Origin of the sequence: Rhizobium sp. YTUHZ045, assembly GCF_051124255.1 — a bacterium.
Classification (GTDB): domain Bacteria; phylum Pseudomonadota; class Alphaproteobacteria; order Rhizobiales; family Rhizobiaceae; genus Rhizobium.
In genome coordinates this window covers 57,672-172,696 of sequence record NZ_CP101434.1, presented here as the reverse complement: position 1 = coordinate 172,696, position 115,025 = coordinate 57,672, and the positions used below count along the sequence as shown (strand labels likewise).

Genomic DNA, 115,025 nt, shown 5'->3' with positions numbered 1-115,025 from the left:
ATATGCCGCGCCGTCTCTGCAGGGGACAAGTGCGTATTGTCGATAGTCTTCCGGAAGGTCGCGCCGTCGTCGAAGAGAACACGCTCACCTGCCAAGGCGTCCAAGACATCTGGATCCTGAATTTTCCCGAGGGCTCCGCGTTCTCCATTCACAATGCGATGTCTATTCTCGACAGCGGAGCAGGTGAGCGTAACGGAGAAGAGAGGGCATCCTCGTGATTTAGCCAAATCTGCAATCGCCTGCCAGTTTTCCTCAAGAAATCCACTCGCTCCTCCGCGAGCCACGACGTTCGTTAGAATGACCGGAAGCGCTGGCGGTAATTTGAGTACTGCTGCAAAGGCGGCTGATCTGACGGCGCGAACCAACTGGTAGTATTCAGAGGTTCCGCTCTCGGCCAAAGCACTTCCCACATTTAATATGGTGTGGTTGTCGAGGAGTCTTCCGCCAATGAGTGCTCTCAACTCACGCCCGGTTGTCAGTTTTCCCACGCCGGGCCAGCCATTCAAATTGATCAGCATGGCAAAATTCCTATGAGGTTGGACGAGCTTTTTGCTTGCCTTGTCCTTGAGATGATCGCATCAGGCGCAGGGCGCAATGATCACGAGAAGCCCTTGAATAATGATCATTCTCACATCCTCGAAGAAACGCGGCCGCTGCTCACCCATTCCCCGCAGAACCAGCGATAGAGTAGCGATACCCGCCTCATCGGCCGCATGCAGCCGCGGAGTTTCGCTTTCTGGTCCCGCCCCTTCGTCACCTCAACTCAGCACTGACACGAAAAATCCCGCCGGCGGACGCATCCGAGCAGACGACGAAAGTGGAGCCTTCCTGCGCCATGAAGGCGACGTTGCCGCCGGCTTCGCAGGGGGTGGCGCTCCATTGCAGGATGATGTCGCCGTTGTCGGGGAGTTTTTCCGTCGTCAGCTTGACGGCGCTGGCCATCCATTCGGTCGCCGACGGCAGGTGGACGGGGGCGTTCAGCTTTTTCGACAGCCAGGCGGTATAGTTCTGCGCCTCGGCGAGCGGCACGTCGTCGGCCGGCTGCTCGGGATTGCCGGCATAGGCCTGGGCCGAGGCCGGGTCTGCGTTGGCGGTGTAATACTGCGCCATCTCGGCGCGGGTGACCGCTTTCGCCTGCATGCAGAAGGATTTTTCGACCTTCACGGCGCCATTGGCGACGCCGAGCATGCCGCCGAGCTCCTTCAGCGACGAGGTCATCAGCCGGACATTGTCGAGCGAATAGCTGCCGGCGGGAATGGTCTCGAAGGCGACATTCGGCGCAACCGGGCAGAAGCCGCGCGCCGACAGAGCTTCAAGATCGGCGAGGATCAGCTGATAAGCTGCGATTGCGAGCTTGTAGGCCTCAGCGGTGTAGCGGCCGTCGGCCTCGGTGAGCTTCGGCGCGAGCGCGGCCAGCGTCGGATCTGTGGGGCCGGCGCGTGTCGTCAGCGAGGCGTGGAGATCGGTGACTTTCTGCCTGAGCGCCGTCGCCTCGTCCTTGGCCGCCATCACATCCGATATCAGCGCGGCGAAGAGCTTGGCGGCGTCGGCGTAGCCCGAGGTCGCCGCCGGCAGCTGCCATTGCTCGGCCTTGGCCTTGGCCTCAGTCATCAGGCCGCTCGCCTTGGCGACGTCGGGGCTGTCGCCGGCGCCGATGCGGGTGACGGTTTCGCGTTTTGCCGTAGCGTCCTTTTCGGCCGCCGTCAGCGCCGTCAGCGCCTTGGCCAGATCGTCGTAAGCCGTTCTCGCCGCCTCGTAATTATCGACCGCGCCGTGCATCTGCTGGGCGGCGGCGCTGTCGGCCGCGGCCTTCATCTTGCCGTCGGCCTCGGCAAAATTCGGCGCCTTGTCGCCGCCAGCGGCGGCAGCGGCCGATTTGGCCTTCTCGGCATTTTCTTTCGAGATGGCGATTAGCGACTTGCCGAGGCTGATGGCCGCCTTCTGGTAACCGGGAAGCGCCTTCTTATAGTCTTCGTCCTTGAGCAGGGCATTGGCCTCGGTCAGTGCCGCGGCGCCGGCATCATAGGAAAGCTTCGCCTCATCGCCGGACGGGCGTTCCGGTGCCTTGGCGGCGATGGCTTTGTCCCTGCGGCTTTCGGCCTCCTTCTTCCAGGTGCCGACATCGGCGACGAGTTTGGGGTCGGGGCGCAGCAGCTTAGGGATGGTGACGACGCCGACGCCGATGCAGATCAGGAGCAGCGCACCGATCATCGAGAAATGCGCCAGCGTCCATTTCTTCCGCTTCGGAGCTTCCGGCTGTTGCGGCATGCCGCCGCGCGGATCCCAGGCCATCGGCTGGATGCCGGTCGTCACACGGCTGAATTCGCCGAGCGCATCGGCGCCCATGCGCGGGCGCTGGGCCGGGTCGCGGCTCAGCATTCTTTCGACCAGGCTGGCAAGCCCCTCGGGAAAACCGGGGATCAGCACGTCGAGGCGCGGGAAGATGTTGGAGGGGTCGAGATGGATGTTCTTCCAGCTCTGCTCGCGCTGGTGTTCGTCCTCCCAGACCATGACGCTGTCGAAGACGCTGGCATAGGTCTGCCGCGGCAGGAAGAGCTTGTAGGCGATCATGCCCATCGCATAGATATCGAGCGCGGCGGAAGCCGAGAAGGTGCCGCTGGCGTAGATCTCCGGCGCGCCGAATTCCGGCGCATAGGGCGGAATGATGTGCTCGCCGATCCTGGAGATCAGGTGCAGGTTGCCGATCCGGACCGAGAGGCCGGAATAATCCTCCGACACGTAGATGCACTGGTCGGTCAGCGCGTTGTGGGCGTAACCCGCCCCGTGCAGCGTCGCCAGCCCTTCGAGGATATGGCGGCCGATCTCGATGGCGCGGTCATAGGCGACCATCTCGGTTTCCTCGAGATATTGGTGCAGCGTCTTCGACGGCCGCTTCTCGACGATGTAGAAGTTGTCGTCTTCCGGCGACGGCGGGATGAGGTCCTCGATTTCGACGAAGCGCCGCGCCGTCAGCGACTTGGCCTCGTTGACCGAGATCCAGACCCGCTCGAAGCGGGCCTTGTCCAGTTTCAGCGCCACGTCAGGCGCGACGATGAAGACCGAACGATCCATCCGCTTGTCCTGCGCCGGATAGACGATGAACTCGTTCTCATAGACCGGCTCGCCGATCGTGTAGCGGGCGATCAGATCACTTCTCATGCACGTGTCCCCCTGCCATTTTGTCTTCATCAAAGCGCATGTCATTCACCCGCCAGAAGCGGATCGCCGATCAGGCCGGCGGCCAGAAACAGCCCGGTCTTCGTATCCCGCAGCGCGAAGGCGAAACGGGCATCCGCGCTCACCCGCACCAGTTTCGGATCGATGCTGCGCTCGGTCACCACGGCCGTTGCCGCCGCCGCTTCCGTGCCGTTCTCATCGACCTTGATCATCGTCTTCTGCAGAACGCGCGACAAGCTGATGTTTTCCGTGGTGAACCTGGGAAAAGCCGCATCGCTCGCCTTATCAGGCGCCAGGCCCATCGCGTGGAGTGTCGGCATCAAATCACGCCCGTCATTGAGGGAAAAGCGGGGCAGGAAGATTTCCCCCTTGGCGGGTTCGAATTTCTCGCCCTGAAGCCAGGAGCCAAGGGTTTTGAGATCGGCGCCGCCGACGCCTTTTTCGGAGCGCGCCGCGATCACCACCATGCGGTAGGTTTCGCCTGCATAGGCGAGGTCGACGGCTGCGAAACGATCGTCGACGCGGAATTTCTGGCCGTCGCCGGCAAGATGCATCATCGGCACCGAGACCGTCGAGCCGTCCGGCCGCCGGAACGGGGCTGCCGGGCTCTCTGCCTCGAAGGCGGTTTTCCAGCGGGCCTTGAAGGAGAGCGCCCCGAGGCTGATGAAGCCGCCGCCGGGCGGCGTTTCCAGGATCGCCGGAATGGCGTCGCGCGTCGCCTGCTTGACCCAGCCGTTGATGTGCTCGACGGATTGCGGTTCGTCGAGATCCTCGATCGACGGCTTGATGCGGTGACCGGCCAGCATGGAGAGGGCATCGGGAACGAGCGCCAGCTTGTCGTCGAAGACGATCGCAACGCCTGACGCGAGCGGCGCGTCGGCCGCTGGCGGCGTCTTCGGGTTCATCTCGTCCAGCACCTTCTCCGGCCCCTTGACCGCATCGCCGAAACCCAGGCCCCTGGCGATGGCCGCCTTGCCCGCGTCCGAGGCGCCGAGGCCTGCGAGGCCGAGGGCGGCGGCAAGGCTTGCCGGCGACACCATGATGTTCGCCGCCCCCTCCTTCGCCAGCGTGCGGTCGATCAGGTCGACGGCAAGCCCGGCCTGGGCGGCAAGCACCGCCCTGGTGTCAGTGGCGTCGCCCGCATGGGCCGGCGCCAGCGCCATCAGGGAAGCGGCAAGGCCCGCCAGCAGAATGGATTTCGACATCATTCGCTCCTCTTTCAGCGGATGCGATAGAATTTGGAATCGAACGACCATTTGCCCTGGACGCCGGTCTCGTCGTCGCCGACGATCCTGAGGCTGCGGGCGAGGTCGTAGACATAGTTGAAGGCGGCGCGCTGGCCGACGAGCGGTGTCGGCACGTCAGGCAGGTCGAGCACTTCGATCGGCTTGTCGCTGAGGATGGCCACGACCATGCCGACGCCGGCCGGCCCCTCGACCACATATTCGAAGCCGATATAAGGATTGCGGGCATCGGGCACGACCACCGGCCGTGCCGGATCGAGCCTGTTGTCGCCGCCCTTGGCCGTCGGTTTCAGGCCCATCGAGCGCTTGTTCGGATAGAGCTGCGTCAGCTTGCCGGCGGCGTCGATATCGACGAGGATCAGATAGCCTGATTTCTTGGTGGAGACGCGCATCGCCACCTTGTCGCCGATGCTGACCGAGGTGCCGGGCAGCACGTCGACGGCAACACCCGCCTCATTGTCGGTCTTCAACGTGTTTTCGACGGCGGCGACTGGCGTCTTTGCCTCCTCGCCGGTGATGACGTCGCGGCCGAGGGCATCCGGCAGGCCGTAGAATTGCGGCACCGGCGTGAAGCGGCAATCCTCGGAATGCGCCCGGCAATATTCGTCCGATTTGCGCCTGACATAATCGAGCAGGGCGGCGTTGCTGACGTCAGGCTTGTCGGAAGCGCGCGCCACCCCTTCCTGCACGCCTTCGATGAAGCGGCGGGTGAAGACCCCGAGCGGCGGCTTGGCCTCAGTATCGACCAGCGCCCATTGGCCTGCGTTGACGGCCGACCAGACCATCGCCGTTTCGCCGCCGAAGGAGAACTTGGCTTCCTTGCCGGAGCGGTTCGGCGGCTGCAGCGACGCCAAAGCCGGGCCGAGGCAGCGCACCGTACCGCCGGCGGGTGCGGCCACCGCACTGCGGCTGCCGGGACCGACATGGCAGGCATCGATCAGCAGCGTGACACGGCGGTCCTTGAGGCTGTTCAGCCGGGCGGCGATTTCGGTCTCGCGGATCTGGTTGGTGACGGTCACCTTGGCTCCCTCGCGCACCAGCTTGGCATCGGCGGCAACCAGCGTCGGGCTCGTCGTCGCCTCGGCGCCCATTTCCTCGGAGCCCTGGCCGCTGAAATAGAGGAAGACGCGGCTGCCGGCTTGCGACTGGCGCACCAGCCAATCGTCGATTTCGGCAAGGATCGCCGCGCGGCTGGCCTTGCGGTTGGTGAGCGTATGGATCTGTTCGGGACGGTAGCCGACCGTCTTGACAAGGAAGAGCTGCATCGCCTTCACATCGTCGACTGAGCCCGTCAGCTTCGCCTCGCGCATCTCATAATCGTCGATGCCGATCAGAAGCGCGCGGTCGCCGGGAGAACGCACGGTGATCGGCAGCTCGGCAGCCGGCGCCTGAACCTCTGGCTGGTTGCCCTCGGGCGAAGCGGCTGGCGGAGTCTCCGTCGTTATCGCAGGCGCCTTCGTGGCGTCGGGCGGCGTCGTGATCGTAAGGTTGGCCTCGAGCTCATCGGCCGGCGCCTGTTTTTGCGTCGTTCCGCCCGCCGGGTCGCTCGCCGCAGGACGGCGCTTGGTGCCGATCGCCGCCACCTGGTCGCCGGCGGAAGCGCCTGAGGCGTCGGGCGCATTCGGCACGTCGCCATCGGTCTTCTCGGCGATCCAGTCGCGGAAAGCGGCGACGCGGGTGTAGACGCCGTAATGTTCGGCCTCGGCGCAGCCGGCGCCCCAGCTGACGATGCCGAGCTGGATCCAGCGCTTGTCGGGGCGCTGCGCGACCAGCGGTCCGCCACTGTCACCCTGGCAGGCGTCCTTGCCGCCCTCGGCATAACCGGCGCAGACATTGCGCTCGTCGATCGGGTTCATGCGCATCGAGCTTTCGCGGTAGGCGGCGCGGCAATCCTCGCGCGAGACGAGCGGCAGCTCAACCTCCTGCAGTTCGGTCGGCAGGTATTTGTCATCCCAGCCGTGATCGGCCTTTGTGTAGCCCCAGCCGGTGACGACGGCGGTGTGGCCGGGGCTTTCGACGGCCTCGTCCGAGGCCGAGGCGAGGATTGCCGGTTTCGAAACGGCGGGTTCGGCGAGCTTGATGAGGGCGATGTCGTTGGCGAAGACCTTGCGGTCGAAATCCTCGTGGATGATCACGTCTTCGACGGAGAGGCCAGGTTTGTCAGGCCCGTCGATGGAGATCACCTTGTCGACCTTCTGCTTTCCCTCGACGATTAGGAGGTCGCGGGCGAAGAGATCCTGCTTGCCGGAACGGCCGCTGGTGACGCAATGGGCGGCGGTCAGTATCCAGCGCGAGGAGATCAGCGAGCCGCCGCAATGGCCGCCGAAGCGGCCGCGCTGCTCGGGATCGGGCGCCAGGATCTTCACCTGCCAGGGCCATTCGCCTTTCTTTGCCGCCTGGCCGCCGATCACCCGCCCGCCATCCTCGCCGGCAAAATCCGTGTCCTGCTGCGCCAGGGCGGGAGTGGCCAGAAGCAGAAGGACGGCCGCAATGTTGAGGACCCTGCTGATCGACGTGCTCATAGCCTGGCTCCGGCGGAGGTATAGAGGACCGTAAATCCGAGGCGCGCGCCCTCGGGCAGAAGCTCGCCGAGATGTCTGGCGATGTTGCCGGCGGTGCGGCGCCTGTCGTTCTGTTTCAGGAACTCGACCAGACCAGGCATCGGCTGATCGGCGGTGACGGCGACGAGCAAGTCTGTGCCGAAGGGGGCGACGACGGAAAGGTCGAGATCGAAGGTTGCGGACATGTCGGCATCGGCTTCCCTGTCGCCGGGATAGAGGAACTGCACGGTGCCATCGCCGGTGACGTCGAACAGCACAAGCTTGCGCCCGGCAAGATCGGAAACCGTGACGCCGACGCGCTCGCCGTCGCGATGGACCTTGTCGGAGGGTGTCACCCGCACGGTCTGCGGGTTGATCTCCGACAGCCGCTTCAGCGTGTCGAGCGCGGCCATCCGGTCGACGACGAAGGGCATGTCACCGGCACCGACTTCGGAGGCGACGACATCGCCGCCGGCGATCGCCTCGCGTTTTTGCGGATCGAAGACGAGTTCGGCATGGGCGCTATCCGTCAAGTTGAACGGCGTGACGGCCGGATCGATACCCTGCAGTACCGGCTCGGAACCGAGGGCGGCGACGGTGATCGGGGCTGGCTCGGGCGGCGGTGGCGGCACGTTCGATGTCTGCGCTTCCGCCGGGCCTGCAGTGTCATAGGCATAGACGACGGCGTGGTCGAGATCCGCCCCGGGCGAGCTTTGCGTGAAGATGTTCTGCCGCTGGTCGGTGAACTGATAGACCGACTGGCGCACATATTCGAACAGCTCGCGGCGGGTCACGGCGCCATCGGCGTTGCGGTCGGCCGCGCCTTCGAAGGCGCGAGCGGTGGCATAGCTCAGCGCCCCGCGCTTCTCAGCAATGCCGGGAATCGAGATCTCCGGCGATTTGGTGTTGTCGTCGACGGCGGCCAGGAAGGTCAGCCGCTTGTAATCGAAGCCGGTGGAGAGCGCATCTGATGTCGTCGAAATAGGCGCGAGGTCATCCTCCTCGATCGTATAGGACGGCGCCTGGCGCCAGGTGATCTCGGCGCCGCGCGGATCGACGTTGCGGGTCATGCCGCCGGCATGGCAGGTATCGGCGATGAACAGCACCTCGGCGCCTTTTTGCTCCAGCTTGTGGATCAGCACCTTGAATTCGTCGCCGAAGATGCGCTCGCGCGATCCCGGCAGCCTCGTATCGAAGCCGGCCAGCACATAGACCTCGTCGCGGCCGCTCGGTTTGGAGCCCTTGACGCGCTCCGGCTCGCTCGATCCATGGCCGGCAATGCCGAGCACGACGAGATCGCCCTCGCCTGCCCTTTCCGTGACGGCGCCGATCGCATCGAAGATGCCCTGGCGATCGGCCGCGCCGTTCTTCAAGAGCGTCACGTCCTTAACGCCGAGCGAGCGCAGCGACAGGGAAAGATCCTCGGCATCGGCGACGGCGCCGTGCAGCGGCGGAACATTGCGATAGAGATCGATGCCGATCAGAACGGCTCTGACCGTGCCGCGCTCGGGAGCTTCGATCGTCCTGGCAAGGCCATCGGTGCCCGCCAGGGCAAGAAGGGCGAGTGCGGCGGCCATGGGAGCGAATGTGGACATGGCCGGTTCCCCTTCGCCCCCTCTATTCGCGGCGCCATTCGACGCGGCGGTTGAGCGCGTCGATATCGTCTTCGGTGAGGTTGGCGGTGGCGGTCACGTCCACCGGCTCGGATGCGCCGCGGCCTTCGGCATCGATCGTGGCGTCGATGCCGTGGTTCTTGAGGAAATCGGCAACGGCCTGGGCGCGGCGCTCGGAGAGCTTCTGATTATAATCGTCGCCGCCCTTGCGATCGGTATGACCGATGAGGATGACGCGGCCGGGCTTCTGCTCCTTCAGCGCTTCCAGCAATTCCTCAGCGGCTTCGGTGCCGATCGAGGTGAAGGTCGACTTGTCGAAATCGAAGGTGATCGGCACCGGGATGGAGACCGGCACGATGCCGCGCACATTTTCCGAATAGATGCCGCCGAGCACGCCGCTGCGGTGATCCTTCTCGGCCGGCACGAAGCTGCCCTGCGGATTGTCACTGGTCGGGTTGGCGGCAAGAATCCGGGCCTGGGCGGCGCGCTGGATGAGATCGGAGATCGTATCGGCCGGCGGCGCCTTCGGCGTGCGGGTCTCGTTCTTGATGATTTCGATCGCCTGCTGGTAATCGGCGGCGGCATCGGCAAAGCGGCGGGCGGAGAAATAGATCTCGCCGAGCGTGGCGGAGGCCTGCCAGAGCACCTGCGGGCTGTCGGCGGCGACGAGCAGCGGCTCATACTCGGCGATCGGCTTGTCGGCAGCCATCATTTCCTGGGCGGCGGCGAGCCTGAGGGCCGCGACGCGGCGCTGGGCGTTCACCTGAAACTGGCCGCATTCGGCGCTGACGGCGATGGCATCGGCCTCGGAAGCGGCAGCGGTGATGTCCTTGGCGGCAACGGCGGTGTTCAGCTTGTCGAGCAGGGCGTTGCAGGCCGGCGTATCGGCATTGGCAACCTCGATCTCCTCTCCGGCCTGGCCGGGTTCGGCCGAACGGCCGAAGCTCAACGGCGGCATCTTGATGCTGAAACCGCCGGGAAGCTTGAATTGCGGCATCTTGATCTGCGGCATCGGCAGCTTCGGCATATTGGTCTGGGCAGACTGGGCCGGCTGCTTGTACGGCTGCTGATATTGGCTCGGTTGTTTATATTGGTTGGGGCGGGTGGAGGCGGTGGTGTCGGCGGGGCCGATCAGCTGCAGCTCGTCGGCGGCGAGCTCCTGGCCGGGGGCCAGATTGGTGACGATCTTGTATTTCTTCGGCGGCTGTGTGGTCGCCTGTTCGACGGGTTTGGGCGCCGGCTTCGGCTTTTCGATCACCTCAGGCTTTTTGGCGACATCGGGTTTGACGGCCGGTTTCGGTTTGGGAGCGGCCGGCGGTTTCGGTGCAACGGGCGGCTTTGCCGCCTGTTCGACCGGCGCGGGTTTTGCGGTGGGAACGGCGGCGACGGGGGGCACCGCGGAGGGCGGCAGGGCCGCCGTGCTGTCGACGGTGGTCAGCGTCAGCGTCTTGCTGCTGATCTTGGTGCCGAGGCTGCGGGCTTCTTCGAGGCTGCGGGAGACGGCATCCATGCCGCCGTCGATCGAGCGGAACATGCCGCTGCCGCTGCTGCCGAGATCGGCGAAGATCGTCAGCGGCTTGGAGGAATAGAAGACCTTGATCTGTTCCTGCCCGACCGGGCCGGACACCTGCAGCCTGGCGCCGCTTGCCGGATCCGGCACCTGCACGCGCTTGCCGGCGGCAACGAGGGCATCGGTCTGATACTTGTTCGGGAAGAGCTTGGTGACGGAGCCGTTCGGCGAGACGTTCAGCACCGTAACATAGGCGTTCTCAGTCGACTGGATGAAGAGGCCGACGACTTCGCCGATGGCATATTTCGCCTCGGCGCGGTCGAAGGTGATGCTGACGGGCCCGCTCTGAGCCGGCGCTTCCGTCAGCGTGCGTTCGTTCTGCGCCCCGACCTCGGGGATCGGCGAAAAAAGCGAAAGGCATGTGGCTGCGGCTAGGATGGCTTTGCGGCTGAGCATCGGAACCTCCCCCTTCGAACAATCTCACACTGTGCTGAAGATGAGAATAGCACTGACCGGCGAAATTGGGATGGCTTTGGCTGTCTTGCTTGAGGGAGGGTTACAAATTATTTGGAGCCGGGAAGATTGTGCGAAGGCAAGGCGCGAGCAAGACTCGCAGCCGGCAATATCCGGCGTCCGTTTATAGTCAGACCGGACTAAAGCAAGGTGGTTAGTTCTTCGGCTTCTGGCCGGCGGATTTCAGAATCGAGATCAGGTCGCTCATTCCCTCCGGCGAGGAATTGTAGAGCCAGAGAATATCCGGATTGTCCGATGTGAATTCCTTGCCGGAGCCCGAGCCCATGTCGCGGCCGGGCGAGGTCGTCTCCGGCGGCTTGCCCTGGCCGGGCGTCAGCCCCTCGGCGCGTTCATGGTCGGCGATGATAGCAACGGCGGCGGCAAAGGCCTTTTCATCGTGCTGGCGCAGCGCCGCAAGCGTCGGGTTTCGCGCCGCCAGCGCATCCTCGACCGGCCCGGCAAACCCGAGGCCTGGCGTCGCAAGCGTCAGAGCCAGACCGATCGACAAGCTTATGAGCCGGGATTTCTTCATCGTCGTCACATCCGTCCAAGGGGGCGCCATCGCGCGACTAAACAACAATAGGGAGAGGCCGGATGGAAGGCAACGGCGCTCGGCGCCAATCGATTGGGAGGGGTGAAATCGGCTGGAGAGAGGTCAGAGGATCTTCAGCTGCTGCAGGCTGAGCCGGAGATTGCGCAGCATCTCGCCGAAGATTTCCTCAATCCTGCCGGTCGACCAGACCACCATCGTGCCATAAGGCGAGCGCTTGCGCTGCATGAAGCCGGCTGTCTCGAAATCGATCAGCGTCTTGCGGCAGGTCTCGCTCGACATGACGGCGACCAGGAAACGGGCGAGATTGGACTGGTCGATGGCGCCTGATTTTTCCGCCCAGTTCTGGATCAGCCGCGGCTTGGTATCGGCGGTGAACATCGAGGCGAGCGCGCGCTCCTGCGAAAGGCCGAGGCGCTGCAGCTTGGCCGGATCGCGGGTGAGCGACACCACGTAATCATTGTGCAGATCGGCGAAGCGCTCGATATCGTCGGCCGTGTTGATGCCGAAGACCTTCATCGAATAGAGAAATTCGGCCATCAGATAGGTGGGCTCCGAGCGCAACTGCGCCAGATGTTTCTCATCCTTGCTCGCCGAGGCGGCGCAGACGCGATCGGAAAATCCTATCCTTGCCGCGCGCACCTGCTCCAGCAGGCTGACATCGAGCGCCAGTTCGTCACCGTTCCAGTCCAGCATAGGCTTCCCTGCCAGTAAAACTTCAAGACGATAAACTTGTACTATTGCCGACGCCGATCTCCAAATCGTTTGGAAAGCAACGCCTTGCTGACGAGCCGCTTCTATCCTAACATTTTAAGGACTTGGGGCATGATGCCGAAAGTTGTGAACGTTTTTCCGACGGCATCATTCTCTCGCTCTCTAATTGTGAACAGGCTTCAGATTGAGGCCCCCATGGCCAAAATGATCCTGTTTCGGGGTTCACGGCAATGCGTAGTTTCAGCTCGCATATTCTGATGGCCGCAGCGATCGCAATCGCCTGGCCTGTCCTCGCCAAAGACACTGTGATGATCGAGCTTCCGGGCGGCGACGGCGCCCGTTCGGTCGGCATCATCTCCGCCAATGAGGAGGTCGAGGCGTCCGGGCCGGCGGCGATCACCGTCGGCGACGACGGCACCGTCTACATCCTCGACCAGAACAATGGCCGCGTGCTCGCCGTCGACGGCGAACGCTCGCAGGCCGATCCCGAGATCCTGCCGCTGCCGGAGAATACGGCGCCGGAGGATCTGGCCGTCGTCCATAACGAACTCTACCTCTGGTCGGACGGGATCGTGCCGCTCGAGCGCGCCACCGGCGCCGATGGCCGCTCGCAGACCCTGCGCGCCATCGACGGCGGCGATGCCGACGATTATACCCGCTCGGTCTTCGCCTCGATGGGTTCGGTGCCGCCCGGCCCGCTGAACAGCATCATCGACGAGATCGGTCGCAGCACCAGCCGGCCGCAAGCCCGCCCGCCGGTGGTCCAATACGTGCCGAGCCGCGGGCTCGGCGATATCGTTGCAGAAGTCTCGGCGGCAAACGACAAGGCGGAGATCCTGCTGCGGCGCGCGAGCTCGGAGGAGAATTTCCTCTCGCTTCAGCTCACCGGGGAAAACCGCATCGGCACCGTCGAACTGCTCGACATCGACACCACGGGCAGACCCTATGCGCTGGTCGAACTCGTGCCCGCCGACCGGCCGGAACGGACCGGCATGCTGGTGGTGCGCTTCACGCCAAACGGCGTGCTGGAGCGCATCTACGATCTGCCGATCGAACCCGGCACGGTTTTTTCCAGGCGCTTCGTGGCGATCGGCCCGCGCGGCGACGTGCTGTTTCTGCGCTCTGGGGAAAGCCGGGCGCAGGTGCTGAAACTCGAGGGGCGCGAGCCGGGCCGCAAGCTTGCCGTCGCCAGGCCGGCGAAGCCAGCAATTGCGGCCAAACCCGGAAAGGGACCTAAGGTCGCCATCCTGCCGAAATCGCGCGGCGACGTCATCGAGCGGGCGATCGGCTTCGAGACGCTGAGCTGGCTGGTGACGCCGGCGGCCTATGGCAAGGACCCGGGGCCGGCTTGCGTCAACATGAACCGCCTGCGCCGGCCATTCTACCTGTTCGGCAAACGCGGCCAGACGGTGAAGGGCGTGCCCTATTGCTGGGGCTGCAAGACGCCGCTCGAGGACTTCACCGAGGGTGTCGTCGACGGCCAGACGGCCGGCAATGTCTGCACCAAGAGCGCGCCGCAAACCAATATTCTCGGCGTAGACTGCTCCGGCTTCGTCAGCGAAGCCTGGGGGCTGAAGATGCATGTCTCGACGCGGGCGATCCCGAGCATTACGAGGCGGCTTTCCGATCCCTGGTCGCTGCAGCCGGGCGACGCGCTGAACCGGCCAGGTTCGCATGTGATGCTGTTCATGCGCTTCACCGAGGACCGCAAGGTGGAGGTGATGGAGGCGACGCCGAATGCCTGCAAGGGCCGCGTCTGCCGCAACACCTATTCACTCGGAATCCTGCTGCTGCGCGGCTACCAGCCGGTGCGCTTCAAGGGGCTGGATGGTTGAGGCGGAGATCAGGGCGCTGATCTTGAGGCCAGGCGCAACAAGCGTCGCGCCTGGCACGGGTGTTTGGATCAGATTGCCATGAACCTCTTAGAAAACAAAATCCGGAAGTCTGATCGATGGCTGCGTCTTTGCAGCGTCCACCGAAAGTGCTGCGACTGCCGCGGCTGCCGCCGGTGAAGCCAGCGAATGCTCATCGGGTATCGAAATTATTCTGATGTCGAGCTTGGCGTAGTCCACCGTGTAGTATCCGGTTGCACCCTGATGCACGGCATCCGGCCTGATCAGCAGAAGATCCTGCGCCATCGTGCCGACAAAGAGCGGCCCGCCCCAGATGTAGCGGAAGGCATAGATCGGGATGCCGGCAGGGGACGTGCCGAGGCGACGAATATCCGTCTTCAGACGGCGATCCGAATTCCACCCGCCGGTGGGACCGCCCCCAGGATCGCTGCCGCCGGAGTCACTGCCGGAACTATCACTGCTGGAGCCGCCGCCCATTCCGGACGAGCTGCCTGAGCCGCTGGAGCTCCTGTCCGATCGAGCGAAAGTCGACTCCTGGTCGTTACTTTTTGCGACGACCCTTTTCACGGTCGGCGTCTTTTTGCGGGCCGGCTGCGCGGGCTCCTCGGTGGCGAAGAGCGTCCTACCGCCCGGGTCGAAGATACAGCCCTGCAGCACGACGCCGGAGCCTGAAATGAAGGTCGAGCAGAGCAGTACACGGATGAAGACTTTACTGGTCATGTCAGGCGCCCCCGGATCACCGTTTAAAAAAGATCATATCGCGGATTTCGCTTTGCCCAGGTCGCCTTCGCAAGAAGCGTCAGCTTCTCGTTCAGCGACTTCGTCTTCGGCAGAGCCTTCAGTTCCTGTGCAGTCAATTCGGCCGAAAACGCTTCTGCGGCCTTCTTTTTGGCAGGCTCCGCCAAGGATGCGAGCTCCTTGTCGGACTGCTTTTTAGGATCGCCGGTTCCGGGGCGGTTGAGCGCGCTTGCAAGAGCGAAGTAGTGAGCGGCGGTCACCAGGCTGTCGGCATCCGAACCGTCGGCCTTGGCCATTTTGGCCCGTTCGAACGCGCTCCAATAATCGCCGCGCTCGGCGCCCATTTCCAGCCAGGAGAGGGCTGCAGCCTCGTCCTTAGGTACCCCCAACCCGTCTCTGTACATAATGCCGATGTTGCGCGGCGCATAAGGCTGGCCGCCATCCGCTGCCTTTTTGAAAAGCTCCAGCGCCTTCTCGAGGTCCTGCGGCACGCCTTTGCCGGCGCGATAGATCATCCCGAGGCTGTTCATCGAATAGATGTCGTCTCTCTTGAGACCTGACTCGTAAAAGCGAATGCCGCGTTCCATATCGGCTGGGACGTTGACGCCGTTCGAGAAGATGTAGCCCAGTTCGTTCATTGCATAGGTGTGGCCGAGGTCGGCTGCCTGGAGCATAAGCTTCAGGCCTTCCTCGGTGTCGGCTTTCACACCGCGTCCATAAAACAAGCTTTTGCCATAGGCATAGAGCGCGTAGGGATCCCCCTTCTTCGCGCCGATCGCGGCGATCTCGCTCGATTTGCCGAGATTTGCCGGGACGGAGGCTCCGACGAGATAGAGCGAAGCGAGTTCGGAAATCGCCCTGATATGGCCGGCATCCATCGCCTTCTTGATCGTCGCAAAGGCCGTCTTGGCGTCGCGGTTGGCAAGCTGGGCGCGGCCGAGCTGATAGACGAAGCGGGCAATCCCGGGATAGGCCTTCACCGCATCATCGCAGGCAGGTAGCGCGACGGCCGGATCGATTTCGTTCGGCAGCTTGCCCGCGGTCACGCCCTGCAGATCGAGGGGGGCGGCGGCTGCGCTATCGCAGGCGTCGAGCGTCGGTTTGAAGGTGACGGTGGCGGCCGGCAGGTCGTCATTGGCGGCCTGCAGCGTCAGGGCGAAAGGCTGGTTTTCGGTGCCGATCTGTGGCTCGTAGGAAAGTGCCGGAATATCGGCGGCTTCAAGCACGTGGCCGGGGCCGATCACCCGGTCGCCGGCACGCAGTGTCCCCTTGTCGGGCAGGGCCGCGACCTTGAAGGTCATCTCCGCGGCCGATGCCGGTACTTCAGGCAGACGGGCTTCGACGGGACCGACGCCGATCGTCGTGTCGACGTCGCGCGGCAGCGATTTCAGATAGGCGCCGGCATCGGCAAGCCGCGCCTGCTTCTCCTGTTCGAGTTGGGCGAGCTTGGCGCCGGCATCGGCCGAGACGGTGATGGCGACGACGCCCTGCGTCGCCTGGCCATAGGGATCGCTGACCGTATAGCCGATCAGGCCGACCGTTCCGGCGGCAACGCCCGATGAATCATAGCTCAGCGCCGTCAGCGCCGCGGCCGGCATCTTGGCGCCCTGCTCCACCGGCTTGCCGTCGAAAATGAGCTTGCCGGTCTGGGGAAGCTGGTTCAGCGTAACGAGCAGCGCCGAGCCGGTTTCGTCATGCGGCGGGGCGATCGGCAGCTTGGTCGCGGCCGCCCCCTCCGGCACGCTCACCTGCTGCATCGGTTCGACGCTCGGCGGCGGCGGGGCCGGGATGAAATAAAAGCTGTCCATCAGCGAGGAATTTTCCCAAGGGACCTGCTTGCCATTGGTCATGGCGATCACGTCGCGGCGCACATCGGTCAGGACCTGGCGGATTTCCTTGTTCGGCTCGCTGGCGCGCTTGATGAAGGATTCGGAATAGGGGCTGAGCGCCCCCTCGCCGTCGAGCGCCACCTGGCCCGGCTCCGTCGAGAAGGCAATCAGGCTGCCGAGATCGCTGTCGATGCGGGCTAGACCGCGCGTCGCGCCGACCGGTTCCAGCTTTTCCGCCATCCAGAATTTCTGCGTATTGAACGGGTTGTTGCGGCAAGCATCGAGAAAGATCAGCTGCACGCGCGAATTCTGCTTGAGATGATTCAGGATGAGGTCGAGCGGCATGGTCTGCGTCTCGACGTCATAGGGCGTTTCCAGCGTGGCATCGACCGGCACGATGAAATTCTGGCCGCCGACCTGGATGCCGTGGCCGGAATAATAGATGAGACCGGCCTCCGCATTATGGGTCGAGCGCAGGAAGCTGCGCACCGTGTTTTCAAGCCCGATGCGATCGACATTGATGCCGATCGTCACGTCGAACCCGGCCCTGCGCAGAGTGTTTGCAACTTCCTGGACATCGTTTGCGGGATTGGGCAATGAGGGCAGCGTCTTATAAACGGAGTTGCCGACGATTAATGCGACCCGCCGGCCATCCTGATCACCGGATGCGGCGGCAGCGGGTTGTTCAAACCCGAGAAAGATCAATGCTGTCAGGAAGATCAGCAGTATAGCCGCAAAGCGGTTCTTTCCGTGAAACTCGGGCATAGCTCCACCGCAGATAGTACTGGTTGGATGATTTATTGACCGACCGAATAAAAGTATTCCTGCGACTGTAAAAAAGCAAGTTTGGTTACTTCCAAGGCAATTGGAGGGCTTCCAACAAATGTATCGTTAAGGGTCCGTAGCCACGTGCGGGCGCGAATGTGCCGGTCAATCGAAAGGACGAGGTCGATCGGATGCTTCGCTGATCACTGCTCAAAAATTTAGCAAATGCCGCAAAGTGTACACAGTAACAGGCAACCAAGGAACGGGCGCTAGAAAAATCAAAGGGTTATAAGCTGGCACACCTCTTGCAGAGAATGCGCTGAGTTGGTGGCTAGGGTTCCGGCGCTTTTCTGAAGCGCGGCTGGTCCGAGAGCCACCACCGGCGGAGGAGAAATCCCGCCGGGTGCACGGCGGGACAAAAGCCCGGGAGACCTCGTAAGCCAAGGGATTGGTGGCACGATGGTCTTTGCCGATCCCTTTTGAAGAAAAGCAGAAGGGGAATTTCAATGCAGACTTTTTCGAAGATTGTTTCGACCACAGCGCTGGCGGTATCGCTGATGCTTGGGCCTGCTTCCGTCGCAGAGGCAGAACAGAAGAGCGAATTCAAGGTGGCCTGGTCCATCTATGTCGGCTGGATGCCCTGGGGCTACGCGGCCGACCACGGCATCGTCAAGAAATGGGCCGACAAATACGGCATCAAGATCGAGGTCACCCAGTTCAACGACTATGTGGAATCGATGAACCAGTACACGGCCGGCGCCTTCGATGCCGTGACGCTGACCAACATGGATGGCCTGTCGATCCCGGCCGCCGGTGGCGTCGATACGACAGCCGTGATCGTCGGCGACTTTTCGAACGGCAATGACGCCGTGATCCTGAAGGACAAGTCGAGCCTTGCCGATATCAAGGGCCAGAACGTCAACCTCGTCGAGTTCTCGGTCTCGCACTATCTGCTCGCCCGCGCGCTCGAAAGCATCAAGCTGGCGGAGCGCGACGTGAAGGTCGTCAACACATCGGATGCCGACATGGTCGCCGCCTACAAGACACCTGATGTCACAGCCGTCGTCACCTGGAATCCGCTGGTTTCCACCATCCTCGAAGATCCCTCGGCCAAGAAGGTTTTCGACAGCTCGCAAGTGCCGGGCGAAATCATCGACTTGATGGTCGCCAATAGCAGCGTGCTGAAAGACAATCCGAACTTCGGTAAGGCGCTTGCCGGCATCTGGTATGAGACGGCAGCTCTGCTGCGGGCAGACAGCACCGAAGGCAAGGCCGCCCGCGAGGCCATGGGCTCGGCGTCGGGCACCGATCTCGCCGGCTTCGAAGCCCAGCTTGCCGCCACCAAGCTCTTCGACAAGCCGGCCGATGCCGTTGCCTTCACCGCTTCGCCCAATCTGCCGAAGACCATGGATCTGGTGCGCAACTTCCTCTTCGAGAAGGGACTGCTCGGCAATGGCGCGCCATCCGCCGACGTTATCGGCATCGAAATGCCTGATGGCAAGGTGCTGGGCGATGCTGGCAACGTGAAGCTGCGCTTCACCGAGGCCTATATGAAGGCCGCCGCCGACGGTTCGCTCTGATCGCAACGGGGGCGCGATCTGCCCGCGCTTCCTCCCCTTCATCAGCGGAGCATTTCCCATGCGTTGGATCAACACGAGGCCGAGCCGGGGCGCCCAGTTCGCCTTGACGATGCTGCCCTTCGTGCTGCTCGCCCTTGCCTATGCCTTCGGCTCGGCCGCGCGACTGACTGATAATGCCAATGACAAGCTTCTGCCGAGCCTTGCCGGATTTGCCGACGCGATCAACCGTCTGGCCTTCGTCGCCGACTCGCGTACCGGTGAATTTCTGCTCTGGTCGGACACGGGCGCGAGCCTCATTCGCCTGCTCTCCGGCCTCGGCCTTTCGACTGCGGTGGCGCTCGTTATCGGCATGCTGATCGGCATGCTGCCCTATCTCAGGGCGCTGCTCGCTCCTTTCATCGCCGTCATTTCCATGGTGCCGCCGCTGGCGCTGCTGCCGATCCTCTTCATCGTCATGGGACTTGGCGAGACGTCGAAGATCGCCCTCATCGTCATCGGCGTCGCGCCGACGATGATCCGCGATCTGGCGCTGAAGGCGCTGGAATTGCCGCGCGAACAGATCGTCAAGGCCGAGACGCTCGGCGGCTCCTCCTGGCAGATCGGACTGCGTGTCGTGCTGCCGCAAATCCTGCCGCGGCTGATCACCTGCCTCAGACTGCAGCTCGGCCCGGCCTGGCTGTTCCTGATCGCAGCCGAGGCGATCTCGTCGGATTCAGGCCTCGGCTACCGCATCTTCCTCGTCCGCCGCTACCTGTCGATGGATATCATCTTCCCCTATGTCGTCTGGATTACCCTGCTTGCCGTGGTCATGAACGCCCTGCTCGATCGCCTGCGCATCGCCGTCTTCCCCTGGTCGGAGCTGGAGAAGCAGGCATGAGCGAGTTGAAGATCGAAAGGGTCTGGAAGGAATATGGCGACCAGATCGTGCTCGAAAATGTGTCCCTGACCGTCGCCTCGCGTGCCTTCGTCGCCCTTGTCGGACCCTCCGGCTGCGGCAAGACCACCTTCCTGCGGATGCTGCTCGGACAGGAGCAGCCGACAAAGGGCAAGATCCTGCTCGACGGCGAGCCTCTGCCGCCGGAGCCCGGTCCGGACCGTGGCGTCGTCTTCCAGCGCTATTCCGTCTTTCCGCACCTGACGGTGCTCGGCAATGTGCTGCTCGGCAAGGAATTTTCCGCTGCGCGCCACAAGGCCAAGCTTTTCGGCGCGGCACGCCGCAATGCGATCGAAGAAGCGCGCCAGTTGATTGCCGAGGTCGGGCTCGCCGGTTCGGAGAACAAATATCCGGCTCAGCTTTCCGGCGGCATGCAGCAGCGCCTGGCGCTCGCCCAGGCGCTCATCATGAAGCCGAAGGTGCTGCTGCTCGATGAACCCTTCGGCGCGCTCGATCCCGGTATTCGCGCCGAAATCCACACGCTGATGAAGCGACTCTGGCATGAAACGCAGATGACCGTCGTCATGGTTACCCATGACATGCGCGAGGCCTTCACGCTCGCAAGCCGCGTCGTCGCCTTCGAACGCCGCCGCGACCGGCCGGAGGAGAAGGAGCGTTACGGCGCCACCATCACCAAGGATATTGCCATCTGGCCGCCGCGCCTTGCCGGGCAGCCATCGATCTTCAGCCCCGACCGGGACGGCCCGGTCGCTTCCCTGGGGCGCAGCCGGGACGACCTGGCACCATCAGGAGAGACGCTATGATGCATGTGAGACGCTCGCCCGAAGAAATTGCCGCCAATCGCGCGCGTTACGAGGAGCACCAGAAAAAGGGGCTGGAATTTGCGCCCAAGGCCCTGCCCGGTCCAAGCCCGCTGCCGGCACCGGCCATCGAAGCCGCCGCGATCATCCATCAGGAGACCATCCCCGGAGGCTGGTACTGGTCGACAAAACTCTTGCGTGACGAGGCGATCCGCATCGACCAGGGCGAGGGCAATTCCACCGTGGCGCTCATCGCCTGGAATGCCGAGGATGCGAGCGAGCGGATCAATCTCGTCGACACCGCCAAGATCCAGTGGACGACGGCGCTCGGCAAAGGGCGTGTGATCTTTTCCGACATGGGCCGCGTCATGTTCTCGATAATCGAGGACAGTTCCGGCGCCCATGACTGCCTGATGGGCGGCTCGACGGCGGCGTCGAACGCCGCGAAATATCCCGGCGAAAAAACGCGCAACACCCGCGACAACCTGATCCTCATCGCCGTCAAGCTCGGCCTCGACAGGCGCGATATACCCGGCATCCTCAACCTCTTCGCACCCGTCCGCCTGGCCGAGGCCGGTGGTTTCGGCTGGCAGGGCAAGCGCTCTAACACCGGCGATTACGTCGAACTGCGCGCCGAGATGGACATGCTGGTCGGCTTTTCCACCTGCCCGCATCCGCTCGATTCCGATTCAACCTATCAGCCGAAGCCCGTCGTCATCACCCGCTACAAGGCGGCAGTCCCGGCTGCCGATGATCTTTGCCGCGCGGCAACGGCCGAAGCCGTGCGCGGTTTCGAGAACAACGCCCTGATGCAGGCCTGAGGAGAAGACGATGTCCGATTTCATCCAGACCTCTCCTGCCCGTACTGTTCAGAATGCTGTGCAGGATCATTTCATTCCGGCCGAAGCCCCATGGTCTGGCGTCGTGCGCAAGGGCCAGACCATCCGCATCGAGGACAGTCTTGGCCAGCAGGCGATCGACACGCTCTTCTATCGTGCCGACGATTTCGCCGAGCGCTATTCCAATCAGGATACGATGCGCATGCAGGGCGCTGCCTATATCGGCATCGGCACGAAGATCATATCGAATGAAGGCAATGTTATGCTGACCATGACGGCTGACAGCTGCGGCCGCCATGACACGTCTGCCGGCGCCTGTTCCTGCGAGAGCAATACGGTGCGCTTCGGCCATGGCACGAAATACCTGCATGCCTGCCGCGACAACTTCGTCCTCGAGGTCAGCAAACACGGCATGGGCAAGCGCGACATCGTGCCCAACATCAATTTCTTCATGAACGTGCCGATCAAGCCGAATGGCGAGATGACCATCGTCGACGGTATTTCGGCGCCTGGCGACTATGTCGAACTCGTCGCGGAAATGGACGTGCTCTGCGTCATCTCCAATTGCCCGCAGATCAACAACCCCTGTAACGGCTTCGATCCGACGCCGATCCGGGTGCTGATCTGGGACGGCGAGGACTGAGCATGTTCAAGAAAGTCCTGATCGCCAACCGGGGCGAAATCGCCGTGCGGGTTATCAAGACGCTGCGACGGATGGGCATTGCCTCCGTCGCGGTCTATTCCGATGCCGACCGCTTCGCCAAGCCCGCTATGATGGCGGATGAGGCGATCCGTCTCGGGCCGGCGCCGGCCAGCGAAAGCTATTTGAATGTCGACGCCGTCATTGCCGCCTGCAAGGCGACGGGGGCCGAGGCAGTGCATCCGGGCTACGGCTTCCTGTCGGAAAATATCGGTTTTGCCGAGCGCCTTGCCGCCGAAGGCATCACCTTCATCGGCCCCCGGCCCGAGCACCTCTCTGCCTTTGGCCTGAAGCATACGGCCCGCGAACTCGCCAATGCGAGCGGCGTGCCGCTGTTGCCCGGCACGAGCCTGCTTTCGAGCGCCGATGAAGCGCTCGCTGCGGCCGAAGAAACCGGCTATCCCGTGATGCTGAAAAGCACGGCCGGCGGCGGCGGCATCGGCATGCAGCTCTGTGCCGATGCCGAAAGCCTGAAGGCGTCCTTCGAAAGCGTGCAGCGTACGGCGCGGGCAAGCTTCGGCGATGCACGCGTCTATATCGAGCGTTTCGTGGCCGAGGCACGGCATGTCGAAGTGCAGATCTTCGGCAACGGCCAAGGCAAGGTCATCGCGCTCGGCGAGCGCGATTGCTCGCTGCAGCGGCGGAACCAGAAGGTGGTCGAGGAGACCCCGGCCCCCGGACTTTCGGCCGCGACCCGCGCCCGCCTGCATAAGTCGGCCGTCGATCTTGGTGCCGTGGTCTCCTACGAGTCCGCCGGCACCGTGGAATTCATCTACGATCCCCAGCGCGATGAATTCTACTTCCTTGAGGTCAACACCCGCCTGCAGGTCGAACATCCCGTCACCGAAGCTGTGTTCGGCATCGATCTCGTCGAATGGATGATCCGTCAGGCGGCCGGCGAGGACGTGCTCTCGGGCGCCGAGGCCCCGCAGCCGAAGGGAGCGGCGATTGAAGTGCGTGTCTATGCCGAGATGCCGCATGCAGATTTCCGCCCGAGCGCCGGCCTGCTGACGGAGGTGTCCTTCCCGCAAGATGGGCGCATCGACGGCTGGATCGAGACCGGCACGGAGGTCACGCCCTTCTACGATCCGATGCTCGCCAAGGTGATCGTGTCAGCCGAGGACCGAACGGCGGCGATCGAAAAGCTGAAGGCGGCACTTGGCGAAACATCGATATCGGGCATCGAAACCAATCTCGACTATCTCAGGGCCATCGCCAGCTCCGAGCTTCTGGCGAGCGGCAAGGTGGCGACGACGGCGCTACGTGATTTTTCCTTCGTCCCCGATGTCATCGAGGTGATTGCGCCGGGCGCGCAATCGAGCATTCAGGAACTGCCGGGCCGGCTTGGCCTCTGGCATGTCGGCGTGCCGCCGAGCGGTCCGATGGATGAGCGTTCCTTCCGCCACGCCAACCGTCTCGTCGGCAATGGCGACAAGGTCGCAGCCCTGGAGCTGACGGTTTCCGGCCCGATGCTGAAATTCCATACCGATACGACGGTTGCCCTTGCCGGCGCCAGGATGGCGATGAGCATCGACGGCGTGAATCTGCCGCATGGCAAGGCGGTGACCATCCGCGCCGGCCAGGTCCTCGCAATCGGCAGCATCGATGGACCGGGGCAGCGGGCTTACCTTGCCGTAGGAGGCGGCTTTGCCGCCCCCGTCGTGCTCGGCTCGCGTGCCACTTTCGGTCTCGGCCAGTTCGGCGGCAATGCCACCGGCACGCTGAAAACCGGGCATGTGCTACATCTTGCCCGCCAGGCGGCCACCGAGGCGCCTAAGCCGGCAACAGAGCCTGCGGAATTGACGAGCGAATGGGACGTCGGCATCGTCTATGGTCCGCATGGCGCGCCCGATTTCTTCCAGGACGGCGATATCGAGACGCTGTTTTCGACGAGTTACGAGGTGCATTTCAACAGCGCCCGCACCGGCGTGCGCCTGATCGGCCCCGCACCGAAATGGGCGCGCAGCGATGGCGGCGAGGCTGGCCTCCATCCCTCCAACCTGCATGACAATGCCTATGCAATCGGGGCGATCGATTTCACCGGCGACATGCCGATCATTCTGGGGCCTGACGGCCCGAGCCTCGGCGGCTTCGTCTGCCCGGCGGTCATCGCCCGAGACGAACAATGGAAGATGGGCCAGTTCAAGCCGGGTGATCGCATCCGCTTTCATCCCGTCGCCCGGTCCGAAGATCCCATCGCCGGTCCGGCGGTGCATCGGGCGAAACAGGATGCCGGTTCGCCTATCGTTGGTAAACGTGACAGCGGGCCCGTTTCCGTCGTTTATCGCCGCCAGGGCGATGACAACCTGTTGGTCGAATACGGGCCGATGACGCTCGATATCGCCCTGCGGCTGAGGGTGCATCTGCTCATGCAGGCCGTCTCGCAGGCCCGTCTGCCCGGCATCGTCGATCTCACGCCCGGCATTCGCTCGCTGCAGATCCATTATGACGGCACGACGGTGACCCGCAATCGCCTGCTCGGCCTGCTGGCCGAAATCGAAGCGAGCCTGCCGGCGGCCCAGGACGTCACCGTGCCGAGCCGCATCGTGCATCTGCCGCTTTCCTGGAACGACCCGGACGCGGAACTTGCGATGCGCAAATATCAGGAACTCGTGCGGCCGAATGCGCCTTGGTGCCCTGACAACATCGAGTTCATCCGCCGCATCAACGGGCTGGCAGACGAACAGGCCGTGCGCGACGTCGTCTTCGATGCGAGCTACCTCGTGCTCGGCCTCGGCGACGTCTATCTCGGCGCACCGGTGGCGACCCCGGTCGATCCGCGCCATCGGCTGGTAACGACGAAGTACAATCCCGCCCGCACCTGGACGCCTGAAAATGCCGTCGGCATCGGCGGGGCCTATATGTGCATCTACGGCATGGAAGGACCCGGCGGCTACCAACTCTTCGGGCGCACCATCCAAGTTTGGAATACCTGGCGCCAGACGCCGGTCTTTGCCAAGGGCAAGCCGTGGCTGCTCGACTTTTTCGATCAGATCCGTTTCTTCCCGGTCACCCATCAGGAATTGGCGGAAGCCCGCAGCGCCTTTCCGCATGGCGGTTATCCCGTCAAGATCGAGGAGACGGAATTTTCCTACGCCGCCTATGAGCAGGAATTGCAGGCGAATGCCGCCTCGATCGCGACCTTCAAGGCACGCCAGCAGGCCGCCTTCGACGCCGAACGCCAGCGGTGGAAGGAGGCGGGTCTCGACAGCTTCGTTACCGACGAAGGCACCGGCGAAAGCCCGGATGGGGACATTCCCCAAGGCTGCTTCGGCGTTGCAAGCGCCGTGCCCGGCAATATCTGGAAACTGCTGGTCGAGCCGGGCGCACCGGTTGCGGCCGGCGACACGCTTGCCATCATCGAATCCATGAAAATGGAAATCAACGTCACCGCACATGCGCCAGGCCGTGTCCGCGATCTGCGCGCCGGGCCCGGACGAAACGTCAAAGCGGGCGATATCATTGTTGTTCTGGAGGAGTGCTGACCCATGCTGCCGACCATTCTTGATCTGACCAGCCTTCGCGCAGCCTATGAGGCAGGCAAAAGCCCGCTCGATATTATCGAGATCGTCATTGCCCGTCGCAATGACGCGACGGATCCCGCTATCTTCATCACGCCGGCGCCTGATGAAGCCTTGCGGGCCGAGGCACGAGCTCTGATGGAACGGGCGCCTGATCCCAACAGCCTGCCGCTTTGGGGCATTCCCTTCGCGGTGAAAGACAATATCGACGTGGCGGGACTGCCGACGACAGCCGCCTGCCCTGCCTTTTCCTACCGGCCGGAGACGGACGCAACCGTCGTCGCGAGGCTGCGGGCTGCAGGCGCGATCGTCATCGGCAAGACCAATCTCGACCAGTTCGCCACCGGTCTTAACGGCACGCGCTCGCCCTACGGAGCCCCACGCTCGGTCTTCGACAAGAACTATGTGTCGGGCGGCTCGAGTTCCGGCTCGGCGGTTGCCGTCGCCTCGGGCCTGGCAAGCTTCGCGCTTGGCACTGACACGGCCGGCTCCGGTCGCGTGCCGGCGGCTTTCAACAATCTCGTCGGCATCAAACCGACTCCGGGGCTGGTGCCAAATGTCGGGGTCGTGCCGGCCTGCCGCAGCGTCGATGTCGTCACCATCTTTGCCCCGACGGTCGGCGACGGCGTCGCGATCCGCAAGGTGATGGAAGGTTACGATGCCGCCGATCCCTTCTCGCGCAAGGCGGTTCCGGCCAGCCTGCCAGCCTCCGGTCTGCGGATCGGTGTGCTCGACGGAGCCGAGCGGGAATTCTTCGGCAACAGGCAAGTCGAAGCTCTCTATGACGCCGCGATCGAAAGGGCGCGCGCGCTCGGTGCCACCATCGTTCCCTTCGACTATGCACCATTTCGGCAGGCAGCAGAGCTGCTCTACAACGGTCCCTGGGTCGCCGAGCGGCTGGCGGCGGTGAAGGATTTTCTGGCCACGAATGGCCCGGACTTCGATCCGACGGTTCGCACCATTATCGAGGGCGCGAAAGCCTATGACGCCGTCGCCGCCTTCGAAGGCAGATACAAGCTCGAGGCGCTGCGTCAGAAGACCGTGAAGGAATGGGAAAAGGCTGATATCCTGATGCTGCCGACCTCGCCGACCACCTACACGGTCGACGAGATGATGGCGGATCCGATTGTGAAAAACGGCCATTTCGGCCGGTACACCAACTTCGCCAATCTTCTCGGCTGCGCCGCGATCGCCGTTCCAGCCGGCTTCGACGCCGACGGTCATCTCCCGGCCGGCGTGACTCTGATTGGTCCGGCCTTTACCGATGACGCTCTCGGCCCCTTCGCCGATGCCATGCACCGTGCCGCGAACGCCGGCATGGGCAAGGACCGCCTCTCGGCAATCCCCGAGGCGATCCGCGTGCCGTCGGAAGATGACGGCTTGGTGCCAATTGTCGTCGTCGGGGCGCATCTGAGCGGCATGCCTCTCAACCACGAATTGACGCGACCGGGCGGCAGGCGCATCAAATCCTGCCGTACTGCACCGGATTACCGCCTCTTCGTTCTGCCGGGTACCCTCCCGCCGAAGCCAGGCCTGATCCGTGAACCCGGTTTTGACGGCAAGGGTCTCGAAGTCGAGGTGTGGAAAGTCACTCCGGAGGCTTTCGGGCGCTTTGTCCAGAACATCCCGGCCCCGCTCGGCATCGGCAAGGTAACGCTCGATGACGGTTCCCAGATTCCCGGTTTTCTCTGCGAGGCTCATGCCATCGAAGGCGCGCGCGAAATTACGGAATTGGGGGGCTGGCGCGCCTACGTCTCAGAGCAAATGAAAAAAGCATGAAGCATCGTCTCAAAAAAATCCTGCTGGCGATACTTGCGGGCCTTGAGGCACGAAGTGCTTCAAGGCGGTTCGGCCACCGCAGGATTTCATGACAAGTCAGGGCCGAGACAATATCGCATTTGCTATAATTTTTGCTTCGACGCCTGAGGGCGATCGCGAACAAGAAGTTCGCTGAGTTATGGACAAAGGCCAGCCGCTGCAGTTGCGGCGGCCATCGCTGTCCCCTTGTCGCAGATGACCTGCAAGATTTCAGGTGCCTCGCGCGCTCGGCTCTCCGGTTGTTGCAAACACCGCGCTCGCATCGCTGACCATCACAACGTGGGAATAAGCTGCCTGTGCGGCAGCGATGCCATCCGCTCGCATGACGGCCATCACGATCCGACCGTGTTCCTCGTAGGACCTTGCCAAGCGACCGGGCAGCCGAAACTGCGCCCGCCGAAATGGGGCGAGCCGTGCCCGTGTCTGCGTCACCATCTCAAAGATGTGATCATTATGCGCCCCGCGATAAAGGCGGGTGTGGAATTCCGTGTTATGCGCCGAATACTCCTCTTCCGCGCCGGCATGCACGAGCCTCATTGTGGCCTTATGCTCCAACTCCAACGTGCGCCGCTCGTCGACTGTCATACGCTCGGCCGAGAGCCTGGCGCAGATCGCTTCGAGTTCCGCCATCGCCTCGAACATCGAATGCAGATAGGTTTCGGTCACGGTGGTGACGACGGCGCTGCGGTTCGGCTCCCGGTCGACAAGCCCCATCGCCCCGAGTTCACGGAGCGCCTCGCGCACCGGTGTGCGCGACACTTCGAAACGAGCAGCCAGCGAGACCTCATCAAGCTTCTCGCCCGGCAGCATCTGTCCGGTCACGATCATGTCCGCGATCGCCCGCACCATCTGCTCGACGGTCGTCCCCGCTCTGATGATTTCTCTGCGCCTGATTTGCTTCAAGGAATGATTCTACATTTTTATGATTGCATACACATGCCCGCTCAAGCTGGCAAAGTCAAACATCAGTATATATGATTGATGTATCTAGCAAAAATGTATTCTGCACCATCGGATTCCCAACACTTCCAACCCAGCGACCGAGATTTCGGACGATTTTATAGGCTATGCATATTTTTTCATCTAATCTCAAGATGAAATTGCATGCACTTCTTGGATATCGGCCGCAGGCGTGACAATTTCACTCGTGAAATCAATATAATAAAATCTGGCATGACCATTGCATACACTTTTCTGTAACCAATCGAAAACGGCAAAACTGCCGTCAGGGGAGCATTCCGATGACCAGACTCCTTTCCATGAAACGACGTCATTTTCTTCAGGCTTCCGCCGCCGCCACTCTCGTCGGCGCGGCGCCCGGTCTCCTCTCCTCCCGCGCGCTCGCGCAGACGGCCCTTACCGTCGGCTTCGTCTATGTCGGTCCCAAGGATGACTATGGCTACAACCAGGCGCATGCAGAGGGTGCTGCCGCCGTCAAGGCGGTGCCCGGCGTCACCGTCGTCGAGGAAGAGAACGTGCCCGAGACGGTGGACGTTCAGAAGACGATGGAATCGATGATCAATCTCGATGGCGCCACCCTGCTCTTCCCGACCTCCTTCGGCTATTTCGATCCGCATATGCTGGCCATGGCCGCCAAACATCCGGACATCCAGTTCCGCCATTGCGGCGGGCTATGGCAGGAGGGCAAGCACCCCGCCAATACCGGCTCCTATTTCGGTTATATTTTCCAGGGCCAGTATCTGAATGGCATCGCTGCCGGCCATGCGACGAAGAGCAAGAAGATCGGCTTCATCGCGGCCAAGCCGATCCCACAGGTGCTGCAGAACATTAATGCCTTCCTGCTCGGCGCACGCGCAGTCGATCCGACCATTACCTGCCAGGTGATTTTCACCGGCGAATGGTCGCTTGCGGTCAAGGAGGCGGAAGCCACCAACGCGCTGGTCGATCAGGGCGCGGACGTCATCACCTGCCATGTCGACAGTCCAAAGGTGGTCGTGGAAACCGCCGCCGGCCGCGGCGCCTTCGTCTGCGGCTATCACGCCAATCAGAGCCCTCTTGCGCCGGAGAAATACCTCACGGGCGCTGAATGGGCCTGGGGCAATGTCTATGGCGACTTCGTCAAGAAGGCGCAGGCCGGCGAAAAGCTCGGCAATTTCGTGCGTGGCGGCCTGAAGGACGGTTTCGTCAAGATGAGCGCGCTCGGCCCCGGCGTTTCCGAAGCGGGCCGCAAGGCATTCGAGGCGACGCATGCCGAAATGATGAAGGGCGGCTTCTCGGTCTTCAAGGGGCCGCTGAAGGATAACAAGGGCAACACCGTCGTCGCGGCCGACAAGAGCTACGCCGAAGACGCGATCGAGCTCGAAAGCATGAACTATCTGGTCGAGGGCGTCGTCGGATCCACGGCGTAAACCGCGTGAGGGAGAAGCGCCATGACCGTTCAGGCCAATGATCCCGCAATATCAGTCGCTTCCGACAACCCAGCCGCGCTGCGCCCCGTGCTCGAATGGATCGCACGCAGGGCCGAACCTGTGGTCATCGGCCTTGCGGCCATCCTGATCGGGCTCGGGCTCTTCTCCCTCTTCATCCTGGCGATCGGCAAATCGCCGGCCATGCTCTTCCAGCTCATGTATACCGGCGGCTTCGGCAGCTGGTTTTCGGTGCAGAACAGCTTAAGCCGTGCCGCACCCCTTCTCCTGACGGCACTCTGCGTCGCCCTGCCCGCCCGCCTCGGCCTCGTCATCATCGGCGGGGAAGGAGCGGTCGTGCTGGGCGGCGTTGCCGCCGCAGCCATGGCCATGCCGCTCGTCGGCGCGGCCCCCGCGTTTCCCGCTCTTGTTCTGATGGCGATTGCCGCCATGGTCGTCGGCGGCATCTGGATCGGCTTTGCCGGCTTCCTGCGCCATTACCGCGGCGTCAACGAAACCATTTCTTCGCTGCTGCTCTCCTATATCGCCATTGCCCTGATGAACCAGTTCGTCGAGGGGCCGCTACGCGATCCGGCCAGTCTCAACAAGCCCTCGACCAAGCCGCTGCCGCCCGAATACATGCTCGGCAACATTCCCGGCATGGATGTGCATTGGGGCCTCGTGATCGGCATGCTCGCCTGCATCCTCTCCTGGATATTGATCGAGGTGACGAGCTTCGGTTTTGCGGCACGCATCGCCGGCGGCAATGTGCGCGCCGCCCAGATCCAAGGTCTGCCGGTCGGCAGGCTGATCGCAGGCTTTTCCGCGATCGCCGGCAGCTTCGCAGGTCTTGCCGGCATGATCGAGGTCGTGGCCGTCCAGGGGAGCGCCAATGCCTCGCTCGCCGCGGGTTATGGCTATACCGGCATCCTCGTCGCCTTCCTCGCCCGCCACAATCCGCTGGCGATCATCCCGGTCGCCATCCTGCTCGGGGGCATCGATGCTTCCGGCGGCCTCATCCAGCGCCGCATGGGCCTGCCCGATGCCACCGTGCTGGTGCTGCAGGGTACGCTCTTCATCATCATCCTCTTCTGCGAGACCTTCTACGGGCGCTTCAAGATCTTCAATCCCGACCTCTGGAAAAGGAGCCTCTGATGGAAGAGACGGGCATCGGCATCTGGGGCGTGCCGCTCGCGATCCTGGCGGGCGCCATCCGCGTATCCACCCCCTTCATCTTCGTCAGCCTCGGCGAGACGATCACCGAGAGGTCCGGCCGCATCAATCTCGGTCTGGAAGGGACGCTCGTCTTCGGTGCGATGACGGCCTACGCGGTGGCCGTCATGACCAACTCGCCCTGGCTCGGCGTGCTCGCCGCCATGGCGACCGGCGCCATCTTCGGTCTCGTTCACGGCTGGATCTGCAAATGGCCGAAGGTGAACGACATCGCGATCGGCATCGCCATGATGCAGTTCGGCTTGGGCCTCGCCTTCTTCCTCGGCAAGTCCTTCATTCAGCCTGCAGCGCCGCATCTGCCGTCGATTCCCTTCGGTTTCTGGTCGAGCCTGCCGCAGATCCAGGCAGCGCTGAACATCAATGTTCTCTTCATCCTGGGGGCCTTGCTGGCCTTCACCCTCTGGTGGGCCTTCCGGAATACGCGGCTGGGGCTCATCCTGCGCGTCGTCGGTGACAGCACGGATGCGGCGCGCGCCATGGGCATCAATCCGGATCGGGTGCGCCTGCTGGCCACTGCCGTCGGCGGGTCGCTGGCGGCGATCGGCGGCGCCTACCTATCGCTCTATTATCCCGGATCGTGGAACGAGGGCATTTCTTCAGGCCAAGGCCTGATGGCCGTCGCACTCGTCATCTTCGCCCGCTGGAACCCGATCGGCTGCTTCCTCGCCGCGCTGCTATTCGGCGGCGCCGGTGCGCTCGGGCCGGCGTTGCAATCGATCGGCGTTACCCAGGGCTATTATCTCTTCTATGCCGCGCCCTACGTGCTCACCCTCGTCATCATGATCGCGACCTCCTCACCGACACGTTCGCTTGCCGGTGCGCCGGGGGCGCTCTCGCTGACGAAGTGAGGCGGGAGCAGCTGATGTCCACAACTGCGGCGCATTGAACGGATCGAAACGGTCGAACCGCGGCAGCAAAACATTCAAACCTGCGGGTGAATAGGAGAAGAAGACGATGGACGCCATGGTCGAGACCAAAGGACATTATATCGACGCCGATCCCTATCCCTGGCCCTATAACGGCGCCCTGCGCCCGGACAATACGGCCCTCATCATCATCGACATGCAGACCGATTTCTGCGGCAAGGGCGGTTATGTCGATCACATGGGTTACGATCTGTCGCTGGTTCAGGCGCCGATCGAACCGATCAAGCGCGTGCTGGCCGCCATGCGCGCCAAGGGCTATCACATCATCCACACCCGCGAGGGTCATCGCCCCGATCTCGCCGACCTGCCGGCCAACAAGCGCTGGCGTTCACAGCGCATTGGCGCAGGCATCGGCGATCCTGGCCCGTGCGGACGCATCCTCACACGCGGCGAACCCGGCTGGGACATCATTCCTGAACTCTACCCGATCGAAGGCGAGACGATCATCGATAAGCCCGGCAAGGGCTCGTTTTGCGCCACCGACCTGGAGCTGATCCTCAACCAGAAGCGCATCGAGAACATCATCCTCACCGGGATCACCACCGACGTCTGCGTTTCAACCACGATGCGCGAGGCGAACGACCGCGGCTTCGAATGCCTGCTGCTGGAAGACTGCTGCGGCGCGACCGATTACGGCAATCATCTCGCTGCCATCAAGATGGTGAAGATGCAGGGCGGCGTCTTCGGCTCCGTCTCCAATTCCGCAACGCTCGTGAGCCAGCTGCCATGAGCACGATCCGCGACACGCCACTCCCGCAGGCCGGCAAGGCCGTCAGCATCGATACGATAGACATGACAATGCGCTTCGGCAGCTTCACCGCGCTTGACCATGTCTCGATCAAGGTGCCAGCCGGTAGTTTCCATGCGCTGCTCGGCGAGAACGGCGCCGGCAAGTCGACGCTCGTCAAATGCATCATGGGTTTCTATCACGCGACAGCGGGCTCGCTCTCCATCGATGGCCGCGAAGTGGCGATCGCATCGCCCAGGGACGCGGCGACCTATGGCCTCGGCATGGTCTATCAGCACTTCACGCTGGTCCCGTCGCTGACGGGTGCCGAAAACCTCGTCATCAGCCGCGCCGAAGTCCCTGCTGTCATCAACTGGACGAAGGAGCGGAAGGATCTCGCCGCCTTCATGGAGCGCATGCCCTTTCAGATTCCGCTGGATCGCCCGGTCAGCGAACTGGCCGCCGGCGAGAAACAGAAGCTCGAGATCGTCAAGCAGCTCTATCTCGGCCGCTCCTTTCTGGTCCTCGACGAGCCGACCTCGGTGCTGACGCCCGCAGAAGCCGACGAGATACTCGGCCTCGTGCGCGGGATGACGGAGCGCGGCGAACTGACCGTGCTGATGATCTCCCACAAGTTCCATGAGGTGACGAAGTTTGCCAATGCCGTATCGATTCTGCGGCGCGGCAAGCTTGTCGGCTCTGGAAAAGTCGGGGAAGTCTCCACGGCCGAGATGGCGACGATGATGATCGGCGACGTCAAGCTCGCCGAGCTCGACAGCCGCGTTCCCACCCCGCAGAGCGTCAAGCCGGTCCTCAAGGTCGAGCAGGTCAAGGCGCCTGACCGCTCGGGTCTCAAGACCATCGAAATCGATGAGCTCATGGTTCACGCCGGCGAGATCGTCGGCATCGCCGGGATATCAGGAAATGGCCAGAAGGAATTGACCGAAATCCTCGCCGGCCAGCGCCCAACGGAGACCGGCCGCGTTATCGTCAACGGCGACGCCTACCGCGCGACACGGCCCGAGACGCGCAAGAACAATGTCCGTTTTATTCCCGAGGAGCCGCTGCAGAATGCCTGTGCGCCGCGCATGACGGTCAGCGAAAATCTCGCCTTTCGAACGTTTGACCTCAAGGCAGATGGAAAGGACGCGATCTGGCTGAACAAGGGCAAGATGAGGAAGCGCGCCGCGGCGCTGATTTTCGATTTCAAGGTGAAGACAGCCTCGTCTGCCTCGCCGATCGCGGCACTTTCCGGCGGCAATGTGCAGCGCGCCGTGCTTGCCCGTGAACTCACCGGCAAGGTGGATCTGCTCATCGTCTCGAACCCGTGCTTCGGCCTGGATTTCTCGGCCGTCGCCGAAATCCGCGCCCGCATCATGAAAGCGCGGAATGCTGGCGCTGCCGTGTTGCTGCTCTCCGAGGACCTCGACGAGCTGCTGGAGATGTCCGATCGCATCATGGTGATTTCCGAAGGTAGGCTGGTCTACGAAACGCCGGCCCGCTCAGCCGACATCGGCGTGATCGGCGCCCATATGGCGGGGCATCACTGATGGCGGAGATCAAGGCAGAACCCTTCGCCTTTCCGGTGAAGCACGACCAGCTCGCCCTGATCGTCATCGACATGCAGCGTGATTTCGCCGAGCCCGGCGGCTTCGGCGCCAGCCTCGGCAATGATGTCAGCCGCATCACCAGGATCGTGCCCGATGTCAAACGACTCATCCAGGGCTTTCGTTATGCCGGGCTGCCGGTCATTCACACGATGGAATGCCATCGGCCCGATCTTTCGGATCTGCCGCCGGCGAAACGCGACCGCGGCAATCCGACACTCAGGATCGGCGACGAAGGCCCCATGGGCCGCATCCTGATCTCCGGCGAGCCCGGCACCGCAATTCTGCCGGAACTTGCTCCGGTCAAAGGCGAGGTCGTCATCGAAAAACCGGGCAAGGGCGCCTTCTATGCGACCGAGCTCGGCGAAGTGCTGCAGCAGAAAGGTATCAAACAGCTGGTTTTCGCAGGCGTGACGACCGAAGTCTGCGTGCAGACCACCATGCGTGAGGCCAACGACCGCGGCTATGAATGCCTGCTCGCCGAGGAGGCCACGGAAAGCTATTTTCCGGAGTTCAAGGCCGCAGCCATCGCCATGATCCGCGCCCAGGGTGCAATCGTCGGCTGGACGGCTCATGTCGACGCCATATTGGAAAGCATCGCCCATGCCTGAAACAACCCGCGAATTGCTGACCTCGGGTGGCTGGAAGGATCTCGAGTTCGGCCCCTTCCGCGATCAGGTGACGATCCACTGGATCCGACCCTTTGAGGGTGATCAGCCAGGAGTAGCGCTGCTGAAATATGAAGCCGGCGCCGGCGTTCCCCGCCACCGGCACGAGGGGCTCGAAACCATTCTCGTGCTCGACGGCGTGCAATCGGATGAAGCGGGCGATTACGGCCGCGGCAGCTACATTGTCAACGGGCCCGGCACCGAGCACTCGGTCTGGAGCGAAACCGGCTGCGTCGTCCTCATCCAGTGGGACCGGCCCGTCAGAATACTGGAAGAGAAAACAGTATGAAGCAAACGATACCACCGCGCGGCCGGGATTGGCAGATCAATGGAGTTGACAAAACTTCCGCTTCCAGTTCCAGCCCCCTTAGAATGACTTGCAGTTGAGCAGATTCGAACTGTCGTTAAACGGACATCTCGCACCATCACCGGTTAGGGCATTCCAAACGACATAGTGCAGTTTATCGGCGCCGCCTATTTCTGCTCCGCCTTTCCCGACGGCTTCGTGGCTGCCTCTACAGCGCCGCCCCGCAAATCCGCCTCGTCCCCGACAATGGCGGCGGCCTCGTCGAGCAGGACGTCCTTCGCCTTCTTGCGGGCATTTTCCATGGCGATATCGGCGCTGAGGCTGCGCTCATCCGCCTGCAGGCCGTCGTCGCCGGCAAGATCGTCGCCATCGCCGGCTTCGGCGCGCGCCTTGAACCGTGCTTCCCGGGCGGCCGCTTCCTTGCGGCGTTCGGCTTCGTTCAGGGAAACGACGCCCTTCTCGCGCTGCGCCTTCAGATCGGCGATGTCCTGCAGCAGACGCTGGAAATCCTGATCGCCCTTGATCCGCGCTTCATGGCGGCTCTGCAAAGCCGGCAGCAATGCCGTAACATCACCTTCCGGCGCATATTTCGCCGGCTTGATCTCCGCCCATGGCAGGGCATTGTCATAACTGGTCTCGCCGAAGTTCGCCAGATCCGACAGCCCCGGCAGGCTGATATCGGGGGTAACGCCGCGCAGCTGCGTCGTGCCGCCGTTGATCCGGAAAAACTGGGCGATCGTCACCTTCAGCTCGCCGAATTCGGGTTTGCTGTTGTGGACCACCTGGTCGAGATCGACGACCGTCTGAACCGTGCCCTTGCCGAAACTGGGCTCGCCGATGATCACGCCGCGGCCGTAATCCTGGATTGCCGCGGCAAAAATCTCCGAAGCCGAAGCCGAGCCGCGGTTGATCAGAACGCCCAATGGGCCCGTCCAGGCAGGCGTTGTCAGGTCGGCGCTCTTGACCTCGATCTTGCCGTTGCCGGCGCGCTGCTGAACGACCGCGCCCTTGCCGATGAAGAGGCCGGTGAGATCGATCGCCTCATCAAGCGAACCGCCGCCATTGTTGCGAAGATCGATGAGAACGCCGTCGACCTTTTCCTCGCTCAGTTCGCCGAGAAGCTTGGCGACATCGCGGCTGGCGCTCTTGTAATCCTTGTCGCCCTTGTTCTTGGCTTCAAAATCCTCATAAAAGACCGGCAGGGTGATGATGCCGATCTTGCGCGTGGTCTCGCCCGCCTTCACCGACAGCACGGTCTTCCTGGCGGCCTGCTTGTCGAGGCTGATCTTGTCGCGCACCAGGCTGACGACGCGATGCACGCCGTCGGCGCCGGCATCGGCCGGCAGGATGTCGAGCCGCACCACCGAGCCTTTCTTGCCGCGGATCATCTGCACGACCTCATCGAGACGGGTGCCCACCACTTCCTTGATCGGCCCGTCCTTGCCCTGGCCGACGCCGGTGATGCGGTCGCCGACGGCGAGCTTGCCGGAGAGCTGCGCCGGCCCCCCGGGCACGAGTTCGCGGATCGTCGTATAATCGTCCCGCTCCTGCAGAACCGCGCCGATGCCGAACAGCGACAGCTTCATCGAGACGTTGAAATCGGCCGAAGCAGTCGCACCGAAATAATCCGTGTGCGGGTCGATCGAATTCGAATAGGCGTCCATGAAGGACTGGAAGACGTCGTCGCTCTTGAACTTGTAAGCGCGCTCGAGCGTGTTCTCATAGCGTTTGTCGAGCGTCTCGCGAATGGCCGCATCGTCCTTGCCGCCGAGCTTCAACCGCAGCCAATCGTTCTTGACGCGCTTGCGCCAGAGATCGTTGCTTTCGGCTTCCGACTGCGGCCAGGGCGCCTTGTCGCGCAGCACTGCATAATCTTCCTTGCCGCTGAAGTCGAAGCCCTGCTTGAGGAGGCTGCGCGCATAGGTCATGCGGTCGACGACGCGCCGTTCATAGGCGTTGAAGATGGCAAAGGGGATCTTCAGGTCCTGCCGTTCGATGGCGTCGTCGATCTCGTTGCGGTCAGCCATGAACTTGTCGATGTCGGCCTGCAGGAAGAGCATGCGGTCGGGATCAAGCGACTTGATGAACTGATCCATCACCCTCGCCGAGAGAGCATCGTCGAGCGGAACCGGCTTGTAGCTGTATCGCGACAGAAATTGCGCGCTCAATTCAGCCGCCTGGGCCTGCCGCGTCAGCGGCTTCAAGACGGGTGGCGCTGCGACCTCGGCATAGGCGGACGGGGCGAGTGCAAGAAATGCACCGAGAAAAACATAGGCTATGCGCATTCAGTCTTGATCCAATTCTTAATGCCGAGGGTGGATGTATGAACTAAGTGAGGCAATTGTGGTTTTTTGGCAAGCAGGGGAGAATTGTTGGCCCACGAAGCCAGAAAAAACGATCCGGCGACGAGTATTGCGGTGGCGGGCACAAATCGCACCCACGGGCGCTCGCAAAGTTTGGGTTGACCGCTTTCGGCGGCGAGGCGACAGTTGAGCAGCAGCAAGGCAGGAGGAACATGATGGACGAGCAAGACCGCTGGCGCCAGATGGCAAGCGCACCGAGAGACGGCAGCCGCATCCTGGTGACGATCCGAGCATCCGAACAGGGGCCGGCGGAAGTCGACCTCGCCTACTGGTCGCATGGCGATCAGTTCGGCGGAGAAGGCTGGCGCGCTTCGGATTCTTCGCCCGGGCACATCATCGAATATGCCGAGCCGGAGTTGAAGTGCTGGATGCCGATGCCCTCGGCCAATCGCGCCTCGATGCCCTCGCCCTGGGAAGGCGACGACGACGAGCAGCTCGACGGATCGGGGATTTGAAGCCTCGCGCCGGCCCTGTTTCCCGGGGTCGGCGGATCGTACTGCGGGTGGAGGAAGGTTCAGTCGAAAAAGCCCGCATCCTCTTCCCTGAGATATCTCCCGGCCGCCTCAGCGTCGATGTCGAGACCCAGCCCGGGCGCTTCCAGTAGGTCCACCATGCTGTCCTTCACGATCTGCGGCGGCAAGCCGATGACAAGGTCCTCCCACCAGGGGTCCGAAGCGGTCGGATATTCGAAGGCGACGTAATTTGCCGGCAACGTGGCGCAGACATTGATCAGCGCGCCGAGTCCCAGCAGGCCATTAGCGACGCCATGCGGTGCCATCAGGATCGAGTGCATGTGGGCGTGCTCGGCGACCCATTTGAGCTCGGCCATTCCGCCAATGTCGGCTGGATCGGGGCCAATGACGCGGACCGCCTGCGTCTCGATCAGTTCCTTGAAATTGTGCCTGAGGTAGATCTGCTCACCGGTGTGGATTGGCGTCGAGGTCGAGGTTGTCAGTTCCCGATAGGCCTGCGGGTTGACCCACGGCACGTAGTCGCCTGTCAGCATGTCCTCGAGCCACATCAAATTGTACTTCTCGACCGCGCGAGCGAATTTGATCGCATCCGGCAGCATCCAGCCCGGGCCGCAGTCGAGCGCCAGGCTGACCTTGTCGCCCAGCACTTCCTTCATTGCGATCACGCAGTCGAGCATATGGTTGAACCCACGCTCGCTGATCACGCCCTGATCCATGGCACCGTGATAGCCGGCCTTCTTCTGCGTCACGCCGTAGTGGAAACCCTCGATGGTGTCCTTCATATTGGAATGGAAAGAAATTCCTTGCTTGATCATGAAGAAGTTCTGCGGCTGCTCCATCATCCATTTGACGTCAGCGGCGTAATCCTCCGGCCGGTCACCGGTGCGTTTCTGGCGGACCGAGCCGTTGTAGACGCGCACCTTGTCCCGCACCTTGCCGCCGAGCAGTTTATAGGCCGGCACGCCCGCAGCCTTGCCGGCGATATCCCACAGCGCATGCTCGATCGCGCTCACCGCCGCGCCATACGGCTTGAACGAGCCACGCTGGCGGATCTTCAACATCACTCTCTCGACGTCGGTCGGGTCCTCGCCGACCAGCGCCTCGCGGAAATGCAGCACCCAGGGCTTGAGGTAGGCCTTGGTGAATTCGACTTCGCCCAAGCCATAAAGGCCCTCGTCCGTGACGATGCGGACGATCGGGTGTTTGCCGATAACGGCACAGCGCAGGTCGGTGATCTTCATCTTCGGCCCTTTTCGCCTCAGCTCCAGGTGCGGTCCCAGGAATATTCATCGTCCCAGTGATCCGTCGGCTGCCAAATGCCGGCGACGCCCGGCTGCAGATGCCGCAAGATCACCTCGTCGACCACGTCGTCAATCCCCAGGCCCGGCTTATCCGAAACAGTGATGAAGCCGTTTGTCACCAGCGGCTTGGGAAGACCGGTGACGATATCGTCCCACCAGTCGACATCGGCGGAATGGTATTCGAGCGCCATGAAATTTTCGGTCGCGGTCGCGACATGTGCGGCGGCCATCGCGGCGATCGGACTTTCTGCCATGTGGATGGCCATGGCGACACCCCGGTCCTGCGCCATGTCGCCGATCTTCTTGGTCTCTAGGATGCCTCCACTGGTGAGCAGGTCAGGATGGATAACGGAGACACCGCCGCTGTTCAGCAGCGGCTCGAAGCCCTCCTTGAGATATATATCCTCGCCGGTGCAGATCGGCACCGTGGTGGCGTCCTGGAGTTGTCGGTATTGCTCGGTGTACTGCCATGGGATCACATCCTCGAGCCAGGCCGGCACATATTTTTCGATCCGCCTGGCAAGGCGGATGCCATTCTGCATCGAAATATGGCCGATATGGTCGATCGCCAGCGGTACATCCATGCCGATGACCTCACGGACCTCGGCGATGTATTGCTCGAGCAGATCGAGGCCCTTGTCCGAAAAGTGCAGACCGGTAAACGGGTGCGGGACGTTATGCAGATCGTACGAAGCGTTGCGGATCCGCCGCTCTTCTATGGTCTTCAGCGGCCCCCGAACGGGACTGGTTCGGTACCCTTCCAGTGAACCGGCAGGAAAGACGACCGCACCGGGCACATCAGCGATCTGCATCAGGCCCAGATCCATCTTGAGGAAGGTGAAGCCGAGCTCCATGCGCTGCTTGAGGCGCCTGCCGGTTGCGGTGCCGCTCGCCACAGCGGCGTCGGTATCGCAATAGAGGCGCACTTTCTCCCGGAAACGCCCGCCAAGCATCTGGTAGATCGGGACGCCATAGGCTTTTCCGGCAAGATCCCACAAGGCGATTTCAACCGCCGATACGCCGCCACCTTGCCGGCCGTGGCCACCGAACTGCTTGATCCGGCGAAACAGGCGGTCGATGTCGCAAGGATTTTCGCCAAGCAACCGGCTCTTCAGCATCAGTGCGTAGGTGGCGCTTGCACCGTCGCGCACTTCGCCCAGCCCGACGATGCCCTGGTTCGTGTGAATCTTGAGCAGCACCGAGGCGAAAGGCGCGCCGGTAATTTCGGCTACCCGCATGTCGGTGATGCGAAGGTCTGACGGCCTGGAATGCGTGTTCACCCGATTGAGCGCCTCGTCGGCCGAATATGCCTCTGGCATGACTGTTCCTCGTTCTGGTGGGGAGCCCATCGCCGCGCACGTTGGGGCGGCCGAGAGCGTTGCTGGCTAGTCGAACTCTATTTCATGGTCTTGAAGGTATTCGCGGTTCATCTCAACGCCGAGACCCGGCTTGGACGTAAGCGTGAGGCTGCCGTTAGAAACATCGAGTGGTGTGTCGATCAGGTGATCGTATTTGCCGAGGTTCCACTCTGACGTTTCAAGCTTGTAGAAATTCGGAACGGTCATCATCACCTGCGCTCCGGCAACCACGTTGATCGGCCCTGAGGCGTCATGCGGCGAGACGGGGATGTAATAGGCTTCGCACAGGGCAGAAATCTTCTTGAGTTCGGTAATGCCGCCGGTCCAGGTGACATCGGGCATAATGTAGTCGGCGAGCCTGTTTTCGAGCACCGGCACGAAATCCCATTTCGTGTGGCCGCGCTCGCCCCATGAGATGGGGGCGCTGACCTTCTCGCGGACCTGCCTGAGAGCGTTGAGGCTCTCCGGTGGGCAGGGCTCCTCGAACCAGTCGATCTGACCGGCTTCCTCGAGGCTCCGACAAAGGCGAATGGCGGTGGGAACGTCGAACCGGCCATGCGCATCGATGAGGATGTCGACGTCAGCACCCGCCGTTTCGCGGATCAGGGCGGTGAGTTCGGCGGCCTCACGCTCATCCTTGCGCGTCATGCTGCCATCGAGGTAGCCGTTTCGTTGTTCGCGAGCCAGTCCACCAGAGGCGATGCCCTGGTATGGGAAAGGATCGAACTTGAGCGCGGTGTGACCGGACTCGACGATGTCTCGAATTTCCCTGACCACCGCCTCCTTGCTCGTAAACTTGGCCTGGTTGGGATGGGTGTAGAGCGCAATTCGGTCGCGTACCGGTCCGCCCAGGAGCTCGTATATCGGCTTGCCAAGGACTTTGCCCCGGATGTCCCAGAGGGCTATGTCGATGGCGCTGACGCATTCGACGGCGGCGCCGCGACTGCCCATGTAGGTGAAGCTGCGGAATATCTTGTGCCACAGATACTCGATGCGCGCCGGATCCTCACCCGTCAAAGCGGCGCCGATCTGCCGCAAGATCGTGCACAGGGCCCGATTGGCGAGCCTTGTCGTGGTGGTGATCTCTCCCCAGCCGCTCACCCCCTCGTCGGTCGTCACTTCGACGAACAGGAACTCTCCCCAATAGGAAGCATCGGACTTGATCAGCCACGGCCGAACGCTAGTGATTTTCATCTCAACTGCCTCTACCTGAAGTGTTCCGGGTATGCACTTTATCCCGCGCGAGCGGCGTTACGCGCACGCATGTGTTCGAGGATGTGCCGCCCCGAGCCTTCGACATGGCGTGCGATAAGTTCGGCTGCCTCGTTCGCCCTTCCGGCTTTGACATGCGCGATAAGCTCGCGATGCTCGCTCAGGATCGCTGCACGCCGGGCAAGCGTAAAATCGAAGCGGCGGCTCACGGCTCGAAGCACTTCGCGATGCTTCCACCAGAGCTCGGCCGCATGGCGATTGTAGTGCTTCCGGTACATGACGGTATGAAAGGCGGTGTCGAGTTCGCTATGCCTTAGCGTGTCGGCAAAGTTGTTCTCTTCAATGAGGCTTTGGATGCGTTCGAGTTCAGCAATGTCCTCCACCGTCGCCATATTCACGAACCAGCGAGTCAGTGAGGGCTCGATCAAGACGCCTATCTCGTAGATATCCCGAACAAAGTCCTGATCGATGGGCCGCACGCGCGCTCCGCGGTTGGGAACGAAGGTGACAAAGCCCTCGCCGCGCAGCAGTTGCAAAGCCTCCCGCACGGGGTTGGTCGAGGTGCCGTGGCGCCGGGCGAGATCGGTGATGACGAGCCGCTCGTTGGCCGCGAGCCGCCCTTCGATGATGTCGTCCCTGATCAGCTGGTAAACAGACGCGCCCTCGCTCGAGGCCCCAGTAGCGTCGATCCCCTCGGGCGGCTGTGCTTTAAATTCGCTTGTCTCGGCCAAGACTGTCCCCAATCCATACACACATTTCCGGGATATCACGCAAAACTTCCTAAAACAATGTACGATTTTCTTGAGTTGACAGACAATCTTCGGCGTGAAAACGTATGATAAGGTCGAAGGGATACATTAAGTGGGAGAATCCCACGACCTGGGAGCAAGACCGCCTCGATTGAGAGCGGCTTGGGAGAAAACCTGGGAGAGTACCTATGACGAGTCTTTCGCTCGGCGGTGTCGTTGTACGCGGCACTGTATCCACTGCTTTGATGGTATCGTTGATGTCCGTGCCTGCGCTCAGTGCGCCGGTCGACTTGAGCCAGTGGTCACCGCAATATGTGCGCTCAATCGCCGGCACGCAGGAGTTCGACACGGCGGCCGGTTGCGCCAAGGTCACCCCGCTCGACTATAAGGGCCGGCTGACATTCTGGTATCAGGGCGTGTTCGAGGGCGACCCCGACCTCCTGCGCCAGTATTACAAGGACTTCTTCGAGACCTTCCGCAAAACCTATCCAAACATCCAGCTTGAGGAACAAGCCCTCACCTATAACGACCTTCTGGACAAGTTCCGGACCGCACTTTTGGGCAATGCGGCGCCCATGGCGGTCCGCCTACAAATCCTCGGCGGGACCGAGTTCGCCTCAAAGGGTTATTTGCAGCCGCTCAAGCCCGAGGATGTAGGCTATTCGACCGAGGATTTCTGGCCAGGCGCCATGAAGGCGGTGACGTGGGAGGGAGTGACCTACGGTATTCCAACCAACAACGAGACGATGGCATTCATCTGGAACGCCGATGTCTTCAAGCGTGCGGGCCTCGATCCGGACAAGGCTCCGGCAACCTGGGATGATGTCGTCAAATATTCCAAGCAGATCCACGACAAGCTTGGTATTGCCGGTTACGGCCTCGTGGCTCGAAAGAATGCGGGTAATACGCCATACCGCTTCATGCCGCAGCTATGGGCCTATGGCGGCGGCGTCTTCGACGAAGCGACCGCCAACCCGACCTACAAGGAGGTCCAGCTCAATAGCCCGCAGAGCAAGGCGGCCTTGCAAGCCTCCTACGACATGTATGTTCGCGACAAGTCGGTTCCGGTTTCGGCGCTCACCAACCAGCAGGCCGACAACCAGCCCCTGTTCCTCGCTGGCCAGCTCGGCATGATGATCTCGCACCCGTCCGACTACAACGTCATGCTTGACCTGCAGAAGAAGACGACGGGCAGCGACAAGGAAAAAGCCCAGACCGTCATCGACAACATGCGCTACGGCCTCATTCCGACCGGCCCCGACGGCAAGCGTGCCGTCGTGTTTGGCGGCTCCAACATTCACATCCTGAAGCCCGAATATGTCGAGGGCGGCAAGGTAGACGAGCCGGCTGCAAAGGCCATCATCTGCATGTGGACGAGCCCGGAATGGTCGCTGAAGATGGCCTATGCCGGTTCGAACCCCGGCAACCTGAACGGCTTCAAGACCAAGTGGATGAAGGAGCGTCTCGATAACATCAAGTTTCTTGATGTCACGACTTCGATGCTGCCCTACGGCATCCCGTTCCCGGCACTGCCACAGTCGCCCGAGATCATGAACATCATCATCCCGGACATGCTGCAGAATGCCCTGACCGGGGCCATGACGGTTGACCAAGCAGCGGACGACGCAGCCAAGAAGGTCAAAGACCTGATGGACGGCGGACTCTAGTCATCCTGACGATCTGACCGGCTGCACCTCAATTGCAGCCGGTTTGTTCCGAAGAATAGGGGCACCGCACAGTGACGATCTTGACTGGCAAGGCCGAGGCTCACCGCAGACTGCAATCCGATCGGCTCGGCGTGCTGCGAAACATCTTGGAGCATCGCGCTGACTATGCATACGTGCTTCCCTCGATCGCCGTGATGCTCATCGTCATCGCCTACCCGATCTACTACACAATCGAATTGTCGTTCTTCAATACACCGCCTGGCCTGCAGCTCCGGGACAAGATCTTCGTCGGTTTCGACAACTACACCGCCATCCTCACAAGTGCGGTGTTCTGGAAGGTCACCTCGAACACTCTCATCTGGACCCTGGGATCCACTCTCATTTCATTTGTCCTGGGATTTGCCTGCGCCCTGGCGCTCCATCGCGACTTTGTCGGCCGCGGCATCCTGCGCGCCATCCTCATCATCCCCTGGGTCATCAGCGCTGTGGCCGCGTCCTATATCTGGAAGTGGATCTACCATTCGGACTTCGGGATAATCGGCGCGGTGCTGGTCGGCCTCGGATGGGCCGATCGGCCGCCGAACTTCATCGACAGCGTCAGCACAGTGCTGCCCTCCTTGATCGTCGTCAACATCTGGCGCGAGTTTCCGTTTGCCATGATCATGATGATGGCTGGCCTGCAGACCGTTCCCGACCAGTTGCTGCGCGCCGCAAAGGTCGACGGAGCCAATGCTTGGCAGCGGTTCTGGCACGTCACCTTTCCGCATTTGAGAAACGTCTCGACGGTGACGATCCTTCTGCTCGCAGTGGCCAACTTCAATTCTTTCATCATCCCCTGGATCATGACCGGCGGCGGACCCTCGAACGCATCGCATATCTGGATCACCCACATCTATGAGCTTGCCTTCGGCCGCCAGCGCTGGGGGGTGGCATCGGCCTATTCGGTGCTGCTGTTCCTGATCCTGATGGCGCTCGGCTACTTCTACGTCCGTGCTCTGAGCGGTAACGAACAGAGGGGTGGAAGCGAATGAGCGCGATTGCCGAGACTGCTCATCGAAGCCAGGCGCGTCGCCGTGCGCGCATCGATGGATGGCGGTGGGGCGGACGCATCTTCCTTGTGTTCATGTTGCTTTACACCGCATTACCGATGGTGTGGATGCTGATCACCTCGATCAAGTCCGGCTTCGCGGCCATGCAATTTCCGCCGCAATGGTGGCCGGACCAACCCACCCTCGCCAGCTACCAGAAGCTGCTCGATCCGCAAAACAGCGTCGGCCAGGACTTCCTGCGCTTCTTCTGGAACAGCCTTTTCGTCTCCACCGCCACGACCATCCTTTCGGTGATCGTGGCAGTTCCTGCGGCCTACGCGTTTTCGCGCTTCACCTTCCCGGGCCGGAACTTTCTGTTCTTCGCCGTCCTGCTTCGCAACATGTTCCCGGCAGTGATCTTTCTCGTGCCGCTCTTCATCCTGATGCGCGCCATCGGGCTGGTGAACACGCATGGGTCGCTCGTCCTCACTTACCTCACCTTCGGTCTGCCGCTGGCAATCTGGCTCCTCAAGGGCTTCTACGACAACATCCCGGTGCAACTCGAGCAGGCCGCGCGCATCGACGGTGCAACGCGGTTCCAGGCCTTTCTCCTGATCGTCATGCCGCTCTCGGCTCCGGGCATCATCGCCACGGCGATCTACTCCTTCATCGGCGCGTGGAACGAGTACATCTACGCCTACACCTTTCTCTCCAAGAACGAGCAATTGACGCTGCCGGTCGGCATCCAGCGCTTCTTCTCGGAAAACACGACGGACTTTCCGGGCCTCATGGCGGCAAGCTTCATGATGAGCGTGCCCGTCGTCGTCCTGTTCCTTGTCCTTCAACGATACTTCGTACGCGCCCTCACCGAAGGCGCAGTCAAGCACTAGGGAGTTGCCGGTGGCCCACGTGGTCCTCAAAGATCTGGTCAAGACCTATGGCGCCTTCAAAGCTGTCAACGATGTTTCGTTGACGGTCAATGACGGTGAATTCGTTGCGCTCGTCGGCCCTTCAGGCTGCGGCAAGACAACCACGCTCAATCTTGTGGCGGGGCTTATCCCCATCACTTCCGGCGACATCGTCATCGGCGACCGGGTGGTCAACGACCTCGACCCCAAGGACCGGGACATTGCAATGGTGTTCCAGAACTACGCGCTCTATCCGCAGAAATCTGTCTACAAGAATCTGGCGTTTCCGCTGCAGATGCGCAAACTGCCAAAGGACGAGATCGACAAGAAGGTCAGGGAAGCAGCGCGCGTGCTCGACATGACGCAGCTGCTCGAGCGCAAGCCACGCGAACTTTCGGGCGGCCAACAGCAGCGCGTGGCGCTCGGCCGTGCGCTCGTTCGCGATCCGGCAGTATTCCTGATGGATGAACCGCTTTCCAACCTCGACGCAAAACTGCGCGTACAGATGCGGTCGGAGATCAAACGTTTCCATCAGGATCTCAAGGCGACGATCATCTATGTGACGCACGATCAGCTCGAAGCGGTGACCATGGCCGACAGGATGGCTGTGATGAACGGCGGCTATCTGCAGCAATACGATACTCCGGCGCAGGTCTTTGCCCATCCGGTGAACATGTTCGTCGCCAGCTTCGTCGGCAGCCCGGCGATGAGCCTTATCCCACTGGAGGCGTCCACGGCAGGCGGCGAGACCGTGTTGACCAGCGCGGAGGGCTGGCGCCTCGAGCTTTCGCCGCAAAACGCCCAGAAAGTTGCAAGGTCATCCACGAGGAAGATCGTGCTCGGCGCACGCCACTCGACGGTCAAGCTGCACAAGAGCGCGGTTCCTGGAAGCATCCCTGCCAAGGCCTATACGGTGGAGCCGACCGGAGACGTCACCTTCGTGCAGGCGTTCCTGTCCGGCGCCATCGTCAATGTCAGCGTGCCGCCGACCGTTGCGGTCACGCCCGACGAACAGATCTGGCTCGAATTCGATCAGGCGCGGATGCATCTGTTTGACGGCGAAACGGAAATGGCGCTGAAGGCCAACTGACTCATGGCGGATGCGTGTGAAACGAGGCGTGGATGACTGCGAAGCTTAAAATCACGGAAATCAAGCCCTATCCTGCATGGGTCGGAACACGCAACCAGATGCTGGTCAAGGTGGAGACCGATAGCGGTATCTTCGGTTGGGGCGAGAGCGGCTTGAGCGGCCGCGAGAAGGCCGTGGCCGGCGCGATCGAGCACTATCGCGAGTTTCTCATCGGCCGCGACCCGATGCAGATTGGTCGGATCTGGCAGGAAATTTATCGCAGCCAATATTTCGAAGGCGGGCGCGTTCTGCAGGCGGCGATTTCCGCGATCGACATTGCCCTTCACGACATCAAGGGCAAGGCGCTGGGGGTTCCAGCCTACGAACTGCTCGGCGGCAAGCAGCGCGACCGCATTCCGACCTTCGCCTCGACCGGCGACGAGGCCGAGGGCGATGTCGCCATCGACCGCGCCCGCGAACTGCGCGCACAGGGTTGGCGGGCGATCCGTTTCTTCCCCATCGGGCAAAGCAGCAAGGACATCTTCGAGCCGCGGGAGTCGATCGGGCCTACCGCACGGATGCTGAACAGCGCGCGCGAGGCGCTCGGCGATGACGTCGTTCTCGGCATCGACTACCATCATCGGCTGTCGGTGGCAGAGGCGGCGAGCTTCTGCAACAAGCTCGGCCGTGGTGTGCTTGATTTCCTCGAGGAGCCGATCCGAGACGAAACACCTGGGGCTTACGAATCCCTACGCATGATGACCGACATCCCCTTCGCCATCGGCGAGGAATTTGCCAGCAAGTGGCAGTTCCTGCCATATATCGAGCGCGGCATCCATCAGTTCAACCGGCTCGATGTCTGCAATGTTGGCGGGCTTACCGAAGCGATGAAGGTCGCTGGCTGGAGCGAGGCGCACTATGTGGACCTGATGCCGCACAATCCCCTTGGTCCAGTCTGCACGGCCGCGACCATCCATCTCGCCGCTGCGGTGCCGAATTTCGCCTGGCTGGAGACCAGGGCGCCCGAAGCCAAGCTCGGCTTCGACAATTCCGACTTCTTCCCCGTGCAACCGCGGCTCGACGGCACGGACTATCCGGTCAGCGATCTGCCGGGTCTCGGCGTCGAGGTCAACGAAGAGGCGGTCAAGGCGGAGAGCTTTCGTTTCTGGGAGGCGCCCCACCTGAAGCGCCGCGACGGTTCTGTCACCAACTGGTAGTTTCATCCACCGGAGCCTAAAATGACGCATACGCCCGATATCACGCGACCGTCCAAAGACTTGATCGACGCGCTGAAGGAGATCGGCGCCGCGACCATTGCCGGTACGCTCGGCCACATGGGCTTCCGCAATCCGCATATGGTCGGCCCGGTATCGCAGAGCCGCGGCAAGTCGATCGTCGGCCCGGCGCTGACGCTCCAGTTCCTGCCTCAGCGTCCGGACCTTTTCAACGAGGGAGAATATGCAGATCCGGAGACGCAGCTGCACCGGCACGTGCTCTATCACGTGCAGGAGGGCGATGTGGTCGTGGTCGACGCGCGCGGCGACATGAGCTCGGGCGTCTTCGGCGATATGATGTCGACCTATTTCAAAGGCAGAGGCGGCGCTGGCATCGTGATCGATGGGTGCATGCGCGACCGGCCCAATGTCGAGAAGCTCGATCTCGCCCTCTGGCTGCGCGGCTGGACGCCCAACTACCATGTCCAGACCAGCATCTATCCAAACGCCGTCAACGTTCCGATTGCCTGCGGCGGTGTCACGGTCATCCCCGGCGATATCATCGTCGCGGACGATGACGGGGTGGTGGTGCTACCAGTCGCAATGGCCCCGAAGGTCATCGAAGAATCGCAAAAGCACCACGATTGGGAGGAGTTCTCGCGAGCGAAGCTGATGGAGGGCGGGTCGCTGCAGCGCTACTATCCGCTGCATGATGATGCCCGCACAGAGTACGAAGAATGGCGCAAAAACCGATAACAACTTAGCCATGGCTCACCGCCGGCGGGCGACGTACTTTCTGGGGATCACCGGCGCCTACACAAAAATGCGGCGTCGCATTTCCCCGTCGGCGCCCGCTTCGATCTGGCAGCCGAGGTTCGCCCTCTCTTTGTAAAATCGCAAAAGCCCCGCGGTTGTTGCGACCGCGGGGCTTCTCGACGCCTCACCCGGGAGAGGGGATCAGGCGGCCTGGACTTTACGATTGGTGCGGGCCCATTCGGGCAGCCAGTCCCCGTGAGCGGCGAGCAGGTCGTCGACCAGCGACCAGATCTGGTCGAGGTCGAGTTCGGCCGCCGTATGCGGGTCCATCATCGCGGCGTGGTAGATGTGCTCGCGGTTCTCGGTCATCAGCGCCTGCACCGTCAGTTCCTGCACGTTGATATTGGTGCGGATCAGCGCCGTCAGCTGCGGCGGCAGGTCGCCGATGAAGGTCGGCTGGATGCCGGAGGCGTCGACGAGGCAGGGCACTTCGGCGGCGCAGTTTTCCGGCAGCGAGGTGATGCAGCCATTGTTGCGGACATTGCCGTAGATCACCGAGGGCTCACCGGTCCAGACCGAGTTGATGATCGAGGAGGCATATTCCTTCGACGGCTTCACCTCGATCTTGTCGGCGCTGCGATAGGCCTCGGCCTGGCCCTTCCAGCGCTCGATCTGCTCGATGCAGCGCTTCGGATATTCATCGAGCGGAATGCCGAATTTCTCGATCAGGTCCTCGCGGCCCTCCTTGATGAAATAGGGCGTGTATTCGGCGAAATGCTCGGAGCTTTCGGTGACGAAATAGCCGAGCCGCGTCAGCATCTCGTAGCGCACCTTGTTCGGGCAGCGCGGGTTCCAGCCGGGCTTCGGCGCCCTGCCCTCGCGATAGGCGCGCAGGAGATCGGGATAGAGGTTGCGGTACGAGCCATCGGCCTGGCGATGCTCGAATTTGAGATAGAAGGCCATGTGGTTGATGCCGGCGGCGCGATAGCGGATTTCCTCGTAGGGAATATCGAGATCGTGCGCCAGCTCCATCGCCGTGCCCTGCACCGAATGGCAGAGGCCGACCTGACGGATCGTCGGATATTTCTCCGATATCGCCCAGGTGTTGATCGCCATCGGGTTGACATATTGCAGCATGATCGCCTCGGGGCAGACGGCGAGCATGTCCTCGCAGACCTTCCAGAGATGCGGCACGGTGCGCAAGCCCCGCATGATGCCGCCGACGCCGAGCGTATCGGCAATCGTCTGGCGCAGCCCGTATTTCTTCGGCACCTCGAAATCGGTGACCGTGCAGGGCTCGTAGCCGCCGATCTGGAAGGCGACGACGACGAAATCGGCGCCTGAAAGCGCCTTGCGCTGGTCGGAATAGGTCTCGGCCTTGGCCTTGACGCCGAGCGTCGAGATCAGCTTGTTGACGACGATGGCGCTTTCTTCCAGCCGCTGCGGATTGAGGTCCATCAGGGCGATGGTCGCGCCTGACAGAGCGGGACGCTGAAGCACGTCGCCGATGATGTTCTTCATGAAGACGGTGGAGCCTGCTCCGATGAAAGTGATCTTGGGATTTCCTGCCATTATAGCCTCCGGCATTCGATAATCATGCTACCTCGAAAGCGGCCTTGACGAGCCGTTCGGTGTAGGCGGTCTTGGGATTGGTGAGAACTTCGTCGACGGGCCCCTCTTCCATGATCTTGCCATGCTGCATCACGATGACGCGATGGCAGAGAGCGCGGACGACCTTGAGGTCGTGGGAGATAAAGAGGTAACTCAAGCCCCGCTCGTCCTGCAGCTTGCGCAGGAGCTCGATGATCTGCGCCTGGACTGAAAGGTCGAGCGCCGATGTCGGCTCGTCGAGCAGGATGAATTCCGGCTCCAGCGCTATGGCGCGGGCGATCGCGATGCGCTGTCGCTGGCCGCCGGAAAATTCATGCGGGAAACGCGACAGGATATTGCCGGGCATGCCGGCGGCAACAAGCGCCTCGCGCACCCGGTCCTGCCGTTCGGCCCGCGTCGCGCCGAGCCGGTTGACGACAAGGCCTTCCTCGATGATCTGGCCGATCGTCATGCGCGGATTGAGCGAGGAGAACGGGTCCTGGAACACCACCTGCATGCGGGCGCGCAGGGGCCGCATCTCGGCCCTGGAAAGCCCGTGGATCGGCTGGCGGTCGAAATGGATCTCGCCCGCCTGCGGCGTGTTCAGCCGCAAGATCGCCTGGCCGAAGGTGGTCTTGCCGGAGCCGGATTCGCCGACGAGGCCGAGCGTCTCGTGACGGCGCAGCGTCAGGCTCAGGCTGTCGACGGCGACAAGCTCGCGCATCTCGGGCTTGAGGAAGGTGCCGTGACGCAGCATGAAGCCGACCCGCACGCCCTTGGCATCGAGGATGATGTCGGAGCCCTCCGGCAGCGGATTGGCTTGTCCACGAGGCTCGGAGGCGAGCAGATGCCGGGTGTAGGGATGCTGCGGATTGGCAAAGAGCGCCTCGGTGACGTTGTGTTCGCGCACCTCGCCATGCTGCATCACATAGACGTAGTCGGAGAACTGCCGCACGACAGTCAGATCATGGGTGATGAGGATGACGGCCATCCCCAGCTCTTTCTGCAGGTTGCGGATGAGGTTCAGGATCTGCGCCTGCACGGTGACGTCGAGCGCCGTCGTCGGCTCATCGGCGATCAGGACGTCGGGATCATTGGCGAGCGCCATGGCGATCATCACACGCTGGCGCTGGCCGCCGGAAAGCTGATGCGGATATTGCCGGAGTCTTGCCGCCGGATCGGGGATCTGCACATGTTCGAGCAGCTCGAGCGCCCGCCTTTCCGCATCTTTCCGGCTCATCCGGCGATGGGCGCGGATTGCCTCGACGATCTGGCTGCCGATCGTATAGATCGGGTTCAGCGAGCTCATCGGCTCCTGGAAGATCATCGAGATACGGTCGCCGCGCAGCTTGCGGCGCGCCCGCTCGGAAAACTTCAGGATGTTGCTGCCGTCATAGGAGACCGTCGATTTATCGGAGACGACGGCGCGCTTCGACAGCAGCCCCATCACCGTGCGCGCCGTCACCGATTTGCCGGAGCCGGATTCGCCGACGATGGCGATCGTCTCGCCGCGATAGAGCTGGAAGGAGACGTCCTTGACGGCTTCGACCATGCCGTCCTCGACCTTGAAATTCACCGCCACGTTGCGGGCGTCGATGATCGGGGTTTCCGAGCGGCCGTCATGATCGTGGCGGACGGGCGGGGCGAAGGAATTGACCAGTGCAAGAGCCATATCAATCACCTCAATAAGGATCGACCGCATCGCGCAGTCCGTCGCCGAGCGCATTGAAGGCGAAAACGGTGACGAGCACGAAGCCGACGGGAGAGAGAATCCAGGGATAGGAACCGATGACCGAATAGGTCGCCGTATCCTGCAACATCAGCCCCCAGGAGATCAGCGGCGGTTTGACGGCGAAGCCGAGGAAACCGAGGAAGGATTCCAACAGAACGACGCTCGGTATGTGCAGCGTCACCGCGACGATGACGTGGCTCATCACGTTGGGCAGGATATGCTGGATGATGATGCGCCGGTCGGTCGCGCCGACGGCCATCGCCGCCCGGACATAATCGATGCGGGCAAGGGCCAGGGTCTTGCCGCGCACCTCGCGCGACATCTGCGCCCAGCCGAGCGCCGACATCACGACGATCACGAAGGCGAGGAAGACATTGGTCGGCGCCGTCACCGGAATCAGCGAGGTCAATGCGAGATAGAGCGGCAGCTGTGGGAAGGCGAGCACCAGTTCGACGAAGCGCTGCAGCCAGATATCGAAGGTGCCGCCGAAATAACCCGAGACCATGCCCACCGTCGTACCGATGAGTGTGACGATGAAGACCACTGTCAGCGCGATCATCAGCGAAATCCGCGAGCCGATAATGGCGCGCGACAGCACGTCGCGGCCGAACTTGTCGGTGCCGAGGAAATGCACCGGCTGGCCATCCGTCGAACCGAAGAAGTGCCGGTTCGCTGGAATGAGGCCGAACAGCTTGTACTCAGCACCTTCGACGAAGAAGCCGAGCAGCCGCGGATTGTCGTAATCCATGCCGACGATCGGCTGAAAGGTGACCGGATCGAGCTCCTCGGAATCCGACAGCGCATAGACGCGCGGCCGGAAGACGAAATTTCCGTCCTTGTCGTGGAAGCTCATCACCTGCGGCGGCGCGAAGCCGACATCGGTCGCCTTCGGATCCATCGGCGCGAAAAAATCGGCAAAGACCGCCATGATGATCAAAAGCCCGACGAGCACCAACCCGGCCATGCCGGTCCAGGAGCGCCGCAACCGGCGCCAGACGAGCGCAAGGTAACTTTCGTTGCCGTGTGACGGCTTCCTGATCGCAGGTTCGGTTGTTGGTGGCGTGTCGGAAGAATCGAAAGCAAGCATCTCAGGCTCCTCCGAACTGGCGTACGCGCGGATCGAGCAGAGCGAGCAGCATGTCGGCGATGATGTTGCCGACGATCAGCGTTGCCGACAGAACCATCATGAAGGTGGCCGTGACATAGACGTCGCCGATCGCCATCGAGCCGACGATCGCCGGGCCGACGGTCGGCAGCGCGAAGATGATCGCGGTTTCGATCTCGCCGGTCAGCATGTAGGGCAGCACCACCCCCTGATACATGACGAGGGGATGCAGCGCGTTCGGCACTGCATGGCGCATCACCACCGCGCCGCCGGAAAGACCCTTGGCCTTTGCCGTCTCGACATATTGCGCATTCAGCGTGTCGAGCAGATTGCCGCGCATGACGCGCATGTTATAGGCGAGCCCGCCGAAAGTGGCGATCGCGACAACCGGCCAGACATGGCTGACGAGATCGACGAATTTCGCCCAGGACCACGGCGCCCCTCCATATTGCGGCGAGAAGAAGCTGCCGATCTCGGTCACGTTGAACTGGAAAACCAGGAGATAGACGATGATCAGCGCCATCAGGAAACGCGGCACCGTCATGCCGAGGAAGGAGACTGCCGACAGCGTGCTGTCGATCCAGCTATATTGCCGCGTCGCCGCCCAGATTCCGAAGCCGATGCCGAGCACCGAGGCGAAGATATGGCAGACGAGCGCCAGCAGCAAAGTGCGCGGCAGGCGCTCGCCGACGACGTCGGCGACCGGCTTGTTGTAGAACATGCTGTAGCCGAAATCGCCGCGTGTGACGATGCCGCCGATCCAGTTGACGTATTGGACGACCATCGGCTTGTCGAGGCCGTGCTCGACGCGGTAGGCCTGCGCCTGCGCCTCGGCCTGGGCGTAGGATGCGCCACCCTGATTGATCAGCTGCGATCTTATGTAATCGGCATAGTCGCCGGGCGGCGCCTGGATGATCGCGAAGGTCACCACGCTCAGGATGAAGAGAACGGGGATCGCGGAGGCTATGCGCACGAGCAGGAATCGTAACATCGAACGGTTCGCTTCTCTCTGCCGCCAGTCGCTCCTTGTCAGCGCGGCCGGCTCGTTGGTCATATCAGGCCGCGCGTCACGCGCGGCCTGGATCTCGTTTCAGCTGGGAGGGAACTCTCCAGCGCGTCGCACGATCTGCGAGGCGCTTTTGTTTCACATCAGTTGATCGGGCCCTTGTCGCCGGGCTTGCCGGGCAGCTGCTCGGGGAACAGCTCGTATTTGCCCTGCTTGTCGGCAGCCACCCAGAGGCGTTCGCGGATCACCGAATCTTCAGCCCAGTTGAACATCATGATCGGCGTCCCCTGCGGCACGTTCGAGAAGCGCTTGTTGATGATCAGGGCGCCCGGATATTCCGTCAGGCCGACCGTGTTGACGTGTTCCGTCGAGATCTTCTGATACTGCTTCATCAGACCGACGCGCTCGTCGTTGTCCTGGCTCGTCCTGAACTTGTTGACGACGTCGACGAGCTGCGTTTCGAAGGGCATCAGATCGAGCTGGTCATCCTTGCCGGCGCGATGGTGCCAGCTGGTGCGCGGACCGACGGGGGCAAGCTGCTCGGTATTCTGCACCACCGAAGACAGCTCCGTCGTGTTGCGCTGGATCAGCCAGTCGAAGCGGCCGGCATAATGGGCATCATCACGCTTGGCGCCATCGAGCGCATTGAGGACGATCTTCAGCCCGAGCTTCTCCATCTGGCCGACGACACCTTCGGCAAGGCTCTTGTCGGTCGTGTACTGATTGTTGATCAGCATGACGATTTCGACATCCTTGCCGCCCGCCGTACCAGCGGGGAAGTTGACGATGCCATTGCCATCGGTGTCCTTGAGGCCGGCTTTGGCGAGTTCCGCCTTGGCGCCTTTCAGGTCATAGGGATAGTAGACGGTGGAGTTGCGGTCGTAGAAGCTGGTGCCGGAGGAAAGTCCGCCCGGATAGATCGCCGTAAACGGCCCCTTGACCAGTGAGTCGCCGATCGCCTTGCGATCCAGCGCCATGGTGACGGCCTTGCGGAAATCCTCATTGCGGTTGAGCTCGCGGATCGCCTGGCCACGCTCGTCCGGGTTGCCCCAGCCATTGGCGGAGAAGTTCATGCGCAAGTTATAGCCGATCAGGCGCGGTCCGAAGGCCAGGCGGGCGGGCGCGGTTTTTTCGGCGGCGCGCTTCAGCGAAGCGACGAAGTTTTCCGGCTGCTCGAGGTTGGAGAAATCGGCGGATCCGGCCACCGCCTGAACGTCACGGTCGGCCCAGGTCGAGAGCTTGTAGTGCAGCTCGTTGAGATAGGGCAGCTGATTGCCCTTCTCGTCGGTCTTCCAGTAGTAGGGGTTGCGGCGCAGGACGATGATGTCGTCGGGGCGATATTCCACAGGCACCCAGGCGCCCATCACGGGCATGTTCATGAACTCCGGCGGGAAGGCGTTCTTGAACTGGTCGTAGGTGTTCTTCGAATATTTCGGATGCTGGGGTTTCAGGATATGCGACGGACCCGGGCAGAAGTTCGGGTAGGACATGGTGTAGAGATATTGCTTCGGGAAGGCTTCCTTGAAGGTCCATTCGACGGTGTAATCGTCGATCTTCTTCAGCGTCGTGCCGACACCGAAGGCCTCAGGCGAAGCGCCGCCGCCAAGCGGCGAGACATTGGGATCGATGACCTCGTCTTCCCAGTAGAACATGATGTCGTCGGCGTTGAACGGCGCGCCGTCGGACCAGTTGGCGCCTTCGATCAGGTGCATGGTCAGCTTATGGCCGTCCTCCGACCAGTCCCAGCTCTTGGCAAGGTTCGGCAGCGGCTCCGTATCCTTGGCTTCCACCTGGAAGAGCGGTGCGGTGCGCGTCAGGCATTCGGAGAGACCGATATCGATGCCGCCCCAGCCCTGCGTCTGGCCGGCACCATAGTTCCAGCCCTCAGGCCGGCCGCCGATGACGTGACGCATCGTATCGCCGTAAACGCCGATGCCGTCGGGCATATTGCCTGTTTTGAAGACCAGCGGTTCCTTCGGCAGCCGGTCCTTGACGGGCGGTAGCTTGCCGGTGGAGACGAAATTCTTGGTGACCCAGTCGGGCTCGTGATATTCGGGCAGCGCCTTGAACTCCAGAATGGAGTCGCGCGCGACATAATTGATCTTGCCTTCGGCCGGAAAGTTCGGCGGCACCGGCGGAACGGTCGGCTCGGAGGCATAGGCGTTCAACGCCATGACCGAGACGCCGAGCGCCAGTCCGGTGAGAATGCTTGCGTTGCGGAAATTCATCATCGTTTCTCCCTCTGTTCCGGAGCGCGAACTCGGCGGCTCCTTTTCCTCGCACGATGTGAAGGCGGGTCTGATGTGATGGACTTCCCTCCCGGAAACCCATGACGACCCATCCTTCACGAATTTACACGGCCTGTTTCAGAGCCGCCTTTTCGGCGCGCAGCTCCTCGATCGAGCGGACGTTGCGGCGGGCGGCGCCCGCCCAGTCGCGGGTCTGCACCTTCGATTTCGACAGCCGCTCCTTGGCGGCCGGCACGGCATCGGCATATTGCGGCAGCCAGCGCGCCTGGGCAACGACCATCTCGTCGACCATCTGCCAGACCTCCTCGGGCGTCGAGACGGCACCGACCAGCGGATCGTGCAGCACGGCAAGCTTCAAGAGGTCGATATCGCCCGAGACCGCCGCATGTACCGACATGCGCTGGACGTTGATCGAGGCGATGCAGGTCGCCGCACAAGCCTCCGGCAGGGTGACGCCCGAAACCATGTTGATGCCGAAGCGATCGACGAAGCCGGGCGATTCGATGATCGCATCGGACGGCAGGTTGGTGATGACGCCGTTGTTCTTGACGTTGAAATGGCCGCGATAGACCCGGTTCGTTTCCAGCCCCTCCAGAATGTGGCTGGCATGTTCGTTCGAGCGTTTGGCGGGATCGATCGGCTTGGAGGCGGATTCCAGGAATTGCGGGAATTCCGTCTCGAACCAGTTGCGGGTTTCCGTCGAGTGCCGGAGGTAGCCGCCGGTCTCGCCGTGGATCCAGTCGGACATATCGATCCAACGGGTGATCTCTTCCGGCCGCTTGCGGTACCAGGGCAGATATTCCGAGAGGTGGCCGTTGCTTTCGGTAGAATAGACCCCGAACCGCTTCAGCACGTCGATGCGCAATTTCTCCTGCTGCGAATAGACGGGATGCGCCTCGAAGGCGGCGACCAGCTCGTCCTTGCCGATCTTGCGGCCGTTGAGGCGCAGATCGATGAACCAGGTCTGGTGGTTGATGCCGGAGCAGATGTAATCGAGCTCGCGCACCGACTTGGCGCCGAGCACCTCGGCGATCTGTTCGGCGCCGTGCTGGACGCCATGGCAGAGACCGACGGTGTCGACCTTGCCGTATTCGATCGCCGCCCAGGTGTTCATCGCCATCGGATTGGCGTAGTTGAGGAACTTGGCGCCGGGTTCGGCGACCTCTCTTATATCCTTGCAGAAGTCGAGGATGACGGGAATGTTGCGCTGGCCATAAAGGATGCCGCCGGCGCAGATCGTATCGCCGACGCACTGGTCGATGCCGTATTTCAGCGGGATCCTGATATCGTCGGCATAGGCTTCGAGCCCGCCGACCCTGACGCAGCTGATGATGTAGCGCGCGCCTTCCAGCGCCTTGCGCCGGTCGGTCGTCGCCGTCACCTTGGTCGGCAGCTTGTTTGCCTCGACGACCCGGTCGAGAATCGCCTTGATCATTTCCAGATTATGTTCGCTGATATCGGTCAGCGCGAATTCGATGTCGCGAAACTCCGGAACGCACAAAATATCGGTGAACAGCTTCTTGGTAAAACCGACGCTGCCCGCACCAATGATAGCGATTTTGAAACTCATGATCTTCACCTCGACCCAATCGAATGCTAGAGAAAAGATTGATACGGAGGAGCAGACCGCATGCCGGCGCATGTGGTTGAAAAAGCCGTAAAACTGCCTGTTTTCCTCCCGGCCGCTCCATCGGCCGCAGTCTCTTCTTTCTTGTCGAGCGGGATTATGCCCGAAATCGGCAGGGCGACCAGAGAAGGATTATGCTTTCAGGGGTAATTTTGTGCTGCAGGATTTGATTGCCAACGGACAGGCGATGAGGACGGTTTCGCTGCCTCGCGGCCGGCAGCGATTGCACGCAATGCCGACCAGCGCCGGCTATGAAGTGCGTGAGAACGAGACCTACGACTGGGACGGCCGCCGGCGCGGCCAGACGCCCTTCACCGTGCTGCAGCACACGATCAGCGGCACCGGCCGGCTGCGCTACCAGAACCGCAACTATCGCCTGCAGGGCGGCGATACGCTGCTCGTGCTCGTCCCCCACAACCACCGCTACTGGCTGGAGAAGGGCGAGCGTTGGGAGTATTTCTGGATTTCGATGAACGGCGAGGAAACGCTGCGCATCCACAAGCTGGTGCTTTCCACAGCCGGTCCGGTCTTGAAGCTGCAGCCCTCGACCATCGATCATCTCGCCGATTGCAGCCTGCGTCTGGTCAAGGGCGCGACGTCGCCGGGGGCGGCCTCGGCGATCGCTTATGAAGCGGCAATGGCGCTCTATGACGATGTCTTCAACTCGGCGGCTGTTGCCGCTGAACTCAGCCTCATGCAGCCGGTGATCGACCATATCAACGCCAATCTCGACAAGCCGCTGCCGGTCAGCGAACTCGCCGCCATCGTCGGCCTCAGCCGCGCGCATTTCTCGCGCAGCTTCGCCGAGAGCGAAGGCATGCCGCCGGCCGAATTCGTGCTGCAGCAGCGCCTGCAGCGCGCCGTCAAGCTTCTGACCAAGGCGGACTTCCTGCCGGTCAAGGAAGTCGCCATCATGTGCGGCTTCGAGGACGCCAACTATTTCTCGAAGGTCTTCCGCCGCGTCTACGGCACCAACCCGACCGAATTCCGCACGACCGGCATGTATGCCAGCATCGGAAAGCCGAAATAGCCGGCGTCGTTCGTTCAGGCCCGCACCTCGAACACCATGTTGAACGGCGTTTCGGTGGCGCGGCGGAAATGCGTGAATCCGGCGTCCAGCGCCACCTTTCGCAGCCTCATCTCTCCTGCCTGAGCGCCGAGCCCGAGCCCCACCTCCTGTGAGAGCGATGCCGGTGTGCAGATCATCGTCGAGGCGCCGTAATAGACGCGGCCCACAGGATTGAGGTTGTCCTTCAGATGGTCGTGGGCAAAGGGTTCGACAATCAGCCAAGTGCCGTCCGGGGCAAGCGTATCCTTGACGTGCCGACCGGCGCCGACCGGATCGCCCATATCGTGAAGGCAGTCGAACATGGCGACCATATCATAGCCGCTCCCGGGAAATTCGGCCGCCTTGCCCTGCTCGAACGTCACGCGATCGGCGACGCCAGCGTCTTTAGCGGCGGCCTTTGCCCTTTCGATCGAAGGGCCGTGATAATCGAAGCCGGTGAAACGCGAGGCGGGATATGCCTGCGCCATCAAGATGGTCGAGGCGCCGTGACCGCAGCCGACGTCGGCAACCCTGGCGCCTGCCTTGAGCTTTTCCTCCATCCCGGCAAGAGCCGGAATCCATTCATTCACCAGATGGCTGTTGTAGCCCGGGCGAAAGAAGCGCTCGGTTCCGCGGAATAGGCAGGTGCTGTGCTCATGCCAGCCGAGGCCCGTGCCGGTGCGGAAGGCATCGGCGACCTTCGCCTCGTCCATCCACATGGATTGCACGACCTCGAAGGCGCCGACGAAGAAGGCGGGGCTGTTTTCCTCGGCAAAAACCATCGCCTGTTCCGCGGTCAGGCTGAAACGATCTGTTTTTTCATCGTAAGTGACATAATCGGCGGCAGCCTGGGCGCTCAGCCATTCCCGGAGGTAGCGCTCCTTCACGCCGGTTTTCGCGGCGAGCTGCTCGACGCTCAAAGGTGTCCCGTCGGCCAACGCCTTGAACAACCCCACCTTGTCGCCCAGCACGACCAAGGCACCTGACATGGCGGCGCCGACGTCTCCAACGAGACGACCGACCAGCGCATCGAGTTTCTGCATATCCGGCTCACGCATTGTTGCCTCCCGGGTGCGTGATAAAGCGGCTTAAATTAGACTCTCATGATATTCAGTCAATCAACCTTCCTATCGCCCAATGAGGGTAGCGCGGTCCGATCGGGTATCACGAACGCACGCGACCCACCCCTCAGAGGCGGACAGCGTGCGCCGTTCCGCGTCACCACCACATTCCCTTGCTTTCTTCTCCGGCGGTTACATCTCTCATAGTTGCTGACCGAGACGACCATCGGTGATTCAATGCCAGATAATGACTTTAATCTATCTCCATCTCAGTGCCGCGCGGCACGTGCTCTTCTCGCGTGGTCCGAGGAGGATCTGTCTTCAGCCTCCAGGATCGCCAGGGCGACGATTGCCGGTTACGAGGCTGGAAAACTTTCCCCTGATGACCAGGCCTTGCGTGATATGAAACGCAGCCTGGAAGATGCGGGCGTGCTTTTCATCCCGGAAAACGGCGGCGGCGCCGGCGTTCGCTTGGCAAGACCTGCATCGGCTTCTATAGACACTGACGAGACCGAGACGGTCCAATATGAAGAATATCTGAAAAACGACGCCCCTCCCGGCGCTGGCGGTTGAATGGCAAAGAAACAGAAGCTCGAGCACTCCGAATTGGCAGGGGAATTCACCGAAGACGGGGTGACGGTGCTCGTCGATATTTTTCGAACCTCCGGCAGCAATGAGGACTGGACGATGGAAGTCGTCACCCAGGCGGAGGATCTGATCCGCTGGGAGGAGCCCTTTGCGACCGATCGCGAGGCCTTCGACGAATTCCTGGCGGTCGTGGAGCGGGAAGGCATCCGCTCCTTCCTCGACGATGAAGAACCTTCCGTGCATTGAGGGGCAGCCCAGTGAAAAGCATCAATGATCTCGTCGCCTCGGCGAAAACCGTCTGCGAGCGATATCGGGCCGGGCGGATGGAGCGCGAGACCGTGCGGGAATGGGTCCTTCGGCTGGGCGCCTATCCCCCGCCGCACGGAGACCGCGTGCGTGACGCCGCCGAATGGTTCCGACTGCACAATCGCGAACCTGTTTCCGAAGATATCGTGCTGGGGGACATTGACCGGCTCCAGGCGATTTCAGCTCCGTAATGGGGGCGTGCGAGCTCTGTCTGGAATAACTTCAGCCCGATCCGGACTGGCGCAATTACGCCGTTACTCGACGGCGTAGGACCAATGACGATTGTGAGCCTTATGCATAATGGCTTATCCAGCTTCGGGAGGGAGAGGTCTGGGGTTTTGCAGCTTCGGCAAATGTGACACGCTCACAAGGCTGACATGACTCCTGCATCTCACGCGAAGCGTAAGCCAAGCGCGGCTCGGTAGTTTTAATTCGTGCGGAAATAGAAGGAACAGCACGTGGCAGCATTTCCGGAAAAGGCAAAGGTCGTCATCATCGGGCTCGGCGGCATCGTCGGCGCCTCCATCGCTCATCATCTTGTCGAGCGCGGATGGGACGATATCGTCGGCATCGACAAGTCGGGCATACCGACCGACATCGGCTCGACAGCGCATGCCTCGGACTTCTGTTACACGACGAGCCACGACTATCTGTCGGTCTGGACGACGCAATATTCGATCGATTTCTATGAGAAGATGGGCCACTACGCCCGCATCGGCGGCCTCGAAGTGGCGCGAACCGGCGACCACGCCTGGATGGAGGAAATCAAGCGCAAGCTTTCCTCGGCACGCGCTTTCGGCACCCGCGCCCATTATGTCAGCCCCGCCGAGATCAAGGAGAAGTTCCCGCTGATCGAGGAAGATCGGGTGATGGGCGGCCTTTTCGATCCGGATGCCGGCCTCGTCATTCCGCGCTCGCAGACCGTTGCCGGCAAGCTGGTCGACGCCGCCGAAAAGGCAGGCAAGCTCAAGGTGTTCGGCAACACCCCGGCGAAGTCGCTGATCGTCGAAGGCGGCCGCATCAAGGGCGTCGTCACCCATCGCGGCACCATCATGGCCGACCACGTCATCGTCTGCGCTGGCCTCTGGGGCCGCCTTATCGCCGAGATGGTCGGCGAAGACCTGCCGGTCATGCCGGTCGACCATCCGCTCACCTTCTTCGGTCCCTATAACGAGTTCGAAGGCACCGGCAAGGAAATCGGCTTCCCGCTGCTGCGGGACCAGGGCAACTCCGCCTACATGCGCGACACCGGCGACCCGGCGACGACCGAGGGTGGTCAGATCGAGTGGGGCTATTACGAAGCCACCAATCCGCGCATGTGCCATCCGCGCGAACTTCTCGAAAAACACGAAGCACGCCTTTCGCCGTCCCAGCGCGACCTCGAGATGGAACAGATCCTCGAGCCACTCGAGCGCGCCATGGAACTGACACCGATCCTCGGCGAACTTGGCTATAACGAAGGTCACTCCTTCAACGGCCTGCTGCAGGTTTCCGCCGCCGGCGGCCCATCCTGCGGCGAGAGCCAGAAGGTGCGCGGTCTCTGGTATTGCGTTGCCATCTGGGTCAAGGACGGCCCGGGCTATGGCAAGCTGATCGCCGACTGGATGACCGATGGCCGTACCGAAATCGATCACAACAGCATCGACTATGCCCGCTTCTATCCGCATCAGCTGACGGAAGAATTTATCGAAGGCCGCTGCTTCGAAGCCGCCCAGAAGATCTACTTCCCGGCGGTTCACACCCGCGAACCCTATGCATCCGGCCGCAACATCAAGCGCTCGCCCTTCTACGAGCGCGAAAAGGAGCTTGGCGGCTACTTCATGGAACTGGGCGGCTGGGAGCGTGCGCACGGCTACGCCGCCAACGAGCATCTTCTGGAGAAGTATGGCGACCGGGTTCCGGTTCGCGAGAATGAATGGGACAGCCGCCATTTCTGGCGCGTCTCGAATGCCGAACACCTGGCGATGAGCGAGGATTGCGGCATCGTCAATCTCAGCCATTTCCACATGGTCGATATCGAGGGGCCTGATCATGTCGAGCTGATGGAGTGGCTGTGCGCCGCCAAGGTCGGCGGCGATGCCAACATCGGCAAGGGCATTTACACCCACTTCCTCGACGACGAAGGCATGGTGCGCGCAGACTTCACCGTGTTCCGCATGTCCGACCGCTGCCGTCTCGTCAACGGCGCCGATGCCGGCCCGCGCGATCTGCACTATATGAAGCGGGTCGCTCAAGACCGCGGCCTTGACGTGACCGTCACCGATGTCTCGGAGAAATTCGTGACGATCGGCATCTGGGGTCCGAACGCGCGCGAGACGCTAAAGAAGGTCGTAGCCGATCCGGCCGGGCTCGATCAGGAAAACTTCGCCTTTGCGGCTATCAAGCCGATCGAAATATCAGGCAAGACCGTCACCGCCTTCCGCATCTCCTATGTGGGCGAGCAGGGCTGGGAATTGCACATGAAGTACGAAGACGGCCTCGCCGTCTGGGATGCGCTGCGCTCGACCGGCGTCATGGCCTTCGGCGTCGAGACCTATGCGAACTCGCGCCGCATGGAGAAGAGCCTGCGCCTGCAGAACGCCGACCTCCTGACCCAGTACAACCTGATCGAAGCCGATCTCGCCCGCCCGAAGGTCAAGGAAGCCGATTTCCGCGGCAAGGAAAAGCATCTGGAATACAAAGCGCGCGAGCACCAGCCGGCCATGCTCTGCACGCTCGTCATGACCGAGAATACCGACAAAACAGGCGTGAAGCGCTATCCCGTCGGCAACCTGCCGGTCGTCGATCCCGCCACGGGAGAGGTTCTGGTCGACGAGCTTGGCCGCCGGTCCTACACGACCTCGATCGCCTACGGCCCGACGGTCGGCAAGAACATCGCCCTCGCCTATCTGCCGTGGTCGCATTGCCAGGTCGGACGCAAGCTTGAGGTCGAGTATTTTGCCGAGAGCTATCCGGTGGAAGTCGTCGGCGTCGGCTACAAGCCGATCTATGACCCGGAAAATCTGAAGCCGCGCACCTAATCACTCAAGCACGTGTGGCGCCGCAGGCACGCGGTGCCACACGCATGAGGCTGAGCGGCTGTAGCAGAATTTTGCTGAATGCTATTTGCTGTCGCCAGCGGCAGTTTCGACGTTATCGTCGACGGGACGGCTTGAAATGAACTGTTTCGAGATCAGCCAGCAGCCGAGCGCCCAGAGCGCGCCGGCGCACCATCCGGCGAAAACGTCCGTCGGATAATGAACGCCGAGGTAGATCCGGCTCAAACCGATGATGACGGCCAGGAAGACGCCGGCGCCCATGACGAAAATCCGCGTCGAGGGATAACGTTGTGTGCGCGCCAGCAGCGCCCCGAGCGTCAGATAGGTCACCGCCGAGACCATGGCATGGCCGGAGGGAAAACTGAGATCGCTCACCTCGACGAGGTGCGGCACGACATCGGGGCGCGGCCGCGCGACGAGGATCTTCAAAAGCGTACTCGCCAGCCACCCTGACAGCACCGAGGAAAAGACGAAGATCGCGATCGGCCAGCGCCGGTCGAGCAAGAGATAGACGGTGATGAGGACAGTCATCAGCGACAGAACGGTGATGCCGCCGAGGCTGGTGATGTCGCCGACGGCGTGCGTCAGCCAGGCGGGACCGATCGGCATGCTGAGATCGCCCTGATGTCGCAGCGCCAGCAGGATCGACTCGTCGAAGCGGAGAGTCTCGCCCTCGATAACCTCGCTCGTCAGCCGCTGCAGCAGGAAGAGGCCGCCGGCGATCGATGCCACCGTGATCAGTGCCAGCGGCTCATATGCGTTGAGCCTAGCCCAAACCCTGCGTCGTTGAACGTCACTCATGCCTGTCGCCAACTCCCTTCGTCATGTCGATCCCCTGCCACATTGGCAATACGCCCCCGGGATTCAAGACCTTGCGGCATTTAGCGACCGCCGGGGGACCCGCGGTAGCAAACGCTCAACCTTCTTTTGCTATGGCTGGGGGGATTGCGTTGGAGAGGTTTCGACGATGAAAATTCTGACGGCGGCGGTTTTGATGGCAGCCATGCTGCAGCCGGTCACAGCCCTTGGCGAGACCGAATGGATGGGCGACGCAAGACAATGGTCGGTTGGCTATGCGAGTGAGAGCCCTCCCTATTGCCGGCTGCTGTGGGACAGCGAGATCGGCAAGACCGTCGAGTTCCGCCAGAGCGCCATCGAAACCTTCTGGCTGGTGTCGAAGAACAGCTGGGACATTCCGGCTGGCACCACGACCGAGGTGACGCTGACCGATCGCATGATGACGAAAGTCATCGCCGCCGAGTTCTTCGACAAGACCACTCTTCGCCTCTGGCCCGTAGGCAGCAAGGGTAGCGGCGGACTGAAGAAGATCATCAAGAACTCCTTTTCCGGAACCCCCGACGTGCAACTGACCTTTGCCGGCGACGAAGGCGACTGGACGCTGCCGCTCTCGCGGGTTGACCAGCTCTACCCGACCTATCGCAAATGCCTCAAACGCCTTGAAGCCGGCGGGAAGCCGAAGCAGGATTCCGAAACCAGCAAGCCGTTCTGACGGTCCGCCCGATTCAATTCATCGCTGGCGGCGCTATCTCGCGGATCAGGCTGCGCACGGCCTCGATATCGCCGTTGAGTGGCCGCTCGTCGCCATAATGGGTGATACGCTCACGCACGGCCTGATAGATAAGATCCGTGCCTGCCGCCCGCGGCGCCGTCGCCGCCAGGAAATCATGCGCCTGGGCGGCAGCCATCAGCTCGATCGCCAGGATATATTCGGCATTGTCGATGACGGCGAGCAGCTTGCCGGCGGCAGCCGTCGGATGCGCGAGGAAATCCTCCTGCAGGCCGGAGGTCAGGCCGCCGTCAAGCACTGCGGGCGCGGCAAGGCGGCGATTTTCATTGCTGAGGGCCGCTGCGGTATACTGGGCGATCATGAAGCCGGAATGGCTGCCGGCATCGCTCGCCAGAAATGGTGGCAGGCCGCTCACCAGTGGATTGACCAGCCGGTCCATGCGCCTCTCGCTGATCGCACAGAGCTGCGCCATTGCAACGGCGAGGCTGTCGGCCGCCTGCCCGAGCGCCGGGGCGACCGCATGCGCCTCGGAGGAGACGACGGGTTCTTCCGGAGTGCCTGAAACGGCGGGATTGTCCGTTACCGAAGCGAGCTCCTGATCGGCGATGCGGGCGGAATTGTCGAAGACATCACGGGCGGCTCCGTGGGCATGCGGCACCGAACGAAGGCTCAGCGCATCCTGGGTGCGCCGGCCAAAGGCGGCGGCGATGAGACCGCTGCCCTGGAGCCGTGCGCGCAGCGCAGCGCCTACTTTCTCAATTCCCGCAGATGGCCGAAGCGCCAGCACGGCTTCGTCGAAGGCGGCGATCTGGCAGCCAGCCGCTTCCAGCGTCAGCGCCGCGATGGCATCGGCCCAGTCGAGCAACCGCTCGGCGCGCCAGAGTGCCACTGAGGTCAAGCCCGTGGAGCAGGCCGTCCCGTTGACGAGGCTCAAACCCTCCTTGGCGCCGAGTACCAGCGGGGCAAGCCCGATCGCCGCAAGCGCTTCGCGGCCGCTCATACGCCGTCCGGCGAGCGTCGCGCTGCCTTCGCCGATCAGGACGAGCGCGGTATGGGCATTATGGGTGAGATAACCGGCCGAGCCCTTGGATGGCACGTCCGGAATGCAATCATGCTCCAACAGGGCGGCAAGATGCTGGACGATCTCACGCCGCACGCCGGAATGGCCGTGGGCAAAATTAGCGATCTCGGCCGCGATGATGGCGCGCACCTCGCGGGCGGGCAGAAGCGGTCCGACGCCACAGGCATGGCTGAGCACGATGCTGCGCGACAGCAGGCTCTGCGAGGCGCGGTCGACCACCGTATCGGCCAGCGCCCCGACGCCGGTGTTGACGCCATAGGCGCCCACGCCGGTTTCGACGATGCGCGCGACGATCCGGCTTGCCCTTTCGACCCGCGCCCAGGCAGCCGGCGACAGCGCAAGCGCCTCCCCTGCCCCGACGCGCGCAACATCGCGCCAGCCCAGCACCTTATCGAGGACGACCGTCATCGACCCGTTCCGAAATGACCGATGAACTGGCGGAAGGCGGGTGTGGCGCCGCCGGCAAACATCTCGTCCGGCGTGCCGCTGCTTTCGATCAGCCCTTCGCGCATGAAGACGACGCGGTTCGAGACATTGCGGGCAAAGCTCATCTCGTGGGTGACGACGAGCATGGTCATGCCCTCCTCGGCAAGCGCCCGCATGACGCGCAGCACCTCGCCGACGAGTTCCGGATCCAGCGCCGAGGTCGGCTCGTCAAACAGCATGACCTTCGGCTTCATCGCCAGCGCGCGGGCGATGGCGGCGCGCTGCTGCTGGCCGCCGGAGAGATGGGCGGGATAGGCATGGCGCTTGTCTGCGATGCCGACCTTCTCGAGCAGCGCCTCGGCCTCGGCGATACATTCGGCGCGCGGCCGCTTCAGCACATGGATGGGGCCCTCGATGACATTCTGCAGGATGGTCATGTGGGACCAGAGGTTGAAGGACTGGAACACCATGCCGAGTTCGGAGCGGATATGGTCGACCTGCTTCTGGCTCGCCGGCCTTGTCTTGCCGTTTTTGTGGACCATCTCGATATGCTCGCCGTCGACCCAGATTTCGCCGTCGCTGGCGGTTTCGAGCAGGTTGATGCAGCGCAGGAAGGTCGATTTGCCCGAGCCGGAGGCGCCGAGCAGCGAAATCACGTCGCCGTCCTCGGCATCGAGGGAAATGCCGCGCAGCACTTCATGGGTGCCGAAGCTCTTGCGGATGTTGCGAACCGAAAGTCGGGTGACGCCTGGCATGGTTGCTCCAATCAGGTCAAAAACGCCTATGCCTTCAGCGGCTGCGGGGCCGCTCGGCGGTGTCGGGAGAGCGAATATTCAAGCAGGGCCATGCCCTGCAGGATGATGAAGTTCAGAACGAGATAGATGATCGCCGCGCAGAGGAAGACCTCCATCGTCCGGTAGGTCTGCGAGATCAGCCGCTGGGCGACGCCGGTGACCTCCCAGACGGTGACGAGGCTTGCGAGCGCCGTCGATTTCATCATCAGCACAATCTCGGTGGAATAGGCCGGCAGCGCGTGGCGGAAGGCGATCGGCGCCAGGATGCGGCGCACCAGCAGGAAACCAGACATGCCAATCGAGCGCGCCGCCTCGATCTCCTTCGGCGACACGGCACGGATGCCGCCGCGGAAGATCTCCGCCGTATAGCCGGCCGTGCAGAGCGCCAAGGACAGGATGGCGCAGACCATCGGCTCGCGCAGGAACGGCCAGAGGAAGGAATAGCGGATGACGCCGAACTGGCCGAGGCCGTAGAAGACCAGGAACATCTGGATCAACAGCGGCGAGCCGCGGAAGACGAAGATATAACCTTTGGCGAAGCCCGAAAGCAGTCGGTTGCCGCTGACCCGCATCCAGACAATGACGAGGGCCAGCAGGCCGCCGAAGAAGATCGACAGCGAAAACAGGATGAGCGTCGTGGGCACGGCTTTCAGCAATGTGACCATGGTCGAGGCGAGAAAGGTGAAATCCATCTTCGCCTCCTTACGCCTGGCCCATGGCCGATGCCGGCATGCTGCGATTGGCGCGGCGTTCGGCGCCGTTGAAGATGCGGTCCGAAAGGCTGGTCAGGATCAGGTAGAGCGCGCCGCCGGCGATGAAGAACAGGAAATACTGCCGCGTCGAGCCCGCCGCCACCTGGCTGGTGCGCATCAGCTCGGCAAGGCCTGTGACGGAGATCAGCGCCGAATCCTTAAGACTGAGCTGCCAGACATTGCCGAGGCCCGGAATAGCGAAGCGAAGCACCTGCGGCATGATGATGCGGCGAAAGCGCAGCCCGCGGTGCATGCCGATCGCCGAGGCGGCTTCGAGTTCGCCCTTGGAAATGGCGAGGAAGGCGCCGCGGAACACTTCCGCCTGATAGGAGCCGGAGATGATGCCGACGGCAAGCGCGCCGGCGGCAAAGGACGGTAGGCCGAGGAAACCCTCGTAGCCCATCGCCTTGCCGATCGAGGTGACGGCCGAGGAGCCGCCGAAATAGATGAGATAGATGATCAGCAGTTCCGGCACGCCGCGAAACACGGTGGTATAGACATTGCCGAGCGTGATGAGGAGCGGACTGCCGGAGAGTTTCGCGAAGGCGACGATCGCGCCCAGCACCGCGCCGATCGCCAGCGCCGTCGCCGTGACGGCGAGCGTCATCAAGGCGGCGAGAATGAGCAGCGCGCCCCATCCGGTTGAACCGAAGCCGAGCAGTTCCAAGCTTGCCATATCGTCCGTTCCCCGTCCGCGGCAGTGTCTTATGGATTTGAGAATAACACGCGGTCTCCGGCGTTAAAGCCGGAGACCGCACCTGCGGCCAAGAGGCCGTAAGGCTTATTGCTGCGGGCTGACGTCGACCTTGAACCATTTCATCGAAAGGTTCTTGACCGTGCCGTCGGCCAGCGTCGACTTGATCGCCTCGTTGAACTTGTCACGCAGCTCGGTATCGGCCTTGCGGATGCCGAGGCCTTCGCCTTCGCCCCAGATCGAGCCGACGATCTCCGGGCCGGTGAAAGCAAGCGCGCCATTGGCTGCCTCAAAGGCATTGGCGAAATAGACGGCGTCGTCGAAGCCGAGGTCGATGCGGCCGTTCTGCAGGTCGAGGTCGCGATCGGCGCCGGTCTTGTATTCACGGATCTCGGCGATATCGCCGAAATTGTCATAGACGAACTTGGCATAGACGGTCGCCGCCTGGATGCCGATGGTCTTGCCCTTGAAGAGTTCCTTCAGCGCGTCGATCTCCTTCACGCCGGTCTGGCCGGGCGTCATCTTGATCGTGGCGCCGGTGCCGGCGGCATTGGCGAGCGGGCTATCCTTGGCCGTGGCGAAAGCGGCGGGAGTCGCGGCATAGGGAATGGTGAAATCAATAATCTTCCGCCGCTCTTCGGTAATCGACAGCGCATCCATGATGACGTCGAACTTGCCGGCGTTGAGCGCCGGGATCATACCGTCCCAATCGGAGGCAACCAGCGTGCATTCGATCTTGGCGCGCTCGCAGAGCACCTTGGCAAGCTCAGGCTCGAAGCCACCAAGCGTACCGTCGGCATTGGTGAGATTCCAAGGCGCATAAGCGCCCTCAAGGGTGATGGTCGCCTTCGTCCAGTCCTTGGACAAGGCCGGAGCTGCGAAAGCGGAAAAGGCGGCGACGCCGCAAAAAAGGATTGCGCTTAATTTCATCGATGAATTCTCCTCTGGAGTTGAAACAGACCTTGCGGCACCGCCGATCTCCGCCGGCTTGCCCGTTCCGTCCTATTTTTTCATCGAGGACTGTTCGGGAGGTTGTATATGGTACCATATGAGAAAATTTGTGATATGCAAGAGAAAAGTCGATTTATATGGCGAATTGCATCCGTGCAAAAGGAATAGGCAATGAAGCGTTCCGACGAGATGAAACGCGACCTGGCAGGAAATGACAGCACGCCGCTCTATGCCGGCGTCAAACAGGTGATCCTCGACCGCATCCACAGTGGTGAATGGCCGCCGAAATACCGCGTTCCCTCGGAAAACGAACTGGTCGTCGAGCTCGGCGTCAGCAAGATGACCGCCAACCGGGCGCTGCGCGAACTTGCCAACGAGGGCGAACTCGTCCGCATCCAGGGTGTCGGCTCCTTCGTCGCCGAGCGCAAGGGCTATTCGGCGCTGTTCGAGGTGCGCAACATCGCCGAGGAGATCGCCGAACGCGGCCATGTTCATGAGGCGTCTGTCGTCATTCTTGCCCAGGAAACCGCCTCTCCCGAGATCGCCGACAGCTTGGAACTTGAAATCGGCGCGGCGGTCTTCCACTCGCTGATCGTGCACAGCGAAAACGGCGTTCCGGTGCAGATCGAGGACCGTTTTGTCCATCCGGAAGCCGCTCCCGACTATCTCAAGCAGGACTTCACGACGCTGACGCCGAACGCCTATCTGACGGCGGCCGCCCCGCTCAGCGGCTCCGAGCATGTCGTCGAGGCGGCGATGCCGCAGGCCTGGGAATGCAAGCTGCTCACCATTCTCAAGACCGAGCCGTGCCTGACGATCCGCCGGCGCACATGGTCGGCAAAACAGGTGGTCTCGACCGCCCGCCTCGTCTATCCCGGCTATCGCTATCGGCTCGAAGCACGCAGCGGCAAGATGTTCGAAGAGTGAAAACACTCGCCATCTTGTATATGGAACCTACTGCGAGGCCGGCGTGAATCGCGCCACCAGCGCGTGGCGATCGCCCGGATAGGTGAAACGGACGTGGGTCACCGGACCGGCGCCGCTCCAGGTGCGGCGTTCGACTACCAGGCAGGCAGTGTTGCGCGGAATGTCGAGCGCCGCGGCCACCTCGGCACTGGCGGAGACCGCGTGGATCCGGTGTTCGGCCGTGCTCCACGGTACCTGGCCGAGCAGCCACGGCCCCGGCGCCACCGTCAGAAAATCGGCATCGGCGGCCTCAGGCACGGTTTCAAGGCTGATCAGCCTCTCCTCAAGGCAGAAGGGCCGCGCCCCGGCATTGTGGACGCAGACCACCTCGATGACCGAAGACGCCACGGGCAGTTCCAGCCGGCTTCTGTCTTCCGCTTTCGCCTTGCGGCTCGCCTTCTTCGAAAGCGCATAGGAATAAGGCAGGTTCAGCGACTGCACCTCAGCCTTGATGTCGTGGATTTCGAGCACGGCCGATTGCGCCTGCGGCTGGGTGACGAAGCTGCCGGATTTCTTGCGGCGCTCGATCAGGCCCGCCTTGGCGAGCTGAGTCAGCACCTTGTTCACCGTCATACGCGAGCAGTCATACTGCGTGGCGAGGTCGACCTCGAAGGGAATACGATGCCCCGGTGGCCATTCGCCCGAGACGATACGCCCCTCGATCTCGCCCAGGATGCGCTGGTGCAAGGTCAGATCCCTGCTTTGGTTCATCGCCACGTTCCGATTGGTTCTCCGGTCTAGATCGAATGCCTTGAAAGGAAAAGTGCTTTTTCAGGCCGCCAGCAACTCGCCCATTGCGGCAAGGAACCGCCGGTCGATTGCGTCGCGCTCGCGATGGCGGCCGCCTTCCACCTGCTTAAAGCCGCGCGCCCACACGCAATCGACGGAAACGCCGCCGGCAAACAGCCAGTGATCGAGGATCTGATCGCCCGAGAGGTAGGGAACGGCTGACGTATCGAGCGAAACGAGATCGGCGTGATGACCCTCGACGAGGCCGGCCGGCGCTCTCAGCGCGCCGGCGCCGCCAGCAAGTGCGTGGGTGAATAGCGAAAGCGCCGTCGATCCGCCAGGTGCCGCGACGACATTGCGGGCGCGCAACGCCAGGCGCTGCGAATATTCGAGTTGGCGCAATTCCTCCGGCAGGGAAATCCGCACGTTTGAATCCGAACCGATACCGTAACGGCCGCCCTCTTCGAGGAAGAGCGGCGCGGCAAAGGCGCCGTCGCCGAGATTGGCTTCGGTGATCGGGCAGAGGCCGGCAATCGCCCCGCTCTTCGCCATCCGCCGCGTCTCGTCCTCGGTCATATGCGTTGCATGGATGAAGCACCAGCGCTGATCGACCGGCGCATGATCGAGCAGCCATTCCACCGGCCGCGCGCCGGACCAGGCAATGCAGTCCTCGACCTCCTTCACCTGTTCGGCGACATGGATGTGGATCGGCCCGTCGCCCGCCATCGGCACAAGCTTCGCCAACTCCTCGGGAGTGGCGGCCCGCAAGCTGTGCGGCGCCAGCCCGAGTTCGGCGCCGTCAAGCCGGCCGGTCACCACACGGCACCCATCCATCAGCCTTTCGAAGCTTTCCAGCGAATTGATGAAGCGTCGCTGGCCTTCAATCGGCGCGGCACCACCGAAGCCGGAATGGGCATAAAAGACCGGCAGAAGCGTCAGGCCGATGCCGGTCTCTTCGCTCGCAGCACCGATGCGTTCGGCAAGCTCGGCGATATTGGCATAAGCGCCGCCATCCGTGTCATGGTGGAGATAGTGGAATTCGCCGACACGGGAAAAGCCCGCCTCCAGCATCTCGGCATAGAGCTTGGCGGCGACCGCTTCGACATGATCGGGCGTCATCGCCAGGGCGAACTTGTACATGACCGTGCGCCAGCTCCAGAAGCTGTCACTGGCAGGCCCCCGCACTTCGGCCAGGCCGGCCATCGCTCGCTGGAAGGCATGGCTGTGCAGGTTGCCCATGGCGGGAACGATCAGGGCATGGCGCTCATCGCCGGGTGCTGCGGCAGCGTCGGGCTCGACCCGGGCGATGCGACCTTCTTCGAGCGTCAGCCGCACGTTCTTCCGCCAGCCTTGCGACGTCAGCGCCGTCTCCGCGTGAAGTATGGTCATGGCCTTCTTCTCCTCCTGCCGCGCCGCCGATCTTTCTTTTCCAGAAAAGCGCGCAAAATTTCTCTTGTCACCTGTTGATTATGTATATACATGTTTCGGCATAAGGAAAGGCGCAAAGCTGATGAGCGGGAACAATTTTTCTGAGGGTACCCCATCCGCCGATATCCGGCCGGTGCTGTGGCGAAATGCGCGGCTTGCGACGCTGGCGCCCGACAGAGCAGGTCTCGGCATCATCGAAAAGGGCGCCGTGCTGACTGAAGGGGGCCGTATCGCCTTTGCTGGCGCCGAAAGCGAATTGCCGGCATCCGCCATCGAGAAATCCGAGATCGTGGATCTCGAAGGCCGCTGGGTCACCCCCGGTCTCGTCGACTGCCACACCCACATCGTTCACGGCGGCAATCGCGCCGGCGAATTCGAGATGCGCCTTGCCGGCGCGACCTACGAAGAAATCGCCCGCGCCGGCGGCGGCATCGTGTCCTCGGTGAAGGCCACCAATGCGCTGTCGGTCGAAGACCTCGTCGCCGAAGCGCTGCCGCGGCTCGATACGCTGCTTGCCGAAGGTGTCACGACGATCGAAGTGAAGTCCGGCTACGGGCTGAACCGGGCCGGCGAAGTGAAAATGCTGCAGAGCGCGCGCCTTCTCGGTCATATCAGACCGGTGCGCGTCGCCACCAGCTATCTCGGCGCGCATGCGACGCCGGTGGAATACAAAGGCCGCAACGGCGACTATCTCGACGATGTCGTGCTGCCCGGCCTCGACGACATGTATAATCTCGGCCTCGCCGATGCCGTCGACGGGTTCTGCGAGGGCATCGCCTTTTCCACGACCGAGATCGCCCGGGTCTTCGACAAGGCGAAGGCGCTCGGCCTGCCGGTCAAGCTGCATGCCGAACAGCTCTCCAATCTCGGCGGCGCCAAGCTTGCTGCGTCATACGGCGCGCTTTCAGCCGATCATCTCGAATATCTCGACGATGATGGCGTTGCCGCGATGGCGGCTGCCGGCACTGTCGCCGTGCTCCTGCCCGGCGCCTTCTACGCCATCCATGAGAAGCAGAAGCCGCCGGTCGAGGCGCTGCGCCGGGCCCGCGTGCCGATCGCGATCGCCACAGACTGCAATCCCGGCACCTCGCCGCTGACCTCGATGCTGCTGACCATGAACATGTCGGCGACGCTGTTCGGGCTCACCGTCGAGGAATGCATCGCCGGCGCCACCCGCGAAGGCGCCCGCGCTCTCGGCCTCATCGCCGAGACCGGAACGATCGAGCCCGGCAAGTCAGCCGATCTCGCCGTCTGGAATGTCGAAACCCTCGCCGAGCTCGTCTACCGCATCGGCTTCAACCCACTTCATGCGCGTATCTTCAAGGGCGAAAGGAACGGTCGATGACCATCACCCTCCACCCGGGCACCGTCTCGCTCAACGACCTCGAGACTATTTACTGGACGGGCGAGCCGGCAAGACTCGATCCCGCTTTCGATGCCGGCATAAACAAGGCCGCCGCCCGCATTGCCGAGATCGCCGCCGGCAACGCGCCGGTCTATGGCATCAATACCGGCTTCGGCAAACTCGCCTCGATCAAGATCGACAGCGCCGACGTCGCCACGCTGCAGCGCAATCTCATCCTCTCGCATTGCTGCGGCGTCGGCGCGCCCCTACCCGAGAATATCGTCCGGCTGATCATGGCGCTGAAGCTGGTCTCGCTCGGCCGCGGCGCTTCCGGCGTGCGGCTGGAGCTGGTGCGGCTGATCGAAGGCATGCTTGATAAGGGCGTCATCCCGCTGATCCCGGAAAAGGGCTCGGTCGGCGCCTCCGGCGATCTTGCGCCGCTCGCCCATATGGCGGCGGTGATGATGGGCGAGGCCGAAGCCTTCTTCGACGGCGAACGCCTTTCCGGCGCTGAAGCCCTCGAACGCGCCGGGCTGAAACCGGTCGTGCTCGCCGCCAAGGAGGGCCTGGCGCTGATCAACGGCACCCAAGCCTCGACGGCGCTGGCGCTCGCCGGCCTCTTCCGTGCCCATCGCGCCGCCCAGGCCGCCCTGATCACCGGCGCCATGTCCACCGATGCCGCCATGGGCTCCTCGGCGCCCTTCCATCCTGACATCCATACGCTGCGCGGCCATAAGGGCCAGATCGATACGGCTGCAGCCCTTCGCGCCCTGTTGGAACAATCGGTCATCCGCCAGAGCCATATCGAGGGCGACGAGCGGGTGCAGGACCCCTATTGCATCCGCTGCCAGCCGCAGGTCGACGGCGCCTGCCTCGATCTCTTGCGCTCGGTCGCCCGCACGCTGGAGATCGAAGCCAATGCGGTCACCGACAATCCGCTGGTGCTCTCGGATAATTCCGTCGTCTCTGGCGGCAATTTCCACGCCGAACCCGTCGCCTTCGCCGCCGACCAGATCGCGCTCGCCATCTGCGAGATCGGCGCGATCTCGCAGCGCCGCATTGCGTTGCTCGTCGACCCCACCCTCTCCTATGGCCTGCCGGCCTTCCTCGCCAGGAAGCCGGGCCTGAATTCCGGCCTTATGATCGCCGAGGTCACCTCGGCGGCGCTGATGTCGGAGAACAAACAGATGTCGCACCCGGCCTCGGTCGATTCGACGCCGACCTCTGCCAATCAGGAAGACCATGTCTCTATGGCCTGCCACGGCGCCCGGCGCTTGCTCGGCATGACCGAAAACCTGTTCGCCATTATCGGCATCGAGGCGCTGACGGCAGCCCAGGGCGTCGAACTGCGCGCGCCGCTGTCGACGAGCCCGGAGCTTTTGAAGGCGATCGCTGCGATCCGAGCCAAGGTGCCGAGCCTCGATAGCGACCGCTATATGGCCGGGGATCTCGCCGCCGCCGCCGCACTGGTGGCGACGGGGGCGCTGAACGATTCAGTTTCGAATGGCATTTTGCCGGTTTTGGAGGGTTGATCGTGATGTCTGTGCACTTTGCACCCCCCTCTGCCCTGCCGGGCATCTCCCCCACAAGTGGGGAGATCGGCTGGGCGGACCCGCTCGCTCCAATATCAATTGTTTGGCACAGCCCCATCCGCGGGTCGATCTTCGCCCTTGTGGGGGTCCGAAGGACGGGTCGAGACCCGCGGCTCGACCCCGGGTCCGGCAGGACAGAGGGGGGTAACGCCCGCAACGCCGGAGCGCTTTGCCTATGACCGCACCATACGAAACCCGCCAGGGCACCTCGCCGATCATCCTCGGCTTCCCGCATACCGGCACCGAGGTGCCGCCTGCGATCTATGACCGGCTCAACGACAACGGCCGTATCCTCGCCGACACCGACTGGCACATCCACCACCTCTATGACGGGCTGCTCGACAACATCACGACGGTCCGCGCCACCTTCCATCGCTACGTGATCGACGCCAACCGCGATCCAGCCGGCGTCAGCCTCTATCCCGGCCAGAACACCACCGGTCTCGTTCCGGAAACGGACTTCGACGGCAAACCAATCTGGAAGGACGGGCAGGCGCCCGCCGAGGCCGATATCGCTGCGCGGCTCAGGGATTTCCATGCGCCCTATCACGCGGCACTTGCCGCCGAGATCGAGCGCGTCAGGGCAATCCATGGCGTCGCGATCCTTTATGATTGCCACTCGATCCGCTCGCATATTCCCTTCCTGTTCGAAGGCAAGCTGCCGGATTTCAACATCGGCACCGATATGGGCAAGACCTGCGACGGAGCCATCGAGCAGGCGACGCTCACCGTCGTCGAAGCAGCCGAAGGCTATGACAGCGTGCTCAACGGTCGCTTCAAGGGCGGCTGGACGACCCGCCATTACGGCCGGCCCGAGACCGGTGTGCACGCGATCCAGATGGAGCTCGCGCAATCGACGCATCTGCAGACCGAGGCGTCGCCCTTCGCCTATGATGCCGCCAAGGCCGACAGGCTTCGCGTCCATCTCAAAAACATTCTGGTGCGCCTCGAACAGATAGCACCCGGCCTGAAACGATAAAAGCTCACTCGACAGGGGAACCGTCATGACCAATCCACGCCATAACATCCGCGAAATCCGCGCGCCCCGCGGCAATGATCTCAATGCCAAGAGCTGGATGACCGAAGCGCCGCTGCGCATGCTGATGAACAATCTCGATCCCGACGTCGCCGAAAATCCGAACGAGCTGGTCGTCTATGGTGGCATCGGGCGCGCCGCCCGCACCTGGGAGGACTTCGACCGCATCGTCGCGACGCTGAAGACGCTGACGGAAGAGGAAACCCTGCTCGTCCAATCCGGCAAGCCGGTCGGCGTCTTCCGCACGCATAAGGATGCGCCGCGCGTTCTGATCGCCAACTCCAATCTGGTGCCGCATTGGGCGACCTGGGATCATTTCAACGAGCTGGATAAGAAGGGCCTTGCCATGTACGGCCAGATGACGGCCGGATCGTGGATCTATATCGGCACGCAGGGCATCGTCCAGGGCACTTACGAGACCTTCGTCGAGGCCGGCCGCCAGCATTATGGCGGCAATCTCAAGGGCAAATGGATCCTGACCGGGGGCCTCGGCGGCATGGGCGGCGCCCAGCCGCTCGCCGCCGTCATGGCCGGTGCCTGCTGCCTTGCCGTCGAATGCAATCCCGACTCGATCGATTTCCGCCTGCGCACCCGCTATCTCGACGCCAAGGCCGAGACGCTCGACGAAGCGCTTGAAATGATCGATCGCTGGACCAAATCAGGCGAGGCCAAATCCGTCGGCCTGCTCGGCAATGCCGCCGAGATCCTGCCGGAAATGGTCCGCCGCGGCATCCGCCCGGATATCGTCACCGACCAGACCTCGGCCCATGATCCGATCAACGGTTACCTGCCGAAGGGCTGGACGATGGCCGAGTGGAAGGCCAAGCGCGAGAGCGATCCGAAGGCAGTGGAAAAGGCCGCACGCGCCTCGATGCGCGAACATGTCGAGGCGATGATCGCCTTCTGGAACGCCGGCATTCCGACCCTCGACTACGGCAACAATATCCGCCAGGTCGCCAAGGACGAGGGCCTCGAAAACGCCTTTGCCTTCCCCGGCTTCGTGCCGGCCTATATAAGACCGCTGTTCTGCCGCGGCATCGGCCCCTTCCGCTGGGCAGCCCTGTCAGGCAACCCGGAGGACATCTACAAGACCGACGCCAAGGTGAAAGAACTGCTGCCCGACAACAAGCACCTGCACAACTGGCTCGACATGGCCAGGGAACGCATTTCCTTCCAGGGCCTGCCGGCGCGCATCTGCTGGGTCGGCCTCGGCGACCGTCACCGCCTGGCGCTGGCCTTCAATGAGATGGTCAGAAACGGCGAGCTTTCCGCGCCGATCGTCATCGGCCGTGACCACCTCGATTCGGGCTCCGTCGCCTCGCCGAACCGCGAAACCGAGGCGATGAAGGACGGCTCCGACGCCGTTTCCGACTGGCCGCTGCTGAACGCTTTGCTCAACACCGCGTCGGGCGCCACCTGGGTATCGCTGCATCACGGCGGCGGCGTCGGCATGGGCTTCTCGCAGCATTCCGGCGTCGTCATCTGCGCCGACGGCACCGACGATGCAGCAAGGCGTCTCGAACGCGTGCTCTGGAACGACCCGGCAACCGGCGTCATGCGCCACGCCGATGCCGGCTACGATATCGCCCTCGACTGCGCCCGGGACAAGGGCCTGCGCCTGCCCGGCATTCTCGGGAACTGAGCCTCGTGAGGATCCTGCGCGCCGGCGATTACAAACGCATGCCGTGGAAGAACGGCAAGGGGGTGACGGTGGAGATCGCCGTCTCCCCGCCTGGCGCCTCGATCGACGATTTCGACTGGCGCATCAGCATGGCGGCGGTCGCGGAAAACGGGGCGTTCTCGATTTTCCCGGGCATCGACCGGACGCTGGCGGTCCTCGACGGCAACGGCATGGTGCTCGAGATCGACGGCAGCGCTGCTGTCCTGCTGACGACACAAAGCACTCCTCTTGCCTTCCCGGCTGATATCCCCGTCACCGCCAGGCTCGAAGACGGCGCGATCACCGATCTCAACGTCATGACGCGCCGGGCCGGCCTCACCCATAGCCTCGCCCGAATCGACATCGACGGCGCCACGCGCCTGCCGTTGCCATCGCCGACATGCCTGTTCCTCTGCCACCGCGGCATGGTGTCATTCCGCCGGTCGGGCGAGACCGGGACGCTTGCAGCCGGCGACACGCTGCTGATCGAGGATATGACGATAGCTGCGCTTGATATCGACGGCCAGGCCAGATGTTATCTCATCTCGATCGCTACTCACTGATTTTCCCTTAACGGTTTGGAATTTCGATCGATTTCGGAAAAAATCAGGGTGCCAGCATCGGCGATCGCGATATCAGGCCATGGACGCCGTTCCTGCTTTCGGTCTAAACTTTGCCCTTCTGATGCAGAAGAAGACCTAGACTGCCCGCGACATCAAGGGCGGCAAGGGAGCAGGTGTGACGGATCCATACGATATTCTCGGCGTTGAACGCGATGCGGACGAGGCGAAGCTGAAGGCGGCCTACCGGCGCCTGGCAAAGGTCGCCCATCCTGATTCGGGCGGCGATACGGAAGCCTTCGACAATCTGCAGAAAGCCTATGCGCTGCTTCTCGATCCGGTCCGCCGCAAGGTCTATGACGATACCGGCTATGACGTCGAGTTCGCCGATGCGGCCGAGCTGCAGGCGCTTGTGATGATCGAGAAGCTCGTGACCGACGCCGTGCTCGACGAGCGGGCGCCGGGCAGTTTCGATCCGGTCGCGGTCATGCAGGAAAGCCTCTCCGAGGAACTGCGCAAGGCGCGGTTCAGCAAGAGCGAGCTGGAACGCCACGCCTCGCGCGTCGGCCTGCATCTGGAGCGGTTGGAAAAGCAGTCCGGCCGTGATGTGCTCGCCCATATGTTCCGCGCCCGCATCGAAGCGATCTCCAAGGCGGTCGCGGAAACCGAGGCGAAGATCAAGGCGGCCGAACGCGCCGCCGACATGCTGAGCGGCTACGTCTACGATCTCGATCCGTCGTTGCTGCCGGAAGCTTCTGTGACCAATCTCGAATGGATCGAGACCTCCAGAAACCGCTCCACCGGCTGACGCAGCGCGCGCTAAAACCATCAGTAGGACAGCTTCGGATACCAGTCCGGCGCCCGGCCTTCCGGCGTCGTGTCGATCAGCGTCCAGAGCGGCATCAGATCGGGCGCGCCGCGCGGATCCTCGCCGGGATCAGCCGTCACGCCGCCCATTTCCTGGCTCCAGAAGTGGCGGATCGTGCCGTCGCGCCGCGTGAAGACGTTGTAGGCGGCGTCATCGCCGCCGCCTCTGCCTATGGCGTGATAGTCGCGGCTGTAATCGCCCGACGGATCGGAATAAAGCGGCAGGTGGTGCCAGCCGCGCTCCTTCTTGAAGGCGAGCAGTCTGCCGATCGGCGAAAGCGCGACCACCGCAAGGGCGGCGCGCTGCTGGATATCCGGCACCTCGCCATCCCAGGCCGACAGCAGCGAGGTGCACATGGGGCATGGACGCTCGCGCTCCGGCCCGAACATGTAGCTATAGACGATCAGCGTCTCCTTGTCGGCAAAGAGCTCGCTCAGCGAGATCGGCCCGTCGGCGCCTTCGAAGCGATAATCCTTCTTCACCTCGCCGCCCGGCGGCAGCGCCCGGCGCTGTCTTGCCACGCGCTCGATGTGCCGGCGCAATTCGATCTCTTCGGCCAACAGCGCATCGCGGGCGATACGATATTCCTCGCTCTCATTCGGGAAACGAACGGCATTCTTGGCCGCGAGTACGGCGGCGGGTACCAGCTGACGGTTATCCATGGCAATCCTCCTGTCGTTGCCTGATGATGTGCCGACCTCAGGGCAATATGCAGCACATCGTTGGAATGACGATCGGAAGATGCGAAAATCGACAGGGCGGCGAAAAATATCCCACTTCGGAATCCCGAAATTCCCCCGCTTCGGGATTCCGAAATTCGAGCCGTTTTGCGCGGTGTCGTCGCGAAGAAATAATCAATGATTTCAATCCCGCAACCTATTTCGGGATTCCGAAGTGCTATATAGATCTTGGTGGGATTATGCACGCTCGCCACACAAAACTGCTCGGACGCCGGATGCCTGAATGCAAAAAGGGCGCTCGACCCTTGCGGGGAGCGCCCTTATCCTGTCGGACAGCGAACAGCTCGACAACGTCGATACCGGGCGCATCCATTTTTCAGGCAGGCCCGCTATATGGACGCTTGCATTCGCCGTTTCAAGGGCTTTTTGCATCATCTTTAGCATGCGGCCACTAAAGGGCGGCGCCGGTCACCGGATTGACCACCGGCCGCTCGCTTTTGTCGCCCTCCCCAGCCGGCTGCACGGCCGGCGGCGCCATCGATTCGGCGTCGGTGGGTTCCGGCTTGCCGGGAACCACATTGACATCCTTGGGACGGCGCTGCTCGGGCTTTACGTTTTCATCATTCGTCGACATTGTCTGTCTCCTTTCCAGGGAAGAAGTCCGGGCTGCCGACATGGTTCCGGGGGCGGATGAGAGGATTGCCGATGCTCGAAAGGTTTTTGCTGCAGGGGCCGCAGGATGCTCGCTTCACCATCCTTCTTGCCCATGGCGCCGGCGCGCCGATGGATTCGGCCTCGATGACAGCGGCGGCCGACGCGCTTGCCAGCGTCGGCTTTCGCGTCGCCAGGTTCGAATTCGCCTATATGGCCGCCCGCCGCACCGCGGAAGGGCGCAAGCCGCCGCCGCGCGCCGAAACCCTTAACCCCGAATATGAGGCGGCGATTGCCGCGCTCGACGCCGGCGGTCCTCTCATCATCGGCGGCAAGTCGATGGGCGGACGGGTTGCGAGCATGGTCGCAGACGGTCTCTACGACAGGGGAAAGATCGCCGGACTGCTCTGCCTCGGCTATCCCTTCCATCCACCTGGCCAGCCGGAGAAGCTGCGCACCGGACACCTCAAAAGGCTCGCGACACCCACGCTGATCTGCCAGGGTACGCGCGACGAGTTCGGGACTAAGGAAGAGGTGCCGGGCTATGATCTCTCCGACAGGATCGAGATCCTCTGGCTTGAGGACGGCGACCACGACCTGAAGCCGCGCAAGAAAATCTCCGGCTTCTCCGCTGCCGACCACCTCGCCACGATGGCAAAGGCGGCAAAGGCGTGGGCCGAACGCCTGCCGCTTTAGGCACCGCCTTTTGGCCGTCGTCGAGTGGAAAGCTTCCTCACACCGATGCGCCGGTCGGCGGCGAAAACAGTGATTTCGAAATGATCGGCCTGCACCACGTCGCGGATATTCCTCGGCCGGTGCGCCGCGACGTTCACCCCGCCTCGCAGCCGCACGCTGTCATAGAGAATGCCGGCGCCGCCACTCGAGCGCACCTCTTCGCCGAGCACCTGCGATGCAGCGTAGCTCGTGCCGTCATAGATATCGGGCCGCAGCGCCTGTTCGCCGCGAATGTCGAGATAGTCGCCGATCAGGGTGGCGGCATAGCTGCGATAGGTGCGCGCCATCGTCGCCACCCCACGCGCCACAGCCTCGCGGCGGAGATGATGACCGACCTCGGCGGCGGCTGTCTTCAGATTGTCGGCTGCATACCAGGCGCCGAGATCGGGGCCATTGAACCGCATGCCGCCGGGTGCGACATGCAGGAATGCCGCCATCACGATGCTGGCATTGGGCGTGCCGTAGACCCATTCGTTTTCGGGAAGCCGCCGGATGCGGTCGGCCACGAGCCGGTCATTGGTCCATCCCACAAGTTCCATGACGGCTTCGAGATCGGCCGCCCTCGCCACAGTATCGAAGAGACCGATCGGCGGAAATTGCGACGGGATCAGCCGGTAGGACGGTCGCGGCGCCTCGGCGAAACGGTCGCTCACCGGAAGACGATGTCCGCGTCTTCGTAGGGCGTGAATGCCTCGTCGAGCCGGTTCGGCGGCATATAGAGCCCGCCGCGCGCGCTGTCGAGAAACCGGCGCACAGTCATCAGCCCGTCCTGAGTGCCGCTTGTGACGATATCGAGCGGCGGGTGGCCGCCGAAGACAGGCGCCTGATGCGGCGTTCGCAGCCAGTCGATTCCGGCGCGTTCGTCGGCAAACAGCACGCCGAGCGCCTGGTGGATGCCGAGCACGGCGGAGATGCGGGTCAGCGTATCGACATCGAGGGTGAAGGCGCCGTGCTCACGCGCCTGCTTGGCCCAGCTGTGATAGGTCGAGCGGGAGGGATAACCGAGCACGAGGAGGCGCTGCTCTTCGGTGAGCCCCCAGAGATCGGCGATCGCCAGGAAGGTCCGCAAGGCCGGCGGGCTCAGCCGCCTTCGATTGGCCGGCGCAAACCGCTGCGTTTCCAGCCGCTCCGGCTCCTGCTCCCTGTGTCTCGCCTGCTGCATAACATTCTCCTGTCTTGAACTAGATTTAGACCAAATCTGGGCATCCGGCAAGTTAATTGGAAGTGGGACTTCAGGATAGCTCTCCGGCCGCCTCGCGGATCGTCTGCATCAGGATCGATTGCGGCAACGATGGCACCCCATCGGCGCGCATCGTCAGCCCGACCGGCCCCTTGGTTTCGCCGGTGTCGATCGGCAGAAGCGCCAGCCGCCCATCGGCGACATCGCCTGCCACCACGCCGTTGGAAATGATCCAGATCGCATCGCTTGCCCTCAGGAAGGCGCGGCCGAAGGAGTCCGATACCGTCTCGATCTGGTTCGGCAGGCTGGAAATACCGTTGGCGATGAGGAAATTTTCGACGACCGGCCGGATGATCGAGCCGCGCGTCGGCATCAGCACCGTGTAGTCGGCGAAACCGGCAAAGGGCGATTGCCGGCCATCGAGCAGCGGATGGCCGGGACGCACGGCAAACACCACCTGCTCGGAATAGAGATGTTCGAAGGAAAAGCCCGCCATCTTCTCAGCTCCGGCCAGGCGGCCAACCACGAGGTCGAGATCGCCGACGCGAAGCTGCTCCAAGAGCACGGCGTTTTCGCCGGTGACGATCTTCACCCGGCTCCGGGTATTTTCCTTGAGGAAGAGTTCCATCGCCCGCGGCATGATGCGCGACGACACCGTCGGCAGGGCGCCGATCCGGATCGGCGGCGCATCGGCGAACTGCTCCTGCGCGACGGAATCGAGACCCTGGCGCAGCGCCGTCAGCGCGGCGCCTGCATGCCGCAAGAAAACCTCGCCGTAACGGGTGATCTTGATGCCGCGGCCGTCGCGCTCGAAGACGGCAACACCCAGCACCTCTTCCAGTTCGCGGATCGTCTTCGTCACCGCCGGCTGGCTGACATGCAGCAACTCCGCCGCCTTCATGACGCTCTTCTGCCGCGCCACCTCGACAAAGGTCTGCAGATGACGAAACTTGACGCGGCTGTCGATCATTCCATAACTCCCGGGTTATCGAGATGCCTGAAAATATCATTTTACTTAACCGGATCAACCATTCAGTTTTGCGCCAAGAGATGGTGGCGAGTTGACGACATCCTCGGCCTTGACGCGCGGCTGGTAGTGACGTGTGGATGCTCGGGCCAGGCCCGAGCATGACGGAGGGGCGCCAATGGCTGCCCTCACCCTAACCCTCTCCCCGCTCGCGGGACGAGGGGACGTGCCAAACGCGGCATCGAGGTTGAGGGAAACGGTGCGGCAGATCCCTTCTCCCCGCACGCGGGGGTCCGAAGGACGGGACGAGACGCGTGGCTCGACCCAGGCAGAGGTGGCGGCAGCCGGATGAGGGGCTACCCGGCTGAGCTCATGATGACGGAGGAAGCGACGTGCAGTTCGCCCGCATAAACGACGTGACGATCCATTATCAGCTCATCGGCGCTCCTGCCGACCGGCCGGTGATCGTCTTCATCAATTCGCTCGGAACGGATTTCCGCATCTGGCGCGATGTCGTGGTGCGGCTTGCCGGCGATTACGCCATCGTGCTGTACGACAAGCGCGGCCACGGCCTTTCCGACGTCGGCCAGCTCCCCTCGTCGATCGAGGATCACGCGACCGATCTTGCCGGCCTGCTCGACCTACTCTCGGTCAAGGATGCCGTCATCTGCGGCCTGTCGGTCGGCGGCCTCATCGCCCAGTCGCTGACGCAGCGCCGGCCGGACCTCGTCGGCGCCCTCATTCTTTGTGACACCGCCCATAAGATCGGCACGGCTGAGAGCTGGAACGCCCGCATTGCCGCCGTCAAGAAAGATGGCATCGGCAGCATCGTCGACGCCATCATAGAGCGCTGGTTCACGGCGGCCTTCCGACGGCCCGAGAACACCGCCTATTCCGGCTATTGCAACATGCTGACGCGCCAGCCCGTGGAGGGTTACCTCGCCGCCTGTGAGGCGATCCGCGACTCGGATTTCACCGAGGCCGCGAAGTCGATCGCTGTGCCGACAATCTGCATCGTCGGCGACCAGGACGGCTCGACCCCGCCCGATCTGGTACTCTCCACGGCGCGGCTGATATCAGGCGCCCATTACGAGGTCATCCGCGACTGCGCCCATATTCCTTGCGTCGAGCAGCCGGAGGCGCTGACGGCGATCATCCGCGCCTTCCTCACCTCTATTTCGCCTAGAGAAAGCAGCCCATGAACGAAACAGCCTCCTCCTCCGAACGCTATCGGCAAGGCATGGCGACCCGTCGCGCCGTGCTCGGAGACGCCCATGTCGAGCGCGCCATAGCGGCAACGACGGAGTTCGACCGCCCCTTCCAGGAGCTGATCACCGAAGCCGCCTGGGGCCATGTCTGGTCGCGCCCGGCGCTGACGAGGCGCGAGCGTTCGATCGTCACCATCGCCCTGCTGGCCGCACTCGGCCAGGACGATGAGGTCGCCATGCATGTGCGTGCCACCGCCAATACGGGTGCGACCCGGGAGGATATCTGCGAGGCGCTGTTGCATGTGGCGATCTATGCCGGCGTTCCCGCCGCCAACCACGCTATCAAGATTGCCAAGCAGGCCTTTGCACAGATGGACGCCGAGAAAGCGACCTGAGGGGGAGAAATGTCCGAACGAGCAAACAGCAAGCCGGAGACCGGCGCTTTCTTCGCCCGCGACCGCGCCTGGCACGCGCCGGCGCTGACCCCCGGCTACAAAACCTCGGTGCTGCGCGCGCCGCAGCGCGCGCTGCTGTCACTCGACGGCACGATCTCCGAAACGACAGGCCCGGTCTTCGGCCATTCAATCATCGGCGAGCTCGACAACGACCTGATCCTGAACTATGCGCGGCCGGGCGAAAGCGCCATCGGCGAACGCATCATCGTCCATGGCCGCGTGCTCGACGAACGGGCCAAGCCGGTGGCCGGCGCCCTGGTCGAATTCTGGCAGGCCAATGCCGGAGGGCGCTATCGCCACAAGAAGGAAACCTATCTCGCGGCAATCGACCCGAATTTCGGCGGCTGCGGCCGTGCCATCACCGACGAGGAAGGCCGCTACCATTTCCGCACCGTCCGGCCCGGCGCCTATCCCTGGCCGAACGGCGTCAACGACTGGCGCCCCGCCCATATTCACTTCTCGATCTTCGGCCACGGCTTTGCCCAGCGTCTGATCACGCAGATGTATTTCGAGGGCGACCCAATGATCTGGAAATGTCCGATCGTCGGTACGATCCCCGACAAGGCGGCGATCGAGCAGCTGATCGCGCCGCTCGACTGGGGCAACACGATCCCGATGGATTCGCGCGCCTATAAATTCGATATCGTGCTGCGCGGCCGCCGCTCGACGATGTTCGAAAACAGGCTGGAGGGCAACTGACCATGCAGCAGCTCGGCTATCTCAAGGAAACCCCGTCGCAGACCGCCGGTCCCTATGTGCATATCGGCCTGACGCCGAATTTCTGCGACATCACAGGCGTCTACGACAACGATCTCGGCAGCGTGATGCTCAACGACAAGACGCTCGGCGAACGCATCACCGTCACCGGCCGCATCTTCGACGGCGCGGACGCGCTGGTGCGCGATGCCGTCGTCGAGATCTGGCAGGCCGACAGCGCCGGCCTTTACAATAGTCCCTCGGAAATGCGCGGCGCCGCCGACCCGAACTTCGCCGGCTGGGGCCGCTGCCCGACCCGGGCCGACGACGGCGTCTACAGCTTCGAAACCATCAAGCCCGGGTGGGTCCCCTTCAAGGACGGCCGCAGACAGGCGCCGCATATCACCTTCTGGATCGTCGCCCGCGGCATCAATATCGGCCTGCATACGCGGATGTATTTTCCCGAGGAGGCCGAAGCCAACGCCAGCGACCCGCTGCTTGCCCGCATCGAACATCGCGAACGCGTTGCCACCATGGTCGCCACCCGCGATAGCGCAACCTGCCGTTTCGACATCCATCTGCAGGGGCCGAAGGAGACGGTGTTTCTGGATATTTGAGGGTGTGCCGGCTGCTTGTCGGAGAATTTCGCGCAAGCAGCCCCCTCACCCTGCCCTCTCCCCGAGGGGAGAGGGGAACAGTGCCACGCGAGAGAACCTGCCCATAAGGCGCCGACGCCGCCTCATTTCCCTTCTCCCCTCGGGGGTCCGAAGGACGGGTCGAGACCAGTGGCTCGACCCCGGGTGGCGGCAGCCGGATGAGGGGGCCACCACCACAAACGAGCAAACCATGACCGCATCGCCCTTCGACCACCCCTTCCTCTCTGGCCTCGTCGGCGACGATGAAATCGCGCCTTATTTCTCCGCCGAGGCGGATATCCGGGCCATGCTCTCCTTCGAGGCGGCACTCGCCAAGGCCGAAGCCGCGCACGGCCTCATTCCCGGCGAGGCAGCAAGGAAGATTGCCGAAGCCTGCGCCGGTTTTTCTCCGGATCTCGCCAGCCTTCGTTCGGCAACGGCGAAGGACGGCGTCGTCGTCCCCGACCTCGTCAGGCAGCTGCGCGCCGAGGTCGGCGAGGAAGCCGGCAAAAACCTGCATCTCGGCGCCACCAGCCAGGACGTCATCGACACCGGCCTGATGATCCGCCTGAAGGCGGTGGTCTTCCTGTTTGCCGGCCGGCTTTCCGCCATCCTCGCAGCGCTTGACGGGCTCGACCGGCAGTTCGGCCGCAACCGCCTGATGGGCCATACCCGCATGCAGGCGGCGATCGCCATCAGCGTCTCCGACCGTCTCAATGCCTGGCGCACGCCGCTCGCGACCTATCGCGACCGCCTGACCGAGCAGAGCTTCCCCGTCCAGTTCGGCGGTGCTGCCGGCACGCTCGACAAGCTTGGGCCACAGGCCGCCGCCGTCCGCAGTTCGCTCGCCCAGGAGCTCGGCCTCACCGACATCAGGCAATGGCAGAGCGCCCGTCTGCCGATCGCCGATATCGCCGGCCTGTTCGCTTCGATTTCGGGCAGCCTCGGCAAGATGGGACAGGATATCGCGCTGCTTGCCGAGATGGGCGGCGAGATCGAAATTTCAGGCGGCGGCACCTCCTCGGCCATGGCGCACAAGCAGAACCCGGTTGCCGCGGAAGTCCTGGTCTCGCTCGCCCGCTTCAACGCCACGGCGCTCTCGGGTATCCACCAGTCCCTCGTCCACGAACAGGAACGCTCCGGGGCAGCCTGGACGCTCGAGTGGTTGCTGCTGCCTCAGATGACAATGGCGACCGCCGCCAGCCTACGGCTGGCAAAGGAGTTGACGGGGAATATCAAACGGCTTGGAACGGCCTGAGATCGCAACTGCGGCCGGTGCCGTGGCAAAGCCGTGCGGCAGGGGCTCGAACGCGAGAGCGCGGCGATTTGCTTTTTCGATCGCGCGCAACCATCTAATAGGCATGACTTGCGGAAAACGCCCCGCCCCAGCAGCCCATTTACCGAAAACCAACCATACTGGGTTGCTTTCCGAAGCGAAAGCCGATTGCTTAGGAGAATATACTTCTTCTGCCGCTAGCGGTTAGGAGAACGAAAGGGGGCGCAGGCAAACTCGTGGAATTCTGCTGCTTCGCATCGGGATAAACTATGATTACGATGGCGATGCGGGAAGGCCGGTTTGAAAAACGATGACGACAGAACTGTTTCAGATAAAATTTTGGGGCGTCCGCGGCAGTATTCCCGTATCGGGCCCCGAGTTCGATCGCTACGGCGGTAACACTTCCTGCATCGAGATTCGCTGCGGAAAACATCGGTTGCTTTTCGACGCAGGTTCGGGGCTGCGCGAGGCGGGTCTGTCGCTGCTCGCCGACGGTGTCAGCGACGTGGATCTGTTCTTCAGCCACTGCCATTACGACCACATCATCGGCCTGCCCTTCTTCAAGGCGATCTATTATCCCTCGATCAACGTCAACATCTGGTCCGGCCATCTCGACGGCAAGATGAGCACGCGGGAAATGGTCGAGCAGTTCATCAGCCCTCCTTGGTTTCCGGTCAAGACCGACATCTGTCAGGCGACGATGAACTTCCGCGATTTCCATCCCGGTCAGGTTCTGACCCCGCATGAGGGCATCGAGATCAAGACGTTCACGCTGAACCATCCGGGCGGCGCCATCGGCTACCGCATCGAATGGCAGGGTCGGTCGATCGCTCTCATCTACGATATCGAGCATATTCCCGGCAGCTATGATCCGGTCTCCCTGGAGATGATGCAGGGCGCCGATCTCGTCGTCTACGATTGCACCTACAATGAAGACGAGATGCAGCGCTTCAAGGGTTTCGGCCATTCGACCTGGGAGCACGGCACCGAGTTGGCCAAAATGGCGGGCGCCAAGCGCTTCGCCCTGTTCCACCACGCCCCCTCCCGAACGGACGAACAACTGGCCGAAATGGAAGCACAGGCTGAGGCCGCCTTCCCCGGCGCCTTCGCCGCCCGCGACAATCAGACCGTGGTGATTTAGGGGTGCCGGCGCACGCAGGCGCCGGCCCGTTCGCAACTTGCTGACGGAACAGATGCCGGGTCCGACCGTTTCCCCGGCAGCGCAAGATCGATGAAACGGGGTATCAGCCATGACCGTGCTCTCCGGACAATGCCTTTGCGGGCAGGTGAAACTTTCTGTTCGTGGCGAACCGTTGCGCGTCGGCATTTGTCACTGTACCGACTGCCGAAAGGAAAGCGGTTCGGCCTTTACCTTTTACGGCGTCTGGCCCGCCGGCCAATTTGAACATTCCGGCGAAACCGGCGAATTCCACGGCCGGCGCTTCTGCACCGGATGCGGTTCGCGGCTGTTTTCCGCCGATGACCAGGAGGCGGAAATCAAGCTCGGTATCCTCTCGCAGGCGCCGACGCCGCTGGCGCCGCGCTACGAACTCTGGATCAAACGCCGTGAGGCATGGCTGCGGCCCGTGGAGGGCGCCGAACAGTACCAGGAGGACCGAACGTGAATCTGGCCACGCTCGTCCGACATCACATCACCACCGTTGCAGGTATCGAGATTTTTTACCGTGAGGCCGGCCCGAAGGAGGCGCCGGTACTGCTGCTGCCGCACGGCTATCCTTGCTCGTCTTACGAGTTTCGTAATCTCATGCCGCGCCTTGCCGACCGCTGGCGGCTGATCGCCCCGGATTTCCCCGGCGCGGGCTACAGCGGCACACCCGATGATTTCGACTACAGCTTCGATGGTTATGCCGCCTGGCTGGAAGCGTTCATCGGCGCGCTCGATGTCGACCGTTTCGCCCTCTATCTCCACGATTTCGGCTCACCGATCGGAGCGCGGCTGGCAATCAGAAACCCGAGCCGCATCGTGGCGCTGATCATCCAGAATGGCGATATTCCCTATGAGGATGCACTCGGCCCGAAATATGCCGATATCGAGGCGACGTGGGCGCTGCCGCGCGCGGAGATGAGGAAAGCGCTGGCGCAAGCGATCAGCGAGGAGACGTTCCGGGAGGAATTCCTCAACGACCTGCCGCCGCCCCTGGCCGACACAATCCCGCCGGATCTCTGGCGGCTGCACTGGTCGCTGATCACGCCGCGGCGCAAGGAAATCGCTATCGACCTGATCGCCGGATTAAAGGAGAACCGCGCCTGGTTCCCCGAGCACCGGAAGTATCTCAGAGAGTACCGGCCGCCGACCCTGATCGTCTGGGGGCCAAACGACCACTATATGCCGGAAAAGTCGGCACGCGCCTATCTCCGAGATCTGCCGGAGGCCGAACTGCATCTGCTCGACGGCGGGCATTGGCTGCTCGAGACGCATCTGAATGAAGTCACAGAACTGGTGCGGGACTTCCTCGGGCGCGTTCACGCAGCCTGATCTTGCAGGAGTTCTGGCGCCGACCACCAAGAGACGGCAGGGTGGCGGGCCGTCACCGCAAACAAGTCCGACAGGAAATCCCAGGCGGCCGCATCATGAACCAGATGGTGGCTGAGCACACCAATCGGCTCGCCATTGCCGGCAAACCGGTCGCGGAGTTCGGCAACCAGTTCGGCCACCAGTTCCTCCGCGCTGCGGCCGCCTCGCGTGCCGTACCAGTCGATGATATCGACATGGGTGTTGAGAAGCGGGATCGGCCCGCCCTCTTTTGCCCGCCCGTAAACCGAGAGCGCCGCAAAGCCGACTTCGGGCAATGCCGGGATGAGCCCGGCGTCGATCCGGTTCCACGGCGGCACCAGCACCGGCAGGAAGCGGGCGGGATGGAGCCGCTTCAGGCGCTGCAATCCTTCACGCAACTCGCTGAGCACCACCTCGGGCGGCCGTTCGCCGCCGAGTTCCTGCTTCTTGCGCTCAGGTCCGGCGTGATTGGTATGCGACCAGCCATGCACAGCGACAGCGACGCCGGCGTCCTCCGCCAGCCGCGCAGCCAAGTCCTCGCCGGTCAGGGCAGGAATAACGGCAAGGGTCAACGGAATCCCGTTCTCGGCGGTCAGCGCCAGCAGCCGCTCCAGATCGGGCGTCGGCTCGACGGCGTCGTCGTCGCGCAGCCAGAATCGCGCCACGCGGCCGGCGGCTCGCCAGCGGTCGAGCTCCCGGCGCAGCGGTTCCCAGCTCATCCCTTGGCTCATCATCTCACTCCTGTTCCTGCGCCTTGCGCAAAATCTCGTCCAGAACGCGGGCAGCTACCGCGAGCGAGCGCTCCTCGAGCACGAAGCGCCGCGCTGCCTGCCCCATCGCATCGCGTTTCCGCCCGTCGCCGAGCAGGGCCGCGATGGCCCCGGCATAGGCGGCGACATCGCCCTCCGGCGTCAGCAGGCCGGTGACGCCGGCCTCGACCACGGCGGGCACGCCCGCCGTTTGCTGCGCCACGACAGGCAGGCCGGCGGCCTGGGCTTCGAGATAGGCAAGGCCATAGGCCTCGCCGCAGCCGGGCCAGACATAAATGCCGCCACGCGCGAGCAGGCCGGCGATCTCGGTCTCGCTCCGCTCGCCCAGCCATTCGATGCGGCCGAGAAAGCCGGCAAACAGCCCCTCCACCTCCCGGTGCATCGGCCCGTCGCCGATGACCGAAAGGGTCCATGGCTTGTTTTCAATCAGCCGCAATGCTTTTGCGAGCATCGCGTAGCTTTCCATCTTGTCGCCGGCCCGCATCATCGCGACGGTCATCAGCCGGCTGGGATCGGGCGCCGGACGCCCCGCCTCGAACAGCGCCGAATCGATGAACGGCTTGAGAGCCGCAAGCCGCGCCTGCGGAAAGGCGGCTGACAGTCCGGCCCGATCACGCTCGGTGAAGCTGATATTGACCGCCGCCTGCATGACCGCCTCCCCCACGCGCTTCTGCCGGTCGGCCCAATCCGTCCGGTCGCGTTTTGCTGCATAGGAGGCTTCGGCGGTGACATAGGGAATAGCCAATTCGGCGGCGATCGCCGGCCCGAAGGGATCGGGCGATTTATAATAGGGATGATAGCAGAACCAGAGATCCGGCCGCGGCTCTTTTTGCCATTTCTCCCGCAAACGCGCCATTTCGGCGGAGATGGCGGGTGCGAGCGCCGCGGCCGCCTCAGGCGTCGGGGCATGAGTGCGAAATTCGGAGACGACCTCGACCTGATGCCCGGCACGCTCCAATGCCCGGATCAGCAGCCGCGCCATCAGCCGGTCGCCCGAAGGCACCGGGTGGTTCGGCGATTTCATCGGCGCATAGAAGGCGACCCGCATGCGCATCCCTCGCATAGACACACTGTTTCCAATCGGCATTCACAAGCGAATTCAGCACATGCGGCACGCGGTCGCGTTGAACCCTCCCATGGTGTGCGGCATCGTCACCGGCGTCGAAAAAATCCCTTATTGCCGCCTTCCCGAAAACTTGCGCATAAGCATATGCAATGTGATCGCAATGGAAGCAATTCCGCCTCTTTCCCCATCTCTATGGGCCTGCGATTGCATCGACAAGAACGGGAATGAATGACGACGGCCTCGGTCACAGGGATTTTTTCGGAGCGCTCGATCAGAAGGGCAAGGCTCGGTTCGGGGCTGGTTATTTTCGTCTTCGTTCTCTTGCATTTGTCGAACCATGCACTGGGACTCGTTTCGATCGCCGCGGCCGATAAGGTCCGCCATCTTTTCCTGGCAATCTGGCGCAATCCCGCCGGCACCGTCCTGTTTTACGGATCAGTCCTCGTCCATATGACCCTGGTGCTGCGCGCCATCTACATCAGGCGCAGCCTGGTCATGCCGAAGGGGGAAGCAGCCCAGATGGTGCTCGGCCTGCTGATCCCGCTGCTTCTGATCGATCACGTCATCGGCACCCGCATTGCCCATGAACTCTATGGCTATATCGACAATTACGAGACGATCGTCGGCATGTTATGGCTGCGGACGCCGGCGGCGGGCGTGCGCCAGGCATTCGGCCTGATCGCGGTGTGGATCCACGGCTGCATCGGCATCCATTACTGGCTGCGTTACCGCCCTTGGTACGGCGGTTTCGCACCGCTGCTGCTGGCGCTGGCGATCCTTGCGCCGGTGCTGTCGCTGCTCGGTTTCGTCGAAATGGGCCGCACGCTTGCCGACCCCACCTATCAACTGACCGCGATCGAGCCTTATGCAACGACCGTGAATTCCCACTATGTCTCCGACCCCGAGATCCGCAGCCAGATCGCCATGGTTCGCGCCGGGCTCTATGGCGCCTTCTCGGCCTCGCTGATCATCGTCGTTGCCGCCCGCACACAGCGCAGGCTGAAGGAGCGTCTCGATCAGGTCGCGGTGCACTATCCGGGCGGCGAAGTGATCCGCGTGCCGCGTGGGTTCACGGTGCTGGAGGCGAGCCGGCTCGGCGGTCTGCCGCATTATTCGGTCTGCGGCGGCAAGGGCCAGTGCTCCACCTGCCGGGTACAGATTCTTGGTGATTACCAGACGCTGCCGCCGCCCGACAAGCTGGAACAGACGACACTGAAACGCATCAATGCCGGCCCTGATGTCCGCCTCGCCTGCCAGCTTCGGCCGAATACCGATGTCTCGGTCGCGCCCCTTCTCGTGCCGGCCGTCGAAGCGGCTCTTCCCGCCAACAGCCAGGAGACGAGCCCCGGCCGTGAGCGTGAAATCGTCGTGCTCTTCGTCGATATCCGTCATTTCACCACGCTGACGGAAACGCGCCTGCCCTTCGACGTCGTCTTCCTGCTGAACCGCTATTTCGCCATCATCGGCAAGGCGGTGGAGCAGGCGGGCGGCCGGCTCGACAAATTCATCGGCGACGGCGCCATGGCGCTCTTCGGCCTCAACGCCGCGCCGGAGGAGGCCTGCCGCCAAGCGCTCGACGCGGCGGCGGCAATCAACATCGGGATCGAGAAACTCGCCGCCGAACTGGCCGAAGAGCTGACGCTGCCGCTGCGGATCGCCATCGGCATCCACACCGGCCCGGCCGTCGTCGGCACGATGGGCTATGGCCGGGTGCGCAGCATGACGGCGATTGGAGATACGGTGAACGTCGCGAGCCGACTGGAAAGTGCGGCCAAGGAATTCGACGCGGCGATCGTCTTCTCCGAGCCGGTGGCCAGGCTTGCCGGCGCCGATCTTGACGACATCCAAAGCCGTGAAATCAGCGTGCGCGGCCGCGCCCTGCCCTTGAAAGTCTATGTCGTTCCGAGAGAGAAAGCGGCAGAACCGCTCAAAGGAAAAGCCTGATGCACGGCAAGCCCTGGCTCACCACCAAATATTGGAGCCGCCGGTTGCGCAAGGCGCGCAATAGAGTCGCCTCGCGCTTCTTCGACACCCGCCTCGGCCGCCGGCTGCTGATCGAGAATATCGGCCCGCGCGTCGTCTCGATGACGGTCGATGCCGGTGATCATCTGATGACCTTCTCGCCTTCCGACTATATCGGCCGCAAGGTCTTCCGGAAGGGCCATTTCGAGCGCGACGCCGTCGACCGGTTGATCGCCATCCTGCGCGAGCGCGGCCTGCTCAGGAAGGATGCGACGCTGCTCGAGATCGGTGGCAATATTGGCACCCAGACGGTTTATTTCGCCTTGAGCGGCACCTATGCCAAGATCGTCAGCGTCGAGCCCGATCCGCGCAATTTCCCGCTGCTTGAACTCAACATCCACCAAAACCGGCTGGAGGAGAAGGTCCGGCTCGTCAACTGCGCCGCCGGCGAGCACGTAGGCGAGATCGACTTTTTCCTCAACCTCAACAATCACGGAAAGAGCAGCGCCATCCGCCAGAGCCCGACCGACCGCAAGATCAGCGTGCCAGTGAAGCCGGTCTCCGAGATCCTTGCCGCTCTTTCGGTCGATCCGGCCGCAATCGGCCTCGTCTGGATGGATATCGAAGGCTACGAGCCGGTCGCCTGCCGCTCGATGCAGCCGCTGCTTGCCCGCCGCGTGCCGCTCTACATGGAGTTCACGCCGCTCTTCTATGGGCGGGAGGGAACGCAGGCCTTTATAGCGATGCTGTCAGGATTCTACGAGGACTGTGTCGTGCTCTTCGAGGACCGCGAGGAAGAGATGAAGGTGCGGGATCTGCCTAATGAGTTCGATCAGTACAATGTGCTGTTTCTGCCTTAGGTCGGGTTGTCGCGGAACTCGGCCAGGCGACAGCGGTTCTGCGCGCTAGTCGCTTTCAAACTAGTCCATCTTCTTCGGAGCTGACAAAGATGAAGTGCTCGTGAAGGCCTGCACATCCAGTTACAAACCAAATATTTTGCACACTAAGCATAAACTTGTTGCGTATTACCAAGCAAGAGTATAAGTTGCACAACTAGAAGTCACCGCCATCTTAATATGGCGCGCATGGAACCTTGGAGGGCGTCATGGTTCTGCGTGGTAGATTTGCTATTTTCTTCTCATTCGTCGTTTTCATTCCACACAGCGCTTCGGCGGAATGGCTATGGCAGTCTTCCGCTGGAAACGATACCGTCATTTCAGCTGAAATTGAGCAGCTATACCTAAAATTATATAATGAAAACAAACTATTGACTATAGACTATATCGATAAAACAGGAAAAAATGTTCAAACTATACTCAAGGAACAGGGGAAAATAGCAGGAGACATGTTTCCGATCGGCATTAGCTCAGTGATGTGCAATCTCAACCCGACGATCTGCAAATTCAATGCTGCTAAGGAGCCAGTTTGGTCAAACAAGGCTGGCGATTTGATCAAGATCCCAGCAATCAGCTTCCAAGAATACACCGTATTCGATGCAAGGTCTAAGGAGCCCGGCGTCTCGACAGATGACCTCCTTTCCAAAAGTCACGCCACATGCCTCGAGTATGGGGGCAATTGCCAAGAGGTGCTCAAGTCGCTGAACGATCACAATCCCCAAGTCCTCCTTCCTGAGGGACAGGGCACGATAATTGTTCCCGAACGAGGTTTCGAGACGATGCTCGAATCTCCCCCAGCTCCCGGAAGGATTCCCGCAAAAGATCTCCAGCGATTTGGTAAAACATCTGGTTTCTCCTTACCTTCGTTCGAGAACCGGATCGTTCCCTCGGCCGACATATCCCCCCAAGGATCTTACAGCGGCGAACCGCTTTATCAGAAACAAGACGAGTTGTTCCGACTGCTAAACTATGATTTCGCCGAGTTGGCGGATACTGCGAAGATCAGCAATCGCTTCAAGAAGCCCGTGAAGATCGAGGTCTTAGATTCGTGGTTTGATAAAGACCACTGCGACCTTACGAACGTCACAGTAGTTTATCGAAAGGAAGCAGGAATCTCGCGCGCTCCACTGAACTGCGGGGACCCGCTCGGGGCGGACCAATGGAACACTGTTCTCGATCATGCTACTCACGTCATCGGCCTCATTGCCGCCCAGATCAACGGAAAGGCGGGCGGCGGACTTGAGCCTTTTGCTCAGATTCTCTATCGCCAAATCGCGCTCGAAGAGTTTTCGGATCCCACGGCTCGAACAAAGGTGTCTCAGGCCATTATAACAGACTACCTCACGAGCAAACCCTCGGTGTTCAATTTGAGCTGGAGCTATCGCAACACCGGGGGCAGAAAAGACCCTATCAAGGAGATGATCCGAGACGCTTTGCAGGGTGCGCTATTCGTCGTAGCGGCAGGAAATGAGAAGTCAACTTTCGATGATGGCGAATGTCCCGCTATGCCCGCATGCTTGTCGGACCTTCCAAATGTGATCACAGTCATTGGGCTAAACCGCGATATGGCGAACCCAGAGATTTGGGAAACTCAAAAAGAGGGTTCCAACGTTAGCCCTCGGTTCAACATCGGAGCAATCGCGTCTGATGTCGTAAGTACGAGCGGCAGCAATGGGTATGCAACGGCATCAGGTACGTCCCAGGCGGCCCCTCAAGTTGCCGCCGCCGCTGCCTACATTTATTCGGCTTATGATAGCTTATTCGCCGGAAACGGGCCATTGCGTCCGGGTACAGTGAAGAACAGGTTAGTATACACATCTGATCTTTTTCCGGCTCTGTTGAATGATTCCGTTGGAGGTCGCCTCAATTTCCAACGGGCGCTCGATATCGCATTCGACAAAATCGTCGTTCGCTCCGATCCGACAAAGGAGCTTAAAGGCAGTTTAGATGTGAGCGGCGATCCTATTGTCTGCAGAAAGAATGCGGATCGCGACAATGTGAACATCCCACTCGACGCGCTGAAGCGCATGCACTTCGATGAGGAACTTGGAAAATACATCGTCTTTTATGACGCTCCCAGTCCTGGAGAGCCCAAAATGGTTCGCATCGCTGACTGCGAACTGAAATCGGGGGGACAGCTCCTCCGTTTTTCACCAACTGGGCAGAGCGACACGGAGATCCAGCTAGATACCATCACCGATTTCGCGTCCAAGCTTTAACTGGAGACTAAGATGTCCACACGCCGTTATCGAGCGCCGGCGCGAGCCTTTGCACCCGCCTTAGTTGCACTATTTTTGCTTCAGGGTTTAACCACCGGCCAAGCCGAGAATGTTGAACTCAAACCTCAGGTCGAAGGTGGTGTTGAAGCCGTCGAAGTTACTACACCCACGTTTACTCCCGCAGAGTCCACCGAGACGTCTTTTTGGAATGCAGAGTTCAATCAATGGCCCGGCTCGCGCAGCCTTCGTATCCATTTCGGAGACGTAAAAGTGCCAGCTGATTTCACTGGTAAGCTGGTTCTAACGGACAGAAGCGGCGGAATAGTCGAAACCTATCAGGGCGAAGCACTTGCTACACTTCAGGATAGTTGGAGCAAAGTCGTGCCGGGAGATTATGCTTTATTGAGCTTAATCGCGGAAAAACCGCCCGCCGGGGTTAGTGCAGCCATCGATCAAGTGGCATTTACAAGCAACGAGGGGATTGCTTTATCCATTATTGGTGTCGATGAAATGCAGGACGTCGACGAATACAGTCGCGACCCTGCAGTGAGCGCGGCTTCAAGATCCGTTGCCAAGTTGTCGTTCATTAAAGATGGACGCCAGTTCACCTGCACTGGATTTCTTTATGGAAAAAACAGAAACCGGTTGATGACAAACGAACACTGTGTGAACAGCGCTCAGCTTTGCAAGTCGACCATAGCCACGTTCCACTACCAACTCGAAAACGGGATGCTGGACCGCGGCACTCAGTATCGCTGCAAGTCTTTCATTTTTGCTGATCCCGATTTGGATTTCGCTGAGATAGAGCTGGAAGGCACTCCGGCAGACATGTGGGGGAGTCTGCAATTGTCGAACGAGGACGTTCGAGAAAAGCAAGAACTGATGATCATCCAGCATCCAGGTGGGCGACCCAAAATGATTTCGCGCGTTAATTGCACGGCAACCCAGCCGGTCGCCGACGGAGTCGTGCAAAAAAGCGATATCGCACACAGCTGCGATACGGAACACGGTTCTTCAGGTTCTCCTCTGCTCAATCTAGCTGGAAGCGTAATAGGTCTGCATCATTTTGGCGTGGCCGACGGACCATACTGGAACGAGAACCGCGCCGTCCGCATGTCTGAAATTTTAAAGAAATTGAAAAACTAAACCGACCACCGGGAGGCCGATTATGGCATCGCTAGTGAAATCGACTGCGGCGTTCCTTTCCGCGATTTTCTTGGTAACGGCATGGAGCCCGAACGCTAGTTCCTCCGAAATTTCTACAAAGTGCAGCTCTAGTTCTCCAATCGAAGCGAACTCCTCATCGATCGTCACCTTCGAAAGGATTACAAAATTTTCTCCGCGGGCACGAGGTGATCTTGCACTTGCGATCGCGCGGCTTTGGAAAGACCCCGCACCGGGCGAATTGGTTAATCCAATCCGAGTTCAACATTTCATGGCACAGATTGCCACCGAAACAGGGGGATTTGTCGCAATTGAAGAGAACCTGAACTATTCTGCCGATCGACTACTAAAAGTGTTCCCCACAAGGGTCACACCCCAACAGGCCCTACGACTTGCCCACCGCCCGGAATTGATCGCCAATCATGTCTACGGCGGAAGGCTTGGGAATGATCAACCTGGTGACGGGTGGCGCTTTCGCGGGTCAGGTTTCATGCAGCTTACCGGACGTGGAAACTTCGAAGCCCGCGGTAAGCTCCTTAACAAACCCTTGGGTAAGACTCCGGAGCTGGTTCGGCAACCCGAAACAGGATTTGAAACCGCGACTGCCTATTGGGTGGCTCGAAATATCAATGTGCAAGCAGATGTGGATAACATCAAAGCAGTCCGAAAACTCGTAAACGGAGGATCGATTGGTCTTCCAGAGTCAAAGATCTGGTTGGCTAGGGCTAAGCGCATCTTCGTCACTGGCAACCAGCCAGGCGAAAGTGCAGAAAGCGAACAGCAAGAACTCAATGCTGTAGAAGAAGAGCTGACAAATCAAGGTTTCCTCGAGAGCGTCGGTCCAGAGGAGAGTTCAGATCCCGAAGCTAATAAGGCACGGTTAACGGAAGCACTTCGAAACTACCAGATTGAAAACGGCCTCCCGGCAACGGGAGTCTACGACGAGGCAACTCTTTACACGATGAGCGAACCCGAACCCCAAGACCCACTTACGTCCGAAGAGCTAGCGGCGATCCAGAGGAAGCTTCAACAAATGAACTTGCTTTCGCCGGGAGAAGCATCCGGACCAAATGATATCGCCGACGCCCTAAAGAAATTCCAGAGCCTCCAAGGGTTGGACGTTACCGGAATTTATGATGAACCCACCCTGCAGATTTTGCTTTCCGATCAAAACGCACCACGCTAATCCTGCTCTTGGAGGAATTCATGCATGCCAAGATCACATTGCTTTCGGCACTTCTGTTAGCCGGATGCACCTCAACTCAGCCGGGAATTGGCTCTCCTAAATCGGGCGCCATTTCTGCCGCGACTAATGCTCTTTGCGGTTTTGTGCCGGTAGGCATGGATGTCGCTGATCTCTTTGGGGTGCCAGGTGCAGCGAAAGCCGGACAAGCTGCAACGATTATATGCGCGGCAGTCGAGAAAAGAAGAAAAGAGCTAATCGCCCAGAAGAACGCTTCCGAACTCGCGGGAGAAGCGCCGATTACGAAACTGCCCGCAGGCACTAAAATCTCTGTTGTCATCGAGGGCAAGACTGTGACGGGTCTCACTTCACGGTGATGCTATGACGAAAATACATTCGGGTCTCCCAGATCGGTCGATCACTAATTCGTGTGGGATATGTAGAACGAGGGGTTGCTTGCACGGAGGTGAAGCGCCATCCGCCAGAGCCCGACCGACCGGAAGATCAGCGTGCCGGTGAAGCCTGTCTCCGAAATCCTCGCCGGGCTTTCGATCGACCCGGCCGCGATCGGCCTGGTGTGGATGGACATCGAAGGTTACGAGCCGGTCGCCTGCCGCTCCATGCTGCCGCTGCTTTCCCGCCGCGTGCCGCTTCATATGGAGTTCACGCCGCTGTTCTACGGGCGCGAGGGCACAAAGGCCTTCATAACGATGCTGTCAGGACCGCGAGGAAGAGGTGAAGGTTCGGGATCTGCCTGGCGATATCGATCAGTACAACGTATTGTTTTTGCCCTAGGCTCTGCAGGACACGATTACTGGCGCCGTGCCGCGGACGTCCGTGTTGCCGCCCGCGGGCGTGAGCCCAGGACCGTCTTGTGCAAACCCGAAAAAAGCGGTTAGCTGCATTCTTGGGGGCACTTTTCAAGCACAGTCAGACGAGCTTCGGGCGTTAGATGCGCTGAGAGGTGTCCGCATTCGAGGGAAGTCTCGTGCGCTGGTCCAAACCGCTCAGAGTGCATCTCGGCGTCCTGGTCGTCGCATCGCTGCTTTGCACGTCGATGCCGATTATCTGGTTGGCGTTCAGGCAGGGAAGCAATGCTGCCGTGAGTGCCGGCGCGCAGCAGATGCGCGAGATGAGCCTGCGGCTGATCGAGGGATATCGCCACACGCTGGAGGGAGGCTACGAGGCGGTGGCGCTGGCATCCACCCTGCCGCAGCTCGTTTCGCCGCCGCCTCAGGATATCAAGGCGAAACAGGACCTCTTTCTCGAAGTTCTGCGAAATGTCCCCGAGGCAACGAGCATCTATACCGGATACCCTGACGGCTCGTACTTGCAGGTCATCAACGCTGGAAGGAGGGATGTCCGCCAGACCCTCGCGGCGCCTGACGAAGCGGCTTTCGCGATCAGAACGATCGCCGGGCGACAAAATGCGAACGTCATATCGACGCTTGGCTTTCTCGACGGCAAGGCAAGACTGATCGGCGAACGGAATGTCGACGACGCGTCTTTCGATCCGCGGCAACGCCCGTGGTATCAATCGGTCGTTCAGGACGGCGCCCCGGTCTCCGTCGGCCCCTATGTGACCGGAACGCTCAAGGTGCCGACGCTGACGATCGCGGCACCGATGAAGGACGATGGGCGGGTGGTCGTCGGCATCAACGTTCACCTGCAGACCATCGGCCGCCTGCTGGATGCACAGAGTATTTCGCCGCATGCCCGAGCCTATGTCATCGACGGTAGCGGCAATCTCGTTGCTCATTCCTACCCTGATATCATGAGCAGGATCATCGCAATATGGTCGAGAACCTCAGGCGCCTTCGCCATAACGGCAAACGCCTTCGATACCAGTCTCGAAACGATTGTCCGGCTGCGGCAGGATCCTGCCTTCGCAAACGGCGGCCTGGCGCGGATCGAACTTGATGGTGCAAGCTATCTTGTCCAGATCGCCCCGGTCAGCGTGTCCGGCCTGTTCCGGGGAAGCACGGCCGCAATCGTCGTGCCGCTGGACGACCTCGTTGCCGAGGCCAACCGGCTGCTCGTGCGCAATCTCCTGATTGCCGGCATCCTGTTGATCGCGGGTGTTGCGGCATCGGTGGTCCTGTCGCGCATGGTCAGCCGCTCTCTATACCGCCTCGCCGACGAGGCGCGCATGATTGGCGATCTCGAGGTAAGCGAGAAGGCCCTGTCGCACTCCTGGATAACGGAAATCAACACATTGGCGAGCGCGCTCTCGGCAAGCCGTCACGCCATCGGCCAGTTTGCCCTCTATGTTCCGCGTGAAGTGGTCCGCCGCATCGTCAGCCCTGACGGGCGAACGGTCGTCAAGGCGAAGCGGCAGGACGTGACCGTGCTGTTTACCGATATCAGGGACTTCACGACCATATCGGAGCAGAATTCGCCCGAGGACGTGGTCGATACGCTATCGGCCTATTTCGAGCTGCTGAACACCATTGCCGAGAGCCATGACGGCACAGTCGTCCAATATCTCGGCGATTCCATCTTCGTCATGTGGAATGCCCCTGTTCAAGATGGCGGGCATATCGAACACGGCTGTCGATGCGCGCTTGCCATGAAAGCCGCCGTCGACGAACTCAACGGGAAAAACCGGGCGCATGGCCGCCCCGAACTCTTCACGCGGTTCGGCCTCCATACGGGCCCCGCCGTCGTCGGCAGTTTCGGAGCGATCTCGCGCCAGCAATATACGGCCATGGGCGATACGATCAACGTCGCCTCCCGGCTGGAGGGATTGAACAAGGAATACGGCACCTCGATCCTGGTGAGCGCCGCCATCCATAACGCCGTCGGCGACCGCTTCCAGTTTCGGCCGCTGGGTCTGGTGCAGGTGAAGGGACGGGCTGAAAAGGTTGATCTTTGGGAGCTGGTTGGGGATCTCAGGTGCTAGGTGTTGGCGCGCCTCTCCCATCTCCCACCGTCGCATGCACCTATCCGGCGGGCTGCATCACCAGCGACTGATGGCAATGCACGCCGGCAAGCACACCCGAGGCCGAAGCGAGCGTGCCGCTGTGCATGGAGCTTGCGGCATCGCCGGCGGCGAAGACGCCCTTGACGCTGGTCTCCTTGTTTTCGCCGGTACGGATGACCGGCCCGAAGGCACCGTCGTCGAAGGCGCAGCCAAGTTGTTCGGCAATCGGGCTTGCCATCGCCGTTTTCGGCGCGACGAATATGGCGTCGAGCGGCACGATGCGGTCATCGCCGAGACGCACCGCCTGGAGTTTCGGACTATCGCCCAATAATTCCACGACAGGGCTGCGTTCGATGCGCACGCCACGGGCGGTGAGCCGTCTCAGTTGCTCTTCATCGGGCTCGAACAGCCGCTGGGTGAAAAAGGTGGTCGCGCCCCAGTCCGGGATCATCATCGCCGAATGGGCGGAATGCGGATGGTTTGCCAGGACGCCGAGGTCGCCGCCGCTCACCTCATAGCCGTGGCAATAGGGGCAGTGCAGCACCGAGCGGCCCCAGCGATCCCTGAGCCCGGGGATATCGGGCAGCGTGTCGCTGACGCCGGTTGCGAGAATGAGGCGACGAGCGCGTTCTTCACTGCCGCCTTCGATGGTGACGACGAATTCCTCACCCTCCTTCTGCGTGCGCGTGACCTTGCCGTCGCGCAGCGTGATGTTTGGATAGAGCGAAAGCTGCCTCTTCCCCTCGGCCATGATCGCCTCCGGCGGCTGGCCGTCCTGGCCGAGGAAGCCGTGCGAGGCCAGCGAAAACCGGTTTCGCGGCGCGCCTGCGTCTAGGAGCAGAACCCGCCGCCGCGCCCGGGTGAGTTGCATGGCCGCGGACAGACCGGCAAAATTGCCGCCGATGACGATGACTTCGTAGGACATGCGGTCACTCCTTGGACATTACTTCTCATGAATCAACATAAGTTACATGAAACAGCGCCGTCAAGGCTCATGTCACTTGTCTTGTTACAAATTGCTTGCGATAATGCCGCGCTCGATCGACAGGATAGAACCATGCGCAACGACAGCCGCCTTTCCCGCATGCTGCACGTGCTGATCCACATGGATCGGCATGAACATGCGGCAACCTCCGAGGTGATTGCAAAGATGCTCAACACCAATCCCGTCGTCGTGCGCCGCACCATGGCCGGCCTTCGCGACCAGGGCTATGTGCGTTCGGAAAAAGGCCATGGCGGCGGCTGGACGCTGGTGCGGCCGTTGTCCGAGCTCACCCTGCTCGACGTCTACAACGCGCTTGGGGACCCCCACCTCTTCGCCATCGGCCCCGCCGACGATCAGCCCAAATGTCTGGTCGAGCAGGCGGTGAATAGTGCGCTGGCCGACGCGATGAAGGAGGCTGAGGCGCTGCTTTTGAGGCGGCTGGGCAGCGTGACGCTGGAGGAAATCGCGGCTGACTTCGAGACAAAACTGAAGGCGCGTTCGGCTACGGCTTATTCCTGTGCCTCGTGAGCGGAAGCTCCTAGGGCTCAGCCGTCACGCCCCCTCACCGTCCACGAGGCGGTATCGCGATCGGGGTGCTGGTTGTTGCTTTCCCTGATCGCCGCAGCCCAGTCAGCGCCGTTGGTTTCGGTCGCGCCGGTATTTTCTATGTCCGTGATCGTGTCGAACCATGCCACCATGTTTTCGGTGCAGGTATTGGCATGCGGCGGGAAGGCGTTCGGATGGTCGAGCGAACCGATCATCAGGTTGGTGCGACCGTTTTCCAGGTGATGGAAGAACAATGGCGTGCCGCAATTGGCGCAGAAGCCTCGCTCGACAAGCTCCGAACTCTTCCAGACGCTCGGCTTGCCACGTGTCCAGGTGAGCGCATCATCGGGCGCGGCGACGAGCGCGGCAAAGATGTTGCCTGAGGCCTTCTGGCACATGCGGCAATGGCAGAGATGCGAATTGTCGAACATGGCGGTCGCCTGATAACGCACGCCACCGCACTGACAGCCGCCGCTGACTTCCATCTCGATGCGTTCCATTTTTCTCCTCCTTCAAAGACGGGTGGGGCTTCCTCTCCCCTCACATGCGCCGATACAGAAAATACCGCCCTTCCTTGATTCCCTCCGGCAGCGGCAGCTCCGTGAGCTCCGGATGCTCCAGCGGCAGGCCGCTGACGGCGATGCCGTTCGGGGCGAGCACGCCGGCTATCAGCTGTGGCAGCCAGGTCAGCGTCACCGCATCGATCTCGTCATGGCCGGTGCCGATATCGGCGTGGGCGAGGGCTGCGCCGATGCCGAGGAAGGCCTGACCGGAATCGCGGATGTTGCCGGTCACCATATCTTGCGGCTCTGGGGTCGAGGCCGAATAGGAGCGGACTTCCCAGTCGAAGGCGATGATGCGGCGGTCGGGGAATTTTTCGCGCAGGTGATCATAGGTGCGGCCGTTGCCGAGGCCGAACTCCAGCACCGGGCCTTCGATGTCCTCGACCAGATCGGTGATTGCGTTCAGAATGTCGCGTTGGGCCGTCAACCGGCGAATGAAGCTGTCGAGGCGGCTCATCGCAATCCGAATCCGTGATGAAAATCGTGAGCGCGTGCTAACACATGAAACCTTGTCAAGTCGATTGCCATAGATGGGAATTGGCGTTGCAGCAGCGATATGGGTCTGTGCTATGGTCAATGACATGACAACCGGGACCGACGAAGAATTCTTTGCGAGCGTGCCGCGCTTCAGCGCCTTCGAGGGCGTGACCGATGCCGGCAATTACCGGCCGCTGCCGGAGGGATGGGTGCTGGCGCTTGCCGATATCGTCGGTTCGACGCAGGCGATTGCCGGCGGTCGCTACAAGGACGTCAACATGGCCGGCGCCAGCGTCATTTCGGCGGTGCTGAATGCAGTCGGCAAGGGCGACTATCCCTTCGTCTTCGGCGGCGATGGCGCGCTGATCGCGCTGCCGGGTTCGCTGGAGAAGGCGGCGCGGGATGCACTCGCCGCCGTGCAGGTCTGGGTCGAGGAGGATCTCGGCCTGATGCTGCGCATCGCTATCGTGCCGGTCGCCGATACCCGCGCGGAGGGCCTCGACGTGCGCGTCGCGCGCTATTCCGCAAGCCCGCATGTCACCTATGCGATGTTCTGGGGCGGCGGCACAAGCTGGGCGGAACGACAGATGAAGCTCGGCCGTTACGGCGTCGAGCGCGCCGCGCCGGGCACGCGGCCGGATCTCACCGGCCTGTCCTGCCGCTGGAGCCCGATTGCGGCGGAGAATGGCGAGATCGTCTCGATCATCGCCGTGCCCGGCGAAGGCCGGCCGGGCGAAGAATTCCGCGATCTCGTCAACGGCATCGTCGCCATCACCGCCGAGCAGAACCGCGGGAGCCATCCGGTGCCGGCCGACGGCCCGAAATTCGCCTTCTCGCTGAAGGGCATCAATCGCGAGGCCAAGGCCACCGCGCCCGCGGGAAGACGGCTGTGGCAGAAGCTGATCATTTTCCTGCAGCTCGCCATCATCCTCGCGTGCTACAGGCTCGGCCTTCCACTCGGACGCTTTGATGCCCGCCGCTACAAGCGCGACGTCGCCGGCAATTCCGATTTCCGCAAGTTCGATGACGGGCTGAAGATGACTGTCGACGTCGACGCCGGCCGCTTGAAACGGATCGAGACGCTGCTGGAAGACGCGCGGGCCAAGGGCATCGCCCGCTACGGCCTGCATCGCCAGTCCTCGGCTTTGATGACCTGCTTCGTGCCGACGCCGATCTCGCGCGACCACATGCATTTCATCGACGGGGCGTCAGGCGGCTATGCGGTGGCCGCCAGCCGGATGACCGGCAAATCGCTTTCGGCCGTTTCCGTCACGCCTTGATGACGTGATCGGCCGAGAGGCCGAGCCGGTCGAAGACATTGCGGGTATCGACGATCAGCGCAGCAGTTTTGGCGAGCGCCGCATAATCGATCCTGTCATGGTCGGTTGCGACCAGCACGGCATCGTATCCGCTCAAGGTCTCCGGCGTCAGCGCGACCGATCTGCGGCCTTTCAGGGCCTGGTATTCGCGCGTCGGCGGGATTTCGGCGACGAAGGGATCGTGGTAGTCGGCGCGGCCGCCGCGCTCCTCGATGATTTCAATCAGCCGCAGCGATGGGCTCTCTCTGATATCGGCGACGTTCTTCTTATAGGCGAGGCCCAGCACCAGCACACGGCTGCGGCTCAGCGCCTTGCCGGCGCGCATGTCGAGCGCTTCGGCTAGTTTGCCGACGACATAGCGCGGCATCGCCGAATTGATCTCGCCGGCAAGCTCGATGAAGCGGGTCGGAAGCTCGTATTCACGTGATTTCCAGGTGAGGTAGAAGGGATCGATTGGGATGCAATGGCCGCCGAGGCCGGGGCCGGGATAGAAGGGCATATAGCCGAAGGGCTTGGTCTTGGCCGCCTCGATCACTTCCCAGACGTCGATGCCCATGGCCGCATAGACGGTCTTCAACTCGTTGACGAGGGCGATGTTGACCGAACGGAAGATGTTTTCGGTGAGCTTGACCGCTTCGGCCGTCGCATTCGAGGAAACCGGGACGACGGTCGAAACCGCAGCGCCGTAAAAGGCCTTCATCAGAGCCAACGCCTCGGGCCCGTCGCCGGCGACGACCTTCGGGATGGTCGCGGTGTGATAATGCTGATTGCCGGGGTCCTCGCGCTCCGGCGAGAAGCCGACGAAGAAGTCCGCGCCGGATTTCAACCCGGTGCCTTCGAGAATGACCTTGACGATATCGTCCGTCGTGCCGGGATAGGTGGTCGATTCCAGAGCGACGAGCTGGCCGGGACGCAGGTGCTCAGCGATCGAGCGCGAGGTCGCCTCGACGAAGGAAAGATCGGGGTCGCGATGCTTGGTCAGCGGCGTCGGCACGCAGATGATGATGACATCACATTCGCCAAGGCCGGCGAAATCCGTGGTCGCCTGAAACCGGTTCGCATCGATCTCGGCGGCAAGCGCCTCGTTGCTGACGGCGTCGATATAGGAGCGGCGGGCATCGAGCGCCACCGTCTTTGAGGGATCGATGTCGAAGCCGGTGACCGCAAAACCGCTGCGCGCGACGGCGATCGCCAGCGGCAGGCCGACATAACCGAGCCCGATAATGCCGGCACGCGCCGCGCGGCTTTCGATCTTCTGCAGGAGCGTGTCGAAGGTGGAGGTGGCCAAGGCGGGATCTTTCGAATGGGGAATTTAGAAAGCTGATCTAATGCATGATGGCGGGGAATTAAACCCGGAGCTTCTTCTCCCCGCGGTGCCACCCCTGTTTACGCCGTGCCCTCAAAGCGCACGAGGGCTAGTCTCGCCGATATCCCAGAGCACCACCTCTCCGGGGTGTGGCCGAAATGCCCCGGCGGCGGCCTTTGCCGCAACCTGAGCGCACAAAAGAATCCGGGTCCCATTGTTTCGCATCTGCAGCACCCCTATGTGAGTTTGATATTGAACCATCGAGAAAGGACTTCCCCTCCGATCCGCGTTCCAGGGAACTGAGGGGCGCTGCTGCCGGGCTCTCGGCAGATCGTTGACAAATATTACCGCTCGTACATCCTGATTTCCTTGTGACCTGCGCATGAGAATGCGTCGGCCGAGGGACTTTTGGCTCTTGGGGATGGCGTGCCTTATGAGGATCATACCGCGAATGAGCACGATCGAATCCAGCGTCTCCTCCATCCTGTTGGACCGGGTCGCCGAATGGCTGACGCATTCCTCGCTGGCCGGCGACGACCTCGAAAACATCGTGCGCGGCTTCTGCGAACGACTTGCCGCCGCCGGCCTGCCGATCGCGCGCGTGCACCTGACCTTTTCGATGCTGCATCCGCTCTATGATGCGCTGAGCTTCACCTGGCGGCGCGCCAGCGGCGTCACCATCGAGGGCTTCCGCATGCCGGCCGGACAGAAGCCGGACCGCTTCCTGCAGAGCCCCTATTATTACCTGCTCGACAACAACCTGCAGCACATCCGCCGGCGGCTGATGCAGGAAGGGCCGGCCGAATTCCCGATCTTCGAGGACCTGCGCAAGGACAGGATGACCGACTATCTCGCCTTCGTGCAGCCCTTCGGCGACGATTCGGTGCAAGGCATGATGGGCTCCTGGTCGACCGACCATCACGACGGTTTTACCGACGACATGATCGACGCGCTGCTCCGGATGCAGAATCATCTGGCGGTCGCCGCCAAGATGGCGGTGCTCGGCAAGCTCGCCAACAACATGCTGACCACCTATCTCGGCGGCGACGCCGGCAAGCGGGTGCTGAACGGCCAGATCCGCCGCGGCGACGGCGAGACGATCCGTGCGGCGCTCGTCATGGGCGACATGCGCGAATCCACCATGTATGCCGAAAAGGAAGGCAGGCAGGCCTATATCGATACGCTGAACCAGTTCTTCGACGCGATCGCCGCCCCCTTCAACCGCAACGGCGGCGAGATTCTGAGCTTCCTCGGCGACGGCTTTCTGGCCGTCTATCCCTGCGGGCGTCACAAAGACCCGTCGAAAATCGCCTGCGAGGCGGCGCTTTCCGCCGTCTACCAGGCGCAGGCGCGGGTGGCCGAGCTCAACCGCGACCGCGAGGAGAAGGGTCTGGCCAGGATCGGCTACGGCATCGGCCTGCATGTCGGCAACGTCATGTTCGGCAATGTCGGCCTCAAGGACCGGCTGACCTTCTCCGCCTTCGGATCGGCGGTCAACGAGGTGCAGCGTTTGCAGATCCTGACCAAGAAATACGGCCGCGAAGTCGTCGCCAGTCAGGCCTTCGCCGGCTATTGCGGCGGCGAATGGACGACGCTCGGCGAGGAGAAATTGCGCGGCATCCGCCAGAAGGTGACGGTGCTGCAGCCACGTGCCCCGGCCCCGGAGATTCATGTCGACGAACATTTCCGAGAGGCCGTGCAGAACGGACTTTCCGAAGCCGAACAGGTCATTCTCCTGCACCGCGATGCCAAGAAACAGGTCAAACGCACAAGTATGGAGAAGTTCATCCAGTAAAACGCCAGGTTGCGGCCGCTGAAATGGCGTGTTTCTTCCGGACAGAGATGGTGAAACGCGGCAATTTCCCCTTGATTGTCATCAGCTAGACACCCCGTTTGCGGTACGATAGTGTTGCCTTAACGGGAACATAGAAGACTGGGGAATTTCATTGGTATGGCGTCCGCTGCCGATCTGTTGCGTATTGAGAATCTCGACGTCTCCTTCTCGGTTTTCGGCGACCGCCTGCGTGTCGTAAAAGAAGCCAATCTCCGCATTCTTCCGGGCAAGGTCACCGCTCTCGTCGGTGAGTCCGGTTCCGGCAAATCGGTGATCAGCCAAGCCATCATGGGCATTCTGCCCAATCCGGCGAAAGCGTCGGGCAGCATCCTCTTTACCGATCCGCTCGACGGCAACACGACCGATATCCTGTCGCTGCCGCGCGACAGCGAAGAGATGCGCGATCTGCGCGGCAAGCGCATGGCGACGATCTTCCAGGAGCCGATGACCTCGCTCTCGCCGCTGCACACCGTCGGCAACCAGATCAGCGAAGTGCTGCTGATCCATACAGACGTCGACAAGCAGGAAGCACGTCAAAGGACCGAGGAAATGCTCGGCCTCGTCGGCTTCCCCAATCCGCACCGCACCTACGACATGTATCCATTCGAGCTGTCGGGCGGTATGCGCCAGCGCGCCATGATCGCCATGGCGCTGATCTGCAAGCCGGCGCTCCTGATCGCCGACGAGCCGACGACTGCGCTCGACGTGACGATCCAGGCGCAGATCCTTGAGCTGCTGCGCGACCTGCAGGCCAAGCTCGGCATGGCGATGCTGCTCATCACCCACGATCTCGGCATCGTCGCCAACATGGCCGACGAGGTGGTCGTCATCTATCACGGCGAGATCATGGAAGCAGGGCCGGTCGAGGCGATCTTCCGCAATCCGCAGCATCCCTATCTCAAGGCGCTGATGGCAGCCGTCCCGCATTTCGACATGAAACCCGGCGAGCGGCTGAAGGCGCTGCGCGACGTGCCGGTCAATCTTGAAACGCTGGTCGGCAAGAAGAAGCCGCTGCAGGCCGAAACCCCGGGCACGCTGCTTTCCGTCGCCAATCTGTCGAAGACCTACAGGACGCGCAGGCGCAGCCTGTTCGGCAAACACGAAGCCGCCGTCGTGCATGCGGTCGACGACGTCAGCTTCGACATCCGCCGCGGCGAATGTCTCGGCCTGGTCGGCGAATCCGGCTGCGGCAAGACGACACTCAGCAAGATCCTGATGCGCGCCGTCACCCCCGATGGCGGCTCGGTGGTGTTTAATGACGGCAAAGAGGTCATCGACGTGCTGGCCGTCAAGGGCGCCGAGCTGCAGGAGCTGCGCACGAAGATCCAAATGGTGTTCCAGGACCCGGTCTCCTCGCTTTCACCCCGCATGACGGTGCGCAACATTCTGAGCGAGCCGCTCGAGATCCACGACCGCGGCGACAGCGCCGAGCGCAAGCGCAAGGTCGAGGGGCTGATGGGCGCGATCGGCCTCGACAAGCGTTACCTCAGCCGTTACCCGCACAGCTTTTCCGGCGGCCAGCGCCAGCGCATCGGCATTGCCCGGGCCCTGGCGCTCGGCCCGAAGCTCGTCATCCTCGACGAGCCGGTGTCGGCCCTCGACGTCTCGGTGCAGGCACAGATCCTAAACCTCTTGAAGGACCTGCAGAAGGAGCTGGGGCTGACCTACCTGTTCATCTCGCACAACCTCGCCGTCGTCGACTACATGGCCGACCGCATCGCCGTCATGTGCAAGGGCCGTATCGTCGAGATCGCGCCGCGCGAGATCATCCTGCGCGATCCGGTGCATCCCTATACGAAATCACTGCTTGCCGCCGTCCCCTTCCCCGATCTCGACCGGCCGCTCGATTTCAAGGCGCTCCGGGAAAACGGCGCTGCCGACAAGCAGAACTGGGGCGTTACCTTCACCGCCGAGCATGACGACGCTTCCGAGCTTGCCTATGCCGACCTCGGCGATGGCCATCTGGTACGCGCCCGCAAGGGTGCCGATATCCGGGAGTTGCGCTGATGGTGACGCGTCGTACCTTTCTGGGCGGCCTTGTCGGCGCTGCGATCGCGCCGGCGGTGCTGCGGGCCGAGCAGGCGAGCGAACCGGAATTCCTCAAGGAGCGGCTGGCATCAGGCAGCCTGCCGCCGATGGCCGAGCGCATTCCCGCCCGCCCGCGCATCGTCAACCTGAAGGAGATGGGGCTCGAGCCCGGTGCCTATGGCGGCACCGTGCGCACCATCATCGGCAGCCAGCGAGATATCCGCTTCATGACGATCTACGGCTATGCCCGCCTGATCGGCTACGACAAGCACCTGCAGTTCCAGCCCGACATTCTGGCCGATTTCCGCTCAGAGGAAGACACGGTCTTCACCTTCACGCTGCGCGAGGGCCATAAATGGTCGGACGGGGCGCCGTTCACCGCCGATGATTTCCGCTACTGGTGGGAAGACGTCATCCTGAACGACAAGCTGACGCCGGGCGGCGGTGCGCTCGAGCTTCGTCCACACGGCAGCCTGCCGCGCTTCGAGATGCTCGATCCGCTGACGGTGCGTTATACCTGGGAAAAACCCAACCCGATGTTCCTGCCGAGCCTGGCAGGCCCGCAACCCCTCGTCATCTTCGGGCCGGCGCATTACCTCAAGCAGTTCCACAAGAAGTATCAGCCCGACCAGGCGAAGATGGAACAGATGATGCAGGCCAACCGCGCCAAGAAATGGCAGGACCTGCACATCAAGATGGCGCGCTCCTACCGGCCCGAGAATCCCAACCTGCCGACGCTGGATCCCTGGCACAATACGACCGCACTGCCAGCCGAGCAGTTCGTCTTCGAGCGCAACCCGTTCTTCCATCGCGTCGACGAAAACGGCAGGCAGCTTCCCTATCTCGACCGATTCGTCCTCAACGTCTCTTCCTCGTCGATCATCGCTGCCAAAGCGGGTGCTGGCGAGGCCGACCTGCAGGCGACCGGCATCGATTTCAACGACTACACCTTCCTGAAAGAGGCGGAGAAGCGCTTTCCGGTGAAGGTCAATCTCTGGAAGGTCGCGCGCGGCTCGCGCATCACGCTCTTGCCGAATCTCAACTGCGCCGACGAGGTGTGGCGCGGCCTTTTCCGCGACGCGCGGCTGCGCCGTGCGCTGTCGCTGGCGATCAACCGGCACGAGATCAACATGGTCGCCTTCTATGGCTTGGGCACGCCGAGCGCCGATACCGTGCTGCCCGACAGCCCGCTCTTCAAGCAGGAATATGCCGACGCCTTCGTGAAGTTCGATCCCGATGAGGCCAACCGCCTGCTCGACGAGCTTGGCCTAACCAAGCGCGGCGACGACGGTATCCGGCTGCTGCCGGACGGACGGCGCGCCGAGATCACCGTCGAGACCGCCGGCGAAAGCAATCTCGATACCGACGTGCTGGAACTGGTGCACGATCACTGGGCCGATATCGGCCTTGCGCTTTATACCCGCACCTCGCAGCGCGACGTCTTCCGCAACCGCGCCATGAGCGGCACGATCATGATGTCGATCTGGTATGGTCTCGACAACGGCGTGCCGACGGCCGACATGTCGCCGTCTGGTCTTGCGCCGACGCTCGACGATCAGCTGCAATGGCCGCTCTGGGGCATGCATTATCTCTCCGCCGGCCAGGAAGGCGTCGCACCAGACCTGCCGGAAGCTGCAGAGCTGGTGGACCTGCTCGGCCAATGGGGCTCGACGGCGAAGTTCGAGGAGCGTCAGGCGATCTGGCACAAAATGCTGTCGCTCTATACGCAGCAGGTCTTCTCGATCGGCCTCATCAACAGCACGCTGCAGCCGATCCTTCGCGCCGCCAAGCTGCAGAACCTGCCGGAGAAAGCGCTCTACGGCTTCGATCCCACCTCCTATCTCGGCGTCTACATGCCGGATGTTTTCTGGTACAAGGAGGCCTGAGGCGTGCTC

99 protein-coding genes, 1 pseudogene and 1 riboswitch (2 of these 101 cut by a window edge) are annotated in these 115,025 nt (G+C 62.2%); of the genes and pseudogenes, 58 read left to right on the top strand and 42 right to left on the bottom strand.

The genetic code is table 11. The features are described 5' to 3' along the window. From NMA58_RS27895 to NMA58_RS27860, 8 genes are all read right to left on the bottom strand, one after another. Window positions 1-518, bottom strand: the 5' portion of a protein-coding gene (locus tag NMA58_RS27895; protein WP_434714779.1) for an AAA family ATPase. Its footprint begins 40 nt before the window's first position; 518 of the gene's 558 nt are visible here — the first part of the coding sequence; it begins with the start codon at window positions 516-518; its stop codon lies off the left edge, out of view. Window positions 519-753: 235 nt separating this feature from the next. After that, the gene (locus tag NMA58_RS27890; RefSeq protein WP_434714777.1) at window positions 754-3,159 is read right to left on the bottom strand and encodes a protein kinase domain-containing protein; all 2,406 of its coding nucleotides are present in this window, start codon (window positions 3,157-3,159) and stop codon (window positions 754-756) included. A 41-nt stretch (window positions 3,160-3,200) separates the two neighbouring features. Beyond that, the gene (locus NMA58_RS27885) at window positions 3,201-4,382 is read right to left on the bottom strand and encodes a serpin family protein (RefSeq protein WP_434714775.1); all 1,182 of its coding nucleotides are present in this window, start codon (window positions 4,380-4,382) and stop codon (window positions 3,201-3,203) included. Between the two features lie 14 nt (window positions 4,383-4,396). After that, window positions 4,397-6,943, bottom strand: a complete 2,547-nt coding sequence (locus tag NMA58_RS27880; RefSeq protein WP_434714773.1) for a trypsin-like serine protease — start codon at window positions 6,941-6,943, stop codon at window positions 4,397-4,399. Continuing rightward, window positions 6,940-8,556: a caspase family protein gene (locus tag NMA58_RS27875; RefSeq protein ID WP_434714771.1), complete on the bottom strand. Its 1,617-nt coding sequence runs from the start codon at window positions 8,554-8,556 to the stop codon at window positions 6,940-6,942. Before NMA58_RS27875 ends, NMA58_RS27880 begins: the two co-directional genes overlap by 4 nt. Before the next feature lie 22 nt (window positions 8,557-8,578). After that, window positions 8,579-10,540 (bottom strand): DUF4384 domain-containing protein, encoded by a 1,962-nt coding sequence (locus tag NMA58_RS27870; protein WP_434714769.1) that lies wholly within the window; start codon window positions 10,538-10,540, stop codon window positions 8,579-8,581. A gap of 211 nt (window positions 10,541-10,751) precedes the next feature. Continuing rightward, window positions 10,752-11,129, bottom strand: a complete 378-nt coding sequence (locus tag NMA58_RS27865) for a hypothetical protein (protein ID WP_434714767.1) — start codon at window positions 11,127-11,129, stop codon at window positions 10,752-10,754. A 123-nt stretch (window positions 11,130-11,252) separates the two neighbouring features. Next, window positions 11,253-11,843: a hypothetical protein gene (locus NMA58_RS27860; RefSeq protein ID WP_183704618.1), complete on the bottom strand. Its 591-nt coding sequence runs from the start codon at window positions 11,841-11,843 to the stop codon at window positions 11,253-11,255. A 248-nt stretch (window positions 11,844-12,091) separates the two neighbouring features. Between NMA58_RS27860 and NMA58_RS27855 the strand changes: the two genes are divergently transcribed. Then, entirely contained in the window at window positions 12,092-13,696 is a 1,605-nt protein-coding gene (locus tag NMA58_RS27855; RefSeq protein WP_434714765.1) for a hypothetical protein, read from the top strand. An 87-nt stretch (window positions 13,697-13,783) separates the two neighbouring features. Here the strand turns inward: NMA58_RS27855 and NMA58_RS27850 are convergent, their stop codons facing one another. Then, complete coding sequence (locus tag NMA58_RS27850) at window positions 13,784-14,434, bottom strand: tail fiber domain-containing protein (RefSeq protein WP_434714763.1); 651 nt, start codon at window positions 14,432-14,434, stop codon at window positions 13,784-13,786. Window positions 14,435-14,457: 23 nt separating this feature from the next. Beyond that, window positions 14,458-17,046, bottom strand: a complete 2,589-nt coding sequence (locus tag NMA58_RS27845) for a caspase family protein (RefSeq protein ID WP_434714761.1) — start codon at window positions 17,044-17,046, stop codon at window positions 14,458-14,460. Between the two features lie 320 nt (window positions 17,047-17,366). Continuing rightward, window positions 17,367-17,478, top strand: a riboswitch (guanidine-I (ykkC/yxkD leader). Between the two features lie 74 nt (window positions 17,479-17,552). Here NMA58_RS27845 and NMA58_RS27840 point away from each other — a divergent pair. From NMA58_RS27840 to atzF, 7 genes are read left to right on the top strand one after another with little or no spacing between them, the layout of a single operon-like run. Continuing rightward, window positions 17,553-18,626: a putative urea ABC transporter substrate-binding protein gene (locus tag NMA58_RS27840; protein WP_434714759.1), complete on the top strand. Its 1,074-nt coding sequence runs from the start codon at window positions 17,553-17,555 to the stop codon at window positions 18,624-18,626. A gap of 58 nt (window positions 18,627-18,684) precedes the next feature. Then, a complete protein-coding gene (locus NMA58_RS27835; RefSeq protein ID WP_434714757.1) occupies window positions 18,685-19,503 on the top strand; it encodes an ABC transporter permease in 819 nt (272 codons plus the stop codon). Next, the gene (locus tag NMA58_RS27830; RefSeq protein ID WP_434714756.1) at window positions 19,500-20,324 is read left to right on the top strand and encodes an ABC transporter ATP-binding protein; all 825 of its coding nucleotides are present in this window, start codon (window positions 19,500-19,502) and stop codon (window positions 20,322-20,324) included. The genes NMA58_RS27835 and NMA58_RS27830 overlap by 4 nt, the downstream gene beginning before the upstream one ends. Continuing rightward, complete coding sequence (locus NMA58_RS27825; RefSeq protein ID WP_434714755.1) at window positions 20,321-21,142, top strand: urea amidolyase associated protein UAAP1; 822 nt, start codon at window positions 20,321-20,323, stop codon at window positions 21,140-21,142. The genes NMA58_RS27830 and NMA58_RS27825 overlap by 4 nt, the downstream gene beginning before the upstream one ends. A gap of 10 nt (window positions 21,143-21,152) precedes the next feature. Beyond that, window positions 21,153-21,803, top strand: coding sequence for an urea amidolyase associated protein UAAP2 (locus tag NMA58_RS27820; RefSeq protein WP_085780962.1), 651 nt, complete (start codon window positions 21,153-21,155; stop codon window positions 21,801-21,803). A 2-nt stretch (window positions 21,804-21,805) separates the two neighbouring features. After that, window positions 21,806-25,345, top strand: coding sequence for an urea carboxylase (uca, locus tag NMA58_RS27815; RefSeq protein WP_434714753.1), 3,540 nt, complete (start codon window positions 21,806-21,808; stop codon window positions 25,343-25,345). 3 nt (window positions 25,346-25,348) lie between these two features. Further along, window positions 25,349-27,160, top strand: a complete 1,812-nt coding sequence (gene atzF / locus NMA58_RS27810; protein WP_434714751.1) for an allophanate hydrolase — start codon at window positions 25,349-25,351, stop codon at window positions 27,158-27,160. A 249-nt stretch (window positions 27,161-27,409) separates the two neighbouring features. Here atzF and NMA58_RS27805 read toward each other — a convergent pair whose 3' ends face one another. Next, window positions 27,410-28,102, bottom strand: a complete 693-nt coding sequence (locus NMA58_RS27805; protein WP_434714750.1) for a GntR family transcriptional regulator — start codon at window positions 28,100-28,102, stop codon at window positions 27,410-27,412. 338 nt (window positions 28,103-28,440) lie between these two features. Here NMA58_RS27805 and NMA58_RS27800 point away from each other — a divergent pair, with 338 nt between their 5' ends. The 7 genes from NMA58_RS27800 to NMA58_RS27770 all read left to right on the top strand — a co-directional run bounded on the left by NMA58_RS27800 (window position 28,441) and on the right by NMA58_RS27770 (window position 35,015). Next, window positions 28,441-29,568: a BMP family ABC transporter substrate-binding protein gene (locus NMA58_RS27800; protein WP_434714749.1), complete on the top strand. Its 1,128-nt coding sequence runs from the start codon at window positions 28,441-28,443 to the stop codon at window positions 29,566-29,568. A gap of 21 nt (window positions 29,569-29,589) precedes the next feature. Then, window positions 29,590-30,720 carry an ABC transporter permease gene (locus NMA58_RS27795; RefSeq protein WP_434714747.1) on the top strand — a complete coding sequence of 377 codons (1,131 nt, stop codon included), beginning with the start codon at window positions 29,590-29,592 and terminating at the stop codon, window positions 30,718-30,720. Beyond that, window positions 30,720-31,646: an ABC transporter permease gene (locus NMA58_RS27790; RefSeq protein ID WP_221139141.1), complete on the top strand. Its 927-nt coding sequence runs from the start codon at window positions 30,720-30,722 to the stop codon at window positions 31,644-31,646. Before NMA58_RS27795 ends, NMA58_RS27790 begins: the two co-directional genes overlap by 1 nt. Window positions 31,647-31,752: 106 nt before the next feature. After that, window positions 31,753-32,454 (top strand): biuret amidohydrolase, encoded by a 702-nt coding sequence (gene biuH, locus NMA58_RS27785; protein ID WP_088682443.1) that lies wholly within the window; start codon window positions 31,753-31,755, stop codon window positions 32,452-32,454. After that, window positions 32,451-34,001 carry an ABC transporter ATP-binding protein gene (locus NMA58_RS27780; RefSeq protein WP_434714746.1) on the top strand — a complete coding sequence of 517 codons (1,551 nt, stop codon included), beginning with the start codon at window positions 32,451-32,453 and terminating at the stop codon, window positions 33,999-34,001. The genes biuH and NMA58_RS27780 overlap by 4 nt, the downstream gene beginning before the upstream one ends. Next, the gene (locus NMA58_RS27775) at window positions 34,001-34,669 is read left to right on the top strand and encodes a cysteine hydrolase family protein (protein ID WP_183704587.1); all 669 of its coding nucleotides are present in this window, start codon (window positions 34,001-34,003) and stop codon (window positions 34,667-34,669) included. Before NMA58_RS27780 ends, NMA58_RS27775 begins: the two co-directional genes overlap by 1 nt. Next, the gene (locus tag NMA58_RS27770) at window positions 34,662-35,015 is read left to right on the top strand and encodes a cupin domain-containing protein (protein ID WP_085780951.1); all 354 of its coding nucleotides are present in this window, start codon (window positions 34,662-34,664) and stop codon (window positions 35,013-35,015) included. Before NMA58_RS27775 ends, NMA58_RS27770 begins: the two co-directional genes overlap by 8 nt. 185 nt (window positions 35,016-35,200) lie before the next feature. Here NMA58_RS27770 and NMA58_RS27765 read toward each other — a convergent pair whose 3' ends face one another. Further along, on the bottom strand, window positions 35,201-37,318 hold the full coding sequence (locus tag NMA58_RS27765) for a carboxy terminal-processing peptidase (protein ID WP_434714743.1): 2,118 nt from the start codon (window positions 37,316-37,318) through the stop codon (window positions 35,201-35,203). A 233-nt stretch (window positions 37,319-37,551) separates the two neighbouring features. Between NMA58_RS27765 and NMA58_RS27760 the strand changes: the two genes are divergently transcribed. Next, the gene (locus tag NMA58_RS27760) at window positions 37,552-37,851 is read left to right on the top strand and encodes a hypothetical protein (RefSeq protein ID WP_183704582.1); all 300 of its coding nucleotides are present in this window, start codon (window positions 37,552-37,554) and stop codon (window positions 37,849-37,851) included. Between the two features lie 59 nt (window positions 37,852-37,910). Here the strand turns inward: NMA58_RS27760 and NMA58_RS27755 are convergent, their stop codons facing one another. From NMA58_RS27755 to NMA58_RS27740, 4 genes are all read right to left on the bottom strand, one after another. Continuing rightward, complete coding sequence (locus NMA58_RS27755; protein ID WP_434714741.1) at window positions 37,911-39,110, bottom strand: mandelate racemase/muconate lactonizing enzyme family protein; 1,200 nt, start codon at window positions 39,108-39,110, stop codon at window positions 37,911-37,913. A 17-nt stretch (window positions 39,111-39,127) separates the two neighbouring features. After that, complete coding sequence (locus NMA58_RS27750) at window positions 39,128-40,489, bottom strand: mandelate racemase/muconate lactonizing enzyme family protein (RefSeq protein WP_434714739.1); 1,362 nt, start codon at window positions 40,487-40,489, stop codon at window positions 39,128-39,130. 66 nt (window positions 40,490-40,555) lie between these two features. Beyond that, entirely contained in the window at window positions 40,556-41,722 is a 1,167-nt protein-coding gene (locus NMA58_RS27745; RefSeq protein WP_434714737.1) for a mandelate racemase/muconate lactonizing enzyme family protein, read from the bottom strand. A 38-nt stretch (window positions 41,723-41,760) separates the two neighbouring features. Further along, window positions 41,761-42,471: a GntR family transcriptional regulator gene (locus NMA58_RS27740; RefSeq protein ID WP_097598867.1), complete on the bottom strand. Its 711-nt coding sequence runs from the start codon at window positions 42,469-42,471 to the stop codon at window positions 41,761-41,763. A gap of 206 nt (window positions 42,472-42,677) precedes the next feature. Here NMA58_RS27740 and NMA58_RS27735 point away from each other — a divergent pair, with 206 nt between their 5' ends. The 6 genes from NMA58_RS27735 (at window position 42,678) to NMA58_RS27710 (ending at window position 49,131) form a co-directional block, all read left to right on the top strand. Continuing rightward, window positions 42,678-44,156 (top strand): ABC transporter substrate-binding protein, encoded by a 1,479-nt coding sequence (locus NMA58_RS27735; protein WP_221112800.1) that lies wholly within the window; start codon window positions 42,678-42,680, stop codon window positions 44,154-44,156. A 71-nt stretch (window positions 44,157-44,227) separates the two neighbouring features. Then, window positions 44,228-45,187, top strand: coding sequence for a carbohydrate ABC transporter permease (locus NMA58_RS27730; protein ID WP_434714734.1), 960 nt, complete (start codon window positions 44,228-44,230; stop codon window positions 45,185-45,187). Next, on the top strand, window positions 45,184-46,074 hold the full coding sequence (locus NMA58_RS27725; RefSeq protein ID WP_097598864.1) for a carbohydrate ABC transporter permease: 891 nt from the start codon (window positions 45,184-45,186) through the stop codon (window positions 46,072-46,074). Before NMA58_RS27730 ends, NMA58_RS27725 begins: the two co-directional genes overlap by 4 nt. A gap of 10 nt (window positions 46,075-46,084) precedes the next feature. Next, the gene (locus NMA58_RS27720; RefSeq protein WP_434714732.1) at window positions 46,085-47,182 is read left to right on the top strand and encodes an ABC transporter ATP-binding protein; all 1,098 of its coding nucleotides are present in this window, start codon (window positions 46,085-46,087) and stop codon (window positions 47,180-47,182) included. Between the two features lie 32 nt (window positions 47,183-47,214). Then, window positions 47,215-48,378: a mandelate racemase/muconate lactonizing enzyme family protein gene (locus NMA58_RS27715; RefSeq protein WP_434714730.1), complete on the top strand. Its 1,164-nt coding sequence runs from the start codon at window positions 47,215-47,217 to the stop codon at window positions 48,376-48,378. A gap of 21 nt (window positions 48,379-48,399) precedes the next feature. Then, complete coding sequence (locus NMA58_RS27710) at window positions 48,400-49,131, top strand: ribonuclease activity regulator RraA (RefSeq protein WP_434714728.1); 732 nt, start codon at window positions 48,400-48,402, stop codon at window positions 49,129-49,131. A 201-nt stretch (window positions 49,132-49,332) separates the two neighbouring features. Here NMA58_RS27710 and NMA58_RS27705 read toward each other — a convergent pair whose 3' ends face one another. The 6 genes from NMA58_RS27705 to NMA58_RS27680 all read right to left on the bottom strand — a co-directional run bounded on the left by NMA58_RS27705 (window position 49,333) and on the right by NMA58_RS27680 (window position 58,383). Beyond that, complete coding sequence (locus tag NMA58_RS27705; protein ID WP_183704560.1) at window positions 49,333-50,703, bottom strand: alpha-glucosidase/alpha-galactosidase; 1,371 nt, start codon at window positions 50,701-50,703, stop codon at window positions 49,333-49,335. Between the two features lie 22 nt (window positions 50,704-50,725). Then, the gene (locus NMA58_RS27700; RefSeq protein WP_430959269.1) at window positions 50,726-52,393 is read right to left on the bottom strand and encodes an ABC transporter ATP-binding protein; all 1,668 of its coding nucleotides are present in this window, start codon (window positions 52,391-52,393) and stop codon (window positions 50,726-50,728) included. 10 nt (window positions 52,394-52,403) lie between these two features. Next, window positions 52,404-53,540, bottom strand: a complete 1,137-nt coding sequence (locus NMA58_RS27695) for an ABC transporter permease (protein WP_183704557.1) — start codon at window positions 53,538-53,540, stop codon at window positions 52,404-52,406. Window position 53,541: 1 nt separating this feature from the next. Beyond that, window positions 53,542-54,549 (bottom strand): ABC transporter permease, encoded by a 1,008-nt coding sequence (locus NMA58_RS27690; protein ID WP_430959270.1) that lies wholly within the window; start codon window positions 54,547-54,549, stop codon window positions 53,542-53,544. 158 nt (window positions 54,550-54,707) lie between these two features. Then, window positions 54,708-56,795 (bottom strand): ABC transporter substrate-binding protein, encoded by a 2,088-nt coding sequence (locus tag NMA58_RS27685; protein ID WP_434714725.1) that lies wholly within the window; start codon window positions 56,793-56,795, stop codon window positions 54,708-54,710. Window positions 56,796-56,916: 121 nt separating this feature from the next. Beyond that, complete coding sequence (locus NMA58_RS27680; RefSeq protein WP_097598950.1) at window positions 56,917-58,383, bottom strand: alpha-glucosidase/alpha-galactosidase; 1,467 nt, start codon at window positions 58,381-58,383, stop codon at window positions 56,917-56,919. A 244-nt stretch (window positions 58,384-58,627) separates the two neighbouring features. Between NMA58_RS27680 and NMA58_RS27675 the strand changes: the two genes are divergently transcribed. After that, window positions 58,628-59,470, top strand: coding sequence for an AraC family ligand binding domain-containing protein (locus NMA58_RS27675; RefSeq protein WP_434714911.1), 843 nt, complete (start codon window positions 58,628-58,630; stop codon window positions 59,468-59,470). Window positions 59,471-59,484: 14 nt separating this feature from the next. Here NMA58_RS27675 and NMA58_RS27670 read toward each other — a convergent pair whose 3' ends face one another. Continuing rightward, a complete protein-coding gene (locus NMA58_RS27670) occupies window positions 59,485-60,546 on the bottom strand; it encodes a class I SAM-dependent methyltransferase (protein ID WP_434714723.1) in 1,062 nt (353 codons plus the stop codon). A gap of 240 nt (window positions 60,547-60,786) precedes the next feature. Between NMA58_RS27670 and NMA58_RS27665 the strand changes: the two genes are divergently transcribed. The 4 genes from NMA58_RS27665 (at window position 60,787) to NMA58_RS27650 (ending at window position 64,463) form a co-directional block, all read left to right on the top strand. After that, window positions 60,787-61,122, top strand: coding sequence for a helix-turn-helix domain-containing protein (locus NMA58_RS27665; protein ID WP_434714721.1), 336 nt, complete (start codon window positions 60,787-60,789; stop codon window positions 61,120-61,122). Further along, window positions 61,123-61,383, top strand: coding sequence for a hypothetical protein (locus NMA58_RS27660; RefSeq protein WP_434714719.1), 261 nt, complete (start codon window positions 61,123-61,125; stop codon window positions 61,381-61,383). It begins immediately after the preceding gene. Window positions 61,384-61,394: 11 nt separating this feature from the next. Then, on the top strand, window positions 61,395-61,634 hold the full coding sequence (locus NMA58_RS27655; RefSeq protein WP_434714717.1) for a hypothetical protein: 240 nt from the start codon (window positions 61,395-61,397) through the stop codon (window positions 61,632-61,634). Window positions 61,635-61,901: 267 nt separating this feature from the next. Next, the gene (locus NMA58_RS27650; RefSeq protein WP_434714715.1) at window positions 61,902-64,463 is read left to right on the top strand and encodes a GcvT family protein; all 2,562 of its coding nucleotides are present in this window, start codon (window positions 61,902-61,904) and stop codon (window positions 64,461-64,463) included. Between the two features lie 81 nt (window positions 64,464-64,544). Here NMA58_RS27650 and NMA58_RS27645 read toward each other — a convergent pair whose 3' ends face one another. Continuing rightward, complete coding sequence (locus NMA58_RS27645) at window positions 64,545-65,282, bottom strand: phosphatase PAP2 family protein (RefSeq protein ID WP_434714713.1); 738 nt, start codon at window positions 65,280-65,282, stop codon at window positions 64,545-64,547. 166 nt (window positions 65,283-65,448) lie between these two features. Here NMA58_RS27645 and NMA58_RS27640 point away from each other — a divergent pair, with 166 nt between their 5' ends. Next, window positions 65,449-65,991 carry a hypothetical protein gene (locus NMA58_RS27640; protein ID WP_434714711.1) on the top strand — a complete coding sequence of 181 codons (543 nt, stop codon included), beginning with the start codon at window positions 65,449-65,451 and terminating at the stop codon, window positions 65,989-65,991. Between the two features lie 13 nt (window positions 65,992-66,004). Here the strand turns inward: NMA58_RS27640 and NMA58_RS27635 are convergent, their stop codons facing one another. From NMA58_RS27635 to NMA58_RS27615, 5 genes are all read right to left on the bottom strand, one after another. Next, window positions 66,005-67,498, bottom strand: coding sequence for an HAL/PAL/TAL family ammonia-lyase (locus NMA58_RS27635; protein WP_434714709.1), 1,494 nt, complete (start codon window positions 67,496-67,498; stop codon window positions 66,005-66,007). Continuing rightward, entirely contained in the window at window positions 67,495-68,271 is a 777-nt protein-coding gene (locus NMA58_RS27630; protein ID WP_097598840.1) for an ABC transporter ATP-binding protein, read from the bottom strand. The genes NMA58_RS27635 and NMA58_RS27630 overlap by 4 nt, the downstream gene beginning before the upstream one ends. 26 nt (window positions 68,272-68,297) lie before the next feature. After that, the gene (locus NMA58_RS27625) at window positions 68,298-69,002 is read right to left on the bottom strand and encodes an ABC transporter permease (protein WP_097598839.1); all 705 of its coding nucleotides are present in this window, start codon (window positions 69,000-69,002) and stop codon (window positions 68,298-68,300) included. Between the two features lie 10 nt (window positions 69,003-69,012). After that, window positions 69,013-69,738, bottom strand: a complete 726-nt coding sequence (locus NMA58_RS27620; RefSeq protein ID WP_434714706.1) for an ABC transporter permease — start codon at window positions 69,736-69,738, stop codon at window positions 69,013-69,015. 105 nt (window positions 69,739-69,843) lie between these two features. Further along, entirely contained in the window at window positions 69,844-70,686 is an 843-nt protein-coding gene (locus NMA58_RS27615; protein ID WP_097598837.1) for a transporter substrate-binding domain-containing protein, read from the bottom strand. A 192-nt stretch (window positions 70,687-70,878) separates the two neighbouring features. On the opposite strand from NMA58_RS27615, the gene hutC (NMA58_RS27610) reads away from it, so the two are divergent. Then, complete coding sequence (hutC, locus tag NMA58_RS27610; protein WP_085780927.1) at window positions 70,879-71,634, top strand: histidine utilization repressor; 756 nt, start codon at window positions 70,879-70,881, stop codon at window positions 71,632-71,634. Window positions 71,635-71,661: 27 nt separating this feature from the next. Here hutC (NMA58_RS27610) and hutC (NMA58_RS27605) read toward each other — a convergent pair whose 3' ends face one another. Then, on the bottom strand, window positions 71,662-72,384 hold the full coding sequence (hutC, locus tag NMA58_RS27605) for a histidine utilization repressor (protein ID WP_097598836.1): 723 nt from the start codon (window positions 72,382-72,384) through the stop codon (window positions 71,662-71,664). 60 nt (window positions 72,385-72,444) lie between these two features. Further along, the gene (locus NMA58_RS27600) at window positions 72,445-73,791 is read right to left on the bottom strand and encodes a formimidoylglutamate deiminase (protein WP_434714703.1); all 1,347 of its coding nucleotides are present in this window, start codon (window positions 73,789-73,791) and stop codon (window positions 72,445-72,447) included. 121 nt (window positions 73,792-73,912) lie between these two features. Between NMA58_RS27600 and hutI the strand changes: the two genes are divergently transcribed. The 6 genes from hutI to NMA58_RS27570 all read left to right on the top strand — a co-directional run bounded on the left by hutI (window position 73,913) and on the right by NMA58_RS27570 (window position 80,831). Then, window positions 73,913-75,175: an imidazolonepropionase gene (gene hutI, locus NMA58_RS27595; protein WP_434714701.1), complete on the top strand. Its 1,263-nt coding sequence runs from the start codon at window positions 73,913-73,915 to the stop codon at window positions 75,173-75,175. Next, window positions 75,172-76,707 carry a histidine ammonia-lyase gene (gene hutH, locus NMA58_RS27590; RefSeq protein WP_434714699.1) on the top strand — a complete coding sequence of 512 codons (1,536 nt, stop codon included), beginning with the start codon at window positions 75,172-75,174 and terminating at the stop codon, window positions 76,705-76,707. Before hutI ends, hutH begins: the two co-directional genes overlap by 4 nt. Before the next feature lie 235 nt (window positions 76,708-76,942). Then, window positions 76,943-77,746 (top strand): N-formylglutamate deformylase, encoded by an 804-nt coding sequence (hutG, locus tag NMA58_RS27585; RefSeq protein WP_434714697.1) that lies wholly within the window; start codon window positions 76,943-76,945, stop codon window positions 77,744-77,746. A 25-nt stretch (window positions 77,747-77,771) separates the two neighbouring features. Continuing rightward, window positions 77,772-79,445: a urocanate hydratase gene (gene hutU, locus NMA58_RS27580; RefSeq protein WP_221139336.1), complete on the top strand. Its 1,674-nt coding sequence runs from the start codon at window positions 77,772-77,774 to the stop codon at window positions 79,443-79,445. A gap of 5 nt (window positions 79,446-79,450) precedes the next feature. Beyond that, the gene (locus NMA58_RS27575) at window positions 79,451-80,026 is read left to right on the top strand and encodes a HutD/Ves family protein (RefSeq protein ID WP_430959285.1); all 576 of its coding nucleotides are present in this window, start codon (window positions 79,451-79,453) and stop codon (window positions 80,024-80,026) included. Between the two features lie 175 nt (window positions 80,027-80,201). Beyond that, window positions 80,202-80,831, top strand: a complete 630-nt coding sequence (locus NMA58_RS27570; RefSeq protein ID WP_011427926.1) for a J domain-containing protein — start codon at window positions 80,202-80,204, stop codon at window positions 80,829-80,831. Between the two features lie 20 nt (window positions 80,832-80,851). On the opposite strand, the gene NMA58_RS27565 is transcribed toward NMA58_RS27570, so the two are convergent. Both NMA58_RS27565 and NMA58_RS27560 read right to left on the bottom strand, forming a co-directional pair. Further along, on the bottom strand, window positions 80,852-81,553 hold the full coding sequence (locus NMA58_RS27565; protein ID WP_430959286.1) for a DUF899 family protein: 702 nt from the start codon (window positions 81,551-81,553) through the stop codon (window positions 80,852-80,854). Between the two features lie 469 nt (window positions 81,554-82,022). Further along, window positions 82,023-82,205: a hypothetical protein gene (locus NMA58_RS27560; protein ID WP_430959287.1), complete on the bottom strand. Its 183-nt coding sequence runs from the start codon at window positions 82,203-82,205 to the stop codon at window positions 82,023-82,025. 71 nt (window positions 82,206-82,276) lie between these two features. On the opposite strand from NMA58_RS27560, the gene NMA58_RS27555 reads away from it, so the two are divergent. Then, window positions 82,277-82,918: an alpha/beta hydrolase family protein gene (locus NMA58_RS27555; RefSeq protein WP_434714693.1), complete on the top strand. Its 642-nt coding sequence runs from the start codon at window positions 82,277-82,279 to the stop codon at window positions 82,916-82,918. Here the strand turns inward: NMA58_RS27555 and NMA58_RS27550 are convergent. The 3 genes from NMA58_RS27550 to pcaQ form a co-directional block, all read right to left on the bottom strand. Beyond that, the gene (locus tag NMA58_RS27550; protein ID WP_434714692.1) at window positions 82,915-83,610 is read right to left on the bottom strand and encodes an RES family NAD+ phosphorylase; all 696 of its coding nucleotides are present in this window, start codon (window positions 83,608-83,610) and stop codon (window positions 82,915-82,917) included. The two genes, NMA58_RS27555 and NMA58_RS27550, sit on opposite strands and share 4 nt — an antisense overlap. Continuing rightward, entirely contained in the window at window positions 83,607-84,119 is a 513-nt protein-coding gene (locus NMA58_RS27545; RefSeq protein WP_434714691.1) for an MbcA/ParS/Xre antitoxin family protein, read from the bottom strand. The genes NMA58_RS27550 and NMA58_RS27545 overlap by 4 nt, the downstream gene beginning before the upstream one ends. Before the next feature lie 70 nt (window positions 84,120-84,189). Further along, entirely contained in the window at window positions 84,190-85,107 is a 918-nt protein-coding gene (gene pcaQ, locus NMA58_RS27540) for a pca operon transcription factor PcaQ (protein WP_434714690.1), read from the bottom strand. 389 nt (window positions 85,108-85,496) lie between these two features. Between pcaQ and pcaD the strand changes: the two genes are divergently transcribed. From pcaD to NMA58_RS27500, 8 genes are all read left to right on the top strand, one after another. Further along, window positions 85,497-86,306 (top strand): 3-oxoadipate enol-lactonase, encoded by an 810-nt coding sequence (gene pcaD / locus NMA58_RS27535; protein WP_434714688.1) that lies wholly within the window; start codon window positions 85,497-85,499, stop codon window positions 86,304-86,306. Continuing rightward, on the top strand, window positions 86,303-86,707 hold the full coding sequence (gene pcaC / locus NMA58_RS27530; RefSeq protein ID WP_221112774.1) for a 4-carboxymuconolactone decarboxylase: 405 nt from the start codon (window positions 86,303-86,305) through the stop codon (window positions 86,705-86,707). The genes pcaD and pcaC overlap by 4 nt, the downstream gene beginning before the upstream one ends. A 9-nt stretch (window positions 86,708-86,716) precedes the next feature. After that, the gene (pcaH, locus tag NMA58_RS27525) at window positions 86,717-87,466 is read left to right on the top strand and encodes a protocatechuate 3,4-dioxygenase subunit beta (protein WP_064808128.1); all 750 of its coding nucleotides are present in this window, start codon (window positions 86,717-86,719) and stop codon (window positions 87,464-87,466) included. 2 nt (window positions 87,467-87,468) lie between these two features. Then, entirely contained in the window at window positions 87,469-88,080 is a 612-nt protein-coding gene (pcaG, locus tag NMA58_RS27520; protein WP_285195578.1) for a protocatechuate 3,4-dioxygenase subunit alpha, read from the top strand. A gap of 229 nt (window positions 88,081-88,309) precedes the next feature. Next, window positions 88,310-89,356, top strand: coding sequence for a 3-carboxy-cis,cis-muconate cycloisomerase (locus tag NMA58_RS27515; RefSeq protein ID WP_434714687.1), 1,047 nt, complete (start codon window positions 88,310-88,312; stop codon window positions 89,354-89,356). Between the two features lie 328 nt (window positions 89,357-89,684). Continuing rightward, window positions 89,685-90,515 (top strand): MBL fold metallo-hydrolase, encoded by an 831-nt coding sequence (locus NMA58_RS27510; RefSeq protein ID WP_430959297.1) that lies wholly within the window; start codon window positions 89,685-89,687, stop codon window positions 90,513-90,515. A gap of 109 nt (window positions 90,516-90,624) precedes the next feature. Further along, window positions 90,625-90,999: a GFA family protein gene (locus NMA58_RS27505; RefSeq protein ID WP_085780906.1), complete on the top strand. Its 375-nt coding sequence runs from the start codon at window positions 90,625-90,627 to the stop codon at window positions 90,997-90,999. A 2-nt stretch (window positions 91,000-91,001) separates the two neighbouring features. Continuing rightward, a complete protein-coding gene (locus tag NMA58_RS27500) occupies window positions 91,002-91,871 on the top strand; it encodes an alpha/beta fold hydrolase (protein WP_259668192.1) in 870 nt (289 codons plus the stop codon). On the opposite strand, the gene NMA58_RS27495 is transcribed toward NMA58_RS27500, so the two are convergent. Together NMA58_RS27495 and NMA58_RS27490 are read right to left on the bottom strand one after the other, a co-directional pair. Beyond that, the gene (locus tag NMA58_RS27495) at window positions 91,859-92,620 is read right to left on the bottom strand and encodes a polysaccharide deacetylase family protein (protein ID WP_434714685.1); all 762 of its coding nucleotides are present in this window, start codon (window positions 92,618-92,620) and stop codon (window positions 91,859-91,861) included. The two genes, NMA58_RS27500 and NMA58_RS27495, sit on opposite strands and share 13 nt — an antisense overlap. Window positions 92,621-92,624: 4 nt before the next feature. Then, entirely contained in the window at window positions 92,625-93,707 is a 1,083-nt protein-coding gene (locus NMA58_RS27490) for a glycosyltransferase family 4 protein (RefSeq protein ID WP_434714909.1), read from the bottom strand. 246 nt (window positions 93,708-93,953) lie between these two features. On the opposite strand from NMA58_RS27490, the gene NMA58_RS27485 reads away from it, so the two are divergent. From NMA58_RS27485 to NMA58_RS27450, 8 genes and pseudogenes are all read left to right on the top strand, one after another. After that, window positions 93,954-95,669, top strand: coding sequence for an adenylate/guanylate cyclase domain-containing protein (locus NMA58_RS27485; protein ID WP_434714683.1), 1,716 nt, complete (start codon window positions 93,954-93,956; stop codon window positions 95,667-95,669). After that, the gene (locus NMA58_RS27480; RefSeq protein ID WP_434714682.1) at window positions 95,669-96,547 is read left to right on the top strand and encodes an FkbM family methyltransferase; all 879 of its coding nucleotides are present in this window, start codon (window positions 95,669-95,671) and stop codon (window positions 96,545-96,547) included. The genes NMA58_RS27485 and NMA58_RS27480 overlap by 1 nt, the downstream gene beginning before the upstream one ends. A gap of 245 nt (window positions 96,548-96,792) precedes the next feature. Beyond that, window positions 96,793-98,802: a S8 family serine peptidase gene (locus NMA58_RS27475; RefSeq protein ID WP_434714681.1), complete on the top strand. Its 2,010-nt coding sequence runs from the start codon at window positions 96,793-96,795 to the stop codon at window positions 98,800-98,802. Window positions 98,803-98,814: 12 nt separating this feature from the next. Then, window positions 98,815-99,948, top strand: coding sequence for a trypsin-like serine peptidase (locus NMA58_RS27470; RefSeq protein WP_434714680.1), 1,134 nt, complete (start codon window positions 98,815-98,817; stop codon window positions 99,946-99,948). A 22-nt stretch (window positions 99,949-99,970) separates the two neighbouring features. Continuing rightward, window positions 99,971-101,152, top strand: coding sequence for a peptidoglycan-binding protein (locus tag NMA58_RS27465; RefSeq protein ID WP_434714679.1), 1,182 nt, complete (start codon window positions 99,971-99,973; stop codon window positions 101,150-101,152). Window positions 101,153-101,172: 20 nt separating this feature from the next. Continuing rightward, window positions 101,173-101,526, top strand: coding sequence for a hypothetical protein (locus tag NMA58_RS27460; protein WP_434714677.1), 354 nt, complete (start codon window positions 101,173-101,175; stop codon window positions 101,524-101,526). Window positions 101,527-101,619: 93 nt separating this feature from the next. Further along, window positions 101,620-101,944 (top strand): annotated as a pseudogene (locus tag NMA58_RS27455) (FkbM family methyltransferase); the annotation flags it as partial. 193 nt (window positions 101,945-102,137) lie between these two features. Next, window positions 102,138-104,051: an adenylate/guanylate cyclase domain-containing protein gene (locus NMA58_RS27450; protein ID WP_434714675.1), complete on the top strand. Its 1,914-nt coding sequence runs from the start codon at window positions 102,138-102,140 to the stop codon at window positions 104,049-104,051. A 40-nt stretch (window positions 104,052-104,091) separates the two neighbouring features. On the opposite strand, the gene NMA58_RS27445 is transcribed toward NMA58_RS27450, so the two are convergent. Beyond that, window positions 104,092-104,997: an NAD(P)/FAD-dependent oxidoreductase gene (locus NMA58_RS27445; protein WP_434714674.1), complete on the bottom strand. Its 906-nt coding sequence runs from the start codon at window positions 104,995-104,997 to the stop codon at window positions 104,092-104,094. 132 nt (window positions 104,998-105,129) lie between these two features. Here NMA58_RS27445 and NMA58_RS27440 point away from each other — a divergent pair, with 132 nt between their 5' ends. Then, window positions 105,130-105,585, top strand: coding sequence for an Rrf2 family transcriptional regulator (locus tag NMA58_RS27440; protein ID WP_434714672.1), 456 nt, complete (start codon window positions 105,130-105,132; stop codon window positions 105,583-105,585). A gap of 17 nt (window positions 105,586-105,602) precedes the next feature. On the opposite strand, the gene NMA58_RS27435 is transcribed toward NMA58_RS27440, so the two are convergent. Both NMA58_RS27435 and NMA58_RS27430 read right to left on the bottom strand, forming a co-directional pair. Then, entirely contained in the window at window positions 105,603-106,103 is a 501-nt protein-coding gene (locus NMA58_RS27435) for a GFA family protein (protein ID WP_434714670.1), read from the bottom strand. Between the two features lie 40 nt (window positions 106,104-106,143). Continuing rightward, window positions 106,144-106,623, bottom strand: a complete 480-nt coding sequence (locus tag NMA58_RS27430; protein WP_097598810.1) for a class I SAM-dependent methyltransferase — start codon at window positions 106,621-106,623, stop codon at window positions 106,144-106,146. A gap of 124 nt (window positions 106,624-106,747) precedes the next feature. Here NMA58_RS27430 and NMA58_RS27425 point away from each other — a divergent pair, with 124 nt between their 5' ends. After that, window positions 106,748-107,923, top strand: coding sequence for a DUF3095 domain-containing protein (locus NMA58_RS27425; protein ID WP_097598942.1), 1,176 nt, complete (start codon window positions 106,748-106,750; stop codon window positions 107,921-107,923). Here NMA58_RS27425 and NMA58_RS27420 read toward each other — a convergent pair. Beyond that, window positions 107,913-109,250, bottom strand: coding sequence for a nucleotide sugar dehydrogenase (locus tag NMA58_RS27420; RefSeq protein ID WP_434714668.1), 1,338 nt, complete (start codon window positions 109,248-109,250; stop codon window positions 107,913-107,915). The two genes, NMA58_RS27425 and NMA58_RS27420, sit on opposite strands and share 11 nt — an antisense overlap. A 469-nt stretch (window positions 109,251-109,719) precedes the next feature. Between NMA58_RS27420 and NMA58_RS27415 the strand changes: the two genes are divergently transcribed. The 4 genes from NMA58_RS27415 to NMA58_RS27400 form a co-directional block, all read left to right on the top strand. Then, window positions 109,720-111,063: an adenylate/guanylate cyclase domain-containing protein gene (locus NMA58_RS27415; protein WP_221114836.1), complete on the top strand. Its 1,344-nt coding sequence runs from the start codon at window positions 109,720-109,722 to the stop codon at window positions 111,061-111,063. A gap of 156 nt (window positions 111,064-111,219) precedes the next feature. Then, the gene (locus tag NMA58_RS27410; protein ID WP_434714666.1) at window positions 111,220-113,109 is read left to right on the top strand and encodes an ABC transporter ATP-binding protein; all 1,890 of its coding nucleotides are present in this window, start codon (window positions 111,220-111,222) and stop codon (window positions 113,107-113,109) included. Beyond that, window positions 113,109-115,016, top strand: coding sequence for an ABC transporter substrate-binding protein (locus tag NMA58_RS27405; RefSeq protein WP_434714664.1), 1,908 nt, complete (start codon window positions 113,109-113,111; stop codon window positions 115,014-115,016). Before NMA58_RS27410 ends, NMA58_RS27405 begins: the two co-directional genes overlap by 1 nt. A gap of 3 nt (window positions 115,017-115,019) precedes the next feature. After that, on the top strand, window positions 115,020-115,025 hold the 5' portion of the coding sequence (locus NMA58_RS27400; protein ID WP_085780650.1) for an ABC transporter permease. It continues 993 nt past the right edge of the window; 6 of the gene's 999 nt are visible here — the first part of the coding sequence; its start codon is at window positions 115,020-115,022; the stop codon falls past the right edge of the window.

Bases quoted from the DNA above. Each gene is read 5' to 3' on its own strand.
- NMA58_RS27845 (WP_434714761.1), bottom strand. From the start codon at position 17,046: ATGCCCGAGTTTCACGGAAAGAACCGCTTTGCGGCTATACTGCTGATC.
- NMA58_RS27510 (WP_430959297.1), top strand. From the start codon at position 89,685: ATGACGACAGAACTGTTTCAGATAAAATTTTGGGGCGTCCGCGGCAGT.
- biuH (WP_088682443.1), top strand. From the start codon at position 31,753: ATGGACGCCATGGTCGAGACCAAAGGACATTATATCGACGCCGATCCC.
- pcaQ (WP_434714690.1), bottom strand. From the start codon at position 85,107: ATGATCGACAGCCGCGTCAAGTTTCGTCATCTGCAGACCTTTGTCGAG.
- NMA58_RS27640 (WP_434714711.1), top strand. From the start codon at position 65,449: ATGAAAATTCTGACGGCGGCGGTTTTGATGGCAGCCATGCTGCAGCCG.
- NMA58_RS27620 (WP_434714706.1), bottom strand. From the start codon at position 69,738: ATGGCAAGCTTGGAACTGCTCGGCTTCGGTTCAACCGGATGGGGCGCG.
- NMA58_RS27600 (WP_434714703.1), bottom strand. From the start codon at position 73,791: ATGACCATACTTCACGCGGAGACGGCGCTGACGTCGCAAGGCTGGCGG.
- NMA58_RS27545 (WP_434714691.1), bottom strand. From the start codon at position 84,119: ATGCAGCAGGCGAGACACAGGGAGCAGGAGCCGGAGCGGCTGGAAACG.
- NMA58_RS27435 (WP_434714670.1), bottom strand. From the start codon at position 106,103: ATGGAACGCATCGAGATGGAAGTCAGCGGCGGCTGTCAGTGCGGTGGC.
- NMA58_RS27555 (WP_434714693.1), top strand. From the start codon at position 82,277: ATGCTCGAAAGGTTTTTGCTGCAGGGGCCGCAGGATGCTCGCTTCACC.
- pcaG (WP_285195578.1), top strand. From the start codon at position 87,469: ATGCAGCAGCTCGGCTATCTCAAGGAAACCCCGTCGCAGACCGCCGGT.
- NMA58_RS27825 (WP_434714755.1), top strand. From the start codon at position 20,321: ATGATGCATGTGAGACGCTCGCCCGAAGAAATTGCCGCCAATCGCGCG.
- hutC (WP_085780927.1), top strand. From the start codon at position 70,879: ATGAAGCGTTCCGACGAGATGAAACGCGACCTGGCAGGAAATGACAGC.
- NMA58_RS27795 (WP_434714747.1), top strand. From the start codon at position 29,590: ATGACCGTTCAGGCCAATGATCCCGCAATATCAGTCGCTTCCGACAAC.
- NMA58_RS27690 (WP_430959270.1), bottom strand. From the start codon at position 54,549: ATGTTACGATTCCTGCTCGTGCGCATAGCCTCCGCGATCCCCGTTCTC.
- NMA58_RS27820 (WP_085780962.1), top strand. From the start codon at position 21,153: ATGTCCGATTTCATCCAGACCTCTCCTGCCCGTACTGTTCAGAATGCT.
- NMA58_RS27445 (WP_434714674.1), bottom strand. From the start codon at position 104,997: ATGTCCTACGAAGTCATCGTCATCGGCGGCAATTTTGCCGGTCTGTCC.
- NMA58_RS27830 (WP_434714756.1), top strand. From the start codon at position 19,500: ATGAGCGAGTTGAAGATCGAAAGGGTCTGGAAGGAATATGGCGACCAG.
- NMA58_RS27490 (WP_434714909.1), bottom strand. From the start codon at position 93,707: ATGCGGGTCGCCTTCTATGCGCCGATGAAATCGCCGAACCACCCGGTG.
- NMA58_RS27495 (WP_434714685.1), bottom strand. From the start codon at position 92,620: ATGAGCCAAGGGATGAGCTGGGAACCGCTGCGCCGGGAGCTCGACCGC.
- NMA58_RS27560 (WP_430959287.1), bottom strand. From the start codon at position 82,205: ATGTCGACGAATGATGAAAACGTAAAGCCCGAGCAGCGCCGTCCCAAG.
- NMA58_RS27715 (WP_434714730.1), top strand. From the start codon at position 47,215: ATGACTGCGAAGCTTAAAATCACGGAAATCAAGCCCTATCCTGCATGG.
- NMA58_RS27890 (WP_434714777.1), bottom strand. From the start codon at position 3,159: ATGAGAAGTGATCTGATCGCCCGCTACACGATCGGCGAGCCGGTCTAT.
- NMA58_RS27885 (WP_434714775.1), bottom strand. From the start codon at position 4,382: ATGTCGAAATCCATTCTGCTGGCGGGCCTTGCCGCTTCCCTGATGGCG.
- NMA58_RS27850 (WP_434714763.1), bottom strand. From the start codon at position 14,434: ATGACCAGTAAAGTCTTCATCCGTGTACTGCTCTGCTCGACCTTCATT.
- NMA58_RS27780 (WP_434714746.1), top strand. From the start codon at position 32,451: ATGAGCACGATCCGCGACACGCCACTCCCGCAGGCCGGCAAGGCCGTC.
- NMA58_RS27615 (WP_097598837.1), bottom strand. From the start codon at position 70,686: ATGAAATTAAGCGCAATCCTTTTTTGCGGCGTCGCCGCCTTTTCCGCT.
- NMA58_RS27865 (WP_434714767.1), bottom strand. From the start codon at position 11,129: ATGAAGAAATCCCGGCTCATAAGCTTGTCGATCGGTCTGGCTCTGACG.
- NMA58_RS27735 (WP_221112800.1), top strand. From the start codon at position 42,678: ATGACGAGTCTTTCGCTCGGCGGTGTCGTTGTACGCGGCACTGTATCC.
- NMA58_RS27765 (WP_434714743.1), bottom strand. From the start codon at position 37,318: ATGCGCATAGCCTATGTTTTTCTCGGTGCATTTCTTGCACTCGCCCCG.
- NMA58_RS27625 (WP_097598839.1), bottom strand. From the start codon at position 69,002: ATGGATTTCACCTTTCTCGCCTCGACCATGGTCACATTGCTGAAAGCC.
- NMA58_RS27760 (WP_183704582.1), top strand. From the start codon at position 37,552: ATGGACGAGCAAGACCGCTGGCGCCAGATGGCAAGCGCACCGAGAGAC.
- hutC (WP_097598836.1), bottom strand. From the start codon at position 72,384: ATGAACCAAAGCAGGGATCTGACCTTGCACCAGCGCATCCTGGGCGAG.
- NMA58_RS27870 (WP_434714769.1), bottom strand. From the start codon at position 10,540: ATGCTCAGCCGCAAAGCCATCCTAGCCGCAGCCACATGCCTTTCGCTT.
- NMA58_RS27710 (WP_434714728.1), top strand. From the start codon at position 48,400: ATGACGCATACGCCCGATATCACGCGACCGTCCAAAGACTTGATCGAC.
- NMA58_RS27685 (WP_434714725.1), bottom strand. From the start codon at position 56,795: ATGATGAATTTCCGCAACGCAAGCATTCTCACCGGACTGGCGCTCGGC.
- NMA58_RS27475 (WP_434714681.1), top strand. From the start codon at position 96,793: ATGGTTCTGCGTGGTAGATTTGCTATTTTCTTCTCATTCGTCGTTTTC.
- NMA58_RS27675 (WP_434714911.1), top strand. From the start codon at position 58,628: ATGAGGACGGTTTCGCTGCCTCGCGGCCGGCAGCGATTGCACGCAATG.
- NMA58_RS27750 (WP_434714739.1), bottom strand. From the start codon at position 40,489: ATGCCAGAGGCATATTCGGCCGACGAGGCGCTCAATCGGGTGAACACG.
- NMA58_RS27700 (WP_430959269.1), bottom strand. From the start codon at position 52,393: ATGGCTCTTGCACTGGTCAATTCCTTCGCCCCGCCCGTCCGCCACGAT.
- NMA58_RS27800 (WP_434714749.1), top strand. From the start codon at position 28,441: ATGACCAGACTCCTTTCCATGAAACGACGTCATTTTCTTCAGGCTTCC.
- NMA58_RS27855 (WP_434714765.1), top strand. From the start codon at position 12,092: ATGCGTAGTTTCAGCTCGCATATTCTGATGGCCGCAGCGATCGCAATC.
- hutG (WP_434714697.1), top strand. From the start codon at position 76,943: ATGACCGCACCATACGAAACCCGCCAGGGCACCTCGCCGATCATCCTC.
- NMA58_RS27410 (WP_434714666.1), top strand. From the start codon at position 111,220: ATGGCGTCCGCTGCCGATCTGTTGCGTATTGAGAATCTCGACGTCTCC.
- NMA58_RS27880 (WP_434714773.1), bottom strand. From the start codon at position 6,943: ATGAGCACGTCGATCAGCAGGGTCCTCAACATTGCGGCCGTCCTTCTG.
- NMA58_RS27565 (WP_430959286.1), bottom strand. From the start codon at position 81,553: ATGGATAACCGTCAGCTGGTACCCGCCGCCGTACTCGCGGCCAAGAAT.
- NMA58_RS27460 (WP_434714677.1), top strand. From the start codon at position 101,173: ATGCATGCCAAGATCACATTGCTTTCGGCACTTCTGTTAGCCGGATGC.
- NMA58_RS27425 (WP_097598942.1), top strand. From the start codon at position 106,748: ATGACAACCGGGACCGACGAAGAATTCTTTGCGAGCGTGCCGCGCTTC.
- NMA58_RS27745 (WP_434714737.1), bottom strand. From the start codon at position 41,722: ATGAAAATCACTAGCGTTCGGCCGTGGCTGATCAAGTCCGATGCTTCC.
- NMA58_RS27480 (WP_434714682.1), top strand. From the start codon at position 95,669: ATGCACGGCAAGCCCTGGCTCACCACCAAATATTGGAGCCGCCGGTTG.
- NMA58_RS27515 (WP_434714687.1), top strand. From the start codon at position 88,310: ATGACCGCATCGCCCTTCGACCACCCCTTCCTCTCTGGCCTCGTCGGC.
- NMA58_RS27695 (WP_183704557.1), bottom strand. From the start codon at position 53,540: ATGCTTGCTTTCGATTCTTCCGACACGCCACCAACAACCGAACCTGCG.
- NMA58_RS27635 (WP_434714709.1), bottom strand. From the start codon at position 67,498: ATGACGGTCGTCCTCGATAAGGTGCTGGGCTGGCGCGATGTTGCGCGC.
- hutI (WP_434714701.1), top strand. From the start codon at position 73,913: ATGAGCGGGAACAATTTTTCTGAGGGTACCCCATCCGCCGATATCCGG.
- NMA58_RS27755 (WP_434714741.1), bottom strand. From the start codon at position 39,110: ATGAAGATCACCGACCTGCGCTGTGCCGTTATCGGCAAACACCCGATC.
- NMA58_RS27415 (WP_221114836.1), top strand. From the start codon at position 109,720: ATGAGCACGATCGAATCCAGCGTCTCCTCCATCCTGTTGGACCGGGTC.
- NMA58_RS27440 (WP_434714672.1), top strand. From the start codon at position 105,130: ATGCGCAACGACAGCCGCCTTTCCCGCATGCTGCACGTGCTGATCCAC.
- NMA58_RS27725 (WP_097598864.1), top strand. From the start codon at position 45,184: ATGAGCGCGATTGCCGAGACTGCTCATCGAAGCCAGGCGCGTCGCCGT.
- hutH (WP_434714699.1), top strand. From the start codon at position 75,172: ATGACCATCACCCTCCACCCGGGCACCGTCTCGCTCAACGACCTCGAG.
- NMA58_RS27465 (WP_434714679.1), top strand. From the start codon at position 99,971: ATGGCATCGCTAGTGAAATCGACTGCGGCGTTCCTTTCCGCGATTTTC.
- pcaH (WP_064808128.1), top strand. From the start codon at position 86,717: ATGTCCGAACGAGCAAACAGCAAGCCGGAGACCGGCGCTTTCTTCGCC.
- NMA58_RS27645 (WP_434714713.1), bottom strand. From the start codon at position 65,282: ATGAGTGACGTTCAACGACGCAGGGTTTGGGCTAGGCTCAACGCATAT.
- NMA58_RS27505 (WP_085780906.1), top strand. From the start codon at position 90,625: ATGACCGTGCTCTCCGGACAATGCCTTTGCGGGCAGGTGAAACTTTCT.
- NMA58_RS27770 (WP_085780951.1), top strand. From the start codon at position 34,662: ATGCCTGAAACAACCCGCGAATTGCTGACCTCGGGTGGCTGGAAGGAT.
- uca (WP_434714753.1), top strand. From the start codon at position 21,806: ATGTTCAAGAAAGTCCTGATCGCCAACCGGGGCGAAATCGCCGTGCGG.
- NMA58_RS27875 (WP_434714771.1), bottom strand. From the start codon at position 8,556: ATGTCCACATTCGCTCCCATGGCCGCCGCACTCGCCCTTCTTGCCCTG.
- NMA58_RS27470 (WP_434714680.1), top strand. From the start codon at position 98,815: ATGTCCACACGCCGTTATCGAGCGCCGGCGCGAGCCTTTGCACCCGCC.
- NMA58_RS27485 (WP_434714683.1), top strand. From the start codon at position 93,954: ATGACGACGGCCTCGGTCACAGGGATTTTTTCGGAGCGCTCGATCAGA.
- NMA58_RS27430 (WP_097598810.1), bottom strand. From the start codon at position 106,623: ATGAGCCGCCTCGACAGCTTCATTCGCCGGTTGACGGCCCAACGCGAC.
- NMA58_RS27840 (WP_434714759.1), top strand. From the start codon at position 17,553: ATGCAGACTTTTTCGAAGATTGTTTCGACCACAGCGCTGGCGGTATCG.
- atzF (WP_434714751.1), top strand. From the start codon at position 25,349: ATGCTGCCGACCATTCTTGATCTGACCAGCCTTCGCGCAGCCTATGAG.
- NMA58_RS27660 (WP_434714719.1), top strand. From the start codon at position 61,123: ATGGCAAAGAAACAGAAGCTCGAGCACTCCGAATTGGCAGGGGAATTC.
- pcaC (WP_221112774.1), top strand. From the start codon at position 86,303: ATGAACGAAACAGCCTCCTCCTCCGAACGCTATCGGCAAGGCATGGCG.
- NMA58_RS27860 (WP_183704618.1), bottom strand. From the start codon at position 11,843: ATGCTGGACTGGAACGGTGACGAACTGGCGCTCGATGTCAGCCTGCTG.
- NMA58_RS27705 (WP_183704560.1), bottom strand. From the start codon at position 50,703: ATGGCAGGAAATCCCAAGATCACTTTCATCGGAGCAGGCTCCACCGTC.
- hutU (WP_221139336.1), top strand. From the start codon at position 77,772: ATGACCAATCCACGCCATAACATCCGCGAAATCCGCGCGCCCCGCGGC.
- NMA58_RS27405 (WP_434714664.1), top strand. From the start codon at position 113,109: ATGGTGACGCGTCGTACCTTTCTGGGCGGCCTTGTCGGCGCTGCGATC.
- NMA58_RS27665 (WP_434714721.1), top strand. From the start codon at position 60,787: ATGCCAGATAATGACTTTAATCTATCTCCATCTCAGTGCCGCGCGGCA.
- NMA58_RS27630 (WP_097598840.1), bottom strand. From the start codon at position 68,271: ATGCCAGGCGTCACCCGACTTTCGGTTCGCAACATCCGCAAGAGCTTC.
- NMA58_RS27670 (WP_434714723.1), bottom strand. From the start codon at position 60,546: ATGCGTGAGCCGGATATGCAGAAACTCGATGCGCTGGTCGGTCGTCTC.
- NMA58_RS27790 (WP_221139141.1), top strand. From the start codon at position 30,720: ATGGAAGAGACGGGCATCGGCATCTGGGGCGTGCCGCTCGCGATCCTG.
- NMA58_RS27680 (WP_097598950.1), bottom strand. From the start codon at position 58,383: ATGAGTTTCAAAATCGCTATCATTGGTGCGGGCAGCGTCGGTTTTACC.
- NMA58_RS27835 (WP_434714757.1), top strand. From the start codon at position 18,685: ATGCGTTGGATCAACACGAGGCCGAGCCGGGGCGCCCAGTTCGCCTTG.
- NMA58_RS27775 (WP_183704587.1), top strand. From the start codon at position 34,001: ATGGCGGAGATCAAGGCAGAACCCTTCGCCTTTCCGGTGAAGCACGAC.